The sequence below is a fragment of the Stutzerimonas frequens genome (genome assembly GCF_024448335.1).
Classification (GTDB): domain Bacteria; phylum Pseudomonadota; class Gammaproteobacteria; order Pseudomonadales; family Pseudomonadaceae; genus Stutzerimonas; species Stutzerimonas frequens.
Window position 1 is genome coordinate 283,428 of record NZ_JAMOHM010000002.1, and the last position, 113,047, is coordinate 396,474.

The 113,047-nt window shown below is 65.0% G+C and carries 107 protein-coding genes (2 of these 107 only partly in view); 47 read left to right on the top strand and 60 right to left on the bottom strand.

Going from position 1 to position 113,047, the window contains the following annotated elements:
* From nqrF to NAO55_RS04170, 7 genes are all read right to left on the bottom strand, one after another.
* On the bottom strand, positions 1-1,030 hold the 5' portion of the coding sequence (nqrF, locus tag NAO55_RS04140) for an NADH:ubiquinone reductase (Na(+)-transporting) subunit F (protein ID WP_174214587.1). It extends 197 nt beyond the left edge of the window; only the first 1,030 of its 1,227 coding nucleotides appear in the window; the start codon lies at positions 1,028-1,030; its stop codon lies beyond the left edge, outside the window.
* Positions 1,031-1,042: 12 nt separating this feature from the next.
* Positions 1,043-1,651: an NADH:ubiquinone reductase (Na(+)-transporting) subunit E gene (nqrE, locus tag NAO55_RS04145; protein WP_003283709.1), complete on the bottom strand. Its 609-nt coding sequence runs from the start codon at positions 1,649-1,651 to the stop codon at positions 1,043-1,045.
* Complete coding sequence (locus tag NAO55_RS04150) at positions 1,651-2,325, bottom strand: NADH:ubiquinone reductase (Na(+)-transporting) subunit D (protein ID WP_173425604.1); 675 nt, start codon at positions 2,323-2,325, stop codon at positions 1,651-1,653. Before NAO55_RS04150 ends, nqrE begins: the two co-directional genes overlap by 1 nt.
* Positions 2,322-3,116 carry a Na(+)-translocating NADH-quinone reductase subunit C gene (locus NAO55_RS04155; protein ID WP_102840154.1) on the bottom strand — a complete coding sequence of 265 codons (795 nt, stop codon included), beginning with the start codon at positions 3,114-3,116 and terminating at the stop codon, positions 2,322-2,324. The genes NAO55_RS04150 and NAO55_RS04155 overlap by 4 nt, the downstream gene beginning before the upstream one ends.
* Positions 3,109-4,320, bottom strand: a complete 1,212-nt coding sequence (locus NAO55_RS04160) for an NADH:ubiquinone reductase (Na(+)-transporting) subunit B (RefSeq protein ID WP_102840153.1) — start codon at positions 4,318-4,320, stop codon at positions 3,109-3,111. The genes NAO55_RS04155 and NAO55_RS04160 overlap by 8 nt, the downstream gene beginning before the upstream one ends.
* A gap of 3 nt (positions 4,321-4,323) precedes the next feature.
* A complete protein-coding gene (locus NAO55_RS04165) occupies positions 4,324-5,661 on the bottom strand; it encodes a Na(+)-translocating NADH-quinone reductase subunit A (RefSeq protein ID WP_102840152.1) in 1,338 nt (445 codons plus the stop codon).
* A gap of 335 nt (positions 5,662-5,996) precedes the next feature.
* Positions 5,997-7,448: a glyceraldehyde-3-phosphate dehydrogenase gene (locus NAO55_RS04170; protein ID WP_102840151.1), complete on the bottom strand. Its 1,452-nt coding sequence runs from the start codon at positions 7,446-7,448 to the stop codon at positions 5,997-5,999.
* Positions 7,449-7,606: 158 nt separating this feature from the next.
* On the opposite strand from NAO55_RS04170, the gene mfd reads away from it, so the two are divergent.
* The 8 genes from mfd (at position 7,607) to pdeM (ending at position 20,990) form a co-directional block, all read left to right on the top strand.
* On the top strand, positions 7,607-11,053 hold the full coding sequence (gene mfd / locus NAO55_RS04175) for a transcription-repair coupling factor (protein WP_102840150.1): 3,447 nt from the start codon (positions 7,607-7,609) through the stop codon (positions 11,051-11,053).
* Positions 11,054-11,572, top strand: coding sequence for a peptidoglycan binding protein CsiV (locus NAO55_RS04180; RefSeq protein WP_102840149.1), 519 nt, complete (start codon positions 11,054-11,056; stop codon positions 11,570-11,572). It begins immediately after the preceding gene.
* A gap of 59 nt (positions 11,573-11,631) precedes the next feature.
* Positions 11,632-13,953 carry a DEAD/DEAH box helicase gene (locus NAO55_RS04185; RefSeq protein ID WP_102840148.1) on the top strand — a complete coding sequence of 774 codons (2,322 nt, stop codon included), beginning with the start codon at positions 11,632-11,634 and terminating at the stop codon, positions 13,951-13,953.
* Positions 13,954-14,086: 133 nt separating this feature from the next.
* Positions 14,087-14,656 carry a hypothetical protein gene (locus tag NAO55_RS04190; RefSeq protein WP_011913767.1) on the top strand — a complete coding sequence of 190 codons (570 nt, stop codon included), beginning with the start codon at positions 14,087-14,089 and terminating at the stop codon, positions 14,654-14,656.
* 141 nt (positions 14,657-14,797) lie between these two features.
* Positions 14,798-15,814: a ligase-associated DNA damage response exonuclease gene (locus tag NAO55_RS04195; RefSeq protein WP_102840147.1), complete on the top strand. Its 1,017-nt coding sequence runs from the start codon at positions 14,798-14,800 to the stop codon at positions 15,812-15,814.
* Between the two features lie 55 nt (positions 15,815-15,869).
* Positions 15,870-17,576 (top strand): ATP-dependent DNA ligase, encoded by a 1,707-nt coding sequence (locus NAO55_RS04200; RefSeq protein ID WP_102840146.1) that lies wholly within the window; start codon positions 15,870-15,872, stop codon positions 17,574-17,576.
* Positions 17,573-20,269, top strand: a complete 2,697-nt coding sequence (locus NAO55_RS04205; protein ID WP_102840145.1) for a ligase-associated DNA damage response DEXH box helicase — start codon at positions 17,573-17,575, stop codon at positions 20,267-20,269. The genes NAO55_RS04200 and NAO55_RS04205 overlap by 4 nt, the downstream gene beginning before the upstream one ends.
* Positions 20,270-20,300: 31 nt before the next feature.
* Entirely contained in the window at positions 20,301-20,990 is a 690-nt protein-coding gene (gene pdeM / locus NAO55_RS04210; protein WP_102840144.1) for a ligase-associated DNA damage response endonuclease PdeM, read from the top strand.
* Here the strand turns inward: pdeM and NAO55_RS04215 are convergent.
* Positions 20,968-21,201 carry a hypothetical protein gene (locus tag NAO55_RS04215; protein ID WP_063539920.1) on the bottom strand — a complete coding sequence of 78 codons (234 nt, stop codon included), beginning with the start codon at positions 21,199-21,201 and terminating at the stop codon, positions 20,968-20,970. The genes pdeM and NAO55_RS04215 overlap by 23 nt on opposite strands.
* A 192-nt stretch (positions 21,202-21,393) precedes the next feature.
* Here NAO55_RS04215 and NAO55_RS04220 point away from each other — a divergent pair, with 192 nt between their 5' ends.
* The gene (locus NAO55_RS04220; protein WP_102840143.1) at positions 21,394-22,728 is read left to right on the top strand and encodes an erythromycin esterase family protein; all 1,335 of its coding nucleotides are present in this window, start codon (positions 21,394-21,396) and stop codon (positions 22,726-22,728) included.
* Between the two features lie 62 nt (positions 22,729-22,790).
* Here the strand turns inward: NAO55_RS04220 and NAO55_RS04225 are convergent, their stop codons facing one another.
* The 7 genes from NAO55_RS04225 to NAO55_RS04255 form a co-directional block, all read right to left on the bottom strand.
* A complete protein-coding gene (locus NAO55_RS04225; protein ID WP_180981638.1) occupies positions 22,791-22,952 on the bottom strand; it encodes a hypothetical protein in 162 nt (53 codons plus the stop codon).
* A 105-nt stretch (positions 22,953-23,057) separates the two neighbouring features.
* Complete coding sequence (locus tag NAO55_RS04230; RefSeq protein ID WP_003303991.1) at positions 23,058-23,597, bottom strand: DUF2058 domain-containing protein; 540 nt, start codon at positions 23,595-23,597, stop codon at positions 23,058-23,060.
* A 112-nt stretch (positions 23,598-23,709) separates the two neighbouring features.
* Positions 23,710-24,540 carry a nucleoside triphosphate pyrophosphohydrolase gene (mazG, locus tag NAO55_RS04235; RefSeq protein ID WP_102840142.1) on the bottom strand — a complete coding sequence of 277 codons (831 nt, stop codon included), beginning with the start codon at positions 24,538-24,540 and terminating at the stop codon, positions 23,710-23,712.
* 159 nt (positions 24,541-24,699) lie between these two features.
* Entirely contained in the window at positions 24,700-26,943 is a 2,244-nt protein-coding gene (relA, locus tag NAO55_RS04240) for a GTP diphosphokinase (RefSeq protein WP_102840141.1), read from the bottom strand.
* 96 nt (positions 26,944-27,039) lie between these two features.
* Positions 27,040-28,404: a 23S rRNA (uracil(1939)-C(5))-methyltransferase RlmD gene (gene rlmD, locus NAO55_RS04245; protein ID WP_102840140.1), complete on the bottom strand. Its 1,365-nt coding sequence runs from the start codon at positions 28,402-28,404 to the stop codon at positions 27,040-27,042.
* A 42-nt stretch (positions 28,405-28,446) separates the two neighbouring features.
* Positions 28,447-29,349: a cysteine synthase CysM gene (gene cysM, locus NAO55_RS04250; protein WP_026012453.1), complete on the bottom strand. Its 903-nt coding sequence runs from the start codon at positions 29,347-29,349 to the stop codon at positions 28,447-28,449.
* Between the two features lie 102 nt (positions 29,350-29,451).
* Positions 29,452-30,345, bottom strand: a complete 894-nt coding sequence (locus NAO55_RS04255; protein ID WP_063539926.1) for an HTH-type transcriptional regulator ArgP — start codon at positions 30,343-30,345, stop codon at positions 29,452-29,454.
* Positions 30,346-30,483: 138 nt separating this feature from the next.
* Between NAO55_RS04255 and NAO55_RS04260 the strand changes: the two genes are divergently transcribed.
* The 5 genes from NAO55_RS04260 to NAO55_RS04280 all read left to right on the top strand — a co-directional run bounded on the left by NAO55_RS04260 (position 30,484) and on the right by NAO55_RS04280 (position 37,609).
* Positions 30,484-31,110, top strand: coding sequence for a trimeric intracellular cation channel family protein (locus NAO55_RS04260; protein WP_003283735.1), 627 nt, complete (start codon positions 30,484-30,486; stop codon positions 31,108-31,110).
* A gap of 103 nt (positions 31,111-31,213) precedes the next feature.
* Positions 31,214-33,994 (top strand): response regulator, encoded by a 2,781-nt coding sequence (locus NAO55_RS04265; RefSeq protein ID WP_180981637.1) that lies wholly within the window; start codon positions 31,214-31,216, stop codon positions 33,992-33,994.
* A gap of 48 nt (positions 33,995-34,042) precedes the next feature.
* Positions 34,043-36,025 carry a bifunctional tRNA (5-methylaminomethyl-2-thiouridine)(34)-methyltransferase MnmC2/FAD-dependent 5-carboxymethylaminomethyl-2-thiouridine(34) oxidoreductase MnmC1 gene (gene mnmC, locus NAO55_RS04270; protein ID WP_102840138.1) on the top strand — a complete coding sequence of 661 codons (1,983 nt, stop codon included), beginning with the start codon at positions 34,043-34,045 and terminating at the stop codon, positions 36,023-36,025.
* 105 nt (positions 36,026-36,130) lie between these two features.
* A complete protein-coding gene (locus NAO55_RS04275) occupies positions 36,131-36,688 on the top strand; it encodes a Tll0287-like domain-containing protein (RefSeq protein WP_102840137.1) in 558 nt (185 codons plus the stop codon).
* 165 nt (positions 36,689-36,853) lie between these two features.
* Positions 36,854-37,609 carry a sulfite exporter TauE/SafE family protein gene (locus tag NAO55_RS04280; RefSeq protein ID WP_102840136.1) on the top strand — a complete coding sequence of 252 codons (756 nt, stop codon included), beginning with the start codon at positions 36,854-36,856 and terminating at the stop codon, positions 37,607-37,609.
* Here the strand turns inward: NAO55_RS04280 and NAO55_RS04285 are convergent.
* Positions 37,603-37,830 carry a DUF1127 domain-containing protein gene (locus NAO55_RS04285; protein ID WP_102840135.1) on the bottom strand — a complete coding sequence of 76 codons (228 nt, stop codon included), beginning with the start codon at positions 37,828-37,830 and terminating at the stop codon, positions 37,603-37,605. The genes NAO55_RS04280 and NAO55_RS04285 overlap by 7 nt on opposite strands.
* A 97-nt stretch (positions 37,831-37,927) precedes the next feature.
* Between NAO55_RS04285 and NAO55_RS04290 the strand changes: the two genes are divergently transcribed.
* On the top strand, positions 37,928-38,782 hold the full coding sequence (locus tag NAO55_RS04290) for a LysR substrate-binding domain-containing protein (protein WP_063539932.1): 855 nt from the start codon (positions 37,928-37,930) through the stop codon (positions 38,780-38,782).
* 10 nt (positions 38,783-38,792) lie between these two features.
* On the opposite strand, the gene NAO55_RS04295 is transcribed toward NAO55_RS04290, so the two are convergent.
* Entirely contained in the window at positions 38,793-39,170 is a 378-nt protein-coding gene (locus NAO55_RS04295; protein WP_102840134.1) for a transcriptional regulator, read from the bottom strand.
* A 143-nt stretch (positions 39,171-39,313) separates the two neighbouring features.
* Here NAO55_RS04295 and NAO55_RS04300 point away from each other — a divergent pair, with 143 nt between their 5' ends.
* Positions 39,314-39,610, top strand: a complete 297-nt coding sequence (locus NAO55_RS04300; protein ID WP_014597134.1) for a hypothetical protein — start codon at positions 39,314-39,316, stop codon at positions 39,608-39,610.
* A gap of 17 nt (positions 39,611-39,627) precedes the next feature.
* Here the strand turns inward: NAO55_RS04300 and NAO55_RS04305 are convergent, their stop codons facing one another.
* Complete coding sequence (locus NAO55_RS04305; RefSeq protein WP_014597135.1) at positions 39,628-40,959, bottom strand: DEAD/DEAH box helicase; 1,332 nt, start codon at positions 40,957-40,959, stop codon at positions 39,628-39,630.
* 148 nt (positions 40,960-41,107) lie between these two features.
* Here NAO55_RS04305 and NAO55_RS04310 point away from each other — a divergent pair, with 148 nt between their 5' ends.
* Positions 41,108-41,545: an anti-virulence regulator CigR family protein gene (locus NAO55_RS04310; RefSeq protein WP_102840133.1), complete on the top strand. Its 438-nt coding sequence runs from the start codon at positions 41,108-41,110 to the stop codon at positions 41,543-41,545.
* Positions 41,546-41,574: 29 nt separating this feature from the next.
* Here the strand turns inward: NAO55_RS04310 and NAO55_RS04315 are convergent, their stop codons facing one another.
* A complete protein-coding gene (locus NAO55_RS04315) occupies positions 41,575-41,895 on the bottom strand; it encodes a hypothetical protein (protein ID WP_014597137.1) in 321 nt (106 codons plus the stop codon).
* Between the two features lie 61 nt (positions 41,896-41,956).
* Here NAO55_RS04315 and NAO55_RS04320 point away from each other — a divergent pair, with 61 nt between their 5' ends.
* The 3 genes from NAO55_RS04320 (at position 41,957) to NAO55_RS04330 (ending at position 43,968) form a co-directional block, all read left to right on the top strand.
* Complete coding sequence (locus tag NAO55_RS04320; protein WP_014597138.1) at positions 41,957-42,865, top strand: LysR family transcriptional regulator; 909 nt, start codon at positions 41,957-41,959, stop codon at positions 42,863-42,865.
* Between the two features lie 28 nt (positions 42,866-42,893).
* The gene (locus NAO55_RS04325) at positions 42,894-43,448 is read left to right on the top strand and encodes a peptidylprolyl isomerase (RefSeq protein ID WP_102840132.1); all 555 of its coding nucleotides are present in this window, start codon (positions 42,894-42,896) and stop codon (positions 43,446-43,448) included.
* A 97-nt stretch (positions 43,449-43,545) separates the two neighbouring features.
* The gene (locus NAO55_RS04330) at positions 43,546-43,968 is read left to right on the top strand and encodes a DUF6306 domain-containing protein (RefSeq protein ID WP_020307134.1); all 423 of its coding nucleotides are present in this window, start codon (positions 43,546-43,548) and stop codon (positions 43,966-43,968) included.
* A gap of 8 nt (positions 43,969-43,976) precedes the next feature.
* Here the strand turns inward: NAO55_RS04330 and NAO55_RS04335 are convergent, their stop codons facing one another.
* The 3 genes from NAO55_RS04335 to tcdA form a co-directional block, all read right to left on the bottom strand.
* The gene (locus NAO55_RS04335; RefSeq protein WP_102840131.1) at positions 43,977-45,107 is read right to left on the bottom strand and encodes a GNAT family N-acetyltransferase; all 1,131 of its coding nucleotides are present in this window, start codon (positions 45,105-45,107) and stop codon (positions 43,977-43,979) included.
* An 85-nt stretch (positions 45,108-45,192) separates the two neighbouring features.
* Positions 45,193-46,482, bottom strand: coding sequence for an OprO/OprP family phosphate-selective porin (locus tag NAO55_RS04340; RefSeq protein WP_102840130.1), 1,290 nt, complete (start codon positions 46,480-46,482; stop codon positions 45,193-45,195).
* Positions 46,483-46,650: 168 nt separating this feature from the next.
* Positions 46,651-47,460 carry a tRNA cyclic N6-threonylcarbamoyladenosine(37) synthase TcdA gene (gene tcdA / locus NAO55_RS04345; RefSeq protein WP_102840129.1) on the bottom strand — a complete coding sequence of 270 codons (810 nt, stop codon included), beginning with the start codon at positions 47,458-47,460 and terminating at the stop codon, positions 46,651-46,653.
* 127 nt (positions 47,461-47,587) lie between these two features.
* Here tcdA and dapE point away from each other — a divergent pair, with 127 nt between their 5' ends.
* The 3 genes from dapE to NAO55_RS04360 are packed head-to-tail and all read left to right on the top strand — an operon-like array spanning position 47,588 to position 49,967.
* Positions 47,588-48,736, top strand: coding sequence for a succinyl-diaminopimelate desuccinylase (gene dapE / locus NAO55_RS04350; RefSeq protein WP_102840128.1), 1,149 nt, complete (start codon positions 47,588-47,590; stop codon positions 48,734-48,736).
* On the top strand, positions 48,730-49,536 hold the full coding sequence (locus NAO55_RS04355) for a putative RNA methyltransferase (protein WP_102840127.1): 807 nt from the start codon (positions 48,730-48,732) through the stop codon (positions 49,534-49,536). The genes dapE and NAO55_RS04355 overlap by 7 nt, the downstream gene beginning before the upstream one ends.
* A gap of 59 nt (positions 49,537-49,595) precedes the next feature.
* Complete coding sequence (locus NAO55_RS04360) at positions 49,596-49,967, top strand: hypothetical protein (protein WP_049325573.1); 372 nt, start codon at positions 49,596-49,598, stop codon at positions 49,965-49,967.
* A 130-nt stretch (positions 49,968-50,097) separates the two neighbouring features.
* Here the strand turns inward: NAO55_RS04360 and NAO55_RS04365 are convergent, their stop codons facing one another.
* From NAO55_RS04365 to NAO55_RS04380, 4 genes are all read right to left on the bottom strand, one after another.
* Positions 50,098-50,307, bottom strand: coding sequence for a cold-shock protein (locus NAO55_RS04365; RefSeq protein ID WP_003293422.1), 210 nt, complete (start codon positions 50,305-50,307; stop codon positions 50,098-50,100).
* A 198-nt stretch (positions 50,308-50,505) separates the two neighbouring features.
* Positions 50,506-52,341: a GldG family protein gene (locus NAO55_RS04370; protein WP_102840126.1), complete on the bottom strand. Its 1,836-nt coding sequence runs from the start codon at positions 52,339-52,341 to the stop codon at positions 50,506-50,508.
* A gap of 9 nt (positions 52,342-52,350) precedes the next feature.
* The gene (locus NAO55_RS04375) at positions 52,351-53,082 is read right to left on the bottom strand and encodes an ABC transporter permease subunit (RefSeq protein WP_013983311.1); all 732 of its coding nucleotides are present in this window, start codon (positions 53,080-53,082) and stop codon (positions 52,351-52,353) included.
* Positions 53,079-54,002: an ABC transporter ATP-binding protein gene (locus tag NAO55_RS04380; protein ID WP_013983312.1), complete on the bottom strand. Its 924-nt coding sequence runs from the start codon at positions 54,000-54,002 to the stop codon at positions 53,079-53,081. Before NAO55_RS04380 ends, NAO55_RS04375 begins: the two co-directional genes overlap by 4 nt.
* Before the next feature lie 303 nt (positions 54,003-54,305).
* Here NAO55_RS04380 and NAO55_RS04385 point away from each other — a divergent pair, with 303 nt between their 5' ends.
* The 6 genes from NAO55_RS04385 to plsB all read left to right on the top strand — a co-directional run bounded on the left by NAO55_RS04385 (position 54,306) and on the right by plsB (position 59,972).
* Positions 54,306-54,731, top strand: a complete 426-nt coding sequence (locus NAO55_RS04385) for a GNAT family N-acetyltransferase (protein WP_102840125.1) — start codon at positions 54,306-54,308, stop codon at positions 54,729-54,731.
* A 76-nt stretch (positions 54,732-54,807) separates the two neighbouring features.
* Positions 54,808-55,377 (top strand): GNAT family N-acetyltransferase, encoded by a 570-nt coding sequence (locus tag NAO55_RS04390; protein ID WP_102840124.1) that lies wholly within the window; start codon positions 54,808-54,810, stop codon positions 55,375-55,377.
* Between the two features lie 36 nt (positions 55,378-55,413).
* Positions 55,414-56,202, top strand: a complete 789-nt coding sequence (blaOXA, locus tag NAO55_RS04395) for a class D beta-lactamase (protein ID WP_369806276.1) — start codon at positions 55,414-55,416, stop codon at positions 56,200-56,202.
* 65 nt (positions 56,203-56,267) lie between these two features.
* The gene (locus tag NAO55_RS04400; RefSeq protein WP_102840122.1) at positions 56,268-56,972 is read left to right on the top strand and encodes a class I SAM-dependent methyltransferase; all 705 of its coding nucleotides are present in this window, start codon (positions 56,268-56,270) and stop codon (positions 56,970-56,972) included.
* Complete coding sequence (locus tag NAO55_RS04405) at positions 56,938-57,306, top strand: hypothetical protein (RefSeq protein ID WP_063539945.1); 369 nt, start codon at positions 56,938-56,940, stop codon at positions 57,304-57,306. The genes NAO55_RS04400 and NAO55_RS04405 overlap by 35 nt, the downstream gene beginning before the upstream one ends.
* Positions 57,307-57,470: 164 nt before the next feature.
* Positions 57,471-59,972 carry a glycerol-3-phosphate 1-O-acyltransferase PlsB gene (plsB, locus tag NAO55_RS04410; RefSeq protein ID WP_102840121.1) on the top strand — a complete coding sequence of 834 codons (2,502 nt, stop codon included), beginning with the start codon at positions 57,471-57,473 and terminating at the stop codon, positions 59,970-59,972.
* On the opposite strand, the gene NAO55_RS04415 is transcribed toward plsB, so the two are convergent.
* Complete coding sequence (locus tag NAO55_RS04415; RefSeq protein WP_102840120.1) at positions 59,930-60,394, bottom strand: N-acetyltransferase; 465 nt, start codon at positions 60,392-60,394, stop codon at positions 59,930-59,932. The genes plsB and NAO55_RS04415 overlap by 43 nt on opposite strands.
* A 145-nt stretch (positions 60,395-60,539) precedes the next feature.
* Here NAO55_RS04415 and NAO55_RS04420 point away from each other — a divergent pair, with 145 nt between their 5' ends.
* Positions 60,540-61,211 (top strand): DUF4197 domain-containing protein, encoded by a 672-nt coding sequence (locus NAO55_RS04420; RefSeq protein WP_045632528.1) that lies wholly within the window; start codon positions 60,540-60,542, stop codon positions 61,209-61,211.
* 117 nt (positions 61,212-61,328) lie between these two features.
* Here NAO55_RS04420 and dsbG read toward each other — a convergent pair whose 3' ends face one another.
* From dsbG to dsbD, 3 genes are read right to left on the bottom strand one after another with little or no spacing between them, the layout of a single operon-like run.
* The gene (dsbG, locus tag NAO55_RS04425) at positions 61,329-62,096 is read right to left on the bottom strand and encodes a thiol:disulfide interchange protein DsbG (protein ID WP_102840119.1); all 768 of its coding nucleotides are present in this window, start codon (positions 62,094-62,096) and stop codon (positions 61,329-61,331) included.
* Positions 62,093-62,908, bottom strand: a complete 816-nt coding sequence (locus tag NAO55_RS04430) for a TlpA disulfide reductase family protein (RefSeq protein ID WP_102840118.1) — start codon at positions 62,906-62,908, stop codon at positions 62,093-62,095. Before NAO55_RS04430 ends, dsbG begins: the two co-directional genes overlap by 4 nt.
* A complete protein-coding gene (gene dsbD, locus NAO55_RS04435; protein ID WP_102840117.1) occupies positions 62,908-64,647 on the bottom strand; it encodes a protein-disulfide reductase DsbD in 1,740 nt (579 codons plus the stop codon). Before dsbD ends, NAO55_RS04430 begins: the two co-directional genes overlap by 1 nt.
* Positions 64,648-64,785: 138 nt before the next feature.
* Here dsbD and NAO55_RS04440 point away from each other — a divergent pair, with 138 nt between their 5' ends.
* Entirely contained in the window at positions 64,786-65,463 is a 678-nt protein-coding gene (locus tag NAO55_RS04440; protein ID WP_102840116.1) for a response regulator, read from the top strand.
* On the top strand, positions 65,460-66,782 hold the full coding sequence (locus tag NAO55_RS04445; protein WP_102840115.1) for a sensor histidine kinase: 1,323 nt from the start codon (positions 65,460-65,462) through the stop codon (positions 66,780-66,782). The genes NAO55_RS04440 and NAO55_RS04445 overlap by 4 nt, the downstream gene beginning before the upstream one ends.
* Here NAO55_RS04445 and NAO55_RS04450 read toward each other — a convergent pair whose 3' ends face one another.
* Positions 66,783-68,147, bottom strand: coding sequence for a heavy metal sensor histidine kinase (locus NAO55_RS04450; RefSeq protein ID WP_102840114.1), 1,365 nt, complete (start codon positions 68,145-68,147; stop codon positions 66,783-66,785).
* Positions 68,144-68,827 (bottom strand): heavy metal response regulator transcription factor, encoded by a 684-nt coding sequence (locus tag NAO55_RS04455; RefSeq protein ID WP_102840113.1) that lies wholly within the window; start codon positions 68,825-68,827, stop codon positions 68,144-68,146. The genes NAO55_RS04450 and NAO55_RS04455 overlap by 4 nt, the downstream gene beginning before the upstream one ends.
* 210 nt (positions 68,828-69,037) lie before the next feature.
* Between NAO55_RS04455 and NAO55_RS04460 the strand changes: the two genes are divergently transcribed.
* The 6 genes from NAO55_RS04460 to NAO55_RS04485 all read left to right on the top strand — a co-directional run bounded on the left by NAO55_RS04460 (position 69,038) and on the right by NAO55_RS04485 (position 73,753).
* A complete protein-coding gene (locus NAO55_RS04460) occupies positions 69,038-69,295 on the top strand; it encodes a heavy-metal-associated domain-containing protein (protein ID WP_102840407.1) in 258 nt (85 codons plus the stop codon).
* A gap of 20 nt (positions 69,296-69,315) precedes the next feature.
* Positions 69,316-69,762, top strand: a complete 447-nt coding sequence (locus NAO55_RS04465; protein ID WP_102840112.1) for a DUF411 domain-containing protein — start codon at positions 69,316-69,318, stop codon at positions 69,760-69,762.
* Between the two features lie 207 nt (positions 69,763-69,969).
* On the top strand, positions 69,970-71,769 hold the full coding sequence (locus NAO55_RS04470) for a copper resistance system multicopper oxidase (protein WP_102840111.1): 1,800 nt from the start codon (positions 69,970-69,972) through the stop codon (positions 71,767-71,769).
* Positions 71,770-71,780: 11 nt separating this feature from the next.
* The gene (locus tag NAO55_RS04475; RefSeq protein WP_102840110.1) at positions 71,781-72,101 is read left to right on the top strand and encodes a hypothetical protein; all 321 of its coding nucleotides are present in this window, start codon (positions 71,781-71,783) and stop codon (positions 72,099-72,101) included.
* Positions 72,091-73,041, top strand: a complete 951-nt coding sequence (locus NAO55_RS04480) for a copper resistance protein B (RefSeq protein ID WP_102840109.1) — start codon at positions 72,091-72,093, stop codon at positions 73,039-73,041. The genes NAO55_RS04475 and NAO55_RS04480 overlap by 11 nt, the downstream gene beginning before the upstream one ends.
* 10 nt (positions 73,042-73,051) lie before the next feature.
* Positions 73,052-73,753, top strand: coding sequence for a c-type cytochrome (locus NAO55_RS04485; RefSeq protein WP_102840108.1), 702 nt, complete (start codon positions 73,052-73,054; stop codon positions 73,751-73,753).
* A 45-nt stretch (positions 73,754-73,798) separates the two neighbouring features.
* Here the strand turns inward: NAO55_RS04485 and NAO55_RS04490 are convergent, their stop codons facing one another.
* Positions 73,799-74,338 carry a DUF3087 domain-containing protein gene (locus NAO55_RS04490; protein ID WP_102840107.1) on the bottom strand — a complete coding sequence of 180 codons (540 nt, stop codon included), beginning with the start codon at positions 74,336-74,338 and terminating at the stop codon, positions 73,799-73,801.
* A 131-nt stretch (positions 74,339-74,469) separates the two neighbouring features.
* On the opposite strand from NAO55_RS04490, the gene NAO55_RS04495 reads away from it, so the two are divergent.
* On the top strand, positions 74,470-74,970 hold the full coding sequence (locus NAO55_RS04495) for a GNAT family N-acetyltransferase (RefSeq protein WP_102840106.1): 501 nt from the start codon (positions 74,470-74,472) through the stop codon (positions 74,968-74,970).
* Between the two features lie 15 nt (positions 74,971-74,985).
* Here NAO55_RS04495 and wrbA read toward each other — a convergent pair whose 3' ends face one another.
* The gene (gene wrbA / locus NAO55_RS04500; RefSeq protein ID WP_014820960.1) at positions 74,986-75,585 is read right to left on the bottom strand and encodes an NAD(P)H:quinone oxidoreductase; all 600 of its coding nucleotides are present in this window, start codon (positions 75,583-75,585) and stop codon (positions 74,986-74,988) included.
* A gap of 83 nt (positions 75,586-75,668) precedes the next feature.
* On the bottom strand, positions 75,669-76,367 hold the full coding sequence (locus tag NAO55_RS04505) for a pirin family protein (protein WP_102840105.1): 699 nt from the start codon (positions 76,365-76,367) through the stop codon (positions 75,669-75,671).
* Positions 76,368-76,594: 227 nt separating this feature from the next.
* Between NAO55_RS04505 and NAO55_RS04510 the strand changes: the two genes are divergently transcribed.
* Positions 76,595-76,936 (top strand): FKBP-type peptidyl-prolyl cis-trans isomerase, encoded by a 342-nt coding sequence (locus tag NAO55_RS04510; protein WP_003299726.1) that lies wholly within the window; start codon positions 76,595-76,597, stop codon positions 76,934-76,936.
* Between the two features lie 46 nt (positions 76,937-76,982).
* Here NAO55_RS04510 and mdoH read toward each other — a convergent pair whose 3' ends face one another.
* The 6 genes from mdoH to NAO55_RS04540 all read right to left on the bottom strand — a co-directional run bounded on the left by mdoH (position 76,983) and on the right by NAO55_RS04540 (position 85,646).
* Positions 76,983-79,559 (bottom strand): glucans biosynthesis glucosyltransferase MdoH, encoded by a 2,577-nt coding sequence (gene mdoH / locus NAO55_RS04515; protein WP_180981636.1) that lies wholly within the window; start codon positions 79,557-79,559, stop codon positions 76,983-76,985.
* Positions 79,552-81,078 carry a glucan biosynthesis protein G gene (locus NAO55_RS04520; RefSeq protein ID WP_102840104.1) on the bottom strand — a complete coding sequence of 509 codons (1,527 nt, stop codon included), beginning with the start codon at positions 81,076-81,078 and terminating at the stop codon, positions 79,552-79,554. Before NAO55_RS04520 ends, mdoH begins: the two co-directional genes overlap by 8 nt.
* A gap of 183 nt (positions 81,079-81,261) precedes the next feature.
* Positions 81,262-83,553: a beta-glucosidase BglX gene (gene bglX, locus NAO55_RS04525; protein ID WP_102840405.1), complete on the bottom strand. Its 2,292-nt coding sequence runs from the start codon at positions 83,551-83,553 to the stop codon at positions 81,262-81,264.
* A 96-nt stretch (positions 83,554-83,649) separates the two neighbouring features.
* The gene (locus NAO55_RS04530) at positions 83,650-84,429 is read right to left on the bottom strand and encodes a PhzF family phenazine biosynthesis protein (protein WP_102840103.1); all 780 of its coding nucleotides are present in this window, start codon (positions 84,427-84,429) and stop codon (positions 83,650-83,652) included.
* Positions 84,430-84,573: 144 nt separating this feature from the next.
* Positions 84,574-85,284 carry an LrgB family protein gene (locus tag NAO55_RS04535; protein ID WP_102840102.1) on the bottom strand — a complete coding sequence of 237 codons (711 nt, stop codon included), beginning with the start codon at positions 85,282-85,284 and terminating at the stop codon, positions 84,574-84,576.
* Positions 85,281-85,646, bottom strand: a complete 366-nt coding sequence (locus tag NAO55_RS04540) for a CidA/LrgA family protein (RefSeq protein ID WP_003300577.1) — start codon at positions 85,644-85,646, stop codon at positions 85,281-85,283. Before NAO55_RS04540 ends, NAO55_RS04535 begins: the two co-directional genes overlap by 4 nt.
* A 300-nt stretch (positions 85,647-85,946) precedes the next feature.
* Here NAO55_RS04540 and ccoG point away from each other — a divergent pair, with 300 nt between their 5' ends.
* The gene (gene ccoG, locus NAO55_RS04545) at positions 85,947-87,365 is read left to right on the top strand and encodes a cytochrome c oxidase accessory protein CcoG (RefSeq protein ID WP_102840101.1); all 1,419 of its coding nucleotides are present in this window, start codon (positions 85,947-85,949) and stop codon (positions 87,363-87,365) included.
* Between the two features lie 34 nt (positions 87,366-87,399).
* On the top strand, positions 87,400-88,809 hold the full coding sequence (gene mapR, locus NAO55_RS04550; RefSeq protein WP_102840404.1) for a GntR family transcriptional regulator MpaR: 1,410 nt from the start codon (positions 87,400-87,402) through the stop codon (positions 88,807-88,809).
* Positions 88,810-88,811: 2 nt separating this feature from the next.
* On the opposite strand, the gene NAO55_RS04555 is transcribed toward mapR, so the two are convergent.
* The 3 genes from NAO55_RS04555 to NAO55_RS04565 all read right to left on the bottom strand — a co-directional run bounded on the left by NAO55_RS04555 (position 88,812) and on the right by NAO55_RS04565 (position 91,677).
* Positions 88,812-90,152 carry a sensor domain-containing protein gene (locus NAO55_RS04555; protein ID WP_102840100.1) on the bottom strand — a complete coding sequence of 447 codons (1,341 nt, stop codon included), beginning with the start codon at positions 90,150-90,152 and terminating at the stop codon, positions 88,812-88,814.
* Positions 90,153-90,289: 137 nt separating this feature from the next.
* A complete protein-coding gene (locus tag NAO55_RS04560) occupies positions 90,290-91,078 on the bottom strand; it encodes an MBL fold metallo-hydrolase (protein WP_180981635.1) in 789 nt (262 codons plus the stop codon).
* A 5-nt stretch (positions 91,079-91,083) separates the two neighbouring features.
* Positions 91,084-91,677, bottom strand: coding sequence for a glutathione S-transferase family protein (locus NAO55_RS04565; RefSeq protein ID WP_102840099.1), 594 nt, complete (start codon positions 91,675-91,677; stop codon positions 91,084-91,086).
* Between the two features lie 149 nt (positions 91,678-91,826).
* On the opposite strand from NAO55_RS04565, the gene NAO55_RS04570 reads away from it, so the two are divergent.
* Positions 91,827-92,387, top strand: coding sequence for a TetR/AcrR family transcriptional regulator (locus tag NAO55_RS04570; protein ID WP_102840098.1), 561 nt, complete (start codon positions 91,827-91,829; stop codon positions 92,385-92,387).
* Between the two features lie 32 nt (positions 92,388-92,419).
* On the opposite strand, the gene NAO55_RS04575 is transcribed toward NAO55_RS04570, so the two are convergent.
* Together NAO55_RS04575 and NAO55_RS04580 are read right to left on the bottom strand one after the other, a co-directional pair.
* Positions 92,420-95,500, bottom strand: a complete 3,081-nt coding sequence (locus NAO55_RS04575) for an efflux RND transporter permease subunit (protein WP_102840097.1) — start codon at positions 95,498-95,500, stop codon at positions 92,420-92,422.
* 4 nt (positions 95,501-95,504) lie between these two features.
* Positions 95,505-96,605, bottom strand: coding sequence for an efflux RND transporter periplasmic adaptor subunit (locus NAO55_RS04580; RefSeq protein WP_102840402.1), 1,101 nt, complete (start codon positions 96,603-96,605; stop codon positions 95,505-95,507).
* 94 nt (positions 96,606-96,699) lie between these two features.
* On the opposite strand from NAO55_RS04580, the gene NAO55_RS04585 reads away from it, so the two are divergent.
* Complete coding sequence (locus NAO55_RS04585; RefSeq protein ID WP_102840096.1) at positions 96,700-97,335, top strand: TetR/AcrR family transcriptional regulator; 636 nt, start codon at positions 96,700-96,702, stop codon at positions 97,333-97,335.
* Positions 97,336-97,362: 27 nt separating this feature from the next.
* On the opposite strand, the gene NAO55_RS04590 is transcribed toward NAO55_RS04585, so the two are convergent.
* The 7 genes from NAO55_RS04590 to ppc form a co-directional block, all read right to left on the bottom strand.
* A complete protein-coding gene (locus NAO55_RS04590; RefSeq protein WP_063539970.1) occupies positions 97,363-98,139 on the bottom strand; it encodes a class I SAM-dependent methyltransferase in 777 nt (258 codons plus the stop codon).
* 71 nt (positions 98,140-98,210) lie between these two features.
* Complete coding sequence (locus tag NAO55_RS04595) at positions 98,211-98,903, bottom strand: extensin-like domain-containing protein (RefSeq protein ID WP_102840095.1); 693 nt, start codon at positions 98,901-98,903, stop codon at positions 98,211-98,213.
* A gap of 67 nt (positions 98,904-98,970) precedes the next feature.
* Positions 98,971-99,828, bottom strand: a complete 858-nt coding sequence (locus tag NAO55_RS04600) for a DUF72 domain-containing protein (RefSeq protein ID WP_256070073.1) — start codon at positions 99,826-99,828, stop codon at positions 98,971-98,973.
* A gap of 11 nt (positions 99,829-99,839) precedes the next feature.
* Positions 99,840-100,184 carry a hypothetical protein gene (locus tag NAO55_RS04605; RefSeq protein WP_102840401.1) on the bottom strand — a complete coding sequence of 115 codons (345 nt, stop codon included), beginning with the start codon at positions 100,182-100,184 and terminating at the stop codon, positions 99,840-99,842.
* Positions 100,185-100,248: 64 nt separating this feature from the next.
* Entirely contained in the window at positions 100,249-100,926 is a 678-nt protein-coding gene (gene tsaB / locus NAO55_RS04610) for a tRNA (adenosine(37)-N6)-threonylcarbamoyltransferase complex dimerization subunit type 1 TsaB (RefSeq protein ID WP_102840093.1), read from the bottom strand.
* Between the two features lie 132 nt (positions 100,927-101,058).
* Complete coding sequence (gene adk / locus NAO55_RS04615) at positions 101,059-101,706, bottom strand: adenylate kinase (RefSeq protein WP_102840092.1); 648 nt, start codon at positions 101,704-101,706, stop codon at positions 101,059-101,061.
* 243 nt (positions 101,707-101,949) lie between these two features.
* Positions 101,950-104,589, bottom strand: a complete 2,640-nt coding sequence (gene ppc, locus NAO55_RS04620; RefSeq protein ID WP_102840091.1) for a phosphoenolpyruvate carboxylase — start codon at positions 104,587-104,589, stop codon at positions 101,950-101,952.
* Positions 104,590-104,830: 241 nt separating this feature from the next.
* On the opposite strand from ppc, the gene NAO55_RS04625 reads away from it, so the two are divergent.
* The 3 genes from NAO55_RS04625 to lptF all read left to right on the top strand — a co-directional run bounded on the left by NAO55_RS04625 (position 104,831) and on the right by lptF (position 106,668).
* Positions 104,831-105,172, top strand: coding sequence for a hypothetical protein (locus tag NAO55_RS04625; protein WP_063539977.1), 342 nt, complete (start codon positions 104,831-104,833; stop codon positions 105,170-105,172).
* A gap of 270 nt (positions 105,173-105,442) precedes the next feature.
* Positions 105,443-105,835 carry a DUF4398 domain-containing protein gene (locus tag NAO55_RS04630; RefSeq protein ID WP_063539978.1) on the top strand — a complete coding sequence of 131 codons (393 nt, stop codon included), beginning with the start codon at positions 105,443-105,445 and terminating at the stop codon, positions 105,833-105,835.
* Between the two features lie 50 nt (positions 105,836-105,885).
* Positions 105,886-106,668: a lipotoxin F family OmpA-related lipoprotein LptF gene (gene lptF / locus NAO55_RS04635; RefSeq protein WP_063539979.1), complete on the top strand. Its 783-nt coding sequence runs from the start codon at positions 105,886-105,888 to the stop codon at positions 106,666-106,668.
* Between the two features lie 68 nt (positions 106,669-106,736).
* Here the strand turns inward: lptF and NAO55_RS04640 are convergent, their stop codons facing one another.
* The 7 genes from NAO55_RS04640 to NAO55_RS04670 form a co-directional block, all read right to left on the bottom strand.
* Complete coding sequence (locus NAO55_RS04640; protein ID WP_102840090.1) at positions 106,737-107,060, bottom strand: PA3694 family proteiin; 324 nt, start codon at positions 107,058-107,060, stop codon at positions 106,737-106,739.
* Between the two features lie 64 nt (positions 107,061-107,124).
* On the bottom strand, positions 107,125-107,871 hold the full coding sequence (locus NAO55_RS04645) for a TIGR00266 family protein (protein ID WP_102840089.1): 747 nt from the start codon (positions 107,869-107,871) through the stop codon (positions 107,125-107,127).
* A gap of 58 nt (positions 107,872-107,929) precedes the next feature.
* Positions 107,930-108,589, bottom strand: a complete 660-nt coding sequence (locus NAO55_RS04650) for a Bax inhibitor-1 family protein (protein WP_102840088.1) — start codon at positions 108,587-108,589, stop codon at positions 107,930-107,932.
* A 50-nt stretch (positions 108,590-108,639) separates the two neighbouring features.
* Complete coding sequence (locus tag NAO55_RS04655) at positions 108,640-109,935, bottom strand: flavohemoglobin expression-modulating QEGLA motif protein (protein ID WP_102840087.1); 1,296 nt, start codon at positions 109,933-109,935, stop codon at positions 108,640-108,642.
* Between the two features lie 90 nt (positions 109,936-110,025).
* Positions 110,026-111,528: a lysine--tRNA ligase gene (gene lysS / locus NAO55_RS04660; protein ID WP_102840086.1), complete on the bottom strand. Its 1,503-nt coding sequence runs from the start codon at positions 111,526-111,528 to the stop codon at positions 110,026-110,028.
* Positions 111,529-111,591: 63 nt separating this feature from the next.
* Positions 111,592-112,687 (bottom strand): peptide chain release factor 2 gene (gene prfB, locus NAO55_RS04665; protein WP_102840085.1). Its coding sequence is split into 2 segments (ribosomal slippage): positions 111,592-112,614 and positions 112,616-112,687, totalling 1,095 coding nucleotides; the frame shifts between segments, so codons are not numbered across the junction.
* 124 nt (positions 112,688-112,811) lie between these two features.
* A protein-coding gene (locus tag NAO55_RS04670) for a tellurite resistance TerB family protein (RefSeq protein WP_102840084.1) crosses the window boundary here: on the bottom strand, positions 112,812-113,047 show its end. The gene runs 481 nt beyond the window's last position; the window shows 236 of its 717 coding nt (coding positions 482-717); its start codon lies off the right edge, out of view — the gene reads right to left on this strand; the stop codon is at positions 112,812-112,814.

Sequence of the window (113,047 nt, forward strand, 5' to 3'; positions counted from 1 at the left end):
GCAGCGGATCGGACAGCGCCAGATGCCACTCGAAGTTCGGGTTCTCGGCCTGCAGCTGATCGTACTCTTCGACGTAGAAGGCCTCGCGCATGGAGCGCGCACCGTACCAGAAGCTCATCTTGCGCTTGGACTTCAGACGCTTGAGCTGATCGAAAATGTGCGAGCGCATCGGTGCCATACCCGCACCACCGCCGATGAAAACCATCTCCGCGTCGGTGTCCTTGGCGAAGAACTCGCCGAAGGGTCCGTAGACGGTGATCTTGTCGCCCGGCTTGAGGCTGAACACGTAAGACGACATCTTGCCCGGCGGAATATCGTCACGACCCGGCGGCGGCGAAGCGATACGGATGTTGAACTTCACCAGGCCACGCTCTTCCGGATAGTTAGCCATGGAGTACGCACGAATCACGGTCTCGTCGCACTTCGACACGTACTTCCACTGGTCGAACTTGTCCCAGTCGCCGCGATACTCTTCCTGAATGTCGAAATCGCGGTAACGCACTTCATGCGGCGGGCACTCGAGCTGCACATAACCACCCGCGCGGAAGTCGACGTTCTCGCCTTCCGGCAGCTTGAGCGTCAGCTCCTTGATGAAGGTCGCGACGTTGGGATTGGACTCGACGGTGCACTCCCACTTCTTCACGCCGAAGACTTCTTCCGGCACTTCGATCTTCATGTCCGCCTTGACCGGAGTCTGACAGGACAGGCGCCAGCCTTCGCCCGCCTCACGACGGGTGAAGTGCGACTCCTCGGTAGGCAGCATCTCGCCACCACCGCTCTCGACGATGCACTTGCACTGCGCGCAGGTACCGCCGCCACCACAGGCTGACGAGAGGAAGATGTTGTTGGCGGCCAGGGTCTGCAGCAACTTGCCACCGGCGGGCACGGTAATCGTACGCTCACCGTTGATTTCGATTGACACGTCACCGCTGGATACCAGCTTGGCGCGTGCAGCCAGGATGATCACCACCAGCGCAAGCACGATGGCGGTGAACATACCGATGGCGAGGAAAATTTCGTAACTCATCAGTTCGTTCCGTCCTTACAGCTGTACGCCAGAGAAAGACATGAAGCCCAGCGACATCAGTCCGATGGTGATGAAGGTGATACCCAACCCCTGCAACCCATCCGGAACATCGCTGTATTTCAGTTTCTCGCGAATACCGGCCAGCAAAGCAATGGCCAGCGCCCAGGATGCGCCGGAGCCGAACCCGTAGACGACACTCTCGCCCAGGTTGTAGTCACGCTCGACCATGAACAAAGTGCCGCCCATGATGGCGCAGTTCACGGTGATCAGCGGCAGGAATACGCCCAGTGCGTTGTAGAGGCTAGGTACGTACTTATCCAGCAGCATTTCCAAGATTTGCACAATGGCCGCGATCACGCCGATATAGCTGAGCAGACCGAGAAAGCTCAGGTCCACATCTGGCAATCCTGCCCAGGACAACGCACCGGCTTTCAGCAGGTAGGTGTAGATCAGGTTGTTGGCAGGCACGGTAATGGCCTGCACCACGATGACCGCGATACCCAGGCCGATTGCGGTTTCCACCTTTTTGGAAATCGCGATGAAGGTACACATGCCGAGGAAGAATGCCAGCGCCATGTTCTCGATGAACACCGCACGGACGAACAAGCTGATGTAGTGCTCCATTAGTAAGCCTCCTTGTTCGAGACTTGCGGCGCCATCTTGAAGGCAGGCTTCTCGACCTGTTCCTTCTTCCAGGTGCGAATGCCCCAGATGAACAGACCGATCAGGAAGAACGCCGAAGGTGGCAGCAGCAGCAAGCCGTTGGGCTGATACCAACCACCGTCGTTCACAACTGGAATAATGGTGTAACCCATCAGCTTGCCAGCTCCGAACAGTTCGCGAACGATGCCGAGCGCAATGAGCATGGCGCTGTAGCCCAGACCGTTGCCGATACCGTCGAAGAACGACAGCATTGGCGGGTTCTGCATGGCGAAGGCTTCCGCACGCCCCATCACGATACAGTTGGTGATGATCAGACCGACGAACACCGACAACTGCTTGGACAACGAGAAGGCATAGGCCTTGAGTATCTGATCAACCACGATCACCAACGAGGCGATGATCACCATCTGCACGATCATGCGGATCGAGTTGGGGATCTGACTGCGGATCATCGAGATGAACAGGTTGGAGAACGCCGTGACCAGCGTCAGCGCCACTGACATCACCAGCGCCGTGTTCAGGTTGGACGTGACCGCCAGCGCCGAGCAGATTCCGAGAATCTGCAGACCGATGGGGTTGTTATTGAAGATCGGATTGAGCAGAACTTCTTTGACAGTGGGTTGCGACATGATCAAGCCTCCCCAGCGCGCAGATTAGCGATAAATGGACCGAAGCCGTTCTCGCCCAACCAGAAGTGCAACAGCGCGTTGACACCATTGCTGGTCAGGGTCGCACCGGCCAGGGCATCGACCTGATGGTCGGCTTTCGGGCTCTGCGGGTCGACACCGCCCTTGACGATCTGTACGGCCAGGTCGCCGTTGTCGTCGTACAGTTCCTTGCCAGGCCACATGCCACGCCACTTCGGATTGTCGACCTCGCCACCGAGGCCCGGAGTTTCGCCGTGCTGATAGAAGCCGAAGCCGGCAACGGTATTCAGATCACCCTTGACAGCCATGAAGCCATAGAGGGTGGACCACAGACCGTAACCGCGAACCGGCAGAATCAGCGTATCGATCTCGCCTTCGCCCTGAGCTTCGACGATATAGACGGTGCTGTAACGCTCACGACGCTTGATCGAAGCGATGTCCTGTTCGCTCGGCAGCGCTTTGGACAGTGCAGGATCTTTGGCCGCTGCGAGCGGATCGAAGGTCTTGGCGTCGAATTCGTCGCTGAACTTGCCGGTTTCCAGATTGACCAGACGAGCAACGATGCGCTCGTTGAACAGCTGCTTGACCTGATTACCGGACATGCCCGGCTCGCCGAGGCCGGCGATCGCCAGGATGCTGCGCTGTTTGTCCAGCAGGCGGTTTTCCTGCTGGGTCGGACGCAGTGCCACGGCCGCACCGGCGACGAAAATGGAGCACACCAGGCAGACCAACAGGGCTACCGTCAGCGTGCGAACGGTGGATTCTTTCTGACTAGACATTACGTGCCAGCCTCCGCTTGATATTGGCCTGAATGACGAAATGGTCAATCAGCGGCGCACACAGGTTGGCGAACAGGATCGCCAGCATCATGCCTTCGGGGAAGGCGGGGTTGACCACGCGGATCAGCACGACCATCACGCCGATCAGGGCACCGAACACCCACTTGCCGGTGTTGGTCATGGAAGCCGACACCGGGTCGGTCGCCATGAAGATCATGCCGAAGGCGAAACCGCCGACGACCATATGCCAGTACCAGGGCATGCCGAACAACGGGTTGGTGTCCGAGCCAATTAGGTTGAACAGCGTGCTCAGGCCGATCATGCCCAGCATGACACCGGAGACGATGCGCCAGGAGGCGATCTTGCTGCCGATCAGGACGACGCCACCGATGAAGATCGCCAGGGTGCTGGTTTCACCGATCGAGCCATGAATGGTGCCGACGAAGGCGTCCATCCAGGTGATGCCGCTCTGGACAACGTTCTCGATACCACCGGCGAAGCCCAGGCTCAGCGCGGTTGCACCGGCATAACCATCGACCGCGGTCCATACAGCATCGCCAGACATCTGCGCCGGGTAAGCGAAGAACAGGAACGCCCGCGCGGTCAGCGCCGGGTTCAGGAAGTTCTTGCCGGTACCGCCGAAGATCTCCTTGCCGATCACCACGCCGAAGCTGATGCCTAGCGCGACCTGCCACAGCGGAATGGTCGGCGGCAGAATCAGGGCGAACAGCACGGAGGTGACGAAGAAGCCTTCGTTTACCTCATGCTTGCGGATCGAGGCGAACAGCACTTCCCAGAAACCACCGACGATGAAGGTCACCGCGTAGATGGGCAGGAAGTAGGCCGCGCCCTGGATGAAGTTGTCCCACAGGCTGTTGGGATCGAAGCCGGCCAGTGCACCGATTAATGCGAAGCGCCAGCCTTCCTGGGCAGCCAGCAGATCGGGGCTCTGCGCGTAGATCAGGTTGGCCTGATAGCCGGTGTTCCACATACCGAAGAACATCGCCGGGAAGGTGCACAACCAGACAGTGATCATCATGCGCTTGAGGTCGATGCCGTCGCGCACGTGAGCGGTGGTCTTGGTGACGCTACCGGGACGATAGAGGAAGGTGTCGGCCGCTTCGTACAGTGCGTACCACTTTTCGTACTTGCCGCCTTTTTCGAAGTGATGCTCGATCTTGTCGAGGAATGCGCGAATGCCCATGCCTTAACCCTCCTTCTCGATGCGGGTCAGATTGTCCCGCAGGATCGGGCCGTATTCGTACTTGCCGGCACAGACGTAGGTGCACAGCGCCAGATCTTCTTCATCCAGCTCCAGGCAGCCGAGCTTCTGCGCCACCTCGGTGTCGCCCACGATCAGGGCGCGCAGCAGCTGGGTCGGCAGCACGTCCAGAGGCATGACCTCCTCGTAGTTGCCCACCGGCACCATAGCGCGCGGACTGCCGTTGGTGGATGTGGAGAAGGCGAACTTCTTGCCACCCATCAGCTTGGAGATATAGATGTTGAGGATCGAGTGCTTCTCCACACCGGCACGCAGGTAGTGCAGCATCTCGCGCTCTTTACCTTCGCGCAGGCACGACACCTGTTGGTGATAGCGACCAAGGTAGGCGAACGCGCCGTGAGCGGTACGACCGCCGAGCACCGAGCCTGATACGACGCGGTTGGCGCCGGGCTGCAGCTCACCGGCGGTCAGCTCGTCGAGATTGGCACCGAGACGGGCACGAACCAGACGTGGCTGCTCGACCACCGGGCCGGCCAGGGAAACGACGCGCTCGACCGACAGACGGCCGCTGGTGAACAGCTTGCCGACCGCGATCACGTCCTGATAACCAATGGTCCAGACGCTCTTGCTGGCGCTGACCGGATCGAGGAAGTGAATGTGCGTGCCAGCCAGCCCGGCAGGATGCGGACCGTTGAAGCTTTCGACCTGAACCTTGGCCAGGGACTCGCCAGGCAACGAGGCATTCGGCGCTTTGCACAGGAACACTTTGCCCAGGTTGCCGAGTACCTTCAGGCCTGCCTCGAAGGCTTCCGCCTGCTCGGCGATGATCACCGCAGGATCAGCGGCCAACGGATGGGTATCGATGGCGGTGACGAAAATCGAGGCAGGCGTGGCATCGATCGCCGGGACCTTGCTGAACGGACGCGTGCGCAGCGCGGTCCACAGGCCGGACTGCTGCAGGTTTTCACGCACCTGCTCGCTGCTCAGACCATCCAGCTGGGCTGGAGAATAGCTCGCGAAGGTGACTTCCTCATCGCCATCGAGGTCGATGACCACCGATTGCAGCACACGCTTCTCGCCGCGATGCACCGCACTGACAACGCCGGCACCGGGCGCGGTGTAGTTTACGCCCGGCGACTTCTTGTCGGAAAAAAGGAGCTGCCCCAGCTTGACCCGATCACCGACCTGAACGGCCATGGTCGGCTTCATCGTCGGATAGTCGAAGCCAATGACCGCGACGCTGCGCACGGGCCTGCCGGCCTCGATACGCTGCGCCGGGGCACCGGCTATGGGCAGATCGAGCCCTCGTTTTATATTGATCATCGGTTTGCCTAACCACTGATTTTAGAAAGCTTTTTTTGCAGATCCAGCGGCATGGCGCAAAGTAGGATTGCGCCGCGCGCGCCAATAGGTTATTGGCGCGACACCATGTCGCGGACCCAGGTAAAAAATCCGCCCGATTATAGAGGTCGCGCACCTTGACTGACCACCCAAGCATTGCGGATTTTTGACTCGAAACAAGAGAAGCAAAAATACCGAAGCACGGTGGCGGGTCGGGCGGGCGACGGCTCAGGCTAGCCCGTTCGCAACACGGACCAGCCGTCCAGAAAACGAAAAACGGGAGCCGAGGCTCCCGTTATTTGTCACTTTCGCAGCGCTTAACGCGGGAAGGCTGGCGGGTTGACCCCGGCCATGTCCTCCATCACGCGCACGACCTGGCAGCTGTAACCGAACTCGTTGTCGTACCAGACGTACAGCACGACGCGGTTGTCGTTGCAGATGGTCGCCTCGGCGTCCACTACGCCGGCATGACGCGAACCGACGAAATCAGTGGATACAACTTCCTGCGAGTTGACGAAGTCGATCTGCTTCTGCAGGTCAGAGTGCATGGCCATCTGGCGCAGGTACTCGTTGATCTCGTCACGGCTGGTGGCTTTCTCGAGGTTCAGGTTGAGGATGGCCATGGACACGTTCGGCGTCGGCACGCGGATGGCGTTGCCGGTCAGCTTGCCCTTGAGCACCGGCAGCGCCTTGGCGGCTGCAGTGGCGGCACCGGTCTCGGTGATGACCATGTTCAGCGCGGCGCTGCGACCACGACGACTGCCCTTGTGGAAGTTGTCGATCAGGTTCTGGTCGTTGGTGTAGGAATGCACGGTCTCGACGTGACCGTTGACGATACCGTACTGATCGTTCACTGCCTTGAGCACCGGCACGATGGCGTTGGTGGTGCAGGACGCGGCAGAGATGATCTTGTCATCGGCGGTGATGTCGCCATGGTTGATGCCATGCACGATGTTCTTCAGCTCACCCTTGCCTGGCGCGGTCAATACGACGCGAGCGACACCCGGGCACTTGAGGTGCTGACCCAGACCTTCGGCGTCGCGCCACTTGCCGGTGTTGTCCACCAGCAGTGCATTCTCGATGCCGTACTGGGTGTAGTCGACCGAGGCCGGATCGTTGGAGTAGATCACCTGGACCAGATTGCCGTTGGCGGTGATGGTGTTGTTTTCTTCATCGATGGTGATGGTGCCATCGAAAGGACCATGCACCGAATCACGACGCAGCAGGCTGGCGCGCTTGACCAGATCGTTGTCGGCGCCCTTGCGCACGACGATGGCGCGCAGGCGCAGGCCGTCGCCACCACCGGTCTTCTCGATCAGGATGCGCGCCAGCAGCCGGCCGATGCGGCCGAAGCCGTACAGCACGACGTCAGTGCCCTTGTGCCCGGTAGCCGCGTGACGCTTGTCGGCGACCTCGGCCAGCTCCTCGCGCACGAACTGCTCGAGGCTGCGGCCGTTGCCGGCATCCTTGTACTTGGCGACCAGCTTGCCGAGATCGACCGAGGCGGCGCCGAGGTTCATCTCGCTCATGGTCTTGAGGATCTGGAAGGTGTCATGCACCGACAGCTCGGTTTCGTCGGCGATGCGGTGACGGGCGAAACGGTGCGCCTTGAGGATGGCGATCACCGAACGGTTGATCAGGCCACGACCGTAGATCGAAGTCACCACGTTGTTGTTGCGATACAGCTGACCAATCAGCGGAATCATCGCTTCGGCGAGGGCTTCGCGGTCAATCCATTCACCAAGACACTGGTCGGGCTTCTGAGTCACGGGCAGTTCCTTCCAACATGTAGGGGCTGAGAAAAGGGGCTACATTATGACGGCGCACCCTAGCGCCGGCAATCTGCAGCGGACGAAACACTGACAGCCGAGCACCTCGATAGTTACAATCCCGGCGGCCTATTTTTTGATCGGAGCCACGCCCACTCGTGTCCGTCTTGCGCCTTCCCCCTCTGCCTGCCGCCAGCGGCAAGCAACACTGGGGCAATCTTCCAGGAGCCGCGCTGAGCCTGGCGATTGCCGAAGCAGCCAACAACGCCGAACGCTTCACGCTCCTCCTCACCGCCGATAGCCAGAGCGCCGAGCGCCTGCAGGAAGAGCTCGCCTTCTTCGCCCCGGAGCTGCCGGTTCTGCATTTTCCAGATTGGGAAACGCTGCCCTACGACCTGTTTTCGCCGCACCAGGACATCGTTTCCCAGCGCATCGCCACGCTCTACCAGCTTCCAGAGCTGAGCCATGGCGTACTGGTAGTGCCGATCACCACTGCCCTACACAGGCTGGCGCCGAAGCGCTTTCTGCTCGGTTCGAGCCTGGTACTGGATGTGGGGCAGAAGCTGGATGTCGAGCAGATGCGCCTGCGTCTGGAAGCGGCCGGCTATCGCTGCGTGGACACGGTCTACGAACATGGCGAGTTTGCCGTTCGCGGCGCGTTGATCGATCTGTTCCCCATGGGCAGCGCCCTGCCCTACCGCATCGACCTGTTCGATGACGAGATCGAAACCCTGCGCACCTTCGATCCGGAGAACCAGCGTTCCATCGACAAGGTGGAGTCGATCCGCCTGCTGCCGGCCCGGGAATTTCCGCTGAAGAAGGAAGCGGTCACCGGCTTCCGCGCACGTTTCCGCGAGCGTTTCGACGTCGACTTCCGCCGCTGCCCGATCTACCAGGACCTGTCCACCGGCATCACGCCCGCCGGTATCGAATACTACCTGCCGCTTTTCTATGAGGAGACGGCGACCCTCTTCGACTATCTGCCCGAAGACAGCCAGGTGTTCTCCCTGCCCGGCATAGAGCAGGCCGCCGAGCAGTTCTGGAACGACGTGCGCAATCGCTACGAGGAGCGCCGCGTCGATCCCGAGCGTCCGCTGCTGCCGCCGGCCGAGCTGTTCATGCCGGTGGAAGACTGCTTCGCCCGACTCAAGCTGTGGCCGCGTGTGGTCGCCAGCCAGCAGGACGTGAAACAGGGCATCGGCCGCGAGCGCTTCCCTGCGCAGGCGCTGCCGGAACTGGCGATCGAATCCAAGGCCAGCGAGCCACTGGGCAAGCTGCGCCAGTTCCTCGACGGCTTTCCGGGGCGCGTGCTGTTCACCGCCGAGTCCGCCGGGCGCCGCGAAGTGCTGCTGGAGCTGCTGGCGCGCCTGAAGCTGCGCCCGCAGGAAGTCGAAGGCTGGGGCGGGTTCCTCGCCAGCGAGGAGCGGCTGGCGATCGCCATCGCCCCGCTCGACGAAGGCTTGCTGCTGGACGAAGTCGCCCTGATCGCGGAAAGCCCGCTGTTCGGCCAGCGCGTCATGCAACGCCGGCGGCGCGAGAAGAGTCGCGACGGCGGCGACAACGTCATCAAGAACCTCACCGAGCTGCGCGAAGGCGCGCCGGTGGTGCATATCGATCACGGGGTCGGCCGCTATCAGGGGCTGGTCACCCTCGAAATCGAAGGCCAGGCGCAGGAATTCCTCCTGCTGGAGTACGCCGACGAGGCCAAACTCTACGTGCCGGTCGCCAGCCTGCATCTGATCGCCCGCTATACCGGCAGCGACGACGCCCTGGCGCCACTGCACAAGCTCGGCTCGGAAACCTGGCAGAAAGCCAAGCGCAAGGCCGCCGAGCAGGTACGCGACGTGGCTGCAGAACTGCTCGACATCTACGCCCGCCGCGCCGCGCGCCAGGGCTATGCCTTCAAGGACCCGCAGGTCGACTACGAAACCTTCGCCGCCGGCTTCCCCTTCGAGGAAACGCCGGACCAGCAGGCCGCCATCGACGCGGTGCGCGAGGACCTGCTTTCCGCCAAGCCGATGGACCGCCTCGTGTGTGGCGATGTCGGCTTCGGCAAGACCGAAGTCGCCATGCGCGCCGCCTTTATCGCCGTGCACGGCGGCAAGCAGGTGGCGGTGCTGGTGCCCACCACCCTGCTCGCCCAGCAGCACTACAACAGTTTCCGCGACCGCTTCGCCGACTGGCCGGTGCGGGTCGAGGTGATGAGCCGTTTCAAGTCGGCCAAGGAAGTGCAAAACGCCATTACCGAGTTGGCCGAAGGCAAGATCGACATCCTCATCGGTACCCACAAGCTGCTGCAGGACGACGTCAAGTTCAGCAACCTGGGGCTGGTCATCATCGACGAGGAACATCGCTTCGGAGTACGCCAGAAGGAGCAGCTCAAGGCGCTGCGCAGCGAGGTGGACATCCTCACCCTGACCGCCACGCCGATTCCGCGCACGCTGAACATGTCCATCGCCGGCATGCGCGACCTGTCGATCATCGCCACGCCACCGGCGCGCCGGCTGTCGGTGCGCACCTTCGTCATGGAGGCCAACAACCCGACCATCAAGGAAGCGCTGCTGCGCGAGCTACTGCGCGGTGGCCAGGTCTATTACCTGCACAACGACGTGAAGACCATCGAGAAGTGCGCCGCCAACCTGCAGGCACTGGTACCCGAGGCACGCATTGCCATCGGCCACGGACAGATGCGCGAACGCGACCTCGAGCAGGTGATGAGCGACTTCTACCACAAGCGCTTCAACGTGCTGGTGGCCTCGACCATCATCGAAACCGGCATCGACGTGCCCAGCGCCAACACCATCATCATCGAGCGCGCCGACAAGTTCGGCCTGGCCCAGCTGCACCAGCTGCGCGGCCGCGTCGGCCGTAGCCATCACCAGGCCTATGCCTATCTGCTCACCCCGCCGCGCAAGGCCATGACCGATGATGCGCAGAAGCGTCTGGAAGCCATCGCCAACGCCCAGGACCTCGGTGCCGGCTTTGTCCTGGCCACCCACGACCTGGAAATCCGCGGTGCCGGCGAGCTGCTTGGCGAAGGCCAGAGCGGGCAGATCCAGGCCGTCGGCTTCACCCTTTACATGGAAATGCTCGAGCGCGCGGTCAAGGCCATCCGCAAGGGCGAACAGCCAAACCTGGAGCAGCCGCTCGGTGGCGGCCCGGAGATCAACCTGCGCCTGCCAGCATTGATCCCCGAGGACTATCTGCCGGACGTGCATGCGCGCCTGATTCTCTACAAGCGCATCGCCAACGCCGCCGACGAGGATGGCCTGAAGGAACTGCAGGTAGAGATGATCGACCGCTTCGGCCTGTTGCCCGAACCGACCAAGAACCTGGTGCGCCTGACCCTGCTCAAGCTGCAGGCCGAAAAGCTGGGCATCACCAAGATCGACGCCGGCCCGCAGGGCGGACGCATCGAGTTCTCGGCCGACACTTCGGTTGACCCGATGGTGCTGATCAAGCTGATCCAGAGCCAGCCGAACCGCTACAAGTTCGAAGGCGCCACGCTGTTCAAATTCCAAGTGCCCATGGAGCGTCCCGAGGAGCGCTTCAACACCCTGGAAGCGCTGCTTGAGCGGCTGGCGCCCAACGAGCAAGGTTCCTAGATGCCGCGTCGCTATCTGGCCCTGTTGTTATTGTGGCTGGCGCCGCAGGTGCACGCCGAGGCGCTGTATCGCGTCGAGCTGATCCTGTTCCGCCACGCCACGCCGCTGGAGGCCAGCCAGCACGCGCCTTACGACTGGGCACGGCAAGCCCGGCCGCTGGAGCGCCGCGCCGAGCGGCAGCCGGCGCTGGAGCACATCGCCGCCCGGCTGACCCCAGAGCAGGGTTATCAGGTGCTGCTGCACCGCGCCTGGCAGCAGCCGGTCAGCGACGACGGCCCAGCCATCGCCATTCACCAGGGCCAGCGCCACTTCGAACACTATCCGATCCAGGGCACGCTGAAGCTGCGACCGGGCCGCTACATGCAGACGGACGTGACGTTCTGGGTCAACCGCTTCGGCGAGTACGGCCAGCTGCTCGCCAGCGAACGCCTGACGCAGCGGGTCCGCCTGGTACCCGGCCGGCTGACCTACATCGATCACGACAGCCTCGGGCTGCTGATCGAGCTCAGACGGCTATGAGCCTGTCGCCTTTGCGCCCTCGGCGGCTGCATCACATCCCTGCAGCGGGGGCCTGAGCCTTGGTCCCAGCACTGCCTTCGCGTCCGGAGCGGCGGATCGACGATCTCGCGCCGGTGCCGCTGCTCAGCCTGGGCAGCCATCTGGCGACCAACTACCAGCCCGGCAACCGGCGCATGGTCAGCGAATACCAGCACCGGGCGGGCCTGGCGTTTCTCTATGGCTCAGCGCGCGTGCATGGCAAGCGCGACGGCGAGCGCATTCGCCGTCCGGCGGACGACGAGCTGCAGCTCATCGCCCGCCAGCCGCAGGCCGAGCAGGCATTGCGCAAGCGACTGGAGCAGCTGGGCTTCCGTCCCGCGTTGCGCCAGAGCCTGGCCTTGCCGAAGGAGTCGGCGGAGATGTTCCAGCTGCCCGGCGAAGAGGCCTGGATCAGGTTCGTCCAGCAGCAGCTGCCGGAGCTGCGTCGTCAGGGCTGGCAGATCGACATTCACCCGGGCTTCGCCTACGACCTGACCGCCATCGACAGCTGGTACGCCGAGATCGACGAGTCCGCGGCGGAAGACTGGTTCGACCTCGACCTCGGTGTCGTCGTCGACGGCCAGCGCATCGGCATATTGCCCGTGCTCCTGCGCCTGATCCGCCAGAGCCCTCAGCTGCTCACGCTGCGGGCACTGGCCCAGCGGGGCGATGACGAGCAGCTGCGCGTGCAGCTGGAGCGACGCGACGGGCAACCGCTGCAGGTGGCTCTGCCCTTCTCCCGCATCAAGCCGATCCTAGCGACGCTTGGCGAACTCTATATGCGCGAGCCGATGGATGGCCCCGCGCTGCGTCTGAGCAAGGCCGACGGCGCGCGCCTGGCCGGCCTGGAAGGCCTGGCGCCGCACTGGCGCGGGGGCGAGCAGCTGCGTGCATTCGCTCGACGCCTGCACAGCCCTGGCGCCCAGCCCGGCCAGCCACCCGCCTCGCTGAACGCCACCCTGCGGCCCTACCAGCTGCAGGGCCTGGCCTGGATGCAGACCCTGCGCGAGCTGGGCGCCGGCGGCATCCTCGGTGATGACATGGGCCTCGGCAAGACACTGCAGAGCCTGGCACACATCCTCGCCGAAAAGCAGGCCGGACGCCTGGACCGCCCCGCGCTGGTGGTGATGCCCACCAGCCTGATCCCCAACTGGCAGGACGAAGCCAGCCGTTTCGCCCCGCACCTGCGCGTGCTGACGCTCACCGGCAGTGGCCGGCAGAAGCACTTCGCCGGGATCGCCGATCACGACCTGCTGCTGACCAGCTACGCCTTGCTGACACGCGACATCGCCGTGCTGCGCGAGCAACCGCTGCATCTGCTGATCCTCGATGAGGCGCAGCACATCAAGAATCCCTCCAGCAAGGCCGCCCAGGCGGTGCGCGAACTGCAGACCCGGCAACGGCTGTGCCTGACCGGCACGCCATTGGAAAACCACCTGGGCGAGCTATGGTCGCTGTTCCACTTCCTCATGCCCGGCTGGCTCGGCGATGCGCGGCGCTTCACCCAGGATTACCGCAACCCCATCGAGAAGCATGGCGACGAGGCCCGTCTGGCACATCTGCGCGCGCGCCTGCGGCCGTTCCTGCTGCGCCGCACCAAGGAACAGGTGGCCACCGAGCTGCCGGCCAAGAACGAGTTCGTCCACTGGGTCGAGCTGTCGCCCGCCCAGCGCGAACGCTACGAGACGCTACGCCTGGCCATGGACCGCAAGGTCCGCGATGAAATCGAGCGCAAGGGCCTGGCGCGCAGCCAGATGGTCATCCTCGAGGCGCTGCTCAAGCTGCGTCAGGTCTGCTGCGATCTGCGCCTGCTCAAGGGCGATGCCGTTGCGGCGTCTCGCGGCAGCAGCTCGGGCAAGCTGGACAGCCTGCTGGACATGCTCGACGAGCTGATGAGCGAAGGACGCCGCGTGCTGCTGTTTTCCCAGTTCACCTCGATGCTGGCGCTGATCGAACAGGCGCTGCTCAAGCGCGGCATCACCTACGTCAAGCTGACCGGCGAGACCGACGATCGACGCACGCCGGTCGAACGCTTCCAAGCCGGCGAAGTGCCGCTGTTTCTCATCAGCCTCAAGGCCGGCGGCACCGGACTGAACCTAACGGCCGCCGACACGGTGATTCATTACGACCCCTGGTGGAACCCCGCTGCCGAGAACCAGGCTACCGACCGCGCCTATCGCATCGGGCAGGACAAACCGGTGTTCGTCTATCGTCTGATCACCCGCGGCACCGTCGAGGAGCGTATCCGCGAGCTGCAGGCGCGCAAGGCCGAGCTGGCCGCCGGCGTGCTGGAGGGCAGCGGTGAAGGTGGCTGGCAGCTGGCCGAGCAGGACATCGAAGCGCTCTTCGCGCCGCTGCCTTGAGCCATGCCTGGCGAAGTTGTGACGCCGACAAGCGCAGCATTTCGCGCTTTGCCAGATCATCGCCACCTCGTTTAACTTCTCACCAGACGACGGCATGGCCGTCCCCACCCACCAGCGCTACAAGGAGCAACCCATGAGCCTCTACGAGATTGCCTTTTCCGGCCAGCTGCTCCCCGGCGCGAAGCTCGAACAGGTCGAAGCCAACCTGACCAGGCTGTTCCAGGCCGATGCCCAGCGCATCGCGCTGCTGTTCTCCGGGCGCCGCATCGTGATCAAGCAGAACCTGGACTTCGCTGCGGTGGAAAAATACCGCCAGGCCATGGAGCGCGCCGGTGCCCAGGTCGAGGTCAAACCGATGCCGGTGGATGTCGAGGAAATCGAGCTGGCGCCGCCACCACCCGCCACGCCTGTCGCTACCCCTGCGAGCACCGCACCTGCAACGGCTCGGCCCGGCGAGACACCTGGCGCACTGAAGGTGACGCCGCGGGATGAATACATGGCCGCCTTCAGCGACGTCGAGGCGCCGGACTTCGGTATCGCACCGGTTGGCGTCGACCTGCAGGACGCCCGTCCCGAACCCGAGGCCCCGCGCGTGGACCTCTCGCAATTCAGCCTGGCTCCGGTGGGCAGCGACATGGGCGAGATGCCGCGCGCCGTCGACGGGCCCAAGCCGGACATATCGCACCTCAAGCTGGCGGACTGATCGCAGCCCACCGCAAGAAACAGCCGCCCGGCCATTTTCAGCAACCGGTAGCGTGGGCTTCGGCCCACCTCGCGCTGATCGGGCGAACTCGCAGCGCTGCGCCATGCTCCAAACCTACAAGCCCGCAAAGCGCCTGTACTCATGGATCTTGTCGTTGCCCGCCCCGAAGGGCTGTATTGCCCGCCCGGTGATTTCTATATCGACCCCTGGCGGCCGGTCGATCGCGCCGTCATAACCCACGCCCATGGCGATCACGCACGCTGGGGGATGGGCCATTACCTGGCTTCCAGGGACAGCGAAGGCATCCTGCGTTCGCGCATCGCCGCGGATATGCCGCTGCAGACACTGGCCTATGGCGAATGCATCGACCATCACGGCGTAAAGCTCAGCTTTCATCCCGCCGGCCATGTACTCGGCTCGGCCCAGGTGCGCCTGGAATACAAGGGCGAAGTCTGGGTCGCTTCGGGCGACTACAAGGTCGAGCCGGACGGCACCTGCGCGCCGTTCGAGCCGGTGCGCTGCCATACCTTCATCACCGAATCGACCTTCGGCCTGCCGATCTACAAGTGGCCGGCGCAGGCCGAAGTATTCCGCGAGATCAACGATTGGTGGCGCGCCAACGCCGCGGCCGGGCGCGCCAGCGTGCTGTTCTGCTATGCCTTCGGCAAGGCGCAACGCATCCTGCATGGCCTGGATGAAAGCATCGGCACCATCGTCGTGCATGGCGCCGTCGAGCCGCTGAACAAGGTCTATCGCGAGGGCGGCATCCATTTGCCGCCGACCGTCTATGCGGGCGACCTGAAGAAGGGCGATCCGCGCTTGAAGCACGCCATCATCCTCGCCCCGCCCTCGGCTGGCGGCAGCACCTGGATGCGCCGCTTCGGTGACTATGCCGACGCCTTCGCCAGCGGCTGGATGATGCTGCGCGGCACCCGCCGTCGGCGCGGCGTCGATCGCGGCTTCGTGCTCTCCGACCATGCCGACTGGCCAGGCCTGCTCTGGGCCATCGAGCAGACCGGCGCCGAACGGGTGATGGTCACCCACGGCTCCGTTGCGGTGCTGGTGCGCTACCTGCGCGAAATGCGCGGCCTTGATGCCCAGGCCTTCGCCACCGAATACGGCGAAGAGGACGATACCGCGACGGAGGACACTGCATGATCAAAGGCCACGCCGCTTTCCAGTGCCGCCGCGATCGCCGAAGCGGAGGCGTTGCATGAAAGCCTTCGCCACGCTCTACAGCCGTCTGGACGCCACCACTTCGAGCAATGCCAAACTGGCCGCGATGCGTGACTATTTCCGCGAGGCCGATCCGGCCGACGCTGCCTGGGCGGTCTACTTCCTAGCCGGTGGCCGCCCGCGTCAACTGGTCCCGACCCGCGTCCTGCGCGCAACCGCCATGCAGGCGGCGGGCTTGCCCGAATGGCTGTTCGAGGAGAGCTACCAGGCAGTTGGCGACATGGCCGAGACCATCTCGCTGCTGATGCCCGAGGCCGAACACAGCTCCGAGGACGGGCTGGCCGTGTGGATGCAGGACCGACTGCTACCGCTGCGCGGCCTGCCGCCAGAGGAGCTGGCCGAACGCTTGCCGGCGCTCTGGGCACAGCTGGACCGGCTCAGCCTGATGGTCTGCATCAAGCTGATCACCGGCGCCTTTCGCGTCGGCGTGTCGAAGCTGCTGGTCACTCGCGCGCTGGCCTCGTTGGCCGACCTCGACCCCAAGCGCGTCGCGCAGCGCCTGGTCGGCTACACCGACCTGTCCCATCGGCCCAGCGCCGAGGGCTACCGCGCGCTGATCGCCGAGGAGTCCGAGCATGAGCACGCCCAGCGTGGGGGTCAGCCCTACCCGTTCTTCCTCGCGCACCCGCTGCAGGCGCCGGTGGAGGAGTTCGACACGCTGCTTGGCGCGCCGGACAATTGGTTCATCGAATGGAAGTGGGACGGCATCCGCGCCCAGCTGGTCAAGCGCGACGGGCAGATCTGGGTCTGGTCGCGCGGCGAGGAACTGGTCAGCGAGCGTTTTCCCGAGCTGTGCGAACTGGCTCGCTGCCTGCCCGACGGCACGGTGATCGATGGCGAGATCCTGGTCTGGAAGCATGCCCCGGAGACCCCAGCCGGCGAGCTGTTCGACGCCGCCAGCACCGGCGAGCCCAGCGCCGATGGCTTCGGCGTGCAGCCGTTCGCCCTGCTGCAACAGCGCATCGGACGCAAGAACCTGACCGCCAAGGTGCTGCAGGATGCGCCGGTAGCGGTGCTCGCCTACGACCTGCTGGAATGGCAGGGCGACGACTGGCGGCAGCGCGAGCACCGCGAACGCCGCCAGCAGCTCGAGGCGGTGGTCGAGCAATGCCCAAGCCCGCAGCTGATGCTGTCGCCACTGGTGAGCGGAACGGATTGGCAGGACCTGGCCCGCCAGCGCGAAGCCTCCCGCCAGCTGGGCGTGGAAGGCATGATGATCAAGGCGCGCGCGGCCCAGTACGGCGTCGGTCGGACCAAGGACGTCGGCGTCTGGTGGAAATGGAAGATCGATCCCTACTCCGTCGATGCGGTGCTGATCTATGCCCAGCGCGGTCATGGCCGCCGCGCCAGCCTCTACACCGACTACACCTTTGCCGTCTGGGACGGAGAGCCGGGCGACCCTGAGCGCAAGCTCGTCCCCTTCGCCAAGGCCTATTCCGGCCTCACCGACGAGGAGATGCGCAAGGTGGACGCCATCGTGCGCAAGACCACCGTGGAGAAGTTCGGCCCGGTGCGCAGCGTCACGCCGACCCTGGTGTTCGAACTCGGCTTCGAAGGCATCGCCGCCAGCAGCCGCCACAAGAGCGGCATCGCCGTGCGCTTCCCACGCATGCTGCGCTGGCGCCTCGACAAGCCGGTGGAGGAAGCCGATACGCTGGAGACGCTGAAGGAACTGCTGGGATGAAACCAAGGCACCCGGCAGCCGCTCGGCCCTCATTCCAACCCTCTCCCAAGAGCCGAGCCGAGCGGCCACACGATCACGACCCACTCCCTCAAGAAGAGGGGCCGGGGGTGAGGGACGGGGCCGAGAGCCTCGCTGAGGGCTGGTTTGCCAGCCGTGCCTGGCAACCCTTCCCGTTCCAGCAGGAGGTCTGGCAAGCGATAGGCGATGGCGAATCGGGCCTGCTGCATGCCACCACCGGCTCCGGCAAGACCTACGCCGTCTGGCTCGGAGCCCTGAATCGCTTTGCGACCAAGGCACCCTCTCCCACCGCGACGGACAAGCCGGCGCCTTTGACGGTGCTCTGGATCACCCCGATGCGCGCCTTGGCCGCCGACACCGCCCGCGCCTTGCAGGCGCCGCTGGACGACCTCGGCATCGGCTGGAGCATCGGCCTGCGCACCGGCGATACCAGCGGTGCCGAACGTGCGCGGCAGGGACGGCGTCTGCCCAGCGCGCTGGTCACCACGCCGGAAAGCCTGACCCTGCTGCTGACCCGCGCCGATGCGCGCCAGGCCTTCGCCGGTTTGCGCATGCTGGTGGTGGACGAATGGCACGAGCTCTTGGGCAACAAGCGCGGCGTGCAACTGCAACTGGCACTGGCGCGCCTGCGCCAGTGGATGCCGGAGCTGATCGTCTGGGGCCTTTCCGCCACCCTCGGCAACCAGCCCCACGCGCTGGACGTGCTGCTGCACCCCGGCAGCGGCAGGCTGGTGCAGGGCAAGGTGGACAAGGACCTGCGCGTAGACACCCTGCTGCCGCCGAGCATCGAGCGCTTCCCCTGGGCCGGTCATCTCGGCCTGCGCATGCTGCCGCAGGTGGTCGAAGAGATCGACTCCGCCGCGACCACCCTCGTGTTCACCAATACCCGTTCGCAGTCGGAAATCTGGTATCAGGCGCTGCTGGAGGCGCGGCCGGACTGGGCCGGGTTGATCGCCCTGCACCACGGCTCGCTGGCACGCGAGGTGCGCGACTGGGTCGAACTGGGCCTCAAGCAGGGCGCGCTCAAGGCCGTGGTCTGCACCTCCAGCCTGGATCTGGGCGTGGACTTCCTGCCGGTCGAGCGTGTTTTGCAGATCGGCTCGCCCAAGGGCGTGGCGCGGCTGATGCAGCGCGCCGGCCGCTCCGGACACGCGCCGGGGCGAACCTCGCGGGTCACCCTGGTGCCCACCCACAGCGTGGAGGTAGTGGAAGCCGCGGCCGCCCAGGTGGCCATCGCCGAGCGCCGCATCGAGGCCCGCAGCGCACCGCATCGCCCGCTCGACGTGCTGGTGCAGCACCTGGTGAGCATGGCCCTGGGCGGCGGCTTCCGCCCGGATGAGCTGTTCGCCGAGGTGCGCCAGGCCTGGTCCTACCGGGAGCTGACCGACGAGCACTGGCAATGGGCGCTGGCCTTCGTCCGCCATGGCGGGCATTCGCTGACGGCCTACCCCGACTATCAGCGGGTCGAGCCGGATGAAACCGGTCTCTGGAAAGTGCCCAGTCGCCGCGTGGCGCTGCGCCATCGCATGAGCATCGGCACCATCGTCAGCGACGCCAGCCTGACGGTGAAGTTCTGGGCCAAGGGCGGCAGCGGGCGTTCGCTGGGCAGCGTCGAGGAAGGTTTCATCGCGCGCCTGCGCCCCGGCGACAACTTCCTCTTCGGCGGTCGCCTGCTGGAGCTGGTGCGGGTCGAGAACATGACCGCCTACGTCAGCCGCGCGACGGGCAAGAAGGCTGCCGTGCCGCGCTGGAACGGCGGGCGCATGCCGCTATCCAGCGAGCTGGCCGATGCCGTGGTCGAGCAGCTCGGTGCTGCCTCGCGCGAGCAGTTCAGCACGCCCGAAATGCGCCTGGTCGAACCGCTGCTTCGCGTCCAGATGGACTGGTCGGCGCTGCCCACCAAGACCACCTTGCTGGCCGAGGTGATGAAGTCCCGCGAAGGCTGGCACCTGTTCCTCTACCCCTTCGCCGGGCGCCATGTGCACTTGGGTCTGGCCAGTCTGCTGGCCTGGCGCATGGGCCAGCGTCAACCGCTGACCTTCTCCATCGCGGTCAACGACTATGGCTTCGAACTGCTTTCGGCCACCGAGGTGGACTGGCTGCACTGGCTGACGCCGGCGCTTTTCAGCGAAAACGACCTGCTGCATGACGTGCTCGCCAGCCTCAATGCCAGTGAGCTGGCGCGCCGCCGTTTTCGCGAGATCGCGCGCATCGCCGGGCTGGTGTTCTCCGGCTACCCGGGTGCGCAGAAGAGCGCGCGTCAGCTGCAGGCTTCCAGTGGCCTGTTCTTCGATGTGTTCCGCCAGTACGATCCGGGCAATCTGCTGCTGACCCAGGCCGAGGAAGAGGTGCTGCGCCAGGAGCTGGAAGTCGAGCGCTTGCAGCAGACGCTGCAACGCCTGCAACAGCGCCGTCTGGACGTCCATCAGGTCAGGCGCGCGACCCCGCTGGCCTTTCCGCTGATGGTCGAGCGCTTTCGCGAAAGCATGACCTCGGAGAAGCTCGCCGACCGCATCCGCCGCATGGTGGCGGAGCTGGACAAGGCTGCCGGTCCCGGCGGCTACCAGCCCGAGCCACAATCGACGATCACCGTCGAGCGCGACGCCCCTCGACCACGCAAGCCGCGCGCACGCAAGGACGGCACGCCGCGCACGAGAAAGGCCAAACCCGCCTGATGAACCGAACCACAGGACGAACCGACGGATCATGAACGCCTACCAGCCCATCGAACTGGCCGGCGCCACACTCTGGCTGCTGGCGGAAAAGGCGATCTACTGGCCCGCACAGCAGGCTCTGTTGGTGGCCGACATCCATTTCGGCAAGGCCGCAGCCTATCGTCGCCTCGGCCAGCCTGTGCCCCATGGCACCACCGATGCCAACCTGCGCCAGCTGGACGGCCTGCTGGCCCGATACTGCTGCCGCCAGCTGATCTTTCTCGGCGACTTCCTGCACGCACCCGAATCCCATGCGCCGGCCACGCTTGCGCGCCTGGCCGAATGGCGCTCGCGCCATCCCCAGCTGGCCCTCACACTGGTGCGCGGCAACCACGACCGCCGTGCGGGGGACCCGCCGGCGCAGCTCGGCATCGAGGTGGTGAACGAGCCGCTGCTGCTCGGCCCGTACGCGCTGCAGCACGAACCGCAGCCACACCCCAGCCACCACGTGCTGGCCGGCCACGTTCACCCCGCCTTCCCGCTACAGGGTCGCGGGCGCCAGCGCCTGCGCCTGCCCTGCTTCTGCATCGGCGAACGACTCAGCCTGCTGCCAGCCTTCGGCAGCTTCACCGGTACGATGACGGTGGCAACCGAAGACAACTGGCGAATCTATGTGGTGGGAGATGGGGAGGTATGGCCGGTGGAGCGCCAGGTCCCGGTCAGGCCTGGGAGATACCGGTGATGGTGATGCCGTAGCGTTCGGCCAGGCGTGTGGCGGGAGTGTCCTCCAGATCAGGATCGTGTTCATGCTCGATCTCCTGATCCGGATAGAGCTCTTCCGCCTTGCGCGTCACCAGTTCGACCGCGTCGTCGATGTCCGGCTGGTGTTCGGAGTCGATCTTCAGCATCGAAGTGTTGCCGTCTTTGTTATACGCAATGATCCAGGTCGTCATGGAAATGCCCCTCGCCTTAAAGAAACCCGTGTGAACGTAATAACGCCCATTTTGGTTTTTGTAAGTTTTTAGACCCATCCGGCGTCGGCAGTTCGGTCCCTCACTTCAAAGTTAGCAGCTTTAATTGAATTGCCAGGAACAACCATACGGACGCCCCGGTCATCCGTATTCAAACACCAAGGAGTCGGGAACATGAACGCCTCGCCTCTGCGCGCTACCGAACCGTCCGAAGAGCGTTTGGTGAGCTTACTGCGCCAGCATGCCGAGCCGCTGCCCACCCTGGACGATCCACGCTTCGCCGATAGCTTCGAACGCTTCGCCGACGCTCGGGTGGTGCTGATCGGTGAAGCCAGCCACGGCACCTCCGAGTTCTACCGCGCCCGCGCCGCGATCACCCAGCGCCTGATCGAGCGCCATGGTTTTTCCATCGTCGCGGTCGAGGCGGATTGGCCCGATGCCGCGCGAATCGACTGCTATTGTCGTCAACGTGAATCGGTCGCCTGGACAGAGGATGCCTTCAAACGTTTCCCGACCTGGATGTGGCGCAACCGCGAAGTCGAGGCTTTTGTCCACTGGCTGCGCGAGCACAATGCGGCGCTGGATGCGTCACGGCGCGTCGAGTTTCGCGGCCTGGATGTATACAGCCTCGGCAGCTCGATCCGCGAGGTACTGCGTTACCTCGACCATACCGACCCTGAAGCTGCGGCAGATGCACGCCAGCGCTATGGCTGCCTGAGCCCCTGGCAGGAAGACCCGGCCATCTATGGCCGCAACGTCATGCTCGGTCAGCCAACCTGCGAAAACGCGGTGATCGAGCAGTTGCAGGCCTTGCTCGCCCAGCGCCTCGAGTACATCGGCCAGGATGGCGAACGGTTCTTCAATGCCGAACGCAACGCACGGGTGGTACTGGCCGCGGAGAGCTACTACCGGGCCATGTACCGCGGCTCGACGGAATCCTGGAACCTGCGCGACCGGCATATGTTCGACACGCTGCGGGCCCTGCTCGACCATCGCGGGGCAAACGCGAAAGCGGTCATCTGGGCGCACAACTCGCATATTGGCAATGCAGCGGCGACGTCGATGGGCTGGGGTGGCGAGTTCAACATCGGCGAGCTTTGCCGCACCGCCTTCGGGCGCGATGCCGTGCTGATCGGCATGGCGACCGATCGCGGCGAGGTGGCCGCTGCGGACAACTGGGACGAGCCGATGCAGATCAAGCAGGTCATTCCGTCGCGGCCGGACAGCTGGGAGCAGCTCTTTCTGCGCGCCGGCGTGCCGGCCTCACTGACCGACTGGCGCGATGATCGCGGCGAATTGCGCGAGGCGCTCAGCCACCCGCGACTGGAGCGCGCGATCGGTGTCATCTACCGGCCGCTGACCGAGCGGCAGAGCCACTACTTCCGAGCCATTCTTGCCGAGCAGTTCGATGCGTTGATCTGGCTTGAACAGACGCAGGCGGTAATGCATATCGGCCCGCAAGACATCGACTCGAGCGTCGTACCGGATACCTACCCGTTCGGCGAATGAAGCATGCGTCGCGGCGCTGGAGCGCTGCGACGCGGTCACGCAAGAAGAGACAGTCGACCGGCTTACGCCACCGGCGCTGGCGGCGGCTGATCCGGCACGGTGGGTTCACCGGGCTCCGATGGCTGTGTCGGCACGCCCGGCTCCTCCGGGTCGCCCGGCACGCCGACGGCAAGCCAGTATTGGCTGTCTGGGTTGGGGATATAGCGAAGCGATTGAGCGAGCATGATGTCCTCCACTGCGTGCACCCGCAACGGCGGGCAGGTCTGTAGTAGAGGTCGGGGCAGGCGCTTTCTATCCGACCTTCCGTCGGGCGACACTGCCCCTGTGGATCACCACATCAGGTCGTCCGGGACCTGATAGGCGGCGTACGGATCGTCGGCATCCGGCTCTTCGGTGCGGGTGTTGAGCTGCACCACGCGCTGCGGGTCGCGCTCCTGGATCTTCAGCGCCGCCTCGCGCGGAATGACCTCGTAGCCGCCGCCGTGGCGCACGATGGCCAGCGAGCCGCTGGCCAGCTTGTCACGCATTAGCTTGTTGACCGACAGGCGCTTGACCTTCTTGTCGTCGACGAAGTTGTAGTAATCCTCGGTGGTCAGCTTCGGCAGGCGGCTGGTCTCGATCAACTGCTTGATCTGCGCTGCACGGGCCTTCTGCTCGGCCTTCTGCTGCTGCTGGCGGTTGAGCTCCTGATCGCGGGCGAGCTTCTCGGCCTGGGCCTTCAGCGCCGCTTCGCGCTGCGAATCGTCCTTCTCGACCTGGCCCTTTTTCTCCAGGCGCTGCTGCTTCTGCTTCTGCTTGACGGCCTGCTTGGCCTGCTTTTCGTTGACCAGCCCGGCTTTGAGCAGCTGATCACGGAGGGAAAGACTCATGTTTCGGCTCGTCTCGTCGTGAATTCAAGTGGGACGCAGGTGGACGCGTCAGCCGTCCACCGAGCGGCATTGTGGTGGATGTGAAAATCCACATCCAGCCTGGAAAGTGCGGTTAGCCGCAGGACGGCGATCGTTCGGCCTTCTTCGCTTCACCCCAGAGCCCATCGAGCTCTTCGAGATCGCAGCTCTCGATGGGCCGTCCCGCTTCGCGCAAGGCCTGTTCGATGAAGCGGAAGCGCCGCTCGAACTTGCCGTTGGCCGCGCGCAGGGCGTTCTCCGGATCGACCTTGAGATGGCGGGCCAGGTTGACCACCACGAACAGCAAATCGCCCAGCTCCTCGGCGATGGCCTGCGGGTCGTTCTCGCTCATCGCCTCCAGCACCTCGCCGAGCTCCTCGCGCACCTTGTCCACCACCGGCAGTGCCTCGGGCCAGTCGAAACCAACCTGGGCGGCACGCTTCTGCAGCTTGGCGGCCCGGCTGAGCGCCGGCAGCGCGCTCGGGACATCGTCAAGCAACGACAGCTGTTCAGGAGCGGCAGCTTTCTCGGCACGCTCCTCGGCCTTGATCTCCTCCCAGCGCTGCTTGATCGCCGCCTCATCGAGCCGCGGCAGCTCCGGCGAGCCATACAGGTCACCATCGGGGAAGACGTGCGGATGACGGCGCACCAGCTTGCGGGTGATGCCATCGACCACCGTGGCGAAGTCGAAGCGCCCCTCCTCCCGTGCCAATTGGCTGTAGTAGACGACCTGGAACAGCAGATCACCCAACTCGCCTGGCAGATGGTCGAAGTCACCACTCTCGATGGCATCGGCGACCTCGTAAGCCTCTTCCAGCGTGTGCGGGACGATGCTCGCGTAGTTCTGCTGCAGATCCCAGGGGCAGCCATGCTGCGGATCGCGCAGCCGGGCCATCAGGTGCAGCAGATCGGGGAGTTGGTACATGGGATTCCTCAAGCCGGGCTATCGCAGCGGCGTTCCGGTGGATGTAAAAAGCGACATCCACCCTACGGATGTCAGGCCGATTGTAGGGTGGATCGGGGCGCGTAGCTGACGCTTCATCCATACGCCACGGCGCGGTAGGCGCCGCCGCTGTGCTGCGCCTTACGTCGCTCTTTGGCGCTTGGCCTCGATGATGTTCGGCAGCTGCGAAATGCGGCTGAGCAGGCGACCCAGGGCGTTCAGCCCCGGAATCTCGATGGTCAGCGTCATCTGCGCGGTGCTGTCTTCCTTGTTCGAACGGGTGTTCATCGACAGCACGTTGATGCGCTCGTTGAGCAGCATCTGCGAGATGTCGCGCAACAGCCCGGCGCGGTCGTAGGCGCGGATCATGATCTCTACCGGATAGGTCTTCTCCGGCACCGGCCCCCAGCTGACCTGGATGATCCGTTCCGGCTCACGCCCGGCCAGCTGCAGCACCGATGGGCAGTCCTGGCGATGGATGCTGACGCCGCGACCCTGGGTGATGTAACCGACAATCGGGTCGCCCGGCAGCGGCTGGCAGCAGCCGGCCATCTGCGTCAGCAGGTTGCCGACGCCCTGGATCTGCACATCGCCGCGCTTGCCTGGCTTGTGCGGTGCGGAACGCCGCGGGATCAGTTCCAGCTGGTCGTAACCGCGCTCCGGCTCGACCAGTTGCTGCGCCATGTTGATCAGATGCGCCAGGCGCAGGTCGCCGGCGCCCAGCGCGGCGAACATGTCTTCGGCGTTCTTCAGGTTGGCCTTCTCGGCCAGCTTGTCGAAATCCACCGGGGGCAGATCCAGCCGTCCCAGTTCACGCTCCAGCAGCGCCTTGCCGGCCGCGACGTTCTGGTCGCGTGCCTGGAGCTTGAACCAGTGAACGATCTTCGCCCGCGAGCGCGAGGTGGTAATGTAGCCCAGGTTGGGGTTCAGCCAGTCGCGGCTCGGCGAGCCGTGCTTGCTGGTGATGATTTCCACCTGCTCGCCGGTCTGCAGACTGTAGTTGAGCGGCACGATGCGCCCGTTGACCTTCGCCCCGCGGCAGTTGTGGCCGATCTCGGTGTGCACGCGGTAGGCGAAGTCCAGTGGCGTGGCGCCCTTGGGCAGGTCGATGGCATGGCCATCCGGGGTGAATACATAGACGCGGTCGGGCTCGATGTCGACGCGCAGCTGGTCGGCCAGCCCGCCGATGTCGCCCAGTTCTTCGTGCCATTCGAGCACCTGACGCAGCCAGGCGATCTTCTCCTCGTAGTGGTCCGAACCGGAATTGACGTCGGTGCCCTTGTAGCGCCAGTGCGCGCAAACCCCCAGCTCGGCCTCCTCGTGCATGGCGTGGGTGCGAATCTGCACCTCCAGCACCTTGCCCTCGGGGCCGATCACCGCGGTATGCAGCGAGCGGTAGCCGTTCTCCTTCGGGTTGGCGATGTAGTCGTCGAACTCCTTCGGAATGTGTCGCCACAGGGTGTGCACGATACCCAGCGCGGTGTAGCAGTCGCGCACTTCCGGAACCAGCACGCGAACGGCGCGAACGTCGTAAATCTGGCTGAACTGCAGGCCCTTCTTCTGCATTTTTCGCCAGATGGAATAGATGTGCTTGGCGCGCCCGTCGATCTCCGGCTGGATGCCGGCCGCGGTCAGTTCATCCTTGAGCTGCTGGACGACATTGGTGATGTACTGCTCGCGATCGAGCCGACGCTCGTGCAGCAGCTGGGCGATCTGCTTGTACTGCTCGGGCTCGAGGTAGCGGAAGGACAGGTCCTCCAGCTCCCACTTGATGTGGCCGATGCCCAGGCGATGGGCCAGCGGCGCGTAGATGTCGAAGACTTCCCGGGCGACGCGCTGGCGTTTCTCGTCGTCAGCCAGCTTGACCGCGCGGATGGCGCAGGTGCGTTCGGCCAGCTTGATCAGCGCGACTCGAACGTCGTCGACCATGGCCACCAGCATCTTGCGCAGGTTCTCCACCTGCGCCTGGGAGCCCAGCACCAGCGATTCGCGGGGATTGAGACTGGCGCTGATCGCTGCCATGCGCAGCACGCCTTCGATGAGCTTGGCCACCACCGGGCCGAAGCGCTGATGCACGTCGGCCAGCTTGATCTTGCCTTCGCGCACGCCACGGTAGATCACCGCGGCCACCAGGCTGTCCTGGTCGAGCTTCAGATCGGCGAGAATCTCGGCGATCTCGAGGCCGATCTGGTAACTGGAGGTCCCCTCGCTCCAGAGATTCTGCGCCGCGTTGGCCTGTTGTTCCGCCTCGCGAGCGAACTCGCAGGCTTCCTTCAGGGCCGCGCGGTCGAGTGCCGGGTCCATGCCCAGCACATGATCGAGCCAGCCATCCAGGTTGATACTACCGTCCGTATTGATCGGCTGAAGCGCTCTGACCTGTACCATCTAAACCTTCCCTTTTGCGCACCTACTGCGCCATGAACGCCGGCATTCTGCGTGCCGGTCGATTGAACCACAGGCCTGTTGCCTGCCAAGAATGCATCACCGCGGTGCGTCGGGCCCCTCGAACAGTACCATGGCCTCGACGTGGGCCGTCTGCGGGAACATGTCCAGCACACCTGCACGCTTGAGTCGGTAGCCCTGGCTGGCCAGCTCACGTGCGTCGCGCGCCAGGGTGGCAGGATTGCATGAAACATAGACCACCCGCTGCGCCCTCAGCATCGACATTTGTCGAACGATTTCCAGCGCGCCATCGCGCGGTGGATCGAGCAGCACCGCAGCGAAACCGCCGTCCGCCCAGGGGGCATCGGCAAGCGGCTTCGACAAGTCGGCACGATAAAAGTGCGCCGTCTCGATGCCGTTGTACCGGGCGTTTTCCCGCGCACGCGCCACCATCGCCTCGACACCTTCGACGCCCACCACCCGAGCGCCGATGCGCGCCAGCGGCAGGCTGAAGTTGCCCAGCCCACAGAACAGATCCAGCACTGCGTCGTCCTTGCCAGCGCCCAGCCATTCCAGCGCCTGAGCCACCATCGCATCGTTGACCGACGCGTTGACCTGGACGAAATCCCCCGGCCGCCAGGCCAGTTCCAGATCCCAGGCATCCAGCCGGTAACCCAGCTTCGCCGCGGGATCATCCGGCTCCGGCTCACCTTCGCCCTGCCACCAGAGCTGCGCTGCATTGGCACTAGCGAAGCTGCGCAGACGTGCCACGTCTGCTTCGGGCAGGTCGGCGGTGTGACGAATCAGCACCGCCTCGGCCGTACCACTGAAGAGTTCGACATGACCGATCGCCTGCGGCTTGCCCAGATCACGTAGCGCTGCCAGCAATGCCGGCAGCAGCGACTGCAAGGGCTGTACCAGAACCGGACATTCACGGATGGAGATGACGTCCTGGCTGGCGCTGGCGCGGAAACCGATATCGAGGTGCTTGCTCTTGACGTTCCAGCGCACCGCCAGCCGCGCCCGGCGGCGATACCCGAAGGCTGGGCCCACCAGCGGCTCGGCCCATGCCTCCGGCTCCAAGTCGGCCACCCGCGCGAGCTGCTCGGCAAGCGTGCGCTGCTTCAGCGCAAGCTGATCGGTAAAGGGCGAATGCTGCAGGTTGCAACCGCCACACAGACGGGCATGTGGACAGGGCTCGACCTGACGCTGCGCACTGGCCTGAAGCACACGCTCGCAGCGCGCCTCGACGATCTGACTGCGCGCAGCCAGCACGCGCGCCTCGACCTCTTCGCCGGGCAACGCGCCCTCGACGAACCAGGTGCGTCCCTCGATGAAGGCGATACCGCGTCCGTCATTGGCCAGCCGCTCGATACTCAGCCGTTGCTTCTTACCGACCGGTACCTGAGGCCTGCGCTCGCCGCCACTGGGTTGAAAGCGCAGAGCGCCGCTACGTTTGGCCATCAGTTGGAACCTGCACTACGGGAAGGCCGGCCGGCCAGCCGATCAATTCGGTGCGTCATATACGCCGGTCGACAGATAGCGGTCGCCGCGGTCACAGACGATCGCCACGATCACCGCGTTCTCCAGTTCCTGCGAAAGCCTCAGCGCTGCCGCTACGGAACCGCCGGAGGATACGCCACAGAAGATGCCCTCTTCGCGGGCCAGGCGGCGCATGACCTGCTCGGCCTCGGCCTGGGACATGTCGATGACGCGGTCGACCCGTTCGGCCTGATAGATCTTCGGCAGATACTCCTGCGGCCAGCGGCGGATACCGGGGATGGCTGCGCCCTCCATCGGCTGCAGGCCGACGATCTGCACAGCCGGATTCTGTTCCTTGAGGTAGCGCGACACGCCCATGATGGTGCCGGTGGTGCCCATGGAGCTGACGAAGTGCGTGATGCTACCCTGGGTCTGCTGCCAGATTTCGGGGCCGGTGCTGGTGTAATGGGCCTCGGGATTGTCGCCATTGGCGAACTGGTCGAGCACCTTGCCGTGGCCTTCGGCCTGCATTTGCAGCGCCAGGTCGCGAGCACCTTCCATGCCCTGCTCCTTGGACACCAGAATTAGCTCGGCACCGTAGGCGGTCATCGCTGCCTTGCGCTCGGCACTGGAGTTATCCGGCATGATCAGGATCATCCGGTAGCCCTTGATCGCGGCTGCCATGGCCAGAGCGATCCCGGTGTTGCCGGAGGTGGCTTCGATCAGCGTGTCGCCGGGCCTGATGTCACCGCGTAGTTCGGCCCGATTGATCATCGACAGCGCCGGACGATCCTTGACCGAACCGGCCGGGTTGTTGCCCTCGAGCTTGACCAGGATGGTGTTGCTGGTCTTACCCGGCATCCGCTGCAGACGAACCAGCGGGGTGTTGCCGATGCAATCGGCAATGGTCGGATAGTGTGTAGTCATGGCGTCGCACGGCATCTGAGAAGGTCGACATGATACCGGCATCGTTCGACGACGGGCAGCCGTGATTGTCTGCGCCAAATTGCGAGAGGCCGCGGAACGCGGCTAGGGGCGAGCGAGAATCTTCGGCGCCGCCTCGACGATCTGTCGCGAAAGATGCTCCATTCGCGGCGATTGCACCTTCCAGGTATGCCAGTACAGGGCGATTTCCAAGGGCTCGTCGGCCGCCAGATCGACCACCTCGCCGGATTGCAGCGCATCATGCAGCAACAGTTCGGGCACCATGCCGTAGCCCAGGCCGTAGCGAATCGCGCTGAAATGCGGCTCCGCGCCAGGTACGTAATGGCAGGGATAGGCGCCCTCGGGGAGGCCGAAGCGGCGCAGCAGAAAGGAAGACTGCAGGGTGTCCTTGCGCGTGTAGGCGACCACCGGTGCCTTGCGCGCGGCGTTGCGGTTGAGTCCGTTGGCGAAGTGCTTCTGCCGGAACTCGCTCGACGCCACCAGCCGGTAGCGCATACGGCCCAGCGCGCTGGCGGTGCAGCCACGCATGGGCTTGGGCTCTGTACTGATGCAGCCGATCGCCAGGCCAGTCTCCAGCAGGCTGTAGGTATGGTCCTGGTCCTCGACAGTGAGATCGAGCAGCACCCGCTCGCGGATCAGCACCTCGGCCAAGGCGGGAAAAAACCAGGTACCCAGGCTGTCGGCATTGAGCGCCGCGACCACCACCAGCGGTGCATCGCTGCGCTCGGCCAGATCGGCCAGCAGATCCGCCTCGAGCAGCGTGGCGCGCTTGAGGTATTGCAGCAGGCGCTGTCCGGTTTCGGTGGGACGGCAGGGTCGACTGCGTACCACCAGGGCGCTGCCCAGCGCACTCTCCAGCGCACGTACCCGCTGCGAAATGGCCGGAGGCGTCAGATGCAGGCGCTGCGCAGCTTGCTCGAAGCTGCCGGTGCGAATGACGGCACGGAAGGCTTCGGTCTGCTTCGGATCGAGATTCATGACGGCACCGATAAGGAAAATGTTTGCATGGCCTAAAAATACTTAGCACATAAAATTAAAGCGACGCTTTGCCCCATAATCGCGCACCTCGAGCTGCAGCGCGCGTTGGCGGTGCAGCGAGTCTGTCCGGAGTATGCCGTGGAACTGCTGCACACCATCTATCTGATCGCGATCACCGCCGAAGCCATGTCCGGGGCCATCATGGGCATGCGCCGCGGTATGGACCTGTTCGGCATCTGCCTGCTCGGCACCGTGACCGCGCTCGGGGGCGGCACGGCGCGCGACGTGCTGCTCGGCCATTACCCGGTTGGCTGGATCGCCCACCCCGAGTACCTCACCTTCACCATCGGAGCAGCGATCGTTACCGGCTTCATCGCCCGTCACCTGCATCACCTGCGCATGGTCTTCCTGCTGGTGGACGGCCTGGGGCTGGTGGCATTCACCGTGATCGGCTGCGACGTGGCAATGGGCATGGGCGCACACCCATCCATCGTCGTGCTGGCTGGCGTCATCACCGGCATCTTCGGCGGGCTGATGCGCGACGTGCTGTGCAACCAGGTGCCGATGGTCCTGCAGCGCGAGCTTTACGCCACCGTGGCACTGTTCACCGGCGTCTTCTATGTAGGAATGCTCTGGCTGGAGATCAACACCACCCTGGCCACCCTGGCGGCGCTGGGCAGCGGCTTCCTGTTCCGTGTGCTGGCGATGACCTTCCACTGGAAGCTGCCGGACTTCAATGGCAAGGAAATCCGCGGGCTGGACTGACCACCCGCTGCTACGCGACATCAGGGCTTGATGTCGCGTGCAGATTCCACCGGTCCGAGCCGCTACACTAGCGCGCTGGCAAACCGGGATCGGTGAACGGACTGTGCTGAAAGACCTTGGAATTCGTGGCCGCGTACTGATGCTGACGCTGCTGCCCAGCACCCTGCTGGCGGTGGTGCTCGGCGCCTACTTCACCTGGATGCAGCTGTCGGAGATGCGCCACCAGCTCGATGAGCGCGGCCAGCTGATCGCCGAGCAACTGGCCCCCCTGGCCGCACCGGCCATGAACCTTGGTTATGACAAGCGCCTGCAGCGCATCCTGACCCAGGTGTTGGACCAGGCCGATGTCCGCGCGGTTACCATTCTCGATCCGGAGCGTACCCAGCGCGTGCATGCCGGGCCGCGAATGCTGACCCCCCCTCCCCCAGGCGATCCGGAAGGCCTCACCCGCGTCAGCAGCATGGATCACACGCGCATCCTCATGCCGATCCTCAGCCGCCATCTGAACCTTGCCGACGAAGCCCGCGGCCCGGACGAGAAACTCATCGGCTGGCTCGAGCTGGAACTGTCGCACCACAACACCCTGCTGCGCGGCTATCGCAGCCTGCTGACCAGCCTGTTTCTGGTTGGCGCCGGGCTGATCATCACCGCACTGCTGGCATTGCGCATGAGTCGCGCCATCAGCCTGCCTTTGCAACGGGTCAAGGCCGCTGTTGCCCAGCTCAAGGACGGCCACCTGGAAACGCGCCTGCCACCCCTGGGCAGCCATGAAATGGACGAGCTGGCGTCCGGCATCAACCGCATGGCCGAGGCCCTGCTCAGCGCCCGCGAGGAACTGCAGCAGAGCATCGACCAGGCCACCGAAGACGTGCAGCAGAACCTGGAGACGATCGAGATCCAGAACATCGAGCTGGACCTGGCGCGCAAGGAGGCGCTGGAGGCCAGCCGTATCAAGTCCGAATTCCTCGCCAACATGAGCCACGAGATCCGCACCCCGCTCAACGGCATCCTCGGCTTCACCCAGCTGTTGCAGAAGAGCGACCTGACGCCGCGCCAGCAGGACTACCTGGGCACCATCGAGAAGTCCGCCGACAGCCTGCTCGGGATCATCAACGAGATCCTCGACTTCTCGAAGATCGAGGCCGGCAAGCTGGTGCTCGACAGCATCCCCTTCAACCTGCGCGACCTGATCGAGGACACCCTGACCATTCTCGCCCCGTCTGCGCACACCAAACAGCTCGAGCTGGTCAGCCTGGTTTACCGGGACACCCCACTGTCGCTGATCGGCGATCCGCTGCGCCTCAAGCAGGTGCTGACCAACCTGATCAGCAATGCGATCAAGTTCACCAACGACGGCACCATCGCCGTGCGCGCCATGGTCGAGGACGACAATGCCGAGCGGGCGCAGCTGCGTATCAGCGTGCAGGACACCGGCATCGGCCTGACCGATCAGGATCTGCGCGCGCTGTTCCAGGCGTTCAGCCAGGCGGACAATTCCATTTCGCGCCAGCCCGGCGGTACCGGCCTGGGTCTGGTGATCTCCAAACGCCTGATCGAACAGATGGGCGGCGAGATCGGCGTCGACAGCATCCCCGACGAAGGCTCCGAGTTCTGGATAAGCCTCAGCCTGCCGAAGGCGCGCGACGATGTCGAAGACCTGCCTCATCCTGCCCTGCAGGGGCGCCGGGTCGCGCTGCTGGAGCAACACCTGCTGGCCCGCCAGGCATTGCAGCACCAGCTGGAAAGCCTGGGCCTGGAGGTGCATGCCTTCGATACGCTGGACCAGATGCAGGAAGCCATCGCCGCTCAGCGCCAGGGTAGTCAGCTGATCGATCTGGCGGTGCTGGGCGTCACCGCTCGGGAAATCCGGCCCGAGGTCCTCGGTCGCCGACTGGCAGAGATCGAGACGCTCGGTTGCAAATGCGTAGTGCTGTGCCCGACCACCGAGCAGTCCGTGTTCCACGACGCCCTGCCCGAAGCTCACAGCTACACCCAGCTGCAGGGCAAGCCGACCTGCACGCGTAAATTGCAGCGCGTGCTCGTCGAGCTGGTACGTCCGCACCAGGCATATGCCGAACCCAGCGCCCCGGCGGTCGGCCGCCCGGCACGTGTGCTGTGCGTGGATGACAATCCCGCCAACCTGCTGCTGGTGAAAACCCTGCTCGGCGACATGGGGGCCGACGTGGTCGCCGTGGACAACGGCCTCGCCGCTCTGGAGTCGGTCAAGCAAAGCGCCTTCGACCTGGTGCTGATGGACGTTCAGATGCCGGGCATGGATGGCCGCCAGACCACCGAGGCCATACGCCACTGGGAGCACACCAGTGGCAACACGCCGTTGCCGATCATCGCCCTCACCGCTCACGCCCTGGCGAACGAAAAACGTTCCCTGTTGCAGAGTGGCCTCGATGACTACCTGACCAAGCCCATCAGCGACCGCCAGCTCGCGCAGGTGGTGCTCAAGTGGACCGGCCTGGCGCTGCGCAGCCAGCCGCAGCGCCAGGCTGAACCGTCGACGCAGCCACAGCCGGAACCGCTGCCGGAGCCGCAGCCGGCCCTCAAGGTTCTCGACGAAGAAGAAGGCCTGCGCCTGGCCGCCGGCAAGGCCGACCTCGCCGCGGACATGCTCGGCATGCTGCTGCAGTCGCTGGAGTCCGATCGGCGCACCATCCGTGAAGCGCGCCAGGCCGGTGATCGCCAGGCGTTGATCGAGCGGGTGCACCGCCTGCATGGAGCGACTCGCTATTGTGGCGTACCGCAACTGCGCAACGCCTGCCAGCAGAGCGAAACGCTGCTCAAGCAGAACCATCCGGACAGCGAAGCCGCGCTGGATGAACTGGACGCGGCCATCGCTCGACTCGAGCAGGAAGCAGAAGCCGCCAGTTGACCCGAACGGGCCGGGCCGCTGCCCCGCCCCTGCTTATCAGGAATCTCAATGACCGACCGTCCCGTCACCGATGTTTTCACCCACGCCGAACTCGACTGGGACGAAAATGGCCTGCCGCAGTCACGCCTGTACGGCGATGTGTATTTCTCGCGAGCCAGCGGGCTTGCCGAAACTGAACACGTGTTTCTTGTACAGAACGATCTTGCACGACGCTTCGCCGCGCTGCAGGCCGGCGAGCGTCTGGTGGTCGGCGAGACAGGCTTCGGCACCGGCCTCAATTTCCTTTGCGCCTGGCAGTTGTTCGAACGCACCGCCGATCCACAGGCGCGCCTGCACTTCGTCAGTGTCGAAAAGCACCCGCTGACCCGTGATGACATGCAGCGCGCCCTTTCGCTCTGGCCGGAGCTGCGGGCACAGACCGAACAGCTGCTGTCGCAGTACGTCGCGCTGCACCCCGGGTATCAGCGCGTGGTCCTGGCCGGCGGCCGGGTCATACTGACCCTGCTCATCGGCGATGTCGCCGACTGCCTGCCGAACCTCGATGCCCGAGTGGATGCCTGGTTCCTCGACGGTTTCGCACCGGCGAAGAATCCGCAGATGTGGCAGCCAGCCTTGTTTGCCGAGCTGGCCAGGCTATCGGCACCCGGGGCGACCCTGGGTACCTTCACCAGCGCCGGTTTCGTTCGCCGCGGGCTGATGGAGGCCGGCTTCGACATGCAGCGCGTGCCCGGCCATGGGCACAAGCGCGAGATCTTGCGCGGGCGCTTCCTCGCCACCAACACGCCGGCAACCGACAAGCCCTGGTTCGCCCGGCCCGGATTCGCCTCGAGCGAGCGCCGGGCGGTGGTTGTCGGTGCCGGGCTGGCCGGCTGCGCCACGGCCGCATCGCTGGCCGCGCGCGGCTGGCAGGTCAGCGTGCTCGAACGCCATGCCGATGCTGCGCAGGAAGGCTCCGGCAATCCACAGGGCGTCCTGTACCTCAAGCTGTCCGCCCATGGCACGGCCCTGTCGCGGCTGGTGGTCAGCGGTTTCGGCTATACCCGTCGGTTGCTGGAGAACCTGCACGGAGGCCACGACTGGCAGCCTTGCGGCGTGCTGCAGCTGGTCTACGACGAAAAGGAACGTGAGCGCCAGGCCGAACTGACGCAGGCCTTTCCGGCCGATCTAGTCCGCGCACTGTCAAAGGCCGAAGCCGAGGCGCTGGCCGGTGTCGAGCTGCCCGAAGGGGGACTGTTCTATCCGCAGGCGGGCTGGGCCAATCCGCCTGCGCTGTGTCACTGGTTGCTGCAACGGCCCGGCATCGAGTTGCTGCGCCACCAAGAAGTTCTGGATCTGCGGCGCGTTGGTCGATCGTGGCAGGCCTGGAGTGGGGAAACATTGCTTGCCGAGGCGCCGGTAATGGTGCTCGCAGGTGCGGCCGAGGTTGCGCGCTTCGGCCAGAGCGCCTGGTTGCCGCTAAAGCGCATACGCGGCCAGATATCCTGCCTGCCGGCGACCTCACAGAGCGAGGCGCTACGCACCGTGCTCTGCGCCAAGGGCTACGTCGCACCGCCACGTGACGGCATGCACACCCTGGGCGCCAGCTTCAACTTCCAGGAGACCGACGCTGCGCCCAGTGTTGCCGAACACCAGGCGAACCTGGAAATGCTCGAACAGATCTCGGCCGACCTCTACACACGCCTGGAGGCCGATCCACAGCGCACCGAATCGCTGCAGGGGCGCGTCGGGTTCCGCTGTACCAGCCCCGATTATCTGCCGATCATCGGTCCAATGGCCGACTCGCAAGCCTTTGCCGAAGCCTATGCAGGGCTGGCCAGAAATGCACGGGCGAATCAGAACGCGCCCTGCCCCTGGCTGGACGGTCTCTATGTCAATACCGCCCACGGCTCGCGAGGAATGATCAGCGCCCCACTGTCCGGCGAATTGCTGGCCGCCTGGCTGGATGACGAGCCGCTGCCGTTACCACGGGCGGTGACGGAAGCCTGCCATCCTAACCGCTTCCTGTTGCGCAAGCTGATTCGCGGCACCTGACCTCACCTGGCAGCGCAAACCGTCATCCGCGCGGGTGACGGCTTGCATCGAAGCGCGCACCGAAAGATACTCCCCCCACTATACAAAGCAACCAGCGTAAGTCCCATGAAAACCCTGTCTCTGCTCGCTCTCGGCTTGTTTTCCCTCAGCACCCATGCGGCCCCTGCGGTCGATCCGGAGCAACTGCGCGTCGAGGCCGTCAGCCTGATCGCCCCGTTCCAGCAACAGCTGCTCGGCACCGTCAAACAGGCGATGGCCGATGGGGGTCCGGCGCAGGCGGTCGAAGCCTGTCAGTCCCTCGCGCCGAGCATTGCCGCCCAGCACAGCCAGGCGCCGTGGACCGTCGGCCGCACCGCCCTCAAATTGCGCAATCCGGACAACGCACCGGATGCCTGGGAGCGCCGCGTGCTGGAGCAGTTCGCCCAGCGCGCCGCTGCCGGTGAACCCGTTCAACAGCTCAGCCATGGCGAAGTGATTGCCGGCGAGTATCGCTACATGCAGGCAATCGGCACCGCCGAGGCCTGCCTGGGTTGCCATGGCGAGAACATCAAGCCGGAACTGTTGCAGCTGCTCGATAAGCACTACCCGCAGGACCAGGCGCGCGGCTTCCGCGAAGGCGACCTGCGTGGCGCATTCACCCTGAGCCGTGCCCTGGCGCCCTGATAGGCTTTACACTCCACGGCGGTCGCGCACCGCCAGCGCCCGTTCATTGTGGGGAACGCTCGTCAAAGCGGACGTACCAACGATGACAATGGACGCTCACGATGGAGTATTCATGCAGCCAGATACGGCCCCCCACATGTCCCCGCCCCCGAGCACTTGCGCCTGATGGACGTACTGCTGCTCGAAGCGCTGGGCATCGGCCTGGTACTCGGGCTGCTGCTTGGCCTTACCGGAGCCGGCGGATCGCTCGTCGCCCTGCCACTGCTGCTCAGTCTGCACCTGCCGCTACGCGATGCCATCGGCGTCAGCCTCGGTGCCGTGGCCATGTCGGCGCTCATCGGCGCGATCCCGCGGGCGCGGCTCGGTCAGGTCGCTTGGCGCCCGGTGGTGTTGCTGGCGACCTGCGGCTTGCCGGGCAATGCAGCCGGCCAGTGGCTGGGGCAGTTCATTCCCGAACGTGCACTGATCATCGGCTTCTGCCTCTTGGTGCTCTGGTCGGCCTGGCGGATGTGGCGCGGCGCCAGCCTGCCGGCCAAGGAAAACGTCGCGAATCGCTATCCGGCGCTGCTCGGCATCGGCCTGGGGGTTGGCCTGTTGTCGGGGCTGATGGGTGTCGGTGGAGGCTTTCTCATCGTCCCGGCATTGCTCTGGTTCACCTCGTTGTCACTGCTCAGCGCCATGGCCACGTCGATGGCGGTGATCGCGCTGGTCAGCGGTGGCGGCTTCCTGCTCTATCTCACCGACGCCGAACCACCGCTGGCATTGCTTGGCGGCCTGGCACTCGGTGGTGCCTGCGGCGTGCTGTTCGGCAACCGCCTGGCGCAATACCTCAACAGCAGCCTGCTGCAACGCCTGTTCGCCCTGATGTTGGTACTCGTCAGCCTTTCCCTGGGGATTCAAAAGCTGGTGCTGGGTCACTGACGCTCGGCGTCATCCCAGAACGGCCGGCTCGCTTCACATTCGATGTCGGCACGGCTGCGGCCGATGTCCTTGAGCATCTCGTCGCTCAGACTGGCCAGCTGCCGCCGCTGCCGTGCCAGCTCGTACCAACGGCGTGCCTTCGACCAGGCCCGCGCGAGAACCGTGGTCAGAGAAGTCTCTGGCAGCTGAAGCCTGTACGAAACGATCTTCTGCATGTTCATCACGACGCCCTCCGGTTTGGATTGGCGCCAGTCTCGCGCGGCGATTATGATCAATCCAACGAATGTTTCTGATGCCTTGCATCTTGGGGATTGATGAATGGCGAGCTACCCGAACATCGACACCGAACTGCTGCGCAGCTTCGTCGCCATCGCCGATCACGGCGGTTTCACTCGCGCCGCCGCAGCGGTCAACCGCACTCAGTCGGCGGTCAGCATGCAGATGAAGCGTCTGGAGGAGGACGTCCTGGAGCGGCCGCTGTTCGAACGCAGCGGACGTCAGGTCAGGCTCACAGCCGAGGGTCAGATATTGCTGGGCTACGCCCGGCGCATCCTCAAGCTGCATGGCGAGGTGATGACCACGCTGCGCCAGCCGCACATGGTCGGTGCCGTTCGCATCGGCACGCCGGACGACTACGTCATGCGCTTCCTGCCGGGCATCCTGGCGCGCTTTGCCCAGGCCTTTCCCCTGGTCCAGGTGGAGGTGCACTGCGAGCCGTCCAGCCAGCTGCTGCAGCGCCGCGACCTGGACCTGAGCATCGTTACCCGCGAGCCAGGCACCGAAATCGGCCAACTGTTGCGTCAGGAGCACGTGGTCTGGGCGGCCGCACCAGGCTTCAATCTCGAAGACCACAGTCCACTGCCGCTTGCGACTTTCAACTCCGAGTGCTTTTGCCGGGCCTGGGTCTGCAATGCGCTGGATGCCCGCGAAATCGACTACCGGATCGCCTACAGCAGCCCCAGTCTCGCCGCGATCATGGCCATCGTCGGCGCCGGGCTGGCACTGACAGCGCAGCTGCAGAGTCTGATCCCGGCTGAGCTGAATATCCTTGGCGAGGCGGACGGGCTGCCCGGCTTGCCGCAAACCAGCATCGTCCTGTTACGCAATCCGCAACGGCATTCACCGGTCAGCGAGACCCTGGCCGGCTATATCGTCGACGGTTTCCGGCTGTAGTTGCGACGACTTAAACGCCGGCGGCCAGCTCGTCGAACACCTCCGGTACCAGAGCAGCCTCGCCCTTCTCCGCCAGGCGTTGGCGCCGGTCCTGCTCAGCAGGCGAGTCGAGAATCGCCAGCAGGCGCGAGCCACGCTCGGTGAGAACGAAATTCTCACCGTTCCCGCCCTGCTCTTCGGGGCGACTGGCGATGAACCCTCCCTCGAACAACAGGCTCTCGTAGTCGGCCGCCTCGGCACGCAGGCTGTCCAGATTGGGCATGGACTTGCCTTCGCTCTCCAGCTGCGCGGCATGCTCCTCGGCATAGCGACGTGGTTTGAATGTATCGTTCGCGCTGTCCTGCACTTCATGCAGCAAGCGCTGGATCAGGTCCCATTTGTAGCTCATGGCCATTCTCCCGTAGCAGGTATTCCGCCCCGTAGACAGGGCGCCTGTACATACCGACCGCTTTCGCTGGCCGCCGGTTCGCGCTGAACTAAAGCGGCTGCGCGGCAATCCACCTTTAGGAACGACTGAGCGAGGACACAGCCATGAAACTGCTGACGATTACGTTGACCGCCGCCCTGCTGGCCGCACCGACCGCCCATGCGGCCTGCACGCCGGACGAGGTCAATGCCAAGGCGGAACAGCTGGCCGAACGGGTCAATCAGCTCACCAAGAGCAACCCGGCCCGGGCAGAAGAGATCAACGAGGAGATTCGACAGATGGACGCCAAGCGCAGCGCCGATCAGCTTGGCAACGAGTGCGAAGCCTATGACAAACGCCTGCAGCAGATCGAGCAAGCGGAGCGCGAGGCCGACATTCCGCCGGCCGACGCGCAACGCTAAGGCGAATCAGCCGAGTGTCACTCGGCCGTCGGCTTCTTGCGCTTGAGCGGTGCCATGCCGTCCTGGCTGACTACAGGTGACGGCGTCTCCCGCTTGGCGCCGTTCGGGCGCTTGCCGGCAGGCTTGGACTTCTTCTCTACGCCCTTTTTCTTGTCGATCTTTTTCTTCTTGCTGCCAGCGGCCTTGCCCGAAGCCTTGAGGTTCTTCGGCCCCTGATAGGTGCCTTTCAGCCCCTTGATCACCCGCTTCTCGAAGCGCTGCTTGAGGTAGCGTTCGATACTCGACATCAGGTTCCAGTCGTTATGGCAGATCAGCGAGATCGCCAGGCCCTCGGCGCCGGCGCGTCCAGTACGGCCGATGCGGTGCACGTACTCGTCACCCGAACGCGGCATGTCGAAGTTGATCACCAGGTCCATGCCCTCGATATCGAGGCCGCGCGCAGCCACATCGGTGGCCACCAGCACCTTCACACCGCCCTGTTTGAGCCGCTCGATGGCGAGCTTGCGCTCCTTCTGGTCCTTCTCCCCGTGCAACACGAAGACCTTGATGTCGCCTGCCACCAGATGACCGTACAGACGATCGGCCTGGGCGCGGGTGTTGGTGAAGATGACCGCCTTCTGATAGGTCTCGTTGGCCAGCAGCCAATGCACCAACTTTTCCTTATGCGCCGGATCGTCGGCGGTGATGATCTGCTGCCGGGTCGACTCGTTCAGCTCGCTGACGCGGTTGAGCTGAAGGTGCAGCGGATCATTCAGCACCTTGGCGACCATCTCGCGCAGCCCGGCGCCCCCACTGGTGGCAGAGAACAGCAGCGTCTGCTGACGCTTTTCGCATTCGCCTACCAGACGCTGCATGTCTTCGGCAAAACCCATGTCGAGCATGCGATCAGCCTCGTCGATCACCAGAACCTCGACATCCTTGAGGATCAGGTTGCCCGCGTTCAGATGCTCGATCAGCCGGCCCGGCGTGCCGATCAGCACGTCCGGCACCTTGCGCAGCATCGCGGCCTGGACCTTGAAGTCCTCACCACCGGTGATCAGGCCGGACTTGATGAAGGTGAACTGCGAGAAGCGCTCGACTTCCTTGAGGGTCTGCTGAGCCAGTTCGCGGGTCGGCAACAGGATCAGCGCGCGCACGTCGACCCGCGGCTGGGCATCGCCGATCAGACGGTTGAGCATCGGCAGCACGAACGCAGCCGTCTTGCCACTGCCGGTCTGGGCCGTTACACGCAGATCGCGCCCTTCCAGCGCCGGCGGAATCGCCGCCACCTGCACCGGGGTCGGCTCGACGAATTTGAGTTCGGCGACGGCCTTGAGCAGGCGTTCGTGCAGGGCGAATTGGTCAAACAAGGGAGCTACCTCGGAGGTCGAAAAGAACGATGGCATAGGTTACCCGGTCTGCCCGGCAAAGGCGCGTTCTGTAACAGCCGGCATGTTTTCTCTGGCAAACACAGGCTAAGCTGACAAAGCGAAGCGGCTTAATGCCCAGGAGGTTCGCATGAACTCGATGAAGCGGATCGCGCTGCTGGCCGGCGCGCTTTCACTGGCACTCTCCACGGTGACGGCGGCGCAGCGGAACAACGATCACCCCGGCAACAGCAAATACAAGGCTCAGCGCGGCCAGGGGCAAGCGCCGGCGCCGGCGCAGCAATATCATCACCAGGGGCCGTCCGTGGATATCGGCGCGGTTCGCATCACGCTGCGCAACCACCGCGAGCTGCTCATGCCGTCATCGTCCCTGCCCCCTGGCATCCAGAAGAACTTGGCGCGCGGCAAACCACTACCGCCGGGCATCGCCAAGAACCTGGACAATCGCCTGCTCGGCCATCTGCCACGCTACGAAGGCTATGAATGGAAGCAGCTGGGGCGTGACGTGATCCTGGTGGCCATCGCCACGGGCATCGTTTACGAAATTCTGGAGAACGTACTGGATTGATCCCGTACGGCTGGCGCCTGGCGGCCGAGCTACTTCGGCTCGCAGGTCAGTTTGATGCGCAACCGGATCACGTCGCGCTTGAACTTCGACGTCAGCGCCTTGCGCTCACCGGGTTGCAGCTCCGTGCGCCGGGTACGCGGTGCTTCTGGACCATTCCGGAACACGGCAGTGCAAACCGCCGCCATCTCCCCGTAGTTGTGCAGCAGAAGGCCGGCGAGATCGCGGTCGATGACCTGCGGCGTCACGGTGACTTCGGCGCCGTTGAGCTGCTGGTCGATGTCCACGGGATAGGAGGCGGCGCTGGCCGCAAAAGGCAGCAGGGCAAAGAGTAGGTAACCGATTGTTTTCATTTTGACTGGGCTCCTCTACAGAGTGGCCAGCCTAACAGACCTTGTTAAAGGAACCGAAGGAATGAAAGTGCCCCGTGTGACCCTCGATCAGTGGCGCACCCTGCAGGCGGTCATCGATCACGGCGGCTTCGCCCAGGCGGCCGAAGCCCTGCATCGCTCGCAGTCTTCGGTCAGCTATACCGTGGCGCGCATGCAGGAGCAGCTCGGCGTACCGCTGCTGCGCATCGACGGCCGCAAGGCGGTGCTGACCGAAGCGGGTGAGGTGCTGCTGCGTCGCTCACGGCAACTGGTCACCCAGGCCAGCCAGCTGGAAGAGCTGGCGCACCACATGGAGCAGGGCTGGGAAGCCGAGGTGCGGCTGGTGGTCGATGCGGCCTACCCCAGCGCCAAGCTGATCCGCGCCCTCAGCGACTTCATGCCCAAGAGCCGCGGCTGCCGGGTTCGGCTGCGCGAGGAGGTGCTATCCGGCGTGGAAGAGGTGCTCAAGGACGGCACCGCGGATCTGGCCATCAGCGGTCTGGACATCACTGGCTATCTGGGCAGCGAACTCAGCACTGTCGAGTTTGTCGCCGTCGCCCATGCCGACCACGCCCTGCATCAACTGGGACGCAAGCTCAGCGTGCAGGACCTGCAGAGCCAGATGCAGATCGTGGTGCGCGACACCGGCCTGCGTCAGCCGCGTGATGCCGGCTGGCTGGGCGCCGAACAGCGCTGGACGGTGGGCAGTCTGGCTACCTCAGTGGCCTTCGTCAGCAGCGGGTTGGGCTTCGCCTGGCTGCCGCGCCACCTGATCGGCCGCGAGCTGGCCGAAGGTCTGCTCAAACCGCTGCCACTGGTCCAAGGCAGCATTCGCCGGCCGCTGTTCTATCTCTACACTAACCACGACAAACCGCTCGGGCCGGCTACCCGGATTCTCATCGAGCTGATCAAGACGTACGATGCCGGACAGGCCAACTCGCTGGCCGGCTGACCGCTTTCCCCAACATCAGGAAACCATCATGTTGAAACGCATCGCCCTCGCCGCCTGTTCCGTACTGCTGGCCGGCAACCTGCTCGCTGCCGAAAACCCTCGCGTGCTGCTGACCACCAGCCTGGGTGAGATCGAACTGGAGCTCGAGGCGGAAAAGGCACCGATCAGCGTCGAGAACTTCCTCGGCTACGTCGATAGCGGTTTCTACGACGGCACCGTGTTCCACCGCGTCATCCCTGGCTTCATGATCCAGGGTGGCGGCTTCGGCGAAGGGCTGAACCAGAAGCCCACCAAGGCGCCGATCAAGAACGAGGCCGACAACGGCCTGCACAACGTGCGCGGCACCGTGGCCATGGCGCGTACGCAGAACGTCAACTCGGCGACCAGCCAGTTCTTCATCAACCACCGCGACAACGACTTCCTCGACCACGGCAGCCGCGATTTCGGCTACGCGGTGTTCGGCAAGGTGGTGCGTGGCATGGAGGTCGTCGACCAGATCGCCCAGGTCCCCACCGGCAACCGCGCCATGATGCAGAACGTGCCGCTGACTCCGGTGAAGATCATCACCGCGAAGAAGCTCTGATCCCCGAAGGGCCGGTTCACCGGCCCTTCGCATTTACGGCGGCGCGTACCCCGCTGCCGCCATCGTGCGAAACCCTCAACCGACAGGAGATCGCGATATGACTACCCCGCAAAGCCCGCTGAACACACCGGAAGGCGAAGCCCAGCTGCTGCAGGACCTGCTCAGCGCCGAACGCGCGGGCGCCAAGGTTGCCGGCGAATCGCTGCAACAGGCCACTGACCCGGAACAGCGGCAGCTGCTCGAGCAGATTCGCCAGGGCGAGATCGAGAGCTGCAAGCTGCTGCTGAACTGCCTGCAGCATCTGGGCGTGGAGCCCAACAAGGACACCGGCGCCTTCTACGGCAAGGCGATGGCCATCCAGTCGCTGGACGAGCGTCTGCCGTTCGTCGACAAGGGGCAGCAATGGGTGATTCGCAAGCTGCGCGAGTACCTACCGGGCTGCCAGGACCCACTGCTGCGCAGCGAATTGCAGCGCATGCTGGATATCCACGAGGAAAACAGCGCCGCGTCCCACGCCTGACGCAAGTGCTAGCTGCCGCCCTGCCGGTACGGCAGCGCCTGACGCGCCGCCTCGGCGTAAGCCAGCACACCGACGCGCTCCTGCTGCAGAAAATCCATCACCGCGGCGCGCAAACCGGGGTGCTGCAGGTAATGCCAGGAGCGCGTAATCACCGGCTCGAAGCCCCGAATCAGCTTGTGCTCGCCCTGCGCGCCGGCATCGAAGCGCTGCAGGCCGTCCGCGATGGCCTGGTCGATGCCCTGGTAGAAACAGGTCTCGAAGTGCAGACGGTCGAACTCTGCCAGGCAGCCCCAGTAACGGCCGTATAGCCCGCTGTCGTCACGCAGGCTGAAGGCCATCGCCACCGGCCTCGAGCCCTGTAGCGCCAGCACCACGCGAATCGCCTGCGGCATTCGCTCGGCCAGCAGGCTGAAAAACGCACGCGAAAGGTACGGTGCCTGCCCGCGCACCTGATAGGTGTTGGCATAGCACGCGTAGACGAAATCCCACTCCACCTCGCTGAGCTGTTGCCCTTCGCGCCAGTCGAAGACGATGCCCTGCCCCGCCACCTGCTCGCGTTCCTTGCGCAGCTGCTTGCGCTTGCGTGAGGTCAGCGCATCGAGAAAGTCCTGAAAGTCACGATAGCCCCGGTTATGCCAGTGAAACTGACAACCGATGCGCTCCAGCCAACCCTCCCGGCCAGCCATCAGCTGATCGGCCTGTGGTCCGGTGAAGTTCACATGGACTCCGGACATTTCCTGGGCATCCAGCTGCTCGGTGAGCCCATCGAGCAGCGCTGCCGCCGCCTCGACATCGCCGAGCAGACGCTGGCCTGCGACCGGTGTGAAGGGTACGGCGCACAGCAGTTTGGGGTAGTAGCGGATGCCGGCCCGCTGGCAGGCGTCCGCCCAGGCCCAGTCGAACACGTACTCGCCGTAGGAATGGCTCTTGCGATACAGCGGCAGCGCGGCCCGCAGCCTACCCTGCGGGTCGTGCAGGAGACAGTGAGCGGGTTGCCAGCCACTGCGCCCACCGACACTGCCGCTGTCCTCCAGCGATGAAAGGAAAGCGTGACGCAGAAAGGGTTGCGAATCGGCCAGCAAGGCATCCCATTCGGTGGGATCGAGTTCGGCGAGGCGGTGTAGGGTCTGGATAGGCATGGATCGCAGTCTGGCCTGTCGCGCAGACGAAAAAAAGCCCCGCCAGGGCGGGGCTCAAATGGAGCATCACGGATGAGGGTGATGTTTAGAACACGTACTGGGCACGCAGGCTGATGGCGTCGCCATCGTCGTCGCCGTTGGCGTTGACCACGTCATCCACACTGGTCTTCAGGTAGTTGGCCGAGAGCTTGACCGACTCGTTGGCGTACCAGTTGAGACCGATGGTGTGAGTCTTCGCACCTGCTTCTGCGCTATCCAGGGCACCGACATAACCGCTCGGTGCAACACCGGTTTCATCGACGGTGATGTCGTCGAAGCGGTAGAAAACCTCCCAAGCACCGATCTGCTTGTTCTCCGGCTTGATCTTGTCGAACTTGCCGCCATCGAGCTTGTAAGAGCGCGACTCACCGGTGAGGGTGTACGCCAGCTGGACGTTGTAGCCGGTGGCTTCGAGGTCTTCGAAACCTTCCATGGCGTCGACGGTACGGGTCAGGTATTCGCCCTGCACCGAGAACGGGCCGATCATGTAGGCCGCTTCCAGGCCCCAGGCCTGATCGGTGCCGTCGGTGCGAGTGCCGCCGAAGGTGGCGCGGTTGCCGTTGGCACTGTCTTCGGTGGTGCCACGCACGGACAGGCGCGGACGAATGCGTTCCAGGTAACCTTCTTCCAGGTCACGCTGACCGAAGCTCGCGCCCAAGTGCAGCACCTGGTCCTTCTCGACGATCGGGGCGATCACGCCACGCAGCACGAAGCTGGTGTTGTTTGCGCCATCTTCGTCCTCGAGCATGTCGACGCCGTCGCCACCATCCTGACGATAGGCACCGGCCTCGCCGTGGAACATGCCGACAGTGGTACGCACGCGGATGCCTTCGCCGTCTTCGTGGTCGTTCAGCCAGGGCGCCAGGTCATAGATCGCCGAGCGCTCGATGGCGGTGATCCACTTGGAGCTGACGGCTTCTTCCAGGCCGAAGGTCGGGTTGATACGGCCAATCGAAACCTGGACCGGCTTCCAGCCGTTGTAGTGGATGGCCAGCTCTTGCCAATCGCTGGAATCGTTGCCAAAGTTGCGGTGGAAGGTGTAGCCCCAATCGGTGAAGGCAACACCGGAAATCTCCAGACGCGCACGACGGAAATAGGTCTCGTCTGCGCGCTCGCCGTTCTGGGTGTAGAAACCATCGAAGCTGTCGGCATCAGCCTGCAGGCGGCCATTGATCTTGAACGAGAACTCCTTGTCGGTGGTTCCGACCTCCAGGCCGCCCTTGGTCTTGATAACGAGATCGGCGCCGTCGGTGGTGACGGTACCGGCGAAAGCCTGGGCGGAAACGGCCAGAGCCAGGGCGCTGGCAGCGAAACCGGCGAAGTGCTTACGGATCATCCAAAATTCCCCTTTATGTTTAGCGTCGGAAACACACGAGATGGGCTCTTTGTGTTGGGGGCAATCTTGGCGACGGCGTATGTCAGCCAAATGGCTGATATGTAAAGCTTTTGTGACAGCGGAACTTTCCGTGGAGCCGCATCGTAGAGCGGCTACGGCACGTCTTAATCAGCTGCGGGCGTTGCGCTCGCTAGGCCGCCGGGCTCCGGCGACCAGTTTGTCGACCGCCTTCGCGGCAGCGACCATGCCGAACGTGGCGGTAACCATGGTCACCGCGCCGAAGCCGCCGGCGCAGTCGAGCTTGACGCCCTCGCCGACGAAGCTCTTGCTCTGGCACACGCCGCCATCAGGCTTCGGGTAGCGCAGCTGTTCGGTGGAGAACACGCAGGGCACGCTGTAGGTGCGCCCCGGCGTGCGCGAGAAGTTGTATTCGCGACGCAGCAGCGAACGCACCTTGGCCGCCAGCGGATCGTTGAAGGTCTTGTTCAGGTCGGCGACCTGGATCTGCGTCGGGTCCACCTGCCCGCCCGCGCCACCGGTAGCGATGATTTGGATCTTGCGGCGCTTGCACCAGGCGATCAGCGCCGCCTTGGCCGGCACGCTGTCGATGCAGTCGATGACGCAGTCCATGTCTTCGGTGATGTATTCGGCCATGGTTTCGCGGGTGACGAAGTCGGGCACGGCATGAACCCGACATGCCGGGTTGATGGCGCGAATACGTGCGGCCATCTCGCCGACCTTGGCTTTGCCCACTGCGCCATCGAGGGCGTGAATCTGCCGGTTGGTATTGGTGATGCACACATCGTCCAGGTCGAACAGGCTGATCTCGCCTACCCCGCTGCGCGCCAGCGCCTCGGCCGCCCACGAGCCGACGCCACCGATGCCGACCACCGCCACATGCGCAGCCGTCAGCCGCTCGAGGCCGACGCGGCCATACAGGCGGGCAATACCGCCGAAACGCTGATCATCGATAGACATGCCGACTCCCCGGAAAAAACCTGGCGATTATAAGACCTCATGACGCCACGACCACTGCATCCAGCCGTCACCGCAACCGCGCCTTTGCTTTAATATGGCGCCCTTTCCCCGCCGCACCGGAGCCCTGATGACCGCGCCTGCCCTCTCCCCGACGCTCGAACTCGCCTGCGAGCTGATCAATCGCCCATCGGTGACGCCGCTGGATGAAGGCTGCCAGCAGCTGATGAGCCAGCGCCTGGCGGCCTGCGGCTTCACCATCGAGCCGATGCATATCGAGGACGTGGAAAACTTCTGGGCCATTCGCGGCAACGAAGGCCCGGTGCTGTGCTTCGCCGGCCATACCGACGTGGTTCCCACCGGCCCGCTGCAGGCCTGGCAGAACCCGCCGTTCAGTGCGCGCATCGACGAGCAGGGCATGCTCCACGGTCGCGGCGCGGCAGACATGAAAGGCAGCCTGGCCGCCATGGTCGTCGCAGTGGAACGCTTCACCGCCGACCATCCGGACCACAAGGGACAGATCGCCTTTCTGATCACCAGCGATGAGGAAGGCCCGGCGCACCACGGCACCAAGGCCGTCGTCGAGCGCCTGCGCGAGCGTGGCCAGCGCCTGGACTGGTGCATCGTCGGCGAACCGTCGAGCACCGCCTTGGTAGGTGACGTGGTGAAGAATGGCCGCCGCGGCTCACTCGGCGGCACCCTTACCGTACGCGGCCAGCAGGGCCATGTGGCCTATCCGCATCTGGCGAAGAACCCCATCCACCTGGCCGCGCCTGCGCTAGCGGAATTGGCCGCCGAGCACTGGGACGACGGCAATGCCTTCTTCCCGCCGACCAGCTTCCAGATCTCCAACCTGAACGCCGGCACCGGCGCCACCAACGTCATCCCCGGCACGCTGGAAGCGGTGTTCAACTTCCGCTTCTCCACCGAGTCGACCGTCGAAGGCTTGCAGCAACGCACCGCGGCGATCCTCGACAAGCACGGTCTGGACTGGAACGTGGACTGGGCACTGTCCGGCCTGCCATTCCTGACCGAACCGGGCGCGCTGCTCGACGGCGTGGCCAAGGCGATCCGCAGCGTCACCGGCCGCGAAACCACGCCGTCCACCAGCGGCGGCACCTCGGACGGACGCTTTATCGCCACCCTCGGTACCCAGGTGGTCGAACTCGGCCCGGTCAATGCCACCATCCACCAGATCGACGAACACATCCTGGCCAGCGATCTCGATGTGCTGACCGACATCTACTACCAGACCCTGGTGAACCTGCTCGCATGCTGATCTGCCCGATCTGCCAGGCGCCGCTGAGCGCGGTGGAAAACGGCGTGGCCTGCCCGGCCAACCACCGTTTCGACCGCGCACGCCAGGGCTACCTGAACCTGCTCCCCGTGCAGCACAAGAACAGCCGCGATCCGGGCGACAACCAGGCCATGGTCGAGGCGCGCCGGCGCTTTCTCGATGGCGGTCACTATGCGCCGCTGGCCCGACGCCTCGCCGAGCTGGCCGCCGAGCGCGCGCCGCAACGCTGGCTGGACATCGGCTGTGGCGAGGGCTACTACACCGCCCAACTGGCCGCCGCGCTGCCGGATGCAGAAGGCTATGCACTGGACATCTCCCGCGAGGCGATCAAGCGCGCCTGCAAACGCGCCCCGCAACTCGAGTGGCTGGTGGCGAGCATGGCCCGCGTGCCGCTGGCTGATGCCAGCTGCGACCTGCTGGCCAGCGTGTTCAGCCCGCTGGACTGGCAGGAAGCGCGCCGCTTGCTCCCGCCCGGCGGCGGACTGCTGCGCATGGGGCCGACCCGCGAGCACCTGTGGGAGCTGCGCGCGCGGCTCTACGACGAGGTACGCGACTACGACGACGAGAAACACCTGTCGCTCATTCCGGACGGCATGCGCCTGACCCACAGCGAAACCCTCAGCTATGAACTGCAGCTGGACAACGCCCAGGCCCGCGCCGATCTCCTGGCGATGACCCCGCACGGCTGGCGCGCCAGCGCCGAGCGGCGCGCCGCCGTCATCGACACGCCGCTGACGGTGCGGGTTGCGATACGCTACGACTGGATCGAACGAATTTCCTAAGGCAAATGCCTCGATAGCATGCGAGGCAGGCCAAGGCACAACACAGAAGGCAGTCGCCCATGCGTCAACCCGATATCGAGATCTACCTCAGGGATGCCAGCCAGGAAGCCGTCGGCGAGTGGCTGACCGAGGCCATCGGCCCCTGCTCCGCCTGGCAGCAGAAAGGCCAGACCTTCAAGTGCAACGCCGCCGGGATTCCAGTGACCTGGCTGCCCAAGGCGGTCGGCAAATGGCACTGCCTGCTCTTGGAAAGCGATGCCACGCCTTGGGCCGATGACCTGGCCTGTGCACGCGCGGCGCATCAGGCGCTGGGCGTGGAAATCCGTTGCGCCCCGGGCGGCTGGCAGGAAGAGGAAGCCGAGGAAGAGGCCGACCGCTGGATACGCGTCAGTGCCGACGGCGAGGAAGAGATCGTTTGGCGCACGGGTTGATCGCACCCGGGTTGTGAAACACCCACCAGGAACCAGCAGATTGGCCCTTGGTGGCCTGCAGCGGAGCGTCGCCAGGCTCAAAAAAACAAGGCCCGTCATCAGGACGGGCTTTGTTCTTCTGCGACCGGAGTCAGAGGCCGGCGACGTCCTCGGCCTGCAGGCCTTTCTGGCCCTGGATCACCGAGAATTCCACCTGCTGCCCCTCGGCCAGCGAGCGATGGCCTTCGCCACGAATGGCGCGGTAATGCACGAACACGTCGGCACCATTACCCCGCTGAATGAATCCATAGCCTTTTGCATCGTTGAACCACTTGACGGTCCCGGTTTCGCGCTCAGCCATTACCACTTCTCCAACTCGCTTTTTGTTATTCCTCGGAAGAGGGTTTCCACAGCCTGACCCTCGTGCATTCGTCAGCTTGCGAATGCGACTCGAAAGCAGCCGTCGCCGGAGTATAAGCCAAGGATTTCTGCTGTCAGCCCCTTTTCCGTCTCGCATTGACCGTCTGCACGACGGCCGTAGCCGCCGTGCAGACCAGCGTCAGGCACTACGGCGGCGACGCCACAGCCACAGCGCGAGCACGCCCAGCGTCAGTACCAGCGGTACCAGGGCTATATTGACGAATTTCAGTGTGCGCCCCAGCGCCTCGATATCGGCGTTGAGCTGGTAGCGTACCTCGCGCAGCTCTTTGCGGATGCGCACCTTTTCCTGGAGGAACTGGCGCAACGCCTGCTCCTGCTCGCCGGAGAGCTCCAATGCCTGCTCAGGGTCCGGGCTCTGCAGCTCGGCCAGCTTCTGCTCGGTATCGGCCAGGCGCTGTTGCAGCACCTCCTCCTTCTCGCGGAAGCGGTTCTCGGCCTGACGCTGCAGCGCTTCGACCACCACGAACGGACGGGTGAAGCGACCGCGCGAACGCACGCTGATCAGCGCATCGGTCCCGGAGAGGTTGTCCAGCGCATTGATCACGAAGGCGCCATTGTCGGCCCAAGGCTGGGGCACGCGCTGACCGAAAAAGTCCTGCACCTGCACCCACATGCGGTCGGCCAGCATATCGGTGTCGGCCACCGCGATGACGTTGATGTTCTGGCTCTCCTGGATGCCCTTCTCACGCCCTTCGATGCCATTCGGGAACGCGGTTTGCGCCGGCCCCTGAATCCGCGCCGCCAGGGTATAGCGCTCGCCAGTGGGCTCGAAGTCGAGCAACAGGGTCTCGGGGTTGTCCAGTGTGGCGAAGCGTCCGGCATCCACCGGCATGGCGTATTCGGAGCTGCGCATCAGCGGGGTGAAGCGCGTGGTCGCCCCTTCCAGCGGTTCGAGAATGCCGGCACTGCCAAGCGTGATGTTCTCCAGCGCAGCGATGCTCACGTCATCCTGGTCCAGCGCGGCGCGCGGCAGGCTCAGCCAGCCGGCATGCCGAACCGGCCGGCGCTCGGCGCCCATGCCCACCGACATGCCGTAAGCGGCATCGGCCAGCGCCTTCTTCGGCAGCATGCGCACGCCCCAGGCCTTGAACAGCGGTTCCAGGTCAGAGACACGCTCCTCGCCGAACTCGCCCGGGCCGATGCCCATGCCCGGATCGATCTCGCTATGCGGATCGAGGAACACCAGGAGCTTGCCACCGCGCAGGACGAACTGGTCGATGGCGAACAGCGTCTGCTCGGGCAGATCCTTCGGATGGATCAGCAGCAGCACCGATACATTGGTGGGGATCAGATCGACATCGCGCTGCAGGCTCTCGATATGGAACAGCTGGCGGACTTCCTCCAGCACCATCCACGGCGGCGTCGCCTGCTGCGTACGCATGTCGAAGCCCCCGGTCAGCTGCAGGCCGGAAAGCACACCCACTACCGGCAGCTCGGCAGTCGCCACGCTCTGAACCAGGCGGCTGACCTCGTACTCGAGAAACTCCTCCTGATCCAGCGGGAAGAACGGGATGATCTGCGTATTGCCCTCGGCATTGGTGCCGGCCAGCCCGAAGTAGACCTTGTCACCGCCCTGGTTGAGCGGTACCGCCTGCAGGCCGAACTCGGCGGCGCGGTCTTCTTCCTCGGAGAATGGCTGCGGATCGATCACGTGCAGCTTGAGCTTGCCGCCAGAGGCGCGCTGATAGGCACGCAACATCTCCTCGACCCGACGCGCGTAGTTGCGCAGCGCGACCAGGTCCTTGGCGGTCTCGTCCGAATAGAAGAAATGCAGCTCGATGGGTGACTGCAGCCCCTCGAGGATGCGCTCGGTACCCTCGGAAATGGTGTAGAGCTTCTGCTCGGTCAGGTCCAGCCGGGCATTGGTCAGCAGCGTGCCGGTCAGCCCATTGAACAGCAGGAATGCCAGCGCGATCAGCAGCAGCCCGGCACCGGAATAGATGACTCGTTTCATGGTGACTCCTCAGGCGGCTTTCTTCAGGTCGACGACCACGGCGGTGGCCGCCAGCCAGGCGACGATCAGCGTGACGAAATACAGCAGGTCACGCAGGTCGATCACGCCCTTGCTGATGGAGTCGAAACGGATCAGGAAGCTCAGCGAAGCCACCGCGTCGATCAGCCACTGCGGCGCCCAGGCGAGGGCGTCGAGCACCATCGGCAGGCCGCTGACGATGAACAGGAAGCACACGGCCACCGAGAGGATGAAGGCGATCACCTGGTTTTTCGCCAACGCCGACATGCACGAGCCAATGGCCAGGAAGGCGCCAGCCAGCAGCCAGCTGCCGAGATAGCCGGCGACGATCACGCCGTTGTCGGGCTCACCCAAGTAATTGACGGTGATGACCATCGGGAACGTCAGCAGCAGCGCGATCCCGGCAAAAACCCAGGCGGCAAGGAACTTGCCGGCGACCGCCTCGAAACGGGTGATCGGCAGCGTCATCAGCAGCTCGATGGAACCGGACTTGCGCTCCTCGGCCCACAGGCGCATGGCGATAGCGGGTACCAGGAACAGGTAGAGCCAGGTATGAAAGCTGAAGAAGGGCGTCAGGTCCGCCTGGCCGCGCTCGTAGAAACCGCCCAGGTAGAAGGTGAATACCCCGGACAGCACCAGGAAGATCACGATGAACACATAGGCGAGCGGCGTGGCGAAATAGCTGCCCAGCTCGCGCTTGAAGATGACCGGCAACTGGCTCATAGCGCTTCCCCTCGCGTCAGGTTACGGAACACCTCATCCAGCCGGCCGCGCTCCACGTCCAGCTCGGTGACGGCCCAGCCCTGCTGGGCGATCAGCGCGTTGACCTGCGGGAAGATCACGTGCCCGGGCTGCGCCAGTACGGTCAGGCTGTGCTCGCGCTCGTTGCGCTCGACACCGGCGACACCCGGCAAGGCCGCCAGGGCGACTTCGTCCAGCGGCGCATCACTGACCAGCGTGACCGCCTGGTGATGCTTCGAGCGGCTTTCCAGCTCCAGCGGCGTGCCATCGGCCACCAGCCGGCCATTGGCGATCACCACCGCGCGGGTGCAGACCGCACTCACCTCTTCGAGAATATGGGTGGAAATGATGACGATCTTGTCCTGCGCCAGCCCCTGGATCAGCTGGCGCACCTGATGCTTCTGGTTCGGATCGAGCCCGTCGGTAGGCTCGTCGAGGATCAGCACGTCAGGGTCGTGCAGGATCGCCTGGGCCAGACCGACACGCCGCTTGAAGCCCTTGGACAGCGTCTCGATGCTCTGCCCCAGCACCTTCTGCAATTCCACCTGGGCGACAGCTGCATCGACCCGCTGACGCTTGTCCGCACCTCGAAAACCGCGCACTTCGGCGATGAACTCGAGAAAGCCACGCACCGTCATGTCGCCATAGCAAGGTGCGCCTTCGGGCAGATAGCCGATCAGCCGCTGGGCCTGGAGGGTCTGGGTGCGGATGTCGTGACCGAGGATGCGGGCAGTGCCGGATGTCGGCGCGAGAAAGCCGGTCAGCATCTTCATCGTGGTGGACTTGCCGGCCCCATTGGGGCCGAGGAACCCCAGCACCTCTCCGCGCTGGACCTGGAACGACAGGTCGTCGACCGCGGTGTGCTGGGCAAAACGCTTGGTCAGGTTGCTTATTTCGATCATGGGCTCTCACCAGTGCGCACAAGGCCTGGCGTGCCGCCGCGCGACCCGAGCCAGGCCCTGCAAAAATGCCGGCGGAACTATAAGAACAGCTACTGGACGAATGCAACCACGCGGCTTGGCGGCAACGTTTGCTGGACGTTGCCGCCAAGCCTCCAAGCGATGCAATGGACCCCGCACAGCGCTTGAAGTACGTTCTCGAATCCATGGAAAGCGGCGATCGATCTGCCTGATCACGCCGCCTCTCAAGGTGGTTACCGACACATGTCCCTACGCTTCGGAGAAATTCCTGCCTCACTGGCGCCAATGGAGCTGTTGCTGCTCGCCGATCCTTCGCCGAGCAAGGTGCGCTCGTATCTGGCGGACTCGACGTGCTTCGCCGCATCGCTCGACGGAACGGTCGTCGGCATCGGTGTCGTGCGGCCGATCGGCGAAGGCGCGCATGAGCTGATGAATATCGCGGTACGACCCACCCGGCAGAAAGCGGGCTACGGCACGGCACTGCTGGAATGGATCATCGAGCACTACCGCAGGCTGGGCGCCGGCCGGCTCGAAGTGGGCACGGGGTCGTTCGGCTATCAATTGACGTTCTATCAACGCCAGGGCTTTCGCGTAACGCGAATAGAACGAGACTTCTTCGTCGAGCACTACCCCGAGCCGATCATCGAGGACGGGATCCGCCACATGGACATGCTGCGCCTCACGCTCAGCTATTCAGGTGATTCCGGTTAGCCACGGTCAAGTCGCCGCCCTTGCTGCAAACGGAGCTGCAAGCAACAGCCTCCTCCTTTGATCCGAGAACACTGCAATGCCGAACCCGATCGAATTCGAAACCGAACGCCTGTTCATGCGGCAATGGCGCCCGAGCGACCGGGCGCCCTTTGCCGAACTGAACGCAGACCCGCGGGTCATGGAGTATTTCCCTGCCCCGCTCGAGCGCGACGAGAGCGATGCGCTGGCCGATCGCTGCCAGGCGCTGATCGAGCAGCGAGGATGGGGTTTCTGGGCCGTGGAGCTGAAGGCATCCGCCGAGTTCATCGGCTTCCTCGGCCTGCATATACCGATCGCCGAGCTGCCCTTTTCGCCCTGCGTGGAGATCGGCTGGCGCCTGGCCTTCCAGCACTGGCACAGAGGTTTGGCAACGGAGGCCGCGCGCGGTGCGCTCGAGGTGGGCTTCGACAGGCTGGATTTGGCGGAAATCGTCTCTTTCACCACGCTCGGCAATCAGCGTTCGCGCGCGGTCATGCAGCGAATCGGCATGCGCGAGGCAAGCCGCTTCGAGCATCCGAGCATACCCATCGGTCATCCACTTCGCGCACACTGCCTGTACCGTCTTTCGCAGGTGGACTATCGGGCGCAGCAGATTGCAGGCGACTGAGCCCCGTCCGAACACGCTCCCACCTACAACCTGGTCCTGGTCATGCCCGTCCTGTTGCTCTCCCTGTTGCTGCTCGCTGCTTCCGGCTTCGCCCATGCGGACGACGAGGCAATTGCCCGTCTGTTCGAACGCGCGGGGGTCGAGGGGACACTGGTGATCGAGTCCGTCGCCACGGGCCAGCGCTTCGTCCACAACGATGAACGCGCCGGCACGGCTTTTCCCGCAGCGTCCACGTTCAAGGTGCTGAACACCCTGATCGCACTGGAGGAAGGTGCCATCGCCGGGGCGGACGAGATCATCCCCTGGGACGGCACCCGTTACGAGATCGAGGACTGGAACCGCGACCAGACCTTGAAGAGCGCATTCAGGGTCAGCTGCGTCTGGTGCTACCAGAGGCTGGCCCGGCGGGTGGGCACGGCGGCCTATCTGCGCCACATCCGCCAGGCGCAGTACGGGCAGCTGCACGAACCTGTCAACGTCACCGAGTTCTGGCTCGATGGCTCGCTGCGCGTCAGCGCCGAACAACAGGTGGGCCTGCTGCGCCAGGTGGTCGCGCGCAGCCTGCCGTACCGGGCGAACAGCTACGACATCCTCAGGACCATCATGCGCGTCGACAGCACGCCGGCTTATCGCCTGTATGCCAAGACCGGCTGGGCGGCTCGCGACAATCCTGGCATCGGCTGGTACATCGGCTATGTTGAAGCCGGCGCCGATACCTGGCTGTTCGCGCTTAATCTGGACACCCGCGATGCGACCGATCTGCCCCTGCGCCAGCGGATCGCGCTGGATGCGCTGCGGGCCAAGGGCATCCTGCCTGCCGAATGAATCCTCCGGCGAGTTCCGCGGTAGCCGGCGAAGCCACGATCTGCACCACCCCACATGGAGCCACCATGCGCAGCGACGAGATCAAAGCGGTATTCGATCAACAGGCCGCCAGCTACGACGAGCGCTGGGCCAGAACCGCGCCCATTCGCAATGCCCTGCATTTTCTTCTGGAGGCGGTGTTCGCACCGCTGCCGGCCGAGGCGCGAGTACTGTGCATCGGCGCCGGCACCGGCGAGGAAATTCTGCACCTGGCCCAGTGCCGACCCGGTTGGACCTTCGCCGCGGTGGAGCCATCGGGCGCGATGCTGCACGTCCTTCGCGACAAGGCTACCCGAGCCGGAATCGAACAGCGCTGCCAGTTCCATGAGGGCTACCTGGAGACACTGCCCGAGCAGGCCCCCTTCGACGCGGCAACCTCCCTGCTGGTATCCCAGTTCATTCTCGAGCGCGACGTACGCATCGGCTTCTTTCGTGACATAGCCGCCCGACTCGGCCCGGGAGCGCTATTGGCCAGCTCTGACCTGGCAGCGGACGTCACCACGCCAGCGTATGCGGCTCTGCTGGAAACCTGGCTGAACATGATGACCCTCACCGGCATTCCCGCGGCAGGCCTGGAGCAGATGCGTGCCGCCTATGACCGTGACGTGGCGATACTGCCCCCGCAGCAGGTCGCGTCCATCATCGAGGCCGGCGGCTTTGCCTGCCCCGTGCCGTTCTACCAGGCCGGGCTGATCCATGCGTGGTACGCGCGGCGAGCCGATGCGCCCTAGCGCCCGGCCGGTCGTGCAGGCGCTGCTGATCGCCTCTCTCGCCGGCGCTTTCATCTGGGCATTGTCGCCCTGGGCGAGTGGTCAGGCCGAACCCTGGGACGGCGACGGCCTGTACTACAGTGGTGCGCTGTTTACCGCCGGCGTGCTGTCCGGTTTTATCGTGCCGCGACCGCTCTGGGCACAGTACCTGGGGGGCGTCGTCGGTCAGGTGCTGTACCTGCTCCTGTTCCTGCCCCTCAGTCCGTTGCTCGCCGTGGGCCTCGCGTTTCTGCTGCTCTGGTCGCTGCTGTTTCTCGCCGGGGCCTATGCCGGCGCGCGTCTTCGTAGCCGTTGACGCGCTTCGAAACGGCTGCCTAGCGAGCCATCGCAGGTCACGAGCCGGGCAGTTGCCGGTCCGATCAGGCCCCAACCGAGCAGCGCAGGTTTTGCCCGCCCACCTCGCTTGGGGCACACTTGCCGCCTTCGAGGGCCCGCCCCTTCCACAGTCGAATCCGCCGTATGACCCGCTCCCCCGTTCGCCGTCTGATCTTCTCACTGCTGCGCCGCGTGCTGTACACCTGGGTGCGCTCGGAGACCATCAACCAGTCCGCCTTCACCCTCAAGCTGGATCGCAGCAAACCGGTGTTCTATGTGCTGCAGCAACCCTCGCTGAGTGATCTCGCGGTACTGGACGTCGAGTGCAGCAAGGCCGGGCTGCCGCGCCCGGTGGCCGACGTGGCGGTGGGCGAACTGGTGGAGCCGGCCGCCTTCTTCTTCCTCAATCCGGCACCCAGCTGGTTCGGCCGGCGTACCCGTCTGGTCGCGCCACCGGCGCTGGTGCGGCTGGTCGGCGCGCTGGAGCACAACGCGGTAGAGAACGCGCAGATCGTTCCGGTCAGCGTGTTCTGGGGACAGTCGCCGAATCGCGAGACCAGCGCCTGGAAGTTGCTGTTCGCCGACAGCTGGGCGGTCACCGGGCGCCTGCGCAAGCTGCTCAGCATCCTGGTGCTGGGGCGCAAGACCCGCGTGCAGTTCTCCGCGCCGATCCAGCTCAACGAGCTGGTGGCGCAGAACAAGGGGCACGAGCGCACGCTGCGCATGGTCCATCGCATGCTGCGGGTGCACTTCCGCAACCAGAAGACTGCGGTGATCGGGCCGGACCTGTCGCACCGGCGCAATCTGGTGAAGGGTCTGGTGCACGCACCGCAGGTCCGCCAGGCGATTCGCGAGGAAGCCGAACGCGAGAAGATCACCATCGAGAAGGCCGAGGCCAAGGCGCTGCGCTATGGCAACGAGATCGCTTCGGACTACGCCTACACGGCGGTGCGCTTTCTCGAGGTGGTGCTTTCCTGGTTCTGGAACAAGATCTACGACGGCATCCGCGTCAACCATATCGAGCCGCTGCAGGACGCCGTGCGCGGCTACGAAGTGATTTACGTGCCCTGCCACCGCAGCCATATCGATTACCTGCTGCTCTCTTACCTGCTGTTCCGCAACGGCCTGACGCCGCCACACATCGCCGCTGGCATTAACCTCAACATGCCGGTGATCGGCAGCCTGCTGCGCCGCGGCGGCGCCTTCTTCATGCGCCGCTCGTTCAAGGGCAACCCGCTGTACACCTCGGTGTTCAACGAATACCTGCACAACCTGTTCACCCGCGGCTTCCCCGTCGAGTACTTCGTGGAAGGCGGGCGTTCGCGTACCGGCCGCATGCTGCAACCCAAGACAGGCATGCTGGCCCTGACCCTGCGCAGCTACCTGCGCTCGTCGCGCCTGCCGATCCTCTTCGTGCCGGTCTACATCGGCTACGAGCGGGTGCTGGAGGGCCGCACCTACCTCGGCGAGCTGCGCGGCGCGGCGAAGAAGAAGGAGTCGATCTTTGACATCTTCAAGGTCATCGGCGCGCTCAAGCAGCGCTTCGGTCAGGTCTGGGTCAACTTCGGCGAGCCACTCAAGCTCAACGAATTCCTCGAGCAGGAACAACCCGGCTGGCGTCAGCAGACCTACGCGCCGGGTTACCGCCCGGAATGGCTGAACGACACCACCAATCGCCTGGCCGAGCGCATCGCCCAGCGCCTCAACGAGGCGGCGGCGGTCAACCCGGTCAACCTGGTAGCGCTGGCGATGCTCTCCACCAGCCGTCAGGCGCTAGACCAGCAATCCCTGGCACGCATCCTCGATCTTTACCAGGCGCTGTTGCGCGCGGTGCCCTACTCGCCGCACACCACCCTGCCGGAGGGCGACGGCAACGCGCTGATCGCCTACGTGAAGAGCCTCGACCTGCTCGCCGAGCAGAAAGACGCGCTGGGCAACATCCTCTATCTGGACGAGCAGAATGCCGTCCTGATGACCTACTACCGCAACAACGTGATGCACATCTTCGCGTTGCCGGCGCTGTTGGCGAGCTTCTTCCAGAGCAGCTCGCGCATCAGCCGCGAGCAGATCCAGCGCTTCACCGAGGCGCTGTACCCCTATCTGCGTGCCGAGCTGTTCATGCGCTGGGAGGTCGAGGAACTGGAAGCCGTGGTCGACCAGTGGCTGGCGGCATTCGTCGAGCGGGGCCTGCTCAAGGTGGACGGCAACCACTACGTGCGCCCGGCGCCGAGTTCGCGGCAGTTCGTGCTGCTCACGCTGCTGGCGCGGGTGGTAGTGCAGACCCTGCAGCGTTTCTACATGGCCACCTCGCTGCTGCTCAACAGCGGCCAGCACAGCCTGAGCGCCGAGGAACTGGAGAACCTCTGCACGGTCATGGCCCAACGCCTGTCGATTCTCCACGGGCTCAACGCGCCGGAGTTCTTCGACAAGGCGCTGTTCCGCCATTTCATCCAGAGCATGCAGGAACAAGGCGTGGTCAGCCCCGACGAAAACGGCCGACTCGGCTATCACGAAAAGCTCGCGGAACTGGCCGAGGGCGCGGCCAAGCGCGTGCTACCGGCGGAGATTCGCCTGTCGATCCGTCAGGTCGCGCTGGAGCGTCATCACGACGAAAGCGATTCACCGCCGCCTGCAACCGACGCCTGACGCTGCCAGGTCATCACCCGCTCCGGGTGGCCGGTGTGCGCGTCCAGCTGCTCGCCTGCGATCTGGAAACCGTGGCGACGGTAGAAGGCGATACTGGCGCCGTTGGCGGCATAAACGGTCAGGCTCAGCCGCTCGCGCAGGCCCTTGGCGTGCTCGAGCAGCGCCGAGCCGATGCCATGGCCCTGCTCCGTTGGCGCCACGAAGATAGCGGCCAGGACGTCATCGAGCAGCGACACGAAGCCGACCACCGTGCCATCCCGCTCGTAGACCCAGGTCTGCGCAGCGGGTAGATAGAGGTTGCGCATGTCATCCAGCCGCGCCTCCCAGAAGCCGCGCTCGACAAAATCATGGGCACGGCTGGATGCCTCGAGCCAGATGCCCAGCAGCGTTTCCAGGTCATCGGGGCGGTTAGGGCGAATCATGTACGGCTCTCCAAAACGGCGAAGGGCAGGACGGTAGCGCATCGTCGCCGGGATGTCGCGCCGCCGGTAATCCACTAGCATCAATGCAAGAACCCAGCGGCGTTAAGACGCCAGACACACTCCACCTGCCAGCAAGGTAATCACCATGTATCGCATCACCACGCTAGTCGCCGGACTGGCCTTGTCCGTCAGCGCCTTCGCCCTCTCTCTCGCCGACCTGACCCAGAGTGACGCCAGCGCCGGCCTCAAGGATGCCCTGAGCCAGGGCGCCAAGGTCGCGGTGCAGCAGCTCGGCCGCCCTGGCGGCTTCAGCAGCGATCCGGACGTGCGCATCGAGCTGCCGGGCAACATCGGCAAGGCTTCGCGGATGCTGAAGATGCTCGGCATGGGCGCGCAGGTCGAGCAGCTGGAGAACAGCATGAACCTCGCCGCCGAGAAGGCCGTGCCCGAGGCCCAACAACTGCTGCTCGATGCCGTGCGCAAGATGACCGTGCAGGACGCCAAGGCGATTCTCGCCGGCGGTGACGATTCGGCTACCCAGTACCTGAACAAATCCAGCCGCGAACAGATCCGCGCCAGGTTCCTGCCCATCGTCAAGCAGGCTACCGACCAGGTCGGCCTGGCGCAGCAGTACAACGCGGTGGCGGCCAAGGTGCCGGCGGGGCTGAACGGCAACTACGCCAATATCGAAAGCTATGTGACCGAACAGGCGCTCAACGGCCTGTTCACGGTGATTGCCGAGCAGGAGGCGAGCATTCGCAAGAATCCCGCCGCGGCAGCCACCAGCCTGGCGAAGAAGGTGTTCGGTGCGCTTTGATGCGTACTAGCGAGTCGCCTACCGGGTGGATGGCTTCAACCATCCACCCGGTGTCTATTGCCCCGCCGCAGGGTGGAAAACGCGCGCAGCGCTTTTCCACGCATCCCTAGCGCCGCGTCAGCGCGGCCCCATGATGGTATCCAGCGCATCGGGCCGCGGTGCGCCCTGGTGCTGCTGCAGACGACCGTTATCGTCGAGGTAGAAGATCGCCGGAGTCGCCTGGGCACCCAGTTCGCTCATCAGCATCAGGTTGTCGGTGAGCTGTTTCTCCAGAGCTGCCGGGATCTTCTCCAACGGCTTCAGCTTGCTCGCCTTGCCGGCCGCCTCGTGCTCATTGAGCGCTGCCTGCGGATCCTTGGCGCTGAGCAACGCGGCGGACTTGCCGGCACTGTCGGCGCGCAGCATGCCGACCATGATGTGCCGCAACTGCACCTTGCCGGACTCGACCCAGGGCCGGGCCTGCTTCCAGAACATGTTGCAGTACGGACAGTTCGGGTCGCTGAACATGTAGATGACGCGCGGCGCGTCGGCGTTGCCGTCGGCGATCCAGGTGCTGTTCTCCATGCGCGTCCACATTTCCTTGCCCAAGGGTTCGTAGACCAGCTTCTCCAGGTGCGCGCGGGTCAGGTCCTCACCCTTGGCATCGAGCAGGCTGCCGATCAGCACGTGCTCGCCATCCGGGGTGAGATACAGCGCCATGCCCTGCCCGTTGTAACGCGCGGCATAGCCCTTGAGCCCTCCGGGTGCCGCGAAACTGCCGACGACCTCGGCGCCACGCGCCTCGACGGCCTTGATCGCCTCCGGCAATTCCTCGGCCTGGGCCATGGGCAGGGCCAGCAGGCTGACGCCGGCCAGCAGGTAGGGTAACGGCTTGAATCGAATCACTGCGCAGCTTCCTCTTTCAGTTTTTCCAGCGCGCGCGCCAGGCTGGCGTGCGAGAGTTCGCCAAGATGGCTGCTGACCTGGCGGCCATCGGCGTTGTAGAACAGCGTGGTCGGCAGCGCCGTGGAGCCCACGTGCTGCCCGAGGCGCCCGCCACTGTCGAGCAGGACGTTATCGAGACTCAGCCCCGCGGTTTCCAGAAAGCGATTGATCTCCCCCTCCCCCTCGCCCTGATTGACGAACAGAAACAGGGTGTCGCTTTCCCGGGCTTGGGCGTCGGCGAGCACTGGCATCTCGCGGCGGCACGGCGGGCACCAGGTCGCCCAGAGATTGATCACCAGCGGCTGGCCGGAGTAATCCTCCAGCGCCACCGGACGGCCCTGATTGTCGCGCAGCGCCATTTCCGGCAAGCGCGTGCCCTGCTCGAAGGAATGCCAGGCCAGATTACCGAAGCCCCAGCTGAGGATTCCCACCGTCAGCGCGATACCCAGCGGCTTGCGCAGTTCGCGGTCGCGCCAGCCCCACCAGATGCCCAACGCCAGCGCGGTGACCAGCCCTGGCCAGGCGATGAAGCCACCGTCGCGGATATCGATGACGCTCAGCCAGTCATCCCGGTAGTACGCCCAGTACATCGCGACGAAGGCCAGGCGTGCCACGAACAACGCTACCAACAGCAGGCGAAACAGCTGCCGCTCCGGGTTGCGCTCGCTGCGCCGGCCGACCCACCAGCCGGTCAGGGTCGCCAGCAGCAGGCTGCCCAGCAGCAATACATGGGGCACCGCCAGGGCCAGCGGCCCGATATTCACAGTCAGCATCAACCTCGCTCCCGGGTCTGGTTCCAGTTCTGCAGAAAGTCCCCGGCACCGACCTCGCCGGTGATGCGGCGTTCGCGGCGCTCGACGCCATCCGGGCCGATCCACAGCAGCGTCGGCGGGCCGAGCACCTGGTAACGGTCCAGCAATTTGCGGCTGGCGGTGTCGCTGCGGGTCACGTCGGGGCGCAGCACGCGCACGCCGTCCAGGCTCGCCTGCACCTCGGCGTTGCCGAAGACCTCCTTCTCCATGACCTTACAGGAGACGCACCAGTCGGCGTAGTAATCGATCAGTACCCACTGGCCCTGCGCCTTGGCCGCTGCCAGCTCACGATCGAGCACCGACGGGTCACTGAAACCGAGCGAGTAGGATTCGACAGTCGCGGCCGTCGCCACGCCGCCGGCATAGATCGCCAGCGGCCGACGCGGATCATCCGCTCCGCCGGCGGCACCCAGCAGCATCGCCGCGCCCCACAGCCCCAGCAGCACGCCGCTTGCCTGACAGAGCACGCGCTGGCGTTGCACCGCCTGCGCCACATGCAGCAAGGCGGTCGCGAGCACCACCAGCAGCGCGCCCCACAGGCCCAGCCACAGCCAGTCGGCCAGCAACGGACGTGCAACGAACAGCGCGGCCGCGAGGAAGAGAAAGCCGAACAGTACCTTCACCCGATCCATCCAGGCCCCCGGCTTGGGCACAAAGCGCTGACCAACGGTCACCAGCAACAGCAGCGGCGTGCCGATGCCCAGGCCCAGCGCGAACAGCACCAGGCCACCCTGCAGCGCACTGCCGCTCTGTGCGATGAACAGCAGCGCGGCCGCCAGTGGAGCGGTCATGCAGGGGCCGACCAGCAGGCCGGAGAGCACGCCCAGCGCGCCAGCCCCGGCCAGACTGCCAACGCGCTGCTGGCGTCCGGCACGCTCCAGACGGTCACGCAATGCTGCCGGCAACTGCAGCTCGAACAAACCGAACATTGGCAGCGCCAGCAGCACGAACAGCACGGCGAAACTGGTCAGCAGCCAGGGCTGCTGCAGCGCCGCCTGCAGGTTGGCGCCGAGCAGCGCCGCCAGTACACCGAGCCCGGCGTAGACCAGCGCCATGCTGACCACGTAGATCGCCGCCAGGGCAAAACCACGGCGCAAGGTGGCACCGCTGCCGACCACGATGCCCGCCAGGATCGGCAGCATCGGCAGCGAACAGGGAGTGAAGGCCAGCAACAGACCGAGACCGAAGAACACCAGCAGGCTCCAGACCAGTGCCTGGTTTTCGAGGCCACTGACCAATGCCTGATCTTCGGCCTGCGCGGAGGCTACCGACGAATTGCCGGCGTCACCGCTCAGCGAAACTTCACGGGTCTGCGGTGGATAGCAGAGCCCTGCATCGGCGCAGCCCTGCCAGCCGAGGCGCACGTTGTTTTCCACGCCCGGCGGGATCAGCAGTTCGAGGCTGTCGCGGTAGATCTGCGAGTCACCGAAGAACTCGTCGCTGTAGGGCTCGCCCTCGGGCAGCGGCGGCTGGCGCTCCGGCGGCAGGCCGTCGAACCGCAGACGCTGCTGATAGAGGTAATAGCCCGGTGCGATCCGCCAGTGCAGCAGCGTCGCGCCGTTCTCCTGCGGGCTGACCGCGAGCGCGAATGCCTCGTCCACCGGCAGAAAATCACCCTGCGAGCCGCCGCCAAACAGACCACCGGCCGACAGCGCCAAGCCGGGCGTCAGCAGAAACAACAGAAGAACCAAAGTGCGCATGCGAGTCCTGGCCGAGAAATGACTGCCGCGCAGCATGCCGGGGCGGGATTAACGCGCCATTAACGCCAGGGCACGGGCTGCATAACGCTGCCTTAATCGCTAAGGTCCACCCTTGAGCATTTTCTGCGGACCCTCCCCATGCACGTGCTGCTTGCCGAAGACGACGCGCTGATCGCCAGCGGCATCGTCGCCGGGCTCAATGCCCAGGGCTTGATCGTCGACCACGCCGCGACCGCGGCGGCTGCCGAAGCCCTGCTGCGTGCGGCGCACTTCGATGTGCTGATCCTCGATCTCGGCCTGCCCGACGAAGACGGCATCACCCTGCTGCGACGCCTGCGCCAACAGGGCCTGGAGCTGCCGGTGCTGGTGCTCACCGCGCGCGATGCGGTCAGCGACCGGGTCACCGGCCTGCAGGCGGGGGCCGACGATTACCTGCTCAAGCCGTTCGACCTGCGCGAGCTGGCCGCGCGCCTGCACACGCTGATGCGGCGCATGTCCGGGCGCAGCGTCAACCTCATCGAACATGGCCGGCTGAGCTACGACCCGAGCCGCTGCGAAGCACGCCTGGACGGCCGCCTCGTCGACCTGTCGCGCCGTGAACAGGCACTGCTGCAGGCACTGCTCAACAACCAGGGCCGGGTGCTCAACAGCGAGCAGCTCAAGGACGTGGTCTACGGTTTTGCCGACGACGTCGAGAGCAATGCCCTCAACGTGCATATCCACCACCTGCGCCGCAAGCTCGGCAGCGGCATCGTCGAAACCGTGCGCGGCCTCGGCTACCGCCTCGGTCCGGCAGGCGACGAGGACGCGCCATGAGCCTGCGCCTACGCCTGACCCTGATGCTCGGCTCGGCCTTCGTGCTGCTCTGGGCATTGGCTGCGACCTGGATGCTGGTCGATCTGCGCAGCCAGATGATGCTCTCGCTCGACCAGCGCCTGGCGGCCTCGGCGCGCATGGTCGCCGGCCTCTTGGTGCAGCTGCCACACCCCGTGCCCGGCGACGGCCCGCCGCAGCGTCTGAGCGCCGAGCAACTGGGCATCCCCAACGGCCTGGCCTGCCAGGTCAGCTCGCTGCGGGGCGAGGTGCTGGCGCGCAGCCACAGCGCGCCCGACCAGCAACTGGACGCCGAGCAGAACGGCTTTCGCGATCAGCTGATCGACGGCGTGCCCTGGCGCAGCTTTACGCTGGTGCAAGGCGAGCTGCGTATCACCACGGCCGACCGCCTGGATGAGCGTGCCGCGCTGGAACGCTCGGTGTTGCTGGCGGCGGCGCTGCCCGTGGCGGTCGCCCTGCTCGGCAGCCTGGGTCTGCTCTGGCTTGGCCTGGGCCGTGGGCTGGCACCCCTACGCAGGATTCGCGAGGCACTGACCCGACGCAGCGCCGATTCCCTCGAACCCTTGCCGGTCAAAGGCCTGCCGGCGGAGCTGCTGCCGCTGGTGCAGACGCAGAACCAGCTGTTCCAGCGCATCGCCCAGGCCATCGAACGCGAACGGCGGCTGACCGGCGACGCCGCCCACGAACTGCGCAGCCCGCTGACAGCGATCAAGACCCACCTGCAGGTAGCACGCATGACCGAAGGCGCCGCCGCCGAACAGGCACTGGCCAACGCCGAGGCCGGCGCCGACCGCCTGCAGCGCACACTGGAACAGCTGTTGTTGCTGGCCCGGGTAGAAGGCAGTCTGGATTTCGACGATGGCCTGCAGTGCACCGCCGCCGAGGTCGCGCGACTGGCGATTCAGGACGCCAGTGGCGGTGACGGCGCGCCAATCCTGTTGCAGGTCCCGGCGGACCTGCCCGACACGCCGCTGGCCATGCCGCCGGTGCTGGCCATCGCCGCGCTGCGCAACCTGCTGGAGAATGCCCAGCGCCACACCGCGCCGGGCAGCGCCGTCACGCTGTCTCTGCAGCCTGAAGCCGGGCGAGTACGCTTCGAAGTACGCGACCAGGGGTCGGGCATCGCCGCCGAGCATCTCGAGCACCTGACCCGGCGCTTCTGGCGACACGCCGCCAGCAGCGGCAGCGGCCTGGGCCTGGCCATCGTCCAAGCGATCGCGCAACGCTGCGACTGCACCCTCGCCTTCGACAGCCAGACCGACGGCCTGCGCGTTTCGCTGACGGTGCCGTTGCAGCGCTGATCAGTTCGGGAACTCCAGCACGAAAGACGTCCGGCCCTGCGCGGAACTGCACTGGATACGACCGCGATGGGCCTGAACGATCGAACGGGTGATCGCCAGCCCGAGGCCGGCATTGCTCGGGCTGCCTTCGCGGCGCGCCGGATCGACCCGATAGAAGCGGTCGAACAGTCGCTCCAGATGCTCGGGCGCGATGGTCGCGCCGGGATTGCTCACCTCAAGCGTCACCTGGCCCGCGCCGCGCTCGATGGCCACCCGGATGCGCTCGCCGTCGGGGGTGTAACGCAGCGCATTGGACAGCAGGTTCGACAACGCCCGGCGCAGCATCAACAGATCGCCCTGAATCGTACCGGCACCCGACAGCTCGAAGCGCACCCCGCGCTCGTCGGCCGAGAGCTGGTAATAGTCCAGCAGCTGCGTGCACAACGCCTCCAGCGCGACGGGTTTGGCGTCCGGCACGATCAGCCCGTTATCCGCCTTGGCCAGAAACAGCATGTCGTCGATCATCCGCGACATGCGCTGCAGCTCCTCCAGGTTCGAATGCAGGTTGTCCTGATACTGATCCAGCGTGCGCGCACGGGTCAGCGCCACCTCGGTGTGGGTCATCAGGTTGCTCAGCGGCGTGCGCAGCTCGTGGGCGATGTCGGCGGAGAAGTTCGACAGCCGCACGAACGCGTCCTCCAGCCGCGCCAGCATGGCGTTGAAGGCCTGCACCAGCTGCTGCAGCTCGGCCGGTGTCGACTCGTCGGGGATGCGCTCGCGCAGGGATTTGGCCGAGACCGAGGCGGCCACCTGGGTGACGTCGCGCAGCGGTCGCAGCCCGCTACGCACCAGCAGCCAGCCAAGCAGGCCGCTGAGCACCGCGCAGAGTATCAGCGCGCCCCACAGCCAGCCGCTGAAGGTATGGAAGAACGCCTTGTGCACGGTGACATCGAGCAGGATCAGCAGCATCAGCGCCGTCTGACCGACCGGCACCTGCGCTACCTCCGCGCGCCAGAGGCGCCCATCCAGCGACAGCTCGCCATCGTGCTCAGCGGCCAGCGCGACCAGGCTCGGGTCGGCCCCGCCTGGCAGCGGCTCGGGAAACAGCTGGCGCCCCGCTGCATCGAAGACGAACCCTCTTATCTCGCTGTGCCCACCGAGCAGGGCCTGCAGCCGCGGACGCAGCCGTTCGAAGTCATCATCGGCCTGCAGCTCGCCGAGTAGCGCCTCGCCGGCGCGAAGCTTCTCGTGCAGGGTGTGCTGGTCCAGCTCGTTGAAGTGGCGTTCGCTGAGCTGGTGAAAGAAATATCCCGCAGCCGCCAGCACGCCGGTCACCGCGAGCATGAACATCAGGCTCAGCCGCGCCGTGAGCGACAGCCGCGTCATGACGGGTCCGGCTCGTCGAGCATGTAACCCATGCCGCGCGCGGTATGGATCAGTTTGGGCTCGAAGCCGTCGTCGATCTTCACCCGCAAGCGGCGGATAGCCACCTCGATGACGTTGGTGTCGCTGTCGAAATTCATATCCCATACCTGCGAGGCGATCAGCGACTTGGGCAGCACCTCGCCGCGCCGGCGCAGGAGCAGTTCCAGCAGGGCGAATTCCTTGGCGGTCAGGTCGATGCGCTGGCCAGCCCGCGTGGCGCGGCGCTTGAGCAGGTCGACCTCCAGATCGGCAACCTTCAGCTGGGTCTGCAATGCCGCCGCGTTGCCGCGTCGCAGCAGGGTGCGCACACGGGCCAGCAGCTCGGAAAAGGCGAACGGCTTGACCAGATAGTCGTCGGCGCCCAGCTCCAGCCCCTTCACGCGATCCTCGACACGGTCGCGCGCAGTGAGAAAGAGCACCGGCACCTCGCGCCCGGAGGCACGCACCAGGCGCAGCACTTCCCAACCATCGAGGCCCGGCATCATCACGTCGAGGATCAGCAGGTCGTAGGGCATGCTCAGCGCGTGTTGCAGCGCGTCGGTGCCGGTCGTGACCCGGTCGACGGTGAAGCCGGCTTCACTCAGGCCCTGCTGCAGGTACATGCCGGTTTTCGGTTCGTCTTCGGCGACCAGCAATTTCATGACGCAAGTTCCTTCGGTGGCGACGCCGCAAGTGTGGCAGCGCCCGTAGTCGGGACGCCACGAAGCTGACAAAAAAGTAATCTTCCGATCAGCCTCGCGTCAGGGCGCCGGAGTTAGCGTGGCACTCAGAAAATGCGGCTTGACCTTGCCATCGCGTCAAGGTCGAGCATCCAGTCAGTGCGACCAGACTGGCTAACCGAGGACCTTCCCATGACCAGCATTCAACTCAAGGTATCCGGCATGACCTGCGGCGCGTGCGTCCGCCATGTAACCGCAGCACTGCAGCCCTTGGCGGGTGTCGAGCGCGTCGAGGTCGACCTGGCCGCCGGGCTCGCCCGGATAGACGGAACGGCCGATGCAGCGGCACTGATCGCTGCACTCGATGAGGCCGGTTACCCTGCCGAGATCGCCGTCGGCTCGCCCGCCCCAGCGCCCCGCAAGACCGGGTGCGGTTGCGGCTGCAACTGAACATTGCTCTGGAGAAGCCCATGAAACTCTACCTCACCGCACTTGCAGCCCTGCTGATGTCGGGCATGGCCCACGCCACGGATGTCATCGACGTGCACCGCGATGCCAACTGCGGCTGCTGCAAGGACTGGATCAAGTACCTGGAGGCCAACGGCTTCGAAGTGCGCGATCACGTCGAGAGCAACATGGCGGCGGTCAAGCAGAAGCTGGGTGTCGCGCCGCGCCTGGGCTCGTGCCACACCGGTGTGATCGACGGCAAGTTCGTCGAAGGCCACGTGCCCGTTGCGGCGATTCATGAACTGCAGAAGCGCGACGATCTCGCCGGCGTTGCCGTACCGGGCATGCCGGCTGGCTCGCCAGGTATGGATTATGGCCAGCCGCATCAGCAGTACCAGGTGATCGGCCTGACCACCAAGGGCCGCGATCTGGTGCTCGGCGACTACCTCGGCGCGCAGCCGGTGCGCTAAGCCGCACTGTCTTCAGCACAGGCAATGCCGTTCGGCATCTGCGGCAGGGCCAGCCCGGTTGCGGCTGGCCGCGCTGCCAGCTGACAGAATCGTAAATTTCGCTTCAGGTCGCTGACAGATGCGCCGCGCTAAGGTGCTCGTCAAAGCGTCGCAACGTCGCGCCTGCGCGGCGCAAACCAACAATCCGATCCACCGAACAGGACCCGCATGCAATTGATCAGTTCTCGGCGCACCTTCGTCAAAAGCCTGGCTGCCGGCGGTGCCGTCGCCGGCCTCGGGCTGTGGCAACGCCCCGTCTGGGCGCTGACCAGCCCAGGTCAGCCGACGGTGCTCAGCGGCACCGAGTTCGACCTCACCATCGATTCCATCAGCGTGGACTTCACTGGTAAGCGCCGCACCGCCATGGCCATCAACGGCAGCATTCCCGGCCCGCTGCTGCGCTGGCGCGAGGGCGATACCGTGACCTTGCGCGTGCGCAACCGGCTGCCCCACGACACCTCGATCCACTGGCACGGCATCCTGCTACCCGCCAACATGGACGGCGTGCCCGGGTTCAGCTTCGCCGGCATCGCCCCGGACGGCATGTACGAGTACCGCTTCAAGGTCAAACAGAGCGGCACCTACTGGTACCACAGCCATTCGGCGTTCCAGGAACAACTCGGCGTCTACGGCCCGCTGATCATCGATCCGCTCGAGCCGGAGCCATTCGCCTACGACCGCGACTACGTGGTGTTCCTCTCCGACTGGACCGACGAAAGCCCGGCACGGGTGCTGGCCAAGCTGAAGAAGCGCTCGGACTACTACAACCAGGGCCGGCGTACGCTTGGCGATTTCATCGACGATGTCGCCGACAACGGCTGGACCGACACCATCAGCGAACGCTGGGCCTGGGCGAAGATGAACATGTCGCCGACGGATCTGGCCGACATCAGCGGTGCCACCTACACCTACCTGCTCAACGGCCAGGCACCGGACGGCAACTGGACCGGCCTGTTCCAGCCAGGCGAGCGCATCCGCCTGCGGCTGATCAACGGCTCGGCGATGAGCTACTTCGACTTCCGCATCCCCGGCCTCAAGCTCACCGTGGTCGCCGCGGACGGACAGAGCGTCGAACCGGTGCAGGTGGACGAAGTGCGCCTGGCCGTGGCGGAAACCCTCGATGTGATCGTCGAGCCAGACGGCAGCCAGGACGCCTACACCCTGTTCGCCCAGTCCATGGACCGTAGCGGCTTTGCCCGCGGCACCCTGGCCGTGCGTGATGGTTTGCAGGCGCCGGTGCCCAAGCCCGATCCGCGCCCCGAACTGAGCATGGAGGACATGGGCCATGGCGATCATTCCGCCCATGCCCAGGCTGCTGCGCCTGCGCAGAGTGACGATCCTAACGCCGGGCACGGCGACATGAATCATGGCGCGATGAATCAGAGTGGGATGAATGGCCAGATGGACCACGCCGCCATGGGCCACGGCTCGTCCGGCAGTGGCATGCAGGCGCATCCGGCCAGCGAAACCGACAATCCGCTGGTGGACATGCAGACCATGATGCCGGTGCCCAAGCTGGACGATCCCGGCATCGGCCTGCGCGACAACGGTCGGCGCGTACTGACCTACGCCGACCTGCGCAGCACCTTCGCCGACCCGGACGGCCGTGAGCCGACGCGCACCATCGAACTGCACCTGACCGGACACATGGAGCGCTTCGCCTGGTCGTTCGACGGCATTCCCTTCGCCGATGCCGAGCCGATCCGCCTCAAGTACGGCGAGCGGGTGCGCTTCGTGCTGGTCAACGACACCATGATGCACCACCCCATCCACCTGCACGGGCTGTGGAGCGACCTGGAGGACGAGCACGGCAACTTCCAGGTGCGCAAGCACACCATCGACATGCCGCCGGGCTCCAAACGCAGCTATCGCGTCACCGCCGACGCCCTCGGGCGCTGGGCCTACCACTGCCACATGCTGATGCACATGGACCTCGGAATGTTCCGTGAAGTCCGCGTAGAAGAATGACGGAGAAGCCTATGAACACGATCAAATTGCACGCCCTGCTCGCCTTCGGCCTGACCACCGCGCTCAGCCTCAGCACCGCCTACGCGCAGAGCGAGCACGACGGTCATCATCCCGCCAATGCACCAGCCGAACAGGCCGCGCCGCAGGCCAGCCAGCCCAAGCCCGGACAACAACAGGGCGGCAAGATGCAGGGCATGGACCACGACAAGATGCAGGACATGCACGACCAGCACATGGGTTCCGGCCATATGGACCACGGCAGCATGGGCAACGGAAAGATGCAGAAGGACATGCCGAAGGGCCCCGAACAGGGCAAGCAGCATGATCATTAAGACACTGCCGGTTGCCATCGCCCTCGCCCTGGCTGCGACGGCGAGTCAGGCGCAGCAGGCGATGGATCATTCCGGCCACGACGGACACGCTGCGCCTGCGGATCACAGCCAGATGGATCATCGGCAGATGGATCACAGCCAGATGAGCCATGAGCCCGTGAACCATGGCGACATGAACCACGACGGGATGCCTCACCCACCGGCAACCGGCGTTCCACCCGAACAGCAGCAACGACCGCCAGTCCCCACCATCAGAGATGCAGACCGCGCGGCCGCGTTCCCCGACCTGCCGCCTCACGCCATGCACCAGGGTGGCAGCAACTTCCTGTTCCTAGCCGATCAGCTGGAATGGCAGGACGCCGACGAAGGCAGCACGCTGGCCTGGGACATTTCCGGCTGGTATGGCGGCGATATCGACCGCCTCGCCTTCCGTTCCGAGGGTGAGCGCACCAATGGCCACACCGAGGAGGCCGAGCTGCAGCTGCTCTGGAGCCACGCCATCGGCCCCTGGTGGGAGACCGTCACCGGCGTGCGTCAGGACTTCAAGCCTGGTTCGCCAAAGACTTGGGCAGCCTTTGGCGTGCAGGGCATGCCGCTGTTCGGTCTGGAAACCGAAGCCACCGCGTTTCTCGGCGAGGGTGGCCAGACTGCGCTGCGCCTGGAGGCCGAATACGACATCCTGCTGACCCAGCGCTGGGTGTTGCAGCCCACCGCGGAGCTGAACCTGCACGGGCGCAACGACGAGGCGCGCGGCGTCGGCTCCGGTCTCAGCGACGCCAGTGTCGGACTCCGCCTGCGTTACGAGATCAGCCGTCAGTTCGCGCCTTATGTCGGCGTCAGCTGGGGCCGAGCCTATGGCAATACTGCTGACCTGCTGCGTGCCGATGACGAAGACGTCAGCGAGGCGAAGCTGGTAGCCGGTATTCGCTTCTGGTTCTGAGGCCCGACCTATGAAGACTGTCCTGGCGACACTGGCACTGAGCACCCTGTTGATCGCAATCGGCGGCGCGCTGGTGGCGTATTCCGGCATCATCGACGTCGGCGCGGACGCCCCGCACAGCGCGCCGCTGCACACCCTGCTGGAGACCACCCGGGAACGCGCCGTGGCTGTACGCGCCGGTGACATCGAGGTACCGCCGCTGGGATCGGCGGAGCAGATGCGCTCGGGCGCGGGCAACTATGCGGCCATGTGCGTCGGTTGCCACCTGGCGCCGGGGGTCGAGCCGACCGAACTGAGCCAGGGTCTCTACCCCGCCCCTCCGCCACTTGCCGAGGACTCCCGCGACAACGACCCGGCCGCAACATTCTGGGTCATCAAGCATGGGCTCAAATCCACCGGTATGCCGGCGTGGGGCAAGTTCATGGAAGACCGCTACATCTGGTCGCTGGTCGCCTTCGTCGAACAGCTGCCGTCACTCACCCCAATGGAATACCAGACGCTGGTGGACGCCAGTGACGGCCACCAGCACGGTGGCGGTGAAATGGACATGCACGATCACAGCGGCCAGCATCCGACTCCTGCCGCCGATCGGCAGCCTGCAGGCAAAGCCCATCATCAGGGCGCGCACAACGAGCAGACACCGGCGCATTCGGAAGCAGTACCGGAAGCCGATGTACACCATCACCCGGACGGCAGCCGCCACGTGCATTGATGGGCTGCGCCATGGCCGGCGCAATCGTCCGTCAGGCAATTCGCCTCAGCGCTTCGCCTCGATCTGTCCGACGCGCTCCAGCCACGCGGGCTCCAGGCGTGGCTGGTCGATATCCATGCCCAGCGCCTCCATCGCCTCGCGGTGACGGTCGATCTCGGCGACCGAATCGCTGAGCCCGATGAGGTTGCCGTCGAGCTGGTGCATCTGCGTCAGCCCTAGGTGATAGAAGCGCAGCAGCTTCATCGCATCCGGATCGCCCGCACTTACGCCTGCCTTGACCTGGTGCATCATGTTGGTCACGCGCATCAGGCTGCGCTTGAGCTGCCAGCCGTACACCGCCGCCGCCATCCACGGCTGCTGCCAGTACAGCCACCTGACGACTCCGATCGTCAGCGCCAGTCCGGCCACCACGCCGCCGATGTTCAGCCGCAGGTTGTCACCACCGGGCTCGCCGAACAGCGCCACGGCCAGGGCCGACAAGCCCATGGCGAGGACGGCAAAGGTCACGGCGACGATCAGGGTGCTGCGCCGGGTCTGCTGGCGATAGGTTTCGGGGCTGAGCGGAACGATCTCGAATAGCACCACGGGGCGATGTCCTTGGCTGAGGCGGAAGATGAGCGGCGGCCATTATCACCTCAATCGCCGTGCGCTGACTGATACAGCGCAGTATCTTCCGCCCTCCGGCTAAGCTCGACCCGCCCCAACTGGAGAATTCCATGCGCCGCCTCGCCACGCCCGCCGATGAGCAGCGGGTCTACGACATCTACATGCACCCGGACGTGGAGCGGTACCTGGGCTTCGACCCCATGCCTCGCGAGCACTTCGGCAAGGTCTTCGAGCCGCTGTTCGAAAGCGCCGGCTTCTATGTCTTCGAAGACGATGGCGTGGTGCAAGGCTTCTACAAGGTGCAGCGCCATCTGGGCCGCGCCGCCCATGTCGCCTACCTCGGTACCCTGGCCGTCGCGCCCGAGGTCAGGGGCAGCGGCCTGGCGCGACGGATGATGCAGGAAGCCCTCGCCAAGCTGGCCGCCAGCGGCATTCGTCGTGTGGAATTGACGGTGGAAGCGGACAACCCGCGGGCGATTGCCTTCTACGAGCGCTTCGGCTTCGTCCACGAAGGCACGCAGCGCGCTGCCTACAAGCGCAGCAGCGACGACGGCTTCGTCGACGAACTGATGTATGGCCTGTTGCTGGGACCCGGGCGGGCCCCAGCATAGGTACTGCGTCGTTCGTCAGCCCTTGAGTTTGCTGGTGATCTTCGCCACGTGCTCACCCTGGTAGCGTGCGATGGCCAGTTCCTTCTCCGAAGGCTGACGCGAGCCGTCGCCACCGGCGATGGTCGTGGCGCCATAGGGCGTGCCACCGTTGGTTTCGGAGATGTCGAAGAACTCGCTGATGCCATAACCGGTCGGCACGATGACCATGCCGTGGTGCGCCAGGGTGGTCCAGGTCGAGGTAATGGTCATCTCCTGCCCACCGCCGGTGCCGGTCGAGGCGAACACGCTGGCGACCTTGCCATGCAGCGCGCCCTTGGCCCACAGGCCGCCCGTGCGGTCGAGGAAGTTGCGCATCTGCCCGGACATGTTGCCGAAGCGGGTCGGAGTACCAAAGATGATGCCGTCGTAGTCCGGCAGCTCATTCGGATCGGCGATGTCGGCGGGCTGATCGACCTTGCCGCCGGCGTTGCGGAAGGCGTCTTCCGGCATGGTTTCCGGCACGCGTTTGATCGTCACCTCGACACCCGGTACGCGGCGTGCGCCCTCGGCGACGGCATTGGCCATCGTTTCGATGTGGCCGTACATGGAGTGATAGAGCACGAGAATCTTCGCCATCTTGCTTTCCTCTTTCGGTGGGTGAGTCTGAATAACGTTGTGGATGGGATAACGCGCCAGAAGCGTCGTTCCGATGGCAGCCGTCAGAGCGACTCGACCAGGAGGACTTCGCTGTCTGCCACGGCCCTGATGCTCAGCCGTGTTTCATCACGCACGGCCACGCCATCGCCGGCGGCGACCATGAGTCCGTTGATCTCGATCTGGCCGCTGGCCGGCACCAGATACACCCGGTGCCCGGCGGCAATTTCGTAGTCCGCTCCCTGCCCTGCTGCAAGCGTAGCCGCTGCCAGCCTGGCTTCAGCACGAATCGGTAGCGCGTCGTCATCGCCGGGCAGACCACTGGCGAGCGTGACGAAGGCGCCGGCGCGGTCGCCGCTGGGGAACTGGCGAGTGCCCCAGGCCGGCGGCAGCCCGGTCTGCTGCGGGTGAATCCAGATCTGGAAGATGCGTGTCTCCACATCCTCCAGGTTGTACTCGCTGTGCACGATGCCGGTGCCGGCGCTCATCACCTGCACATCGCCGGCGACGGTACGGCCACGGTTGCCGAGGCTGTCTTGATGGGTAATGGCGCCCTGGCGGACGTAGGTGATGATTTCCATGTCCCGGTGCGAATGCGGTTCGAAGCCGGACTGCGGCGCGATGCTGTCATCGTTCCAAACGCGCAGACGGCCCCAGCGCATGCGCTCGACGTCGTGATAATCAGCAAAGGAAAAGTGGTGGCGCGCGTTCAGCCAGCCGTGCTGCGCATGACCAAGCCGGGCATATGGACGTAGTTCGATCATCTCGCTCTCCGCAGTTCGGGTCACCGGGACGACCCCGGCCAATGAAGGAGATGATCCATTCAATCAGATCGATAATGTTTGCAATTTTCAGCCAATAACTATCGATTCTGCCGATAGTTAAGCCGGGCAACTGGCATCGGTAAACCGGCACGACAGCCGGCCTCTTGCCCGAAGCGCGTTTACCTGCCACAAAGCGCTCCCTCTTTCAGCTTTCAGGAAGCGCACGAATGAACGATGAATTGCTGGTCGAAGACATTCAGCTCGGCGACGGCAAAGCGGTGGTCAAGGGCGCGCTGATCACCACCCAGTACCGCGGCACGCTGAGCGACGGCACGGAGTTCGACAGCTCCTACACGCGCGGCAAGCCATTCCAGTGCGTGATTGGCACCGGCCGGGTCATCAAGGGTTGGGACATCGGGCTGATGGGCATGCGGGTCGGCGGCAAGCGCAGGCTGTTCGTGCCAGCTCATCTGGGTTATGGCGAGCGCCAGGTCGGCGCGCATATCCCGCCCAATTCGGATCTGCATTTCGAGATCGAGCTGCTGGAAGTGCTGACGCGCGACGACTGATCAGCCTTTCTGGCGCCCGCTGCGGGCCGCCAGAAAGTCGCAGGTATCAGGCCTCGCCCGCGAGGTCCGGGCGCGCCACGCCTCGGGGATACTGCTCCCGATAGCGCGCCAGCCAGACGGCCCCGGCCGGATCTTCCCAGGCGTGACGGTGCAGCAGCGCCATGCCGTCCGGATCGTTCAGCAGGCGCCAGCGCGCCGCCTCGGCATCCGCGCCATCGGGCCCGGCGGCCAGCACCTTGCCCAGGCGCTGCTCGCGTAGATGTTCCGCCGACGGCACGACCTTGGCGTGACGCGCACGGGCCATGGCGCAGACCAGCGCGTTGTACAGCGGATCGACCACCGCGACGAGGAAGCCTTCGCGCAGCGCGTTGGCCTGGTTTTGCTGCTGGTACAGGTCGGTATTGGCCAGCTCGGTGGGCGGTGCGTATTCCTCCGGGATCAGGAACAGCTTGCTGCGCCGCGCAGCCAGGCCTAGACCGGTTCGGCTGGTGATCACCGAGACCGGCGCCGACAGGATCAGCGACACCACGATCGGCGCCAGCCACCAGAGAAAGGCTGCATCCAGCCAGGCGACCAAGGCCGTCCAGAGCACACCGATGACAATCTGCGAGCCGTGCCGGCGCAGCGCTTCGCCCCAGGGGGTGGCGTCGTCGCCGCGCTGCGGCGATTTCCACTGCACCGACCAGCCGAGGAACGCGGCGGTGACGAACACGCTGTGAAAGAGCATGCGCACCGGCGCCAGCAGCACCGAGAACAGCGTTTCGATCAGCATCGACAGCACCACCCGCAGCCGCCCGCCATAGGCCTGGGCGCCCTGGATGCAGACCAGCAGCACACTGAGCAGCTTGGGCAGGAACAACAGCGTCATGGTCGCGGAGAACAGCGCGATGGCTTCCTGCGGATGCCAGCGCGGCCACAGCGGGTAGAGCTGGTTCGGCTGCAGGAAGTACTCCGGCTCCATCAGCGTATGGATCGCCAGCAGGCCGGTGGACAGCAGCAGGAAGAGGAACCACAGCGGCGCCGACAGGTAGGACATCACCCCGGTGAGGAACACCAGGCGATGCACCGTGTGCACGCCGCGCACCATGAACAGGCGGAAGTTCATCAGGTTGCCGTGACACCAGCGGCGATCGCGCTTGAGCTCGTCGAGCAGGTTCGGCGGCAGCTCTTCGTAGCTGCCCGGCAGGTCGTAGGCGATCCACACGCCCCAGCCGGCACGGCGCATCAGCGCGGCTTCGACGAAGTCGTGGGAAAGGATCGCCCCGGCGAACGAACCGGTGCCGGGCAACGGCGCCAACGCGCAATGCTCGATGAACGGCTTCACGCGAATGATCGCGTTGTGGCCCCAGTAATGCGATTCACCCAGCTGCCAGAAGTTGAGCCCGGCGGTGAACAGCGGACCGTAGACGCGCGTGGCGAACTGCTGCAGCCGCGCATAGAGGGTGTCCATGCCCGACGCCTTGGGCGCAGTCTGGATGATGCCGGCGTTGGGGTTGGCCTCCATCAGTCGCACCAGGCTGGTCAGGCATTCGCCGCTCATCACGCTGTCGGCATCCAGCACCACCATGTAGCGGTAGCTGCTGCCCCAGCGACGGCAGAAGTCGTCGATGTTGCCGCTCTTGCGCTTCACCCGGCGCCGACGGCGACGGTAGAAGATGTGGCCGAAGCCATCCACCGCACGGCACAGCTCGACCCAGGCCTTCTGCTCGGCGACGCAGGTATCCGGGTCGTTGCTGTCGCTGAGCACGAAGATGTCGAAATGCTCGAGTTCACCGGTTGCCTTGAGCGACTCGTAGGTCGCGCGCAGCCCCGCGAACACACGCGGCACATCCTCGTTGGCGATCGGCATCACCAGCGCCGTACGCGCCTCGGCCGGTATCGCTTCGTTGCCCGGACTGCTGGCCGAGATGCTGTAGCGGTCCTTGCCGCGCAGCAACTGGAAGAAGCCCATCAGTGCGGTCCAGAAGCCCACCGAGACCCAGCAGAACAGCAACGCGAAGAGCAGCAGAATGCTGGTCTGCACCACATACGGAAGGATCTGCCGAGCCGATTCGGACAGCGGCTGGACGAACACTTCCTGCATGTCGACCAGGAACCAGCCCTGGTAAGGCAGCACCGCCTTCATCTGCCAGGTGGCGAAGGCGGTCTGGCCGAGCATCAGCACCAGCAACGCCGCGCGGCGCAGGGCGGCAACGCGGCGCCAGCGTGCCTCGTCGAGCGGCTGCGGGCTGGGTTCGACCTTGCGCCGCGGGATCGCCCGACCCAGCAGCCGGCGCCAGCCGCGGCGCAGGATATTGGTATGCCAGGGCTCCGGGACCATGCGCGTACGCACGATCGGCGGGGTCGACTGCACATAGGCGCGCCCCTGGTGATCCTCGGCGATCACCCCGGCGCGGTCGAACAGATCGCCCCAGCCCAGCCGCAGTCGCGCGACCACCGAGTCCAGCAGACGCCGCGACGGGCTGCGCGGCGTGGCGGTCTCGGCAGACAGTTCGTCATGCAGCGCGAACAGGCCGCCCTGCTCCGCCGCCTGCCGGTATCTGGCCGGGTCCTCGGCTTCGTTCAACGCCAGGCCATCGCAATAGCTTTGCGTCAGGCCATTCACTGCATGCTGCTCATTCATGGGGAGGAATCTGGTAGGTCCAGGTTTCGGAAAGGGTCTTGTCACCATCGACCAGCGCCGCACGCATCTCGACCGGGCGCGCCGGGTCGCGCACCTTCACGCGCAGCGTCAGGCGCCAGCCCTTGGTGACGGTGTTGTAGCGCAGGCTGTTTTCCACCAGCTCGGCGTTGTCATCGACGCTGACGCGCGTGCTGACCGGCGCATCCTCGGCGAGCTTCTCCAGCACCGGCCCGACGAAATCCACGATCAATGCGGTGCTGCCGTCGGGCTGGCGGATCAGGTTGGCCTGTTTGACGTCGCCGGTGGAGATACGGGTCTGCTGCACCCACGCCAGCTCAGGATCATGCAGGCTCGGCTCGTCCATGGAGAAATGCAGGCGGTATTCCAGATCCAGCGACTGGCCGGGCTCAGGCTGCTTTTCCGGCGACCAGAAAGCAACGATGTTGTCGTTGGTCTCGTCAGGCGTCGGGATCTCGATCAGCTCGACGTGGCCCTTGCCCCAGTCGCCGCGGGTCTCGACCCAGCCGCTCGGGCGCAGCTCGTATCGGTCGTCCAGGTCTTCGTAGCGGTTGAAGTCACGGGTGCGCTGCATCAGCCCGAAGCCGCGCGGGTTCTCCACGCTGAACGCACTGACGGCCAGACGCTTCGGATTGTTCAGCGGGCGCCAGATCAATTCGCCATTGCCGGCATGGATCGCCAGACCCTCGGAATCATGCAGCTGTGGACGGAAGTTGGTGACGCTGCTCGGCTGGTTGGCGCCGAACAGGAACATGCTGGTCAGCGGCGCAATGCCCAGCTTGCCGACCTGCTCGCGCAGGAACACCTTGGCCTGCACGTCCAGCGTGCTGTCCTTGCCCGGCGTCAGCACCATGCGATAGGCGCCGGTGGCGCGCGGCGAATCGAGCAGCGCGTAAATCACCAGATTGCGCCGATCAGGCTGCGGCCGCTCGACCCAGAATTCGCGGAAACGCGGAAACTCCTCGCCGACCGGCAGCGCCGTGTCGATCGCCAGCCCGCGCGCAGAAAGTCCGTACCACTGCCCCTTGCCGATGACGCGGAAATAGCTGGCGCCGAGCAGGGTCATCACCTCGTCCTGCTTGTCCTTCTTGTTCAGCGGATAGAGCACCTTGAAGCCGGCGAAGCCCAGCCCGTCCAGCGAAGCCGGGTCGATGTCGACGCCGCCGAACTCGAACATCGAGGGGTCGTAGCGAATCTCGCGTACTTTCGTCGCGGTGATTTCATTGATGCGCACCGGCGTGTCGAAGTGCATGCCCTGGTGATAGAAGTGCAGATGGAACGGCGTCTCGACGTCCTTCCAGTAGGCATGTTCCGGGTTGAAGCGCAGGCGCTGGTAGTCGGCGAATGCCATCTTGCGGAAGTCGTCGGGCAGGTTGCTGACCGGCTCCTCGTAACGACTGGCTGCCAGCTCCTGCGCCCGCTTGGCCACATCATCCAGACTGAACGCCAGCGCACTGCCGGCCATCAGCATGCACAACCCACCTGCCAGCCCCGCCAGCATGCGCGCCGGATGGGCACCCGTATTGCGTTGAAAAATGCGTAACACACCGCCTCCGAATTACACGTTTGTGCAGAGTTCGCTCTGCTTCGCTGTGGTGAATCGCCTGACTCCAGCCGTTGCGCCGCGCGCGGCGAGCGCGACGGCGATGCCGGACTGCATGCGGTTCGCCATACAGAAAACTTCTTACAACAGCTCGAAACGCGCGCTTTGCACGGCCCGGGAATCGAGCCCCAGCTGCACTTCGAATTCACCGGGTTCGGCCACGAAGTCGAGCCGGGCGTCATGGAACCTGAGGTCCTCCTCGCCCAGACTGAAGCGCACCACCCGCGTCTCGCCCGCCTCGAGGCTGAGCTTTTCGAAGCGTTTGAGCTCCTTGACCGGACGCACTGCGGAGCCGACCAGATCCTGCAAATAGAGCTGCACGACGGTCGCACCGGCGCGCGCGCCGCGGTTCTTTACCGTTACGCTGACCTCCAGGCGCTGCCCACGTTTCAATTTGCGCTGGGAAAGTTGCGGTTTGGACACTTCGAAATCGGTATAGCTCAGGCCATAGCCGAACGGGTACAGCGCCCCGTTGGGCTCCTCGAAATACTGCGAGGTGTAGTTGCCCGGACGACCCTCGACATAGGGACGGCCCAAGCGTGGATGGTTGTAGTAGGTGGGAATCTGCCCCACCGAACGCGGAAAGGAGATCGGCAGCTTGCCGGAGGGGTTGTGTGCGCCGAACAGCACGTCGGCAATGGCATTGCCGCCCTCGGTACCGGCAAACCAGGTTTCCAGCAGCGCATCGGCATGCTCCCTGACCCAGCCCAGCTGCAGCGGGCGACCATTCATCAGCACCACCACCAGCGGTTTGCCGGTGGCAACCAGGGCTTCGAGCAGCGCCTGCTGGCTGGCCGGCAAGGTCAGACTGGTCCGGCTGGACGATTCGTGGGACATGCCTCGGGCCTCGCCCAGGGCGGCGACAATCACATCGGCGTCGCGGGCTGCACCCAGCGCTTCGTCGATCATCGCCTGCGGCGACCGTGAATCCTGGACCACTTCCGGACGGTCCCAGTTGAGGAAATTCAGGTACTCGATCATGCCGGCATCGTCGGTCACGTTCGAGCCACGGGCATGGATGACCCGGCCGGACTCGCCAATCGCTGCCTCCAGGCCTTGGCGCAGCGTCACCGTCTGCGCGGCCACACCGGCGGCCGACCAGCTGCCGAGCATGTCGACATGGGAATCGGCCAGCGGGCCGATCAGGGCGATGCGGGCATCCTTGCGCAGCGGCAGGGTCCGCTCACGGTTCTCCAGCAGCACCAGCGACTCGCGCGCGACCTGGCGGGCCGCCTCGCGATGCAGGCGACTTTCGGCATTGACCTCGGCAGGGTCGTCCGCCGCCCGGCCGATGCGGCGATAGGGATCATGGAACAGGCCGAGGTCGTACTTGGCGCCGAGGACGCGAGCGACCGCCTGGTCGATCAGCTCGATCGATACCTCGCCGCGCTCGACCAGGCCGGGCAGCTCCTGCAGATAGAGTGAGTCGTGCATGCTCAGGTCGATGCCCGCCTCGATCGCCAGGCGCGCGGCCTCGCGGCCATCACGGGCCACGCCATGGCGCAGCAGCTCGTCGATGGCACCGTGATCGCTGATGGTCAGCCCGCGAAAGCCCCAGTCGTCGCGCAACAGATCACGCAACAGCCAGCGGTTGGCGCTGGCTGGCACGCCGTTGACTGTGTTCAGCGCCACCATCACGCCACCAGCGCCGGCATCGACCGCCGCACGGTATGGCGGCAGGTAGTCCTGGTACATGCGCTGCGGGCTCATGTCGACCACGTTGTAGTCACGCCCGCCCTCCACCGCACCATACACGGCGAAGTGCTTGACGCTGGCCATCACGCTGTCCGCGGCGCTCAGGCGCTCGCCCTGATAGGCGCGCACCAGCGTGCCGGCGATCTGCGAGACCAGGTACGGATCCTCGCCGAAGCCCTCCGAGGTCCGCCCCCAGCGCGGGTCGCGGGTGATGTCGACCATCGGCGCGAAGGTCAGGTCGAGGCCATCGGCACTGGCCTCGCTGGCCGACACCCGACCACTCAGGGCGATGGCCTCCAGATCCCAGCTCGACGCCAGCGCCAGGCTGATCGGGAAGATGGTGCGATGGCCATGAACCACGTCATAGGCGAAGAAGATCGGAATGCCCAGTCGGCTGCGCAAGGCCGCGTCCTGCATGGGGCGGTTGTCGGCTCGGGTCACCGAATTGAAGGTGGCACCGATGCGGCCGGCCGCGATCTCCTCGACGATGCGCTCGCGCGGCATGTCGCCACCAATGCTGATCAGCCGCAGCTGGCCAATCTTCTCCGCCAGGGTCATGCGCTCGAGCAGGGTCTCGATCAATGCCTGCCGGTCATCCAGCGGCAGCGCGGGCTGTGCCACGCAGGCGAAGGAGCCCATTGCGCTGGCAAGCAGGACAAACGGCAACAGCCTTTTCATCATCACAACCCCATTCCCTATCAACCGATCAGCCACACACAGGCACACCCATCGCGCCGGCCGTGAAGACCGATCGCAATGGGTTAGAGCGTTTTTTTAAAGTTCGATGGTGCCGTCGAGATACAGCACGGCCTGCCCGGCCACCATCACACGATCCGCTTCGACCCGGCAGTGCAGGATGCCCGTGCGCGCCGACGCCTGCAGCGCCACCAGTTCGTTGCGTCCCAGCCGCTCGGCCCAGTACGGCGCAAGCCCGGCATGGATGGAGCCGGTGACCGGGTCCTCGTCGCCGCCGTTGGCTGGCCAGAAATAACGCGAGGCGAAATCCTGCTCGCGCCCCGGCGCGGTCACTACCACATCCAGTGGCGCCAGCGTGCGCAGTGCCTGCAGATCGGGCGCCAGCGCGCGCACCTGCTGCTCGTCGCGATAGACCGCGAACCATGCCTGGCGATTGCGCAGCACCGCTTCCGGCTCGGACCCAAGCCCCTGCAACAACGCAGCCGGCGGCTCGGCAACGGGTTCCGGCGCACGATTGGGGAAGCTCATTTCCAGCAGACCGTCGGCCCGCCGCTGCACGGTCAGATCGCCCACGGCAGCGGCGCGAAAGGTCAGCGGCGCCTGGGCCAGCCCCTGCTCCAGCAGCACGAAGGCGCTGGCCAGCGTGGCATGGCCGCAGAAATCGATTTCGGTGAGCGGCGAGAACCAGCGGATATGAAAGGCCCCGTCCGCCTCGCGAACGAAGAAGGCCGTCTCGGAAAGGTTGTTTTCAGCGGCGATGGCTTGCATCAGCTCGTCCGGCAGCCAGGCTTGCAAGGGGATCACCGCCGCGGGATTGCCCCGGAAACGTTCAGCAGTGAAAGCATCGACCTGGAACATCCGCAATTTCATGGTTTGCACCCTGTGCACGGTCAAGCGACCGCCGCCTACTCTAACGGGTCTGACGGGGTGCTAGCCAGTGGCGCGTGAGGGTCTCAACGCCGCCGCAGCCGCGGCCTGCACGGGAATGCCTAGCAGGCGGCGTCAACCGAGAGCAAACGGCAACAGCAACGCGATCAGAATGCCCAGCAGGCTCATGCCCAGCGCAGCGAAGGCGCCACATTCGTCACCTTCCTCCAGCGCCCTGGCGGTACCGATGGCATGGGCGTTGAGGCCATAGCTCAGGCCTCGCGCGGCGGGATGCTCGACCCCGGCCCAGCGCAGCAGCAGCGGTCCCAACGCGGTGCCGATGACACCGGTCAGCATGACGAACACTGCCGCCAGCGAGGCCAGGCCGCCGAGCTGCTCGGCCACCAGCATGGCGATGGGCATGGTCGCGGACTTCGGCGCCAAGCTCATCAGCACCGGCAGCTCTGCGCCCAGCGCCCAGGCGATCGCCAGCGTCAGTACCACGCTGAGCACGCCGCCGACCGCCAAGGTGATGACGATCGGCCAGAACAGCTGCTGGATACGCTTGAGATGTCGATGCAGCGGCACGGCCAGCGCCACGGTCGCAGGTCCCAGCAGCATGGCGACCAGCGAAGCGCCTTCGCGGTAACGCGCATATTCGAGGTCCACCAGGGTCAGTGTGCCGACCACCAGCAGCATGCCCACCATGACCGGTTGCAGCACCAGCCAGCCGCTGCGGCGATAGAGCATCAGCGCCAGCTGAAAGGCGATCAGCGTCAATGCCACGGCGAACAACGGATGGACCACGATCGCCGCCCAGGCGGTGCGCCAGTCGAATACGCTCATGCCTGATCCTCCCGCTGGCGGTCGAGTCGGCGGATCAGCCGCTGCATCAGCCAGCCGCAGAACGGCACGGTGATCAGCAGCGACAACACCAGCCCGGCGGCGATCGCTGGCAGGTCATCCAGCAGTGCGCCGGCGCTGGTCATGATGCCGGCGGCCGGCACGATCAGCAGCAGCGGCAGATACTGCAGCAGCAAGGCCGCGGTCTTCTCCAGCGACTCCGGAATGCTGCGGCGCAATAGCAACAGGCCGAACAGCAACAACATGCCGATGATCGGCCCCGGCAGTGCCGGCAACAGCACCAGGTTGATCAGATTGCCGAGCAGCTGCAGCAGCACGAGCCAGGTCAGGCCTTGGAGAATCATCGGCGGTGCTCCCTCGGCAGCATTGGATGAGTCATGCGTTCGCTCCTCTTCATTCGGCAAAAGGCCTCGACTATGGCCGGCCTGGCGGCGACAGAACAGCATCAGATGCACACGAAAAAAGCGGATCAGTCGATCCCGACAGCTTCCGCTGATGCAGGTCAACGCCTAGCGATGCCTGCGTTCCGACAGCGCTGCCGCGATTCATCTGATCCGTATTTAGCCGTCACATCTGAGTCTGTTATGCATGGACCTCGACGGGGATCATCCGCCTCGCCTGAACTGCCTATGGGGCGAAAGCCAATGACCGACCGCATACCCGCGCGGATCATCGAAACCGTTGATCCCAGCCAGCCGATCCGCCTGACGCCCGCCCAGAGCGGCGGGCCCATTCATACGCGCAGTTTCAGCGGACGTTTCCGCAACCTGCGCCTGTTGGGCGGCGCCCTGCTGATGCTGCTCTACTTCGGCACCGTCTGGCTGAACTGGAACGGGCGCCAGGCGGTGCTGTGGGACCTGGACCGGCAGCAGTTCCACATCTTCGGCGCCACCTTCTGGCCGCAGGATTTCATCCTGCTCTCGGCGATCCTGATCATCGCCGCGTTCGGCCTGTTCTTCATCACCGTGCTGGCCGGGCGCATCTGGTGCGGCTACGCCTGCCCGCAGAGCACCTGGACCTGGATGTTCATGTGGGTGGAAAAGATCACCGAAGGCGATCGTCTGCAGCGCATCAAGCTCGATGCTGCGCCCTGGTCCGCCACCAAGCTGCTGCGCCGTGCCGCCAAGCATGTGCTATGGCTGGCGATCAGCCTGGCCACCGCGCTGGCCTTCGTCGGCTATTTCACCCCGGTACGCGAACTGGTGACCGACCTTGCCCGCTTCGAGGTCGGTGCCACCACCGCTTTCTGGCTGCTGTTCTTCACCGCCGCGACCTACATCAACGCCGGCTGGCTGCGCGAACAGGTGTGCCTGCACATGTGCCCCTACTCGCGCTTCCAGAGCGTGATGTTCGACGCCGACACCCTTCTCGTCTCCTACGACACAGCCCGCGGCGAGAACCGCGGTGCCCGGCGCAAGGGCAGCGACCCGCGAGCCCAGGGCCTCGGTGACTGCGTCGACTGCACGCTGTGCGTACAGGTCTGCCCCACCGGCATCGACATCCGCGACGGCCTGCAGCTGGACTGCATCAGCTGCGGCGCCTGCATCGACGTCTGCGACAGCGTCATGGACCGCATGGGTTACGCCCGCGGCCTGCTGCGCTACACCTCCGAACGTGCGCTCAAAGGCGGCGCCACCCGCCTCTTGCGCCCGCGCCTGATCGGTTATGCCGTGGCAATGACGGCGATGATCGCCGCCTTCATCTGGGCACTGGAGGCGCGGCCGCAGCTGCAGCTGGACGTCACCCGCGACCGCACCCTGTACCGCGAGAACATGCAGGGGCAGATCGAGAACATGTATCGCCTCAAGCTGATCAACAAGACGCAGCAGCCGCGCCGCTACGCGCTGGCATTGGAAGGCGGGCCGTTCGCACTGCAGGGACAGCGGGAGATCGCCCTGGCCCCGGGCGAGATCGCCGACCTGCCGGTCAGCGTTGCGCTGCTCGACAACGCCCGCGACTTCAGCCGCGAGCTGCGCTTCGAGGTCAGCGACCTGGCCGAGCCGAGCAGCCGGGTGAGTACACCGAGCACCTTCGTTGCCCCCTTCGCGGCGCTGCGCCAGTAGACTGGCCATGCCCAACCGCAACGGCCCGGACACGATGAAGCGCTACGAGAAATTCGCCGACGAGATTGCCGAACTGATCCGCAGCGGCGTGCTCGCGCCGGGAGAAAAGGTGCCCTCGGTGCGCCACGCCAGCCGCACCTACGGCGTCAGCCCGTCCACCGTGTTCCAGGCCTACTACCTGCTGGAAGACCGCGGGCTGATCCAGGCGCGGGCGCGTTCGGGCTATTTCGTCCGCGAACATGCCAAGCGCCCGCTGCACGAACCGGACATCAGCAGCCGCCCGGCGGAAACCACCGAGGTGGGCGTCAGCGAGCTGGTCTTCTCCGTGCTCGCCTCGCTGCGCGATCCGGCCACCGTACCCTTCGGTTCGGCCTTTCCCAGCCCCGAGCTGTTTCCCCTGCAACGGCTCGCACGCTCGATGGCGCAAAGCGTGCGCGACATGCCGGCACGCGAAGTGATCGCCGAGATGACCGCGGGCAACCCGGACCTGCGCCGGCAGATCGCCCTGCGCTACATGGTCAGCGGCGTGATGCTGCCGATGGACGAGCTGGTGATCACCACCGGTGCGATGGAAGCGCTGAACCTCTGCCTGCAGGTGGTGACGGAGCCGGGTGACCTGGTGGCGATCGAGTCGCCGGCGTTCTACGCCACGCTGCAGGTGCTGGAACGGCTCAAGCTCAAAGCGGTGGAAATCCCCGTCCACCCGCGCGAAGGCATCGATCTGGAGATTCTCGCCGATCGCCTGGCGCACCTGCCGATCAAGGCCTGCTGGTTCATGAGCAGCCTGCAGAACCCCCTGGGCGCGAGCATGGGCGAGGCTAAGAAGCAGCAGCTCTACGAGCTGCTGCAGCGCCATCAGGTGCCGCTGATCGAGGACGACGTCTACGCCGAGCTGTACTTCACCCGCGAGCCGCCGAAGCCGGTGAAGAGCCATGATCGCGAAGGCCTGGTGATGCATTGCGGTTCGTTTTCCAAGAGCCTGGCGCCCGGCTACCGGGTCGGCTGGGTCGCCGGCGGGCGCTACGCCGAGCAGATCACCCGGCTCAAGCTGATGACCACCATCTCCCCTTCCGTGCCGGCGCAAGCCGCCATCGCCGACTACCTGCAGCATGGCGGCTACGACCGCCACTTGCGCAAGCTGCGTCACGCGCTGGAGATGCAGCAGGACGCGATGCTCGCCTCCGCGGCCCGCCATTTCCCGGCGAGCACGCGGGTTACGCAGCCCAGTGGCGGCTACTTTCTCTGGTTCGAATTTCCCGAGCAGGTGGACTCACTGCAGCTGCTGCAACTGGCGCTGGCCCAGGGTATCAGCCTGGCGCCGGGGCCGATCTTCTCGGCGACCCAGCGCTTTCGCAACTGCGCGCGGCTGAACCATGGCCATCCATGGGACGCCCGCAGCGAGCAGGCGATGGAGCTGCTGGGCAGGATGCTGAAATCGTTTTGAGGTCAGTCGCAATCCACCGGCTGCTGCCCGCGGCCGCTCTTCATCAGATACATGCGCTCATCGGCCCGCTTGAGCAGCTGGGCCTCCGCATCACCATCTTCGGGATAGAGCGCAGTGCCGATGCTCAAGCCGATATCGAGACTGTGCGCGGCGATCTGCATCGGCTGCTCGAAGGCCACGCGGATCTTCTCGACGACGCGGCGGGCATCCTCTGCCTCGGCAATGCTTTCCAGCAGCACCACGAACTCATCGCCGCCCAGCCGTGCCACGGTATCGGTGTCGCGCACGCAGTGCGTGAGGCGATCCGCCACTGCACGCAGCAGCTGGTCGCCGCCGCTGTGGCCGTAGGTATCGTTGACCTGCTTGAAGCGATCCAGATCCACATAGAGCAAGGCGACGCGTCCGCCATTGCGCCGCACCCGTGCCAGGGCCGTGTCCAGGCGATCGCGAAAACAGGCGCGGTTCGGCAGGCCGGTGAGTTCGTCGTACTGTGCCATTCGGTGCAGGCGCGCATACAGCTGCTTGCGCTCGATTGCCGTGACCACCTGCATCGAGACGAACTGCAGCAGCTCCTGATCCTTCTCGGTGTAGGGCGCCGCCGTGCTCTTGAGCAACAGCACGCCGATCACGCCCTCGCTCGAACTGAGCGGCACGCCCAGCCACCAGGCATGGAGATCGCCGTCTGCGAGCGGAAGCGCCAGGGCACGCATCGAGTCCGCATTGAAGCGCAACGGCTGCGCGCCATGCAGAACGGAAAAGCACAGGGACGCCGCAGGTTCCGCTGGCAGACCGGTCGAATCGAGCGCCAGCGCCTGGTAGGGATAAGTCAGCTCGCCGCTGGCGGCATTGCGAATGGCGACGATGAAATCGTCCACCGGTAGCAGCTGGGCGATGGTCAGATGGATCTGCTGATACAGCGCCGCGAGGTCCTTGGCCCCGTGCGCCGCCTCGGAGATCGAATAGAGCGCTGCCTGCATCGCTTCGGACTGCTTGCGCTGGGTGATGTCGCGCGCCACGCCGATGCGCAGCTTGTTATCGGTCGACCAGCAGGCTGACCACATGATGTGCACGACACCGCCGTCCTTGCGCACGTAGCGGTTCTCGAAGTGCAGCAGCGGCTGATCGGCCATGACCTCCTTGGCGGCCGCCAGGGTACGGGCGCGGTCTTCGGGATAGACCATCTCGATCATGCGCTTGCCGAGCATCTCCTGCGGCGTATAGCCGAAGATGCGCTCGCAGGCGGCGCTGGCGTAAACGAAGTTGCCCTGCGCATCGACAACGCAGATCGCATCCAGTAACAAATCGACGACACTTGCCAGGGGCTCGCAGCTATCCGTCTTCACAGCGGCAGACCTACTTCGGCCATTGGGCGCAGGCCGGACGATCGACGCTTTCGCAACCGCGTGAACGCCCGTGCCATGCTTTTAGCATCGCCTAAATCGGTGACGGCCGCGCTGTTTTTTTTCTTCCTGCTCGCATCTCATTGCACCCAACGCGGATAGAAGCCGAGCGCGGCCTGAATGTCGGCATCGCGCAACGCCGCCACACCCTGTGGCGCACTGCCCTGCTCGCGGTCACCGCGGAAGAAGAATCGACGGCCGTCGGCCAGGGTCAGGTACAGGCCGACCGCACCGTGCTCGGTCAGCGGCACCAGTACCAGCTGCCCGTCGCCGAACACATCGAGACTTTGCCCATGTCCGAGATAAGGCCGCGGCTCGAATTGCAGGGGCTGCCAATCGATCGGATGGCGGAACTGGCTCGGCAGTACCGCCGGAGGTGTCGCCGTCTGCAGGTAGTCGAGGCTGTCCGGGCTGGCCAGCACCGGCACGCCTGGGAAGTCGGCCAGCCCCGAAGCATGCTCCCAGCGCACGCAGCCCAGCACTATACGGTCGATGTACAGCCCGTCCCGCTCCAGCTGGTCGCGTGCCGGTTGCACCTCGCCGTAGCGCTTGATCCGCCACGGCAGCTCGGCGTCCAGCTGCACATCGATCTGCCGCCCCAACCCGGTACCGAACAGCAGACGGGTGCCGCGATGTTCGATCAGGATGGCGATGTGCTGGGTCTGTGGCTGAGGCTGCCAACCGCCGCGGCGCAGCAAGAAGTCGCCACTTTCGCTCTGCGCCGTCTTCAACAGGCTGAAACGCAACCCTTCCGCTACGGCATTGGCCGAAGCCACCGCACCCAGCAGCGCAACCAGCAACATTGCGACGATTCGCCCGGCCCGCTGCTGGATGCGCTCGACGAGCGTCCACACTTTGCGCATGTTCATGACGGCTACAACCCGGGCATGCCGACATAGCCGGGCAGCGCGCGGATGCGCCCGAACCAGGCCTGCAGCGACGGATATACCTGCAGATCGAGCCCGCCGTCGCCACCGAGCGCGACATTCGGGTAGACGGCGACGTCCGCGATAGTCGGCGCCCCCGTCTGCGCCAGCCAGGCATGCTGCGCGAGGTGCCGTTCGAGCGTGCGCAAGGCGCTGGCGGCACGTGCCTGGGCCAGCGACTCGTCGATCGGCCGGCCGAACAGCTTGCCCAGACGCAGGGTAGCCGGACCGTGCTGCACCTCGTTGGCAGCGAAGCTCAGCCAGCTGGCGATACGGCCCTGGGTCTCGGCGTCCTGCGGGTACCACTCAGTGGCATAACGCTGGGCCAGATAGACCAGGATCGCCTGGGAGTCCTCGAGACGGAATTCGCCATCCTCGAGCACCGGAATCTGCCCGCGCGGGTTGATCGCACGGAACGCCGGCTGCTTGTGCTCGCCCGCCAGCAGATTCACCGGCAGACACTCGACCGGCTTGCCGATCAGGCTGAGGAACAGGCGAACCTTGTGGCAATTGCCGGACAGCGACAGGTCATGGAGCTTCATGGTGTTGTCCTCTTCATTGGTGTGCTTGGTCGTTGGGCACGACTGGATAATAGACAGACCTGTCTGTACACTGCAAGCACCACGAAGGAACGACAGCTGGAGCGAGCGACGAGCGCTCCCGCATAATGGTTGAACCGCAGGAGGTATCCATGGCATCGAACAAGCGCGACCAGCTGCTCAACACCGCAGAGAATCTGTTCTATCGCGAGGGTTATCACGCCACCGGCATCGATCGCATCCTGGCCGAATCCGGTGTGGCCAAGATGACGCTGTACAAGCACTTCAAGTCCAAGGACGAACTGATCCTCGCCGTGCTGGACGCCCGTCACGAGCTGATGCTGACGCGCCTGCGCGAGCGCGCCGGCAAGCTGCCGCCGCGCGAGGCGCTACTGGGCGTTTTCGATGGGCTGCACGGGATGATCCATGGCAACGGCTCCTTCTGCGGTTGTCTGTTCATCAACGCTGCGGCCGAATATCAGGACCGTGAGCACCCCATCCATCGGCGCTCGGCGGCCTACAAGGCGGAGCTGCAGAGTCATCTGCGCGAACTGCTGGAGCGGTTGGATGCGCCCGAGCCGCTGCGGCTGGCGCGGCAGCTGCAGTACCTGCTCGAAGGGGCGCTGAGCATGGCGCACATCGAGGGCCCAGGCGAGCAGGCGCTGGACGCCAAGGCCGCCGCCGAATGCCTGCTGAACGCCGCAGGCATCTGAGCGCGCCGTTCAGGCGCGCCCGATAAACACCGTCAGCCGGCGCTCGCCTCGTCTTCGCGAACCCGGAACCAGGCCGCGTACAGCGCCGGCAGGAACAGCAGCGTTAGCGCCGTGGCGACGATCAGCCCGCCCATGATCGCCACCGCCATCGGCCCGAAGAAGATGCTGCGCGATAGCGGAATCATCGCCAGCACCGAGGCCAGCGCCGTCAGCACGATGGGTCGGAAGCGCCGCACCGTAGCCTCGACGATGGCGCTGAAGCGCGCCTGCCCGGCACCGATATCCTGCTCGATCTGATCCACCAGGATCACCGAGTTGCGCATGATCATTCCCGACAGCGCGATGGTACCGAGCATCGCCACGAAGCCGAACGGCTGGCCGAACAGCAGCAGGAACAGCGCCACCCCGATGATGCCCAGCGGCGCGGTGAGGAACACCATGGCCGAACGCGAGAAGCTCTTGAGCTGCGCCATCAGCAGGGTCATCACGACGATGACGAACAACGGCAGGCCGGCATTCACAGAACGCTGGCCACGTTCGGAATCCTCCACCGTGCCGCCGACCTCCAGCAGATAGCCACTGGGCAGCTGCGCGCGGATATCGGCCAGGGTCGGCTCGATCTGCCGAACCAGTGCGGCCGGCTGCTCGTCGCCGTAGACGTCGGCGCGCACGGTGACAGTCGGCAGGCGGTTGCGGTGCCAGATCACGCCCTCCTCGAAGCCGTACTCCAGCGTTGCCACCTGCGACAACGGTACGCTGCGGCCGCTCTCGGTAGGAATCGCCAGGCTCGGCAGCATGGACAGTTCCAGCCTTTCACGCTCGGTCCCGCGCAGGAGGATCTCGATCAGCTCGTTGTCTTCACGGAACTGGCTGACCCTATTGCCGATGAAGGTTCGCCGCAGAAAGCCGGACAGCTCCGCGGTACTCACCCCCAGCGCACGAGCTCGATCCTGATCGACGTTCAGGCGGACCATCTTGCTTGGCTCCTGCCAGTCCAGATGGACGTTGGCCACATGCGGGTTCTCGCCGACCTTGGCAGCGACCTGCCGCGCCAGCCCACGCACCACATCGATGTGCTCGCCGGTGACACGGAATTGCACCGGATAGCCCACCGGCGGGCCGTTCTCCAGCCGCGTGACGCGGCCGCGCAGAGTCGGGAAGTCCTCGCGCATGCGTTCGATCAGCCAGCTGCGCAGGGCCTCGCGGGATTCGATGCTGTCGGCCAGCACGACGAACTGGGCGAAGCTGGTCGCCGGCAGCTGCTGATCCAGCGGCAGGTAGAAACGCGGCGAGCCGGTGCCGACATAGGCCACGTAGTTGTCGATGCCGTCCCGTTCCTTGAGCAGCTGTTCCAGCCGCGCCACCTCCGCTTCGGTCGCTTTCAGCGAGGCGCCTTCGGCCAGCTTGAGGTCCACCATCAGCTCCAAACGGCCGGACGCGGGGAAGAACTGTTGCGGCACCAGACGGAACAGCACCACCGCGGCGGCGAAGATCGCCAGGGTGAGCAGGATGACGGTCTTGCGCCGGCGCACGCAGAAGGTCACCACGCGCCGTACGCGCTGGTAGAACGGCGTGGAGTAGGGATCGTGTCCCTCGCCCATTCCGCCGTGCTTGTGCGCAGTTTTCTTGGCCATGTCCGGCAGCAGCTTCTCGCCGATCAGCGGCACGAACATCACCGCAGCGATCCAGGAGGCGATTAGCGAGATCGCCACGACCTGGAAGATCGAGCGGGTGTACTCACCGGTGCTGGAGTTGGCCGTGGCGATGGGCAGGAATCCCGCCGCGGTGATCAGCGTGCCGGTCAGCATCGGAAAAGCCGTGCTGGTCCAGGCGAAGCTGGCGGCGCGCAGCCGGTCATAGCCCTGTTCCATTTTGATCGCCATCATCTCGACCGCAATGATCGCGTCGTCCACCATCAGCCCGAGGGCCAGTACCAAGGCACCAAGAGAAATCTTGTGCAGGCCGATGTTCAGGTAGTTCATGGCGGCGAAGGTCATCGCCAGCACCAGCGGAATCGACAGCGCCACCACCAGGCCGGTGCGCACACCGAGGGAGAAGAAGCTCACCAGCAGCACGATCACCAGCGCCTCGATCAGCACCTTGACGAACTCACCGACGCTGGTCTTTACCGCCGCCGGCTGATCCGAGACCTTGCGCAGCTGCATGCCGGCCGGCAGTTCCTGCTGCAGGCGAGCGAACTCCTGCTCCAGTGCCTCGCCGAGCACCAGAATGTCGCCGCCGCTCTTCATCGACACGGCGAGGCCAAGGGCAGGCTCGCCCATGAAGCGCATCCGCGGTGCAGGCGGGTCGTTGAAACCGCGGTGCACTTCGGCCACATCACCGATGCGGAACGTGCGCCCGGCGACGCGGATGGGAAAATCGCGAATCTCCTTGACCGTCTCGAAGCTACCGGTGACGCGCAGCTGCACCCGGTCACTGATGGTCTCGACGAAACCGGCGGCGGTCACCGCGTTCTGTGCCTCAAGCGCCTGGCGCACGGCCTCCAGCGGAACACCGAGGGTGGCCAGCTTGACGTTGGACAGTTCGATCCAGATCTTCTCGTCCTGCAGGCCGATCAGCTCGACCTTGCCGACGTTCTTCACCCGCTGCAGTTGCAGCTGAATGCGGTCGGCGTAGTCCTTGAGGATCGCGTAGTCGAAACCTTCACCGGTCAGCGCGTAGATGTTGCCGAAGGTGGTGCCGAACTCGTCGTTGAAGAACGGCCCCTGTACGCCCGGTGGCAGCGTGTGGCGAATGTCGCCGATCTTCTTGCGGATCTGGTACCAGAGGTCGGGAATGTCCTTCGAGCGCATCGAGTCGCGCGCCATGAAGGTGACGTTGGACTCGCCCGGCCGTGAGAAGGAGACAATGCGCTCGTACTCGCCGGTCTCCATCAGCTTCTTCTCGATGCGTTCGGTGACCTGGCGTGAAACCTCTTCGGCGGTGGCGCCAGGCCACTGGGTCTGGATGACCATGGCCTTGAAGGTGAACGGCGGGTCCTCGCTCTGCCCGAGCTTGCTGTAGGACAGCGCACCGACGAGGGCCAGCAGCAGCATCAGGTAGACGACGATCTGCCGGTTCTGCAGCGCCCAGGCGGAAAGATTGAAGCGCATCGCGTTACTCCTGGGCAGCCAGCTCGACGGGGCGGTTGTGGCGATCGACCGGCCGCACCGGCTGGTTGTCGCTGAGCATCTGCACCCCGGCCAGCACGATCCAGTCATCGGCAGCGAGGCCGTCGAGCACCGGCACCAGCCGCTCTCCGAATGGTCCGGTGCGTACCTCGACACGCTCCACGGTGGAGTCGGGCTTTAGTCGCCAGACGTGTGCCCTGCCCTGTTCGGCGCTGAGCGCGGAGAGCGGTACGGCCAGCGCGACATCATCGTCGCGGCGGATGCTCACCAGCGCGCTCTGTCCCAGCTCGGCCGGCACCTCCTGTTCGATGAAGGCGACGCGCGCGGAATAGGTCCGCGACTGCGCATCGGCGGCTGGCGAGAGTTCGCGGATCTTGCCGAGATAGTGGCGCCCCGGTTGCGACCAGAGTTCGACCTCGACTTCCTGGCCAACCCGGTAGCGCTCCAGCGATTGCTCCGGCAGATCGATGGCCACTTCCCGCTCGCCATCCGCTGCCAGTACGAACGCGGTCTGCCCCGCAGCGACCACCTGCCCTACCTCGACCCGGCGCTGCGCGATCAAGCCGTCGCTGGTGGCGCGCAGTACCGCGTAGTCGACCTGGTTGCTGGCCACGTCGAACTCGGCCCGCGCCTGTTGCAGACGGGCCGCCGCGGCGCGGTAGGCGTTGTCCGCATTGTCGAATTGCGACTGGCTGACCAGCTGGCGGCCGAGCAGCGCCTGATAGCGATCGTATTCCGCCTTGGCCACCCGCAGGTTGGCTTCCGCGGCGGCGACCTGGGCGCGCATGCCGTCCAGCTGCAGGCGCACGTCCTGCGGGTCGAGGCGCGCCAGCGGTTGGTCCTTGCGCACCCGATCGCCGGCCTCCACCAGCCGCTCGACGACCTTGCCGCCGATACGGAACGCCAGCTCCGGCTCGTAGCGCGCGTGCACTTCGCCGGGATAGCTTTCGCGCGCCTCGCTGGCCGGTTGCGGATGCACGACCATGACCGGCCGCGGTAGCTGCTCTGGCGGCTCACCATTGCCACAAGCGGTCAGAGTGAGCGCTAAACCAAGCACGGAAGCGAAGGACAGGACATGTCGGAACACGATGAAGGTCTCTCTGTCGCGAAGCGGATTGGAATACTTATACTGCGCGGTATAGTAAAAATAGCGTACCAGCCAGTCCACTATTAAAACGCCCATGATCGAAAGTCATTCTCCATCCCCCGGTCCCGGCCGCCCGAAGGACCCTGCCAAGCGCGAGGCGATTCTCGCCGCTGCGCAGGTGCTGTTCCTCGGCAACGGTTACGAGGGCAGCAGCATGGAAGCCATCGCCAGCGAAGCCGGGGTTTCCAAGCTCACGCTGTACAGCCACTTCAAGGACAAGGAGGCGCTCTTCAGCGCCGCCGTGAAGACCACCTGCGAAACGCGCCTGCCCAGGCGGCTGTTTCAGTTGGAGGCCGATTGCGACATCGAGAAGGTGCTGCTGGCGATCGGCGGCGCCTTCAATGAACTGGTCAACAGCCCCGAGTCCATCGGTCTGCATCGAGTGATGGTGGCGATGGCGACGCAGAATCCGGGGCTGGTGAAGATGTTCTTCGATGCCGGTCCGCAGCAGCTGCTGCTGGATCTGCAACAGCTGTTCGGCCAGGCCGACGCGCTCGGCCTGCTACGCATCGACGATCCGCTGCGTGCAGCCGAGCATTACTGTTCACTGATCAAGGGCGCGCAACACTTTCGCCTGCTGGTTGGCTATGCCGAAGCACCGATCCAGGCGGAAAGCGATCAGCACGTGAAGGATGCGGTGGGCGTCTTTCTGCGCGCCTACCGCGGCTAAGCCCGGCGCAGCGTCGTCTGCCCGGAGTCAGGCCTGCAGCTTCTTCTTCGGGTAGATGTCGTAGCGGCTGGACTTGCCTTCCAGACTGTAGCCGGGCTTGGCGCCATCAATGGCCGGCGCCTTGCGCGGGCGCTTGACCACCACCCGGTGACTGGCCAGCTCCAGCGCGGCGGCAAGCAACGCCGGCGCGTCCAGGTCGTCGCCGACGAAGGGCCGGAACAGGCGCATCTCTTTCTTCACCAGTGCACTTTTGTCACGGTGCGGGAACATCGGGTCGAGGTAGACGACCTGCGGCGGCTCGCCCTGCCAGTGCTGCATCAATTCGATGGCGTTACCCTTGAGCAGCCTCATCCGCGCAGCGATGATGGCCACGTCCGCATCCGCAGCCGCGCGGCTCAGACCATCCTCCAGCAGCGCAGCGATCAACGGCTGGCGTTCAATCAGACTGACCTCGCAACCCAGCGTTGCCAGCACGAAGGCATCGCGCCCCAACCCGGCGGTAGCATCCAGCACCCGCGGTCGGATACCGGGCTGAATGCCCACTGCCTTGGCGATCATCTGTCCGCTGCCACCACCGAACTGCCGCCGGTGCGCCGCCGCACCCTCCACGAAATCCACCCGCACCGGCCCCGGCGCCTGTGCCTCGAGCAGCTGCAGCTGCAGACCGGCCTCGCCCACCTGCAGCGCGAACTCGGCCTCGGCCAGCTCCTGCGGCAAACCGAGGCGCTGCGCCCATTGGCCAGCGACTGCGGCGAATGACGGCGCGAGCGGCTCGACCCGAACCAGAGGATTGCTTGCGGACATGGGGCACCCGAGGACGATTCAAAGCGGCGCATTGTGCCAGAGCAGGCCTGCGGACGTCCGGGCTAGCACACCTAACGGCACATGCCGAAACCGCCCATATCCACATGGAAGTGATCGTGATGGGCCGCGTTGTATTCCGGCCCCAGCGTCACGTTGAACGCCTTGCAGGCCGCATCCCGTACCTGGCGCAGGAAGCGCGCCTTGTCGCCCTCGCCCTGCCAGTCCCGCGCCACCGTGATACGCGTGCCGTCCTGCAGATGAAAGCCGGCCAGATCCAGCGCATTGGCACTGGCATGCTGGCTACGGCGATTGCTGCGGGCGATGTTGCGGCAGGCAAAGCTGCCGAAATGATCGATACGCACCACCGGCTGGCCGAACACAGCCTGCGCGGCCGGTTGCAGGCCGTGCATCTCGAACATCGCATAGGCGGCCGCCAGTGGACAGGTGGCCAGAAACGGGCCGTTGAAACGCACGTCCGAACCCTGCACCCGCACACTGTTCTGCACCGGGCAGCCCGGCTCTGGCGTGCTGTTCGGCACGGCGGCGTAACGCAGCGGTGCCGTGGCCAGCGCCTGTTCGCAGAGTGAGCGATCCTGCTGCAGGCGCCTTAGCTTGAGCGAGGCCAGCAGGTTCGGCGGCTCGCGAATATCCAGCGGCGCCCAGGGATTCCAGCGCGGCGGGATATCGATCAGCTGCTGCTGCACCGCCAGCACGAAGCCGGCCAGCAGCGTCAACAAAAGGAGGAAGAATCGGCCGAAGGTCATACCTTATGGGCAACGACTCAGCGGTGAAGTTGAGCGCAGTGTTTTACAAAACTGGTCGATCCGACGCTCAGTCCAGCAGCGAAAGCTGCGGTGCCGGGCGAATCGTGGAAAGCGCTGGCATACCAGGCAGACGCTCGCTCAACAGCTGATGAAAGCGCATCGCCAGCTGCGGCGCGCGGTGATTGTCCGGCGTATGCAGATAGACGTGCGGCGTCTTGCCCGCCTCGATCCAGCCCGCCACCTTGTCCAGCCAGGGTGCGAGAAAGGCATCGTTGGCTTCCAGCTGCGGATGCCCCACGAAGCGCAGCTGCGGCGAATCGCTGAACGCCGCCGGCCGCACCGGCAAACGTGGCTTCTTGCTCTGCGCATGCAGCACCGCCGGATCACGGGATTGGCAGCTGAACAGCGCCCGACTGTCGAGACAGATGCGCTCCACGCCGCGATCGCGCAGCAGACGATTGAGTGCTCGCTCGCCCTCACCCCTGTCGAAGAAGGCCGGATGGCGCACCTCGATGGCCAGCGGCGCCGCGAAGCCTTCGATGAAGGCGACCAGCTCCGCCAGCCGAGCCGGACCGACGCTGGCCGGCAGCTGCAGCCAGAATGGCGTTACCCGCCGCCCCAGCGGCTGCAACAGGCGCCGGAAGGAGTGCGCCGTATCCAGCGCTGCATGCAGATTCTCGGCCTGGCTGATCTCCCGGGGAAACTTGGCGCAGAAGCGAAAATCGTCCGGCATCTGGCTGGCCCAGCGCTGGACCTTGTCGTCCGATGGCCAGGCATAGAGCGTGGTATTGCCTTCGACCGTGTTGAACACCGCGCAGTACTCGGCCAGGAACGCGGACGGCAGGGTGCCCGGCGCGTAGAGCGAGCCGAGCCAGGCGCTCTCGTTCCAGGAAGGGCAACCGAGAAAATAGGGAAACTGCGGCAGAAGAAAGCGCCTCAGGCGTAAAGGTCGAGCCCGAGCACCTCGGTGCCGTCGAGATCCACGGGCATGCTGGCGGTGCTGGTATAGCTGGCCAAGGCCTGCGCGACACGGCTGGAAAGCGGCCGCTCGGGTTGCGGCTCGTCATAGCGGAAGGCGGCGTAGCGCTCGACCAGCGCGCTGGAATTGACCCGCTGCTGCGGGCGATCGGCCTGCGGCTGATAGCCCTGTCCGGTGCGCGAATCGACACCGCGCTGAGCCTGTGCGGCCCGCTGCGTTTCCCCATAGCTATCCGCCGCCCTGCCGGTACGGGCAGAACGATCCGTTGCATAGGGGACGGGGAGGAAGCTATCGACGCGCATCATTGGACTCGATCAGAGGCCCGGCGACTCTAACGGGCGGCCATGGCTTTGGCAACGGCTCGCGTCATTTGATCCCTTTCGGCGTCGCGACGTTGTCGCGCAGGTACACCGGCTGGGCCTGATCGGCCTCCAGCGCCTCGCCACGCTGCCAGGCAAACGCAGCCAGGCGCAGCAGGTCTTCGGCGTGGGGCAACAGGGCGGCGTCGCAGCCCTGCACCGCCACCGGTATGCGCTCGGCATAGCCCCAGCCAGTGCCGGCGCCGAACCAGTCGCCGTCCGCAGCGCGCGGCAGAACGGCCTGCTCCGGTGGCAACACGGCCTCGCTGCCGACCAGCCGCATCTCCCCGCTCTGCTCGCGGTAACAGCCCCAGTAGACCTCGTCCATGCGTGCGTCGATGGCCGCGGCGACCTGAGTCGCGCCCTGTTCGCGCCAGGCCCGCTGCGCGATGGTTGCCAGCGTGGACACCGGCAGCACCGGGCGCTGCAGAGCGAACGCCAGCCCCTGTACCACGCCGATGGCGATGCGCACGCCCGTGAAGGCGCCCGGTCCGCGCCCGAAGGCGATGGCATCGACGGCGGATAGCCCGACACCCGCCTCGCCGAGAAGCGTCTGCACCATCGGCAACAGCCGCTGGGCATGCAGGCGCGGAATCACCTCGTAGTGACTCAGCACCTCGCCGTCATGCAACAGCGCGACTGAGCAGGCTTCGGTGGCGGTATCCAGGGCCAGCAGCGTGGTCATCAGGGCATTCCGATCGGTAAAAAAGGCGCAGATTCTAACGCATTCAAGCGCCGGGTTGCGGTGCCCAGCCAGAAACGAAAATGCCCGCATCCAAGGATACGGGCATTGATCGAAGCGTGTCGCTCGGCGCGATCAGCTAAGAGCGGCGAACACCTTGGCGGTGATCTCGTCCACGGAACCGACACCTTCGATACGGCTGTACTTCGGCGTGCCTTCGGCGGCAGCCAGGCTCTGGTAGAAGTCCACCAGCGGCTTGGTCTGCGCATGGTAGACGGACAGGCGATGACGCACGGTCTCTTCCTTGTCGTCTTCGCGCTGGATCAGCTCTTCGCCGGTCTCATCGTCCTTGCCGGCAACCTTCGGCGGATTGTGCTCGGTGTGATAGACGCGACCGGAGGCCGGATGCACACGACGACCGGCGATACGGCCAACGATCTCTTCATCGTCCACGGCGATTTCGATCACGTTGTCGATGCGCACACCGGCTTCCTTCAGCGCTTCGGCCTGCGGAATGGTGCGTGGGAAACCGTCGAAGAGAAAACCATTGGCGCAATCGGGCTGAGCGATGCGCTCCTTGACCAGGTTGATGATCAGGTCATCGGACACCAGACCGCCAGCATCCATCACGTTCTTGGCCTTGAGGCCGAGTTCGGTGCCGGCCTTGACAGCCGCACGCAGCATGTCGCCCGTGGAGATCTGCGGAATACCGAATTTTTTGGTAATGAAGCCTGCCTGGGTACCTTTGCCGGCACCGGGCGCTCCCAGCAGAATCACACGCATGGATGAGTCCTCGATTTTCTTGGAAGGGGGCGATCGCCAGCGGGCCGGTGCGGCTCGTCGCTGTCGAATCAAAAATTCTGGTTTGCCGCCATGCGGCAAAAGGTTGAACACGATACACAGCGCACCGGGACGGCACAAGCCGTCCCCAAAGCGTCTATCACCCTGCATAAATCGCGGAATTGGTAGCCGGGCGACCGGGCTGTCAGGGTAGCTGTATGCCCGCCGATCCGCTCGCCGGACACCCTAGCCGGTGTTGCGCAGCCCAGCGGCGATACCCGCCACGCTGACCAGCAAGGCTTGCTCCAAAGGGCTCTCGGCCGGGCTCTGGCAATTTCGCGAACGTGCCAGCAACTCGATCTGCATCAGGTGCAGCGGATCTAGGTAAGTGTTGCGCAGACTGAACGCCTCCTGGGTCTTGGGGCTGTGATCGAGCAGATCTGACTGGCCGGTCAGGCTCAGCACCGCACCGATGACCTGCGACAATCGGTCACGCAGATCGCCGCCCAGCGAAAGCAGCTCAGGTTGCACCAGCCGCTCATCGTAGCGCCGAGCAATGTCGGCGTCGGCCTTGGCCAGCACCATCTCCAGCATGTCGATGCGTGTACTGAAGAACGGCCAGCGCGCGCGCATCTCGGCCAGCCTTTCCGCCTCGCCGCGCTCCAACGCACGATGCAGGGCGTGCTCCCAGCCCAGCCAGGCCGGCAGCATCAGCCGGGTCTGGGTCCAGGCGAAGATCCAGGGGATCGCCCGCAGGCTCTCCACGCCGCCTTCGCGGCGCTTGGCTGGGCGGCTGCCCAACGGCAGGCGGCCCAGCTCAAGCTCAGGCGTGGCCTGGCGGAAATACTCGACGAACAGTGGATGTTCACGTACTACGCCGCGGTAGGCGCTGACCCCATCCTCGGCCAGGCGATCCATGGTTTCCCGCCAACCGGCTTCAGGCAACGGTGGCGGCAGAAGCGTCGCTTCCAGCACGGCGGCGAGGTACAGATTCAGATTCTGCTCGGCGATATCCGGAAGCCCGAACTTGAAGCGAATCATTTCGCCCTGCTCGGTCGTACGGAACCGCCCGTCGACCGATCCCGGCGGTTGCGAAAGGATCGCTGCATGCGCCGGGCCGCCACCACGCCCGACGGTGCCGCCACGGCCGTGGAACAACAACAGCTCCACGCCGTGCTCGCGACAGACGTCCACCAGCTGCTCCTGAGCGCGGTACTGAGCCCAGGCCGCCGCCGTGGTGCCGGCATCCTTAGCCGAATCGGAGTAGCCGATCATCACTTCCTGCGGTCCGTGCAGGCGCTGACGGTAGCCGGGCAGAGACAGCAGACGGTCGATGATCGGCGCGGCGTTGTTCAGGTCATCCAGGGTTTCGAACAGCGGCACCACGCGCATCGGACGCTGCAGGCCCGCCTCCTTGAGCAAAAGCTGCACGGCGAGCACGTCGGAGGCCGCATGCGCCATGGAAATCACATAGGAGCCCAGAGAAGTGGCAGGCGCCTCGGCGATCACCGCGCAGGTAGCCAGCACTTCGGCGGTATCGGCTGACGGGTGATAGTGGGCCGGCAACAATGGGCGGCGGTTGCCCAACTCCTGCTGAAGCCACTCCAGCCGACGCTGCTCGTCCCACTGCTGGTAGTCGCCCAGGCCCAGATAGTCGGTGATCTCGGCCAGCGCAGCGGCATGGCGAGCGGCATCCTGGCGGATATCCAGGCGCACCAGGAACAGGCCGAACACAGCAAGCCGACGCAGGCAATCGAGCAAGGCGCCGTCGGCGATCATGCCCATGCCGCAGGCATGCAGCGAGCGGTAGCACAGTTCCAGCGGTCGCCGCAGCTGCGCACAATCCTGCAGCACGTCTGCCGGCGCTGGCTGGCCGTGCTCGATGGCGGCCCGCGCCCAGTCACGGGTCGCCCGCAAGCGCTGACGCAGCGGCTTGAGCAATACGCGGTAGGGTTCCGGCGACTCCCCCGTCTGGCGTAGCAGCTCGTCACTGGCCGCGCTCATCGACAGCGCCGTGATCAGCCCCTCGATCTCCCGCAGGTACAGGTCGGCGGCGACCCAGCGTGCCGTCAGCAGAACTTCGCGGGAGACCATTGCGGTGACATTGGGATTGCCGTCGCGGTCGCCGCCCATCCAGGAAGCGAAGCGAATCGGTGCTGCCTCCAGCGGCAGGTGCAGGCCGGTCAGTCGGCGCAGCGTGGCATCGGTCTGGCGCAGGACATTGGGTACGGCCTTCCACAACGAGTTCTCGATCGCCGCAAAGCCCCACCTGGCCTCTTCCACCGGCGTCGGCCGGTTGCGACGGATTTCCTCGGTGTGCCACACCTCGGCGACCAGACGCTGCAGCTGCAGCTCGATCCGGGCCAGCTCGGCGGCCGAGAGATCGGTGTGGTCGCGTGCCGCCAGTTGCTCAGCGATGGCGTCGTACTTCTGGATCAGGGTGCGCCGCGATACCTCGGTCGGGTGGGCTGTCAGCACCAGCTCGATATCCAGCCGGCTGACCTGGCGGGCGAGAAACTCGTCGCCGTGGCCGGCCGCCTTCAGGCGTTCGAGCAGATCGGGGAAGACGCTCGCCTCGAACGGCGCAGGCTCACTGGCTGTACGGCGACGGACCTGGTGATACTGCTCGGCGATATTGGCCAGGTTGAGAAACTGGTTGAACGCCCGGGTCATTGGCAGCAGCTCGTGCTCGTCCAGGCTGTCCAGCGTCTCTGCCAGCTGCTGCGCGCCCTCGGCCGATCCTCGCCGGGCAGCCTTGGCCCCCTTGCGAATGCGCTCGATCTTGTCGAAGAACTGATCGCCGTGCTGGGCACGGATGGTATTGCCGAGCAGCTCGCCGAGCAGATGCACGTTGTCGCGCAGGCGCGCATCGATGATTTTCGCCATGACCTTTGCTCCTCCCGCCAATACGGCCAATGAGTTTCGCGAGCCTCGCCAGTCTTGCACGACCGATTCGCCGCTATGCATCAGACGCTTCGCTGGGCAAACGATCCTGAACGGCTACGCTGAAATTATCTCCAACCAGAGTGCCCACCGCGCAGCGCCATGACAAGGCATCAATGGCTAGCGCGCGTGGGCATGCAAGTCCGGTCATCACCGCTCGTGCGCGCGGGCATAAGGAGTAACCATGAGAATTTCCGAGCTTGTCAGTCATTGGGAGCGCGACGCCAAGGGCCGCATGAGCCATACCACCTACAGCATCCCCCTGGATGTCGAGAGCGCAGCACGGCTGGCCGCCTTGGCCGAGATGTATCCCAAGCGCAGCACCGAGGCGCTGCTCGGCGAACTGGTTGGCGCCGCCCTCGAAGCGGTCGAAACCAGCCTGCCCTATGTGCGCGGCACGCATGTGATCGCCACCGACGAACAGGGCGACCCGGTCTATGAAGACGTGGGCCCCACTCCGCGCTTTCTCGAGCTGTCGCGCAAGCACCTCAAGCGCATGCTCGACGAGCCAGACGCAGACAGCTGAGTCATCGGTCGCTGCTAGCGGCCGCGAGCGCGCAGCGCCGGCGGCCGCACTCCCCTCTGCTGCGCGGAATCCCGCGCGGCTCCGCCCTCGCTACACACTTCACCCCCTTGCCGTTTCGCTGACGACCGCTCTAGCCCGCCAATTCGACGGAACGTTTGGCGCCGTGTGACCTCACAAAAATATGTCCCGACATCGGTAGTGCACTAATCAGCCCACTGCCCGGCCAGGGACGGTAGCTATCCGTTAAGCAATTCGAACTGGAGACTGACCATGAACAAAGCTGTCGCAACCCACGCTTCGAGATTCCAGCTACCCAAGCTTGCAGCCATTGCATTGGGCGGCCTGCTGCTGACGGCCTGTGCGGGCAACCCACCGACCGAGCAGTTCGCAGTGACCGAATCGGCAGTGCGCAGCGCGGTCAGCGCGGGCGGCACCGAGTACGCCGCCGTGGAGATGCGTGCCGCGCAGGAAAAATGGAAAGAGGCCGAGCTGGCCATGCAGAAGGAAAACTACGAACAAGCCCGCAAGCTGGCCGAACAGGCCGAATGGGATGCCCGCGTTGCCGAGCGCAAGGCAGAAGCGGCCAAGGCGCAGAAGGCCGTTGAGGACGCACAGCAGGGAATCCGTGAGCTGCGCGAGGAAAGCATGCGCAGCGTTCGCTGAACCCGCATCAGGTTCGACATTCCGTTTATTGCACAAAGGATGAATTCGTCATGCACAAGCTCGTAACCCTACCGACTCTTCTGGCTCTGAGCATTGGCCTGGTGGCCTGCGCCAACCAGCCCAATCAGAACCTCGAAGAAGCCCGCAGCAGCTACTCCGCGCTGCAGGCCGACTCGCGTGCCAACAAGCTGGCCGCGCTGGAGACCCAGGATGCCGGCACCATGCTGGACAAGGCCAACAAGGCCTATCTGAACGATGCGGACGAGGAGACGGTGGACCAGCTGGCCTACCTGACCAAGCGCCGCATCGAGCTGGCCGAACAGACCATTGCCCTGCGCAGCGCTGAAGAGGAGCTGGGCAAGACTTCGGCACAGCGCGCCGAGGCGCGCCTGGAAGCGCGCGAGGCGCAGATTCGCAAGCTGCAGGAAGACATGCAGGCCAAACAGACCGAACGCGGCACGCTGGTGACCTTCGGTGACGTGCTGTTCGACCTGGACAAGGCCGAACTGAAACCCGCCGGTATGCGCGGCATCCAGAAGCTTGCTGAGTTCCTGAACGAGAATCCGGAGCGCAAGGTGGTGGTCGAGGGTTATACCGACAGCACCGGCTCCGACTCTTACAACCAGCAGCTGTCCGAGCGCCGCGCCCAATCCGTGCGCCGCGCATTGACCCACGCGGGCGTCGACCCACAGCGCATCCAGGCGGTGGGCTATGGCGAGCAGTACCCGGTTGCGAGCAACGACTCGCCGTCCAGCCGCGCGATGAATCGCCGCGTCGAGGTGACCATCTCCAACGACAACAAGCGCGTCGCTCCGCGCTCGTCGATGGAGTGACCGTGAAGCATGGGCATCGCGCACTGATGCCCAGTCCCTGTTGCAGCCCGTCGCCCTGACGGGCTGTTCTATTTGCTCTCCTGCGGCGCGTCCTGACCCATGCAGCGCACTGCCCGCTTCCTGTTGTCCACCAGCACGCCGGTCAAGCCCTTCTGCTCGGTATCGAACAGCACCAGCACACCATCAATGCACTGAGCCACCTGCGACGCCGGCTTCAGCGATACCCGATAATCCTCGCCCGGTATGGTCTTGAGCATGGTGAAGTCCGCCAGCAACAAGGCATCCTCGGGCTTGGCGACATGCACGTAGCCGTAGTAGCTGAGCACCCCGACCGTCCCGATGACGGTGCCGACGGCGGTGAGGATATAGGGGATCAGATTACGTTCGGACATGGATGATCTCGGCAGGACAAAGTCAAAAGCGGATTGTGACAAATCTGGCGCGCTGCGAGTCGCCTCATTTTCCACCGGCACCGGTTTCGCCGCGGGCCTGGTAGGTCGCCTCGTAGACCCGTTCGGCCAGCCGCGAGAACGGCAGGCTCTGGATCCAGACGCTACCGGTGCCCTTCAGGGTTGTCAGCAGCAGCCCTTCGCCACCGAACAACATGCTCTTGAGTCCACCGGCGAGCTGGATGTCGTAATCGATACCGGGCGTGAAGGCCACCAGGCACCCAGTGTCCAGGCGCAGGGTTTCGTTGTTCAGTTCCTTGCGGATTACCGTTCCGCCGGCGTGCACGAAGGCCAGCCCATCGCCATCCAGACGCTGCAGGACGAAACCTTCGCCGCCAAAGAAGCCGGCACCGATGCGCTTGCTGAAGCTCACACCGATCCGCGTGCCGAAAGCCGCACAGAGGAAGGAATCCTTCTGGCAGATCAGCGTGCCGCCTACCGCGGCGAGGTCCACCGGCACCACCGTACCGGGATAAGGCGCCGCGAAGGCCACACGCGACTTGCCTTTGCCTTCATTGGTGAAATGGGTGAGGAACAGCGACTCGCCGGTGATCATCCGCTTGCCCATGCCCCACAGCTTGCCGAGCACACCGCTCGCCGAGCCATCGCCCATGCGTGCTTCGAAGCGCACGCCGTCGGTCATGTAGTTCATCGCGCCGGCCTCGGCGATCACCGTCTCGCCGGGGTCGAGGATGATCTCCACGCTCTGCGCGGATTGTCCGAGGATTTCGTATTCGAGTTCGTGACTGGTCACGGCGAGCTCCTGGTCCTGTGATTGCAGCGCGGCGAGAGCGGCCTCGGCCGGCCCTCGCCTACTTGCGCCCGAGAATGCGCAGGATACGCAGGAACAGGTTGATGATGTCCATATAGAGCGCGGCAGCGCTATCGACAGCGTTGTCCAGGGTCTTGGGGATCTGGTTCGCCCGCCCCCAGTCGACACCGACATAACCGCAGAAGATCAGCACCACGATCCAGTCGATCACGCCGTGGTGGATGCCGAGGATGAACAGCTCGACCAGCTCGACGACGATCACCAGCAGCAGCGCCACCGTCAGTGCACTGGCGATGCTGGCGAAGAAGCGCGGAAACAGCGTGCCGAGCGCCATCATGCCCAGGGTCACCAGCGCCGTGATACGGATCGCCTCGTGCACCAGTGCGCTGTCGTAGCGGCTCACCACCAGGTTGACGATCAGCCCGAACGGGACCACCACCAGGTTATAGCCGAGAAAGCTCACCCAGGGCTTGTTCGAGCGGTGGAACAGCCATGCGCCGGTCAGGCAGCTGGCGAAGTAGCCGCCGAAGAACAGCCAGGGATGGATGCTGCGAATGGACTCGACCGGAATGTTGCCGACCATCCACCAGTTGACCCAGAAGCCCCAGCAGAGGGTCAGGCCGATGACGAGGTTGTAGGCGCCAGCCGAGAGGGTACGGTCCAGTGGGCTGGACTGACGGGCAAAGACGGAGTTTTCCATGTCGATACGCTTCCTTGCGTGTTGGTGTTCGTGGTTTGCGCCGAATTGACTCAGAGGATGTTGGCGTAGTCCGCTTCGATACGATCGAGGCTCAGGTGATTGAGGAAGTTGGAGAAGCACATCCAGGCCGACAGCGCATTGAGGTCCTGGAACTGCTGCGGCAGGTACTTGGGCGGGGCGACCATGCCCTCGTCCACCAGCTGGCGCAGCGTGCGCATGTCCTCAAGCGTGGTCTTGCCGCAGAACAGCAGCGGGATCTGCTCGAGCCGGCCCTTGCGCACGGCGAGCTGGATGTAGTTGTAGATCATGATGAAGCCCTTCAGGTAGGACAGGTCCTTGGTGAAGGGCAGGCCATCGGGCGTCGAGCCACGGAACACGCGGCTGGCGTTGCTGTAGCTCTCGTCGTCGCCATAGCCCTGCTCGCGGAAGAAGGCGAACACGTCGAGAAAATCCGCGCCCTCCTCGGCCATGTGGATGGCGCGGGTGCGGTTGGTCAGCTTGCGCAGGCGCGTCGGGTAGGAGGCGAAGGCGATCACCTCCATCAGGATTGCCAGGCCTTCCTGAGTGACCGTGGAAGACGGCGGCCCCTTGGCCAGGAAGGTGCAGATCGGCTGGTTCTGCCCGTTGAGCGTGGTGCCGACATGCACCAGCCCTTCGTGGACCTCCAGCGCGCGCACGTCACGCTCGTTGAACAGCGCGTCGCTGCGGATCTTGATGTAGTCGGCACCGGCCGCCGCGTCGGCGAGGATGCCGTCGGACTCGAAGACACGGATCACGCCCTCGCCTTCGCCGAACACCACGTCCAGCCGCTTCTGCAGCAGCTCGACGGCCTGCGGCGCGGTGAGATTCTTCGGCTCGTCACGCAGGTCGCCGCGGTCGGCGATGTTGTTCAGGTAGTCTGAGAGCATCAGGCCGAGGTCGGCCAGGGTCGGGTCGCCGGCGTGGAAGGCATCGGACGCCGCGCCGTAGAGTTCCTGGGAGATCATGCCGAAGTCAGGCGTGCCCCGCCCCTCGAGCATACGGATGACCATGCGGTATTCCTTGCACATGCGCCGCATGATCTGCCCGACCGGGTTGAACTGGCCGAGCTGACGGGTGATGTCGCGCTCGATGTCCTGGAATTCCTGCTTCTTCGCGCTGGAGTCGAAGGCCAGCGGGCGGCCTTCGTAGTAGCCGCGATCGATCTTCGGCAGCTCGCGGCCCTTGGCGGCGAAAAAGCCTTGGCGGGTATTCTCGTCCCACTTCACCGCGTCCAGCACGCGCACCGGCGTCTGCGCCTCGACGATGCGGTCGGACAGCCCGCGCACGATGGTCTGATACTCGTCCAGGTTGTTACGGCTGTTCATCGGTCCCTCTTCACGGATGACCCGTACCCTTGAGGTTATACCCGCAGCGGCCAAGGCCGGCACACTGCGGGTCGGTCGACGCTCAGTGGATCAGAGTTCCGGACGCATGTGCGGGAAGAGGATCACGTCGCGGATCGAAGGCGAGTTGGTGAGCAGCATCACCAGACGGTCGATGCCGATGCCCTCGCCGGCGGTCGGCGGCATGCCGTATTCCAGCGCACGAACGAAGTCGGCGTCGAAGTGCATGGCCTCGTCATCGCCGGCGTCCTTGTCGGCCACCTGGGCGTGGAAGCGCTCGGCCTGATCCTCGGCATCGTTGAGCTCGGAATAGGCGTTGGCGATCTCGCGGCCACCAATGAACAGCTCGAAGCGGTCGGTGACGTTGGGGTTGCGATCGTTGCGCCGGGCCAGCGGCGAGACCTCGAACGGATACTCGGTGATGAAGGTCGGCTGTTCCAGCTTGTGCTCGACCAGCTCCTCGAAAATCATCACCTGCAGCTTGCCCAGGCCTTCGTGACCGAGCAGCTTGGCGCCCGCCTTCTTGGCGATGGCACGGGCCTTCTCCAGGTCGTTGAGATCGGAGGCCGAGATTTCCGAGTTGAACTTGAGGATCGAGTCGAACACCGACAGCCGCGCGAAGGGCTCGCCGAAGTGGAACACCTTGTCGCCGTAGGGCACGTCGGTGCTGCCGAGCACGGCCTGGGCCAGCTCGCGGAACAGCTCCTCGGTCAGGTCCATGTTGTCTTCGTAGTCGGCGTAGGCCTGGTAGAACTCGAGCATGGTGAACTCGGGGTTGTGCCGGGTCGAGACGCCTTCGTTGCGGAAGTTGCGGTTGATCTCGAACACGCGCTCGAAGCCACCGACCACCAGACGCTTGAGGTAGAGCTCCGGCGCGATGCGCAGGAACATCGGCATGTCCAGCGCGTTGTGATGGGTCTCGAACGGTTTGGCCGCGGCGCCGCCGGGAATGGTCTGCAGCATCGGCGTTTCGACTTCGAGGAAGTCGCGCTCCGCGAGGAACTTGCGGATATGCGAGATGACCTGGGAGCGCACGCGGAACGTTTCGCGCACCTCCTCGTTCACCATCAGGTCGACGTAGCGCTGGCGATAGCGCTGCTCGGTGTCGGTCAGGCCGTGGAACTTGTCCGGCAGCGGGCGCAGCGACTTGGTCAGCAGGCGCACGTTGCTCATGTAGACGTACAGGTCACCCTTGCCGGAGCGCGCCAGGGTGCCCTCGGCGGCGATGATGTCGCCCAGGTCGAAGTGCTTGACCGCCTCGACCTGCTCGGCCGGCAGCATCTTGCGATCGACATAGACCTGGATGCGCCCGCTCATGTCCTGCAGCACCATGAACGGCCCGCGGTTGAGCATGATACGTCCGGCGATCTTGACCGGAATGGCGGCCGCTTCCAGCTCCTCCTTGGTCTTCTCGGCGTACTGTTTCTGCAGGTCGCCTGCATAGCTGTCACGACGGAAGTCGTTGGGGAAGGCATTGCCCTGCTCACGCACGGCAGCAAGCTTTTCCTTGCGCTGGGCAATCAGCTTGTTTTCTTCCTCTTGGATGGCGTGCTGGTTCAGCGGTTGTTCGCTCATTGCGGGTCGTCCCGGTCAAATCGTTTCAATGGGGTGCTTGCGGCTTGAGGCGTGCGGCTGCGCTCAGAGCCCCTGTTTGAGGCTGGCTTCGAGGTACCCGTCGAGGTCGCCGTCGAGCACCTTCTGGCAATCGCTGCGTTCCACGCCGGTACGCAGATCCTTGATGCGCGAGTCGTCGAGCACGTAGGAACGGATCTGGTGGCCCCAGCCGATGTCCGACTTGCTGTCTTCCAGCGCCTGAGAGGCGGCGTTGCGCTTCTGCATTTCCAGCTCGTACAACTTGGCCCGCAGCATCTTCATGGCGGTATCCTTGTTCGCGTGCTGGGAACGTTCGTTCTGGCAGGCCACCACGGTATTGGTCGGCACGTGGGTGATACGCACTGCCGAATCGGTGGTGTTGACGTGCTGACCACCGGCACCAGAGGAGCGGTAGGTGTCGATGCGCAGGTCGGCCGGGTTGATCTCGATCTCCACCTTGTCGTCGATCTCGGGCGATACGAATACCGCCGAGAACGAGGTGTGGCGACGAGCGCCGGAGTCGAACGGGCTCTTGCGCACCAGGCGGTGCACGCCGATCTCGGTGCGCAGCCAGCCGAAGGCGTATTCGCCCTTGATGTGTACGGTGGCGCCCTTGATGCCGGCGACCTCACCCTCGGACAGCTCGACGATCTCGGCGCTGAAGCCGCGCTTGTCGGCCCAGCGCAGGTACATGCGCAGCAGGATGTTGGCCCAGTCCTGGGCCTCGGTACCGCCGGAGCCAGCCTGGATATCGAGGTAGCAGTTGTTGGGGTCCATCTCGTGGCTGAACATGCGGCGGAACTCGAGCTTCTCGAGAACTTCGCGCAGGCGCTCGACTTCGGCCACGATGTCGTTCACGGCGCCTTCGTCATTTTCTTCGGCGGCCATTTCCAGCAGGTCGCGCGAATCGGCCAGGCTACCGGTCAGGTCGTCGATGGTTTCGACGATCTGCGCCAGGGTAGCGCGTTCACGGCCCAGGCTCTGGGCGTATTCGGGCTTGTTCCAGACGTTCGGGTCTTCGAGTTCGCGGTTTACTTCGACGAGACGATCATGCTTCTGATCGTAGTCAAAGATACCCCCGAATTGACTGGGTGCGCTCGGACAGGTCCTTGATGCTGTTGAGGATCGGGTTGATTTCCATAGGTAGGCAGCTCTCAATCGGACGGTGCAAAAGCCGGCGATTATAACTCAGCCAACCCGTGCTGACAGCCCGCTGGGCGTGCCGGCGGACGGTCAGGAAACGGATTTGCCCTCATGATGGCTGGTCAGGCACTGACACCACGTACCTGGCTTTCCAGTTCGCCTTTGAGTTGCGGATCGAGCTGCAGGCAGCGAGCCAGTTCGTCGAGGTAGGCACGTTCCATGAAATGCTCCTCGTCGACCATCAACACGCTGGCCAGGTACATCTCCGCAGCCATCTCCGGGGTGCTGGCGGCACTGGCCACGTCGGCCGGGTCCAGCGGCTTGTTCAGTTCGGCCTCCAGCCACTGCTGCAGATCAG

Coding starts and splice junctions, on each gene's coding strand:
- rlmD (WP_102840140.1), bottom strand. CDS start 28,404: ATGGCCAAACGTAGCGGCGCTCTGCGCTTTCAACCCAGTGGCGGCGAG.
- NAO55_RS04335 (WP_102840131.1), bottom strand. CDS start 45,107: ATGCCTATCCAGACCCTACACCGCCTCGCCGAACTCGATCCCACCGAA.
- cysM (WP_026012453.1), bottom strand. CDS start 29,349: ATGACTACACACTATCCGACCATTGCCGATTGCATCGGCAACACCCCG.
- adk (WP_102840092.1), bottom strand. CDS start 101,706: ATGCGTGTGATTCTGCTGGGAGCGCCCGGTGCCGGCAAAGGTACCCAG.
- NAO55_RS04485 (WP_102840108.1), top strand. CDS start 73,052: ATGAAGACTGTCCTGGCGACACTGGCACTGAGCACCCTGTTGATCGCA.
- NAO55_RS04405 (WP_063539945.1), top strand. CDS start 56,938: ATGCGTGGTACGCGCGGCGAGCCGATGCGCCCTAGCGCCCGGCCGGTC.
- NAO55_RS04625 (WP_063539977.1), top strand. CDS start 104,831: ATGAGAATTTCCGAGCTTGTCAGTCATTGGGAGCGCGACGCCAAGGGC.
- NAO55_RS04475 (WP_102840110.1), top strand. CDS start 71,781: ATGAACACGATCAAATTGCACGCCCTGCTCGCCTTCGGCCTGACCACC.
- NAO55_RS04590 (WP_063539970.1), bottom strand. CDS start 98,139: ATGTCCGCAAGCAATCCTCTGGTTCGGGTCGAGCCGCTCGCGCCGTCA.
- NAO55_RS04385 (WP_102840125.1), top strand. CDS start 54,306: ATGGAGCTGTTGCTGCTCGCCGATCCTTCGCCGAGCAAGGTGCGCTCG.
- NAO55_RS04220 (WP_102840143.1), top strand. CDS start 21,394: ATGAACGCCTCGCCTCTGCGCGCTACCGAACCGTCCGAAGAGCGTTTG.
- NAO55_RS04450 (WP_102840114.1), bottom strand. CDS start 68,147: ATGACGCGGCTGTCGCTCACGGCGCGGCTGAGCCTGATGTTCATGCTC.
- NAO55_RS04570 (WP_102840098.1), top strand. CDS start 91,827: ATGGCATCGAACAAGCGCGACCAGCTGCTCAACACCGCAGAGAATCTG.
- NAO55_RS04155 (WP_102840154.1), bottom strand. CDS start 3,116: ATGTCTAGTCAGAAAGAATCCACCGTTCGCACGCTGACGGTAGCCCTG.
- NAO55_RS04575 (WP_102840097.1), bottom strand. CDS start 95,500: ATGCGCTTCAATCTTTCCGCCTGGGCGCTGCAGAACCGGCAGATCGTC.
- NAO55_RS04160 (WP_102840153.1), bottom strand. CDS start 4,320: ATGGGCATTCGCGCATTCCTCGACAAGATCGAGCATCACTTCGAAAAA.
- NAO55_RS04205 (WP_102840145.1), top strand. CDS start 17,573: ATGAAACCAAGGCACCCGGCAGCCGCTCGGCCCTCATTCCAACCCTCT.
- NAO55_RS04380 (WP_013983312.1), bottom strand. CDS start 54,002: ATGATCGAAATAAGCAACCTGACCAAGCGTTTTGCCCAGCACACCGCG.
- NAO55_RS04605 (WP_102840401.1), bottom strand. CDS start 100,184: ATGCGCGTCGATAGCTTCCTCCCCGTCCCCTATGCAACGGATCGTTCT.
- NAO55_RS04520 (WP_102840104.1), bottom strand. CDS start 81,078: ATGCTGGCGGGGCTGGCAGGTGGGTTGTGCATGCTGATGGCCGGCAGT.
- NAO55_RS04505 (WP_102840105.1), bottom strand. CDS start 76,367: ATGATCGAACTACGTCCATATGCCCGGCTTGGTCATGCGCAGCACGGC.
- NAO55_RS04540 (WP_003300577.1), bottom strand. CDS start 85,646: ATGATTCTCCAAGGCCTGACCTGGCTCGTGCTGCTGCAGCTGCTCGGC.
- NAO55_RS04455 (WP_102840113.1), bottom strand. CDS start 68,827: ATGAAATTGCTGGTCGCCGAAGACGAACCGAAAACCGGCATGTACCTG.
- NAO55_RS04195 (WP_102840147.1), top strand. CDS start 14,798: ATGGATCTTGTCGTTGCCCGCCCCGAAGGGCTGTATTGCCCGCCCGGT.
- NAO55_RS04510 (WP_003299726.1), top strand. CDS start 76,595: ATGAACGATGAATTGCTGGTCGAAGACATTCAGCTCGGCGACGGCAAA.
- NAO55_RS04280 (WP_102840136.1), top strand. CDS start 36,854: ATGGACGTACTGCTGCTCGAAGCGCTGGGCATCGGCCTGGTACTCGGG.
- plsB (WP_102840121.1), top strand. CDS start 57,471: ATGACCCGCTCCCCCGTTCGCCGTCTGATCTTCTCACTGCTGCGCCGC.
- NAO55_RS04440 (WP_102840116.1), top strand. CDS start 64,786: ATGCACGTGCTGCTTGCCGAAGACGACGCGCTGATCGCCAGCGGCATC.
- NAO55_RS04375 (WP_013983311.1), bottom strand. CDS start 53,082: ATGAGCCAGTTGCCGGTCATCTTCAAGCGCGAGCTGGGCAGCTATTTC.
- NAO55_RS04465 (WP_102840112.1), top strand. CDS start 69,316: ATGAAACTCTACCTCACCGCACTTGCAGCCCTGCTGATGTCGGGCATG.
- NAO55_RS04290 (WP_063539932.1), top strand. CDS start 37,928: ATGGCGAGCTACCCGAACATCGACACCGAACTGCTGCGCAGCTTCGTC.
- NAO55_RS04480 (WP_102840109.1), top strand. CDS start 72,091: ATGATCATTAAGACACTGCCGGTTGCCATCGCCCTCGCCCTGGCTGCG.
- tcdA (WP_102840129.1), bottom strand. CDS start 47,460: ATGTCTATCGATGATCAGCGTTTCGGCGGTATTGCCCGCCTGTATGGC.
- NAO55_RS04415 (WP_102840120.1), bottom strand. CDS start 60,394: ATGATTCGCCCTAACCGCCCCGATGACCTGGAAACGCTGCTGGGCATC.
- mazG (WP_102840142.1), bottom strand. CDS start 24,540: ATGTACCAACTCCCCGATCTGCTGCACCTGATGGCCCGGCTGCGCGAT.
- NAO55_RS04565 (WP_102840099.1), bottom strand. CDS start 91,677: ATGAAGCTCCATGACCTGTCGCTGTCCGGCAATTGCCACAAGGTTCGC.
- NAO55_RS04460 (WP_102840407.1), top strand. CDS start 69,038: ATGACCAGCATTCAACTCAAGGTATCCGGCATGACCTGCGGCGCGTGC.
- NAO55_RS04310 (WP_102840133.1), top strand. CDS start 41,108: ATGAACTCGATGAAGCGGATCGCGCTGCTGGCCGGCGCGCTTTCACTG.
- NAO55_RS04650 (WP_102840088.1), bottom strand. CDS start 108,589: ATGGAAAACTCCGTCTTTGCCCGTCAGTCCAGCCCACTGGACCGTACC.
- NAO55_RS04585 (WP_102840096.1), top strand. CDS start 96,700: ATGATCGAAAGTCATTCTCCATCCCCCGGTCCCGGCCGCCCGAAGGAC.
- NAO55_RS04495 (WP_102840106.1), top strand. CDS start 74,470: ATGCGCCGCCTCGCCACGCCCGCCGATGAGCAGCGGGTCTACGACATC.
- relA (WP_102840141.1), bottom strand. CDS start 26,943: ATGGTACAGGTCAGAGCGCTTCAGCCGATCAATACGGACGGTAGTATC.
- NAO55_RS04365 (WP_003293422.1), bottom strand. CDS start 50,307: ATGGCTGAGCGCGAAACCGGGACCGTCAAGTGGTTCAACGATGCAAAA.
- NAO55_RS04230 (WP_003303991.1), bottom strand. CDS start 23,597: ATGAGTCTTTCCCTCCGTGATCAGCTGCTCAAAGCCGGGCTGGTCAAC.
- NAO55_RS04470 (WP_102840111.1), top strand. CDS start 69,970: ATGCAATTGATCAGTTCTCGGCGCACCTTCGTCAAAAGCCTGGCTGCC.
- NAO55_RS04430 (WP_102840118.1), bottom strand. CDS start 62,908: ATGCTGACTGTGAATATCGGGCCGCTGGCCCTGGCGGTGCCCCATGTA.
- NAO55_RS04535 (WP_102840102.1), bottom strand. CDS start 85,284: ATGAGCGTATTCGACTGGCGCACCGCCTGGGCGGCGATCGTGGTCCAT.
- mdoH (WP_180981636.1), bottom strand. CDS start 79,559: ATGAATGAGCAGCATGCAGTGAATGGCCTGACGCAAAGCTATTGCGAT.
- NAO55_RS04285 (WP_102840135.1), bottom strand. CDS start 37,830: ATGAACATGCAGAAGATCGTTTCGTACAGGCTTCAGCTGCCAGAGACT.
- NAO55_RS04560 (WP_180981635.1), bottom strand. CDS start 91,078: ATGAACATGCGCAAAGTGTGGACGCTCGTCGAGCGCATCCAGCAGCGG.
- NAO55_RS04340 (WP_102840130.1), bottom strand. CDS start 46,482: ATGATCCGTAAGCACTTCGCCGGTTTCGCTGCCAGCGCCCTGGCTCTG.
- mnmC (WP_102840138.1), top strand. CDS start 34,043: ATGACCGACCGTCCCGTCACCGATGTTTTCACCCACGCCGAACTCGAC.
- NAO55_RS04390 (WP_102840124.1), top strand. CDS start 54,808: ATGCCGAACCCGATCGAATTCGAAACCGAACGCCTGTTCATGCGGCAA.
- tsaB (WP_102840093.1), bottom strand. CDS start 100,926: ATGACCACGCTGCTGGCCCTGGATACCGCCACCGAAGCCTGCTCAGTC.
- NAO55_RS04445 (WP_102840115.1), top strand. CDS start 65,460: ATGAGCCTGCGCCTACGCCTGACCCTGATGCTCGGCTCGGCCTTCGTG.
- ccoG (WP_102840101.1), top strand. CDS start 85,947: ATGACCGACCGCATACCCGCGCGGATCATCGAAACCGTTGATCCCAGC.
- NAO55_RS04530 (WP_102840103.1), bottom strand. CDS start 84,429: ATGTTCCAGGTCGATGCTTTCACTGCTGAACGTTTCCGGGGCAATCCC.
- nqrE (WP_003283709.1), bottom strand. CDS start 1,651: ATGGAGCACTACATCAGCTTGTTCGTCCGTGCGGTGTTCATCGAGAAC.
- dsbD (WP_102840117.1), bottom strand. CDS start 64,647: ATGCGCACTTTGGTTCTTCTGTTGTTTCTGCTGACGCCCGGCTTGGCG.
- NAO55_RS04275 (WP_102840137.1), top strand. CDS start 36,131: ATGAAAACCCTGTCTCTGCTCGCTCTCGGCTTGTTTTCCCTCAGCACC.
- NAO55_RS04215 (WP_063539920.1), bottom strand. CDS start 21,201: ATGACGACCTGGATCATTGCGTATAACAAAGACGGCAACACTTCGATG.
- NAO55_RS04330 (WP_020307134.1), top strand. CDS start 43,546: ATGACTACCCCGCAAAGCCCGCTGAACACACCGGAAGGCGAAGCCCAG.
- NAO55_RS04315 (WP_014597137.1), bottom strand. CDS start 41,895: ATGAAAACAATCGGTTACCTACTCTTTGCCCTGCTGCCTTTTGCGGCC.
- NAO55_RS04295 (WP_102840134.1), bottom strand. CDS start 39,170: ATGAGCTACAAATGGGACCTGATCCAGCGCTTGCTGCATGAAGTGCAG.
- NAO55_RS04200 (WP_102840146.1), top strand. CDS start 15,870: ATGAAAGCCTTCGCCACGCTCTACAGCCGTCTGGACGCCACCACTTCG.
- NAO55_RS04320 (WP_014597138.1), top strand. CDS start 41,957: ATGAAAGTGCCCCGTGTGACCCTCGATCAGTGGCGCACCCTGCAGGCG.
- ppc (WP_102840091.1), bottom strand. CDS start 104,589: ATGGCGAAAATCATCGATGCGCGCCTGCGCGACAACGTGCATCTGCTC.
- NAO55_RS04255 (WP_063539926.1), bottom strand. CDS start 30,345: ATGAATCTCGATCCGAAGCAGACCGAAGCCTTCCGTGCCGTCATTCGC.
- mapR (WP_102840404.1), top strand. CDS start 87,400: ATGAAGCGCTACGAGAAATTCGCCGACGAGATTGCCGAACTGATCCGC.
- NAO55_RS04370 (WP_102840126.1), bottom strand. CDS start 52,341: ATGAAACGAGTCATCTATTCCGGTGCCGGGCTGCTGCTGATCGCGCTG.
- NAO55_RS04355 (WP_102840127.1), top strand. CDS start 48,730: ATGCTGATCTGCCCGATCTGCCAGGCGCCGCTGAGCGCGGTGGAAAAC.
- bglX (WP_102840405.1), bottom strand. CDS start 83,553: ATGAAAAGGCTGTTGCCGTTTGTCCTGCTTGCCAGCGCAATGGGCTCC.
- NAO55_RS04165 (WP_102840152.1), bottom strand. CDS start 5,661: ATGATCAATATAAAACGAGGGCTCGATCTGCCCATAGCCGGTGCCCCG.
- NAO55_RS04595 (WP_102840095.1), bottom strand. CDS start 98,903: ATGACCTTCGGCCGATTCTTCCTCCTTTTGTTGACGCTGCTGGCCGGC.
- NAO55_RS04225 (WP_180981638.1), bottom strand. CDS start 22,952: ATGCTCGCTCAATCGCTTCGCTATATCCCCAACCCAGACAGCCAATAC.
- NAO55_RS04655 (WP_102840087.1), bottom strand. CDS start 109,935: ATGAACAGCCGTAACAACCTGGACGAGTATCAGACCATCGTGCGCGGG.
- NAO55_RS04300 (WP_014597134.1), top strand. CDS start 39,314: ATGAAACTGCTGACGATTACGTTGACCGCCGCCCTGCTGGCCGCACCG.
- NAO55_RS04630 (WP_063539978.1), top strand. CDS start 105,443: ATGAACAAAGCTGTCGCAACCCACGCTTCGAGATTCCAGCTACCCAAG.
- NAO55_RS04180 (WP_102840149.1), top strand. CDS start 11,054: ATGCCGCGTCGCTATCTGGCCCTGTTGTTATTGTGGCTGGCGCCGCAG.
- lysS (WP_102840086.1), bottom strand. CDS start 111,528: ATGAGCGAACAACCGCTGAACCAGCACGCCATCCAAGAGGAAGAAAAC.
- NAO55_RS04640 (WP_102840090.1), bottom strand. CDS start 107,060: ATGTCCGAACGTAATCTGATCCCCTATATCCTCACCGCCGTCGGCACC.
- NAO55_RS04325 (WP_102840132.1), top strand. CDS start 42,894: ATGTTGAAACGCATCGCCCTCGCCGCCTGTTCCGTACTGCTGGCCGGC.
- NAO55_RS04190 (WP_011913767.1), top strand. CDS start 14,087: ATGAGCCTCTACGAGATTGCCTTTTCCGGCCAGCTGCTCCCCGGCGCG.
- NAO55_RS04360 (WP_049325573.1), top strand. CDS start 49,596: ATGCGTCAACCCGATATCGAGATCTACCTCAGGGATGCCAGCCAGGAA.
- pdeM (WP_102840144.1), top strand. CDS start 20,301: ATGAACGCCTACCAGCCCATCGAACTGGCCGGCGCCACACTCTGGCTG.
- wrbA (WP_014820960.1), bottom strand. CDS start 75,585: ATGGCGAAGATTCTCGTGCTCTATCACTCCATGTACGGCCACATCGAA.
- lptF (WP_063539979.1), top strand. CDS start 105,886: ATGCACAAGCTCGTAACCCTACCGACTCTTCTGGCTCTGAGCATTGGC.
- NAO55_RS04400 (WP_102840122.1), top strand. CDS start 56,268: ATGCGCAGCGACGAGATCAAAGCGGTATTCGATCAACAGGCCGCCAGC.
- dapE (WP_102840128.1), top strand. CDS start 47,588: ATGACCGCGCCTGCCCTCTCCCCGACGCTCGAACTCGCCTGCGAGCTG.
- NAO55_RS04420 (WP_045632528.1), top strand. CDS start 60,540: ATGTATCGCATCACCACGCTAGTCGCCGGACTGGCCTTGTCCGTCAGC.